We start from the raw sequence: 112,913 nt of genomic DNA, 5'->3' as shown, positions 1-112,913 counted from the left end.
GCGCGTTACGTGATCGTTCACATCCACAACAAACGCATCGCCGTTGCGCTGAACCGACCCTTCCAAAATCTGCTTTTTCGACGGGCCGACGGCAGGCAGCATCGAACACGCCGTCATGGCCGCCAACATCAAGACAGCCGCGACCGCCTTCAATCGCCGCGAATATGTGTTTTCCACGCTCACTGCCTCCAAATTTGCGCCTGAATTGCGCTTGGGCGCATTTTTTTCTGACGCTACATGCGGCATCTCAACAAATCCAGACTTGTTTCAATCGCCCCGAAGCTGAGGGTGCAGGTGTTGCCGGGGCGCAGCGGAAGCCCGCGTCAGCGCGTCATAGGGGTCATCGGGCAACAGCATCATATCAACGACAAGCCGCAGCAATTGGCGGCGGCCGCGCAGGGAATAAAACCCGCCTGCGACCTGGCTGGTTTCCAGCAGGAACTGGCGAAAATCCTGATATGCCGCGCGATCCGGGCGTTGCGGGGTGGCGAAAAACTCATCGACCGGTTGATCCGACACCAATTCGGGCTTGGCATAGATGGCGGCCCCAAATGTTCTAAGCGGTAGCCCCCGGTACAGCACCTGCTGCCCGGCCGTCGAATTCACGGTCACCGCGCTGCGCGCGTGATCCAGCAGCCGCGCCAGTTTGCCACCGCGCAGAAAATGGACGCGATCGGCAATCCCAGCCTCACGCGCGATGTCAAACAGGGCGGTTCGGGGGTCGCCGCGCCCGTCTTCCAGCGGATGCGCCTTGATGACCAGATGGTGGTGGGCGGGCGCGCCTGCCGCAAACCCGGCAACCACGGCCCGCAGGAATTCGGCACTGTCGGCAAAGCCCGAATGCGCAAGAAAGCTGGCGTCATGGTCCAGTTGCAGCAAGACGACGTGATAGGGAAAACCGCCACGCCGCACCCGCGCGGTTGCGATGGCGCGCTGCGCCCAGAGCCATGGCATCAGCAGCAACCGCTTGAGGTACAGCCGGAATTCGGCAGACACGGGGATACTGCGATGGGTTTTCAGCGCGCGATATTGCCCGTTCGCGCATAACACGAACGCATGATACAGCGCGCCATAGAATATATGGTGGCGCATGTCGCCCCAGTGATCCGGAATCTCCATCGGTTCATGGTCGGCGCGATCCATCCGGGCGCGGACCTCGTCCATTGAAAAATCAATCAGCCGCGAATGCCCGTTGGAACCACCGCGTTCATAGGTCACCCAGAAGGGCCGCAGATAGCCTTCTTCGAAAACATGCACGGTCAGGTTCTGCGCCTTCGCGATCTTGACCGCCTGGGCGTGGATCGGTCGGGTATCGCCGTAAAGCACAACGTCGGTGATGGCGTGATCGGCGATCAGCCCGCGCAGCGTCTCGGGCCAATCCTCCAACGTGCCGGTGAACGGCACATAATGCGCCTTGTCGCGCCAGAACGCCTGATCGCCCCGGTTGAACCCGACGCGCAGGGTCTGCGCCCCCGCAGCGCCCAACATTTGGGCGAGTCGGCCAAAAAACGGGCCGTGTGGGCCCTGCAGGAACAGGAAGCGGCGGTTTTCGCCGGTAACTTTTGACACGGGTACCATACTGCCTGACCTTTTGAGCGGCTTGGCCCTGCCTGTCACGAAAAATCTGCCAGCCAACCGGCCAAACCCACGCTTGCCCTTGGCGGCACGAAATGGCTAATTCGCGCCTGTATCGCAAAGGACACCACATGTTCACCGGCATCATCACCGACATCGGCACGGTTCTGGCAAGCGAAAAGCGCGGTGATCTGCGCGCCCGGATCGCCACCAGTTACGACATTGCGGGGATCGACATCGGCGCCTCGATCGCCTGCGACGGCATCTGCCTGACCGTGGTGGCAAAAGGGGCGGACCCGCAGGGCTGGTTCGACGTCGATATCTCGGCCGAAACCATCTCGGCCACCAACATCGGCCACAACGGCTGGCCCGCAGGTACCCGGATCAATCTTGAGCGTGCGCTGAAGGTTGGGGACGAGTTGGGCGGTCACATCGTCTCGGGCCACGTCGATGGCCTGGCCGAGGTTGTCGGCGTGAAGCCCGAAGGCGACAGCACGCGGTACAGTTTCCGCGTCCCCGCGGCGCTGGCGAAGTTCATCGCATCGAAGGGGTCTGTCGCGCTGAACGGCACCTCGCTGACCGTGAACGAGGTTGCCGGTGCGACATTCGGCGTCAACATCATCCCGCACACGCAAGAGGTTACCACCTGGGGCCAGGTTGCCCTTGGCGACCGGGTGAATGTCGAGATTGACACCCTCGCCCGCTATGTCGCCCGACTGGCCGAGGCCACGGGATGAGCATGATCGGCCACAACAACGGCCCCGCAATCGGGCAGGGGCGCGGCTGGCGGACCCATTGCTGGCGCGCGGCACGGCGCGAATTGCTGCCGCATATGCCGTTGAATGTGGTGCGACGGCGGGTAAAGCGAGCTGCCGAACTGGGTCTTGCCTATCCGGCCTATGCCCGTATCCGCGCGACCTCGGGCCAGGATATTCTGGCATTCCTCTATTCAACCAATGCCCTGCGCCTGATCCGGGAAGGCGACAGCTTGCCGGATGATCGCGCCGCGTTTCTTGCCGCTCAGACCGGTTGCACAACGCTTGCCCTGGCCCACATGCCGCTGCACCCGGATGCGGTGGCGCGGCGTCTGGCGTTGGCATCCGGCAGCAGCCCGACCGCGCGCCGCCAGCCGATGCGCGGAAGCTGCCCGCCGATGCGGTTCTGGTCATCGGTGATACGGGGCTGGAACGTGACTGGTGCGCGGCAGCCGCCATGGCCGGTTACCTTTCTGCCGATCAGGCCTTCGCGCAGCCGACCTGACGCGCGCGCCCTCTGGCCATCCTGCGCGGGGCGCGATATGCCGCGATCACGCAACCACCGGACTGCTGCCCCATGACCGACGACCTGACCCCCGACTGGACCGACGCTGTCTCCTCGATCGAAGAGATTATCGAGGATGCGCGCAATGGCCGGATGTTCATTCTGGTCGACCATGAAGATCGCGAGAATGAGGGCGATCTGGTGATCCCCGCACAGATGGCCACGCCCGAGGCGATCAACTTCATGGCGATGCACGGGCGCGGGCTGATCTGCCTGACGCTGCCGGGGGAACGCTGTGATGCGCTTGGGCTGCCGCTGATGGCGTCTTATAATTCGTCGCGCCACGAAACCGCCTTCACAATCTCGATCGAAGCGCGTGAGGGGGTGACCACCGGGATTTCGGCGCACGATCGGGCGCGGACGGTGGCGGTGGCTATCGACAGCAGCGCAACCTCGGCCGATATCGCCACACCGGGCCATGTGTTCCCGCTGCGCGCCCGCGAAGGTGGCGTGCTGGTACGGGCTGGCCATACCGAGGCTGCGGTGGATGTTTCGCGTCTGGCCGGGCTGAACCCGTCGGGTGTGATCTGCGAGATAATGAAGGAAGACGGCACCATGGCGCGGCTGCCGGATCTGGTGGCCTTCGCGCAGCTGCACAACCTGAAAATCGGCACGATCAGCGACCTGATCGCATATCGCCGCCGCAACGACAATCTGGTGCGCGAACGGGACGTGCAGGCGATCCAGTCCGAATTCGGCGGCGACTGGATGCTGCGGATCTATACCGACGAAACCCAGGGCGCGGAACACATCGCGCTGATCAAGGGCGACATTACAACGGACGAACCGGTACTGGTGCGGATGCACGCGCTGGACCCGTTGCTGGACGTGGTCGGCACCGGCGGGCTGGGCCGGTCGGGCGAATTTGGTCACGCGATGCAGCTGATCGCGGAGGAGGGACGCGGCGTTCTGGTTCTTCTCAGGGATTTGCACATGAAACTTGCGCTGAAGGATGAAGTATCGCCCCAGACACTGCGGCAGTATGGGCTGGGCGCGCAAATCCTCAGCTCTCTGGGGTTGTCCCGGCTGATCCTGCTGACGAATTCCCCGTCGCCCAAAATCGTCGGGCTGGACGGATATGGCCTGTCGATTGAAGGCACGCGACGGATAACCGAGGGCTGAGGGATGGCACAGACAGACGACCTGCTGACGCTGCCGACATTCGACAAACCGGTCAAGGTTCTGATCGTCTGCGCACCGTATTATCGCAGCATTGCCAATGACCTGGTGACCGGCGCGCAGGCAACGCTTGAAGACGCGGGCGCAACCCATGAAGTTGTCGAAGTGCCCGGCGCGCTGGAAGTCCCCTCGGCCATCCGCATCGCCTTCCGACAGTCGAATTTCGACGGTTTCGTCGCGCTGGGATGCGTGATCCGGGGTGAGACGACGCATTACGAAACCGTCTGCAACGACAGCAGCCGCGCACTGACCCTGCTGGGGTTAGAGGGGGCGAATATCGGCAACGGAATTCTGACGGTTGAGAACATCGCGCAGGCCGAGGTTCGCGCCGATCCCAAGGCGATGAACAAGGGCGGCGGCGCGGCGGCGGCGGCACTGCATCTGATCGCGCTGGAACGGCGCTGGGGCAGCAGCAAGCGAGGGATCGGTTTTCGCAACATGGACAGCTATCAAGTGGCTGGTGATGATGGGTCATCCACCGCATGAGCAACAAGCGGCAAATGAAGTCGGCAGCGCGGTTTTTTGCCGTGCAGGCGCTGTTCCAGATGGAAGCCTCGGACCAGACCCTGGACGAGGTGCAGCGCCAGTTCGAAGACCTGCGATTTGGCGAACATTTCGACGACTATGACATGGCCGAAGGCGACCCGGATCATTTCCGCGCGCTGACCGAAAAAGCGCTGGAAGATCAGGCGCCTATCGACCAGATGACCGACCGCGCGCTCGTTGCCAAATGGCCGATTGCGCGCATTGATCCAACCCTGCGCGCCCTGTTCCGCGCCGCTGGCGCGGAATTGCGTATCGCCGAAACACCGCCGCGCGTCGTGATCACGGAATTCGTCGATGTCGCCAAGGCGTTCTTCCCCGACGGGCGCGAACCCAAATTCGTGAACGCGGTGCTGGATCACATGGCGCGCGAAGCGCAACCTGCTGCTTTTGAACAGAAAACCTGACGCCGTAGGTCAGCCGCGCCGCGCCCCTTGTCAAAGCGCTCCCCCGGCCATCATTGACCCAAAAATATCCCCGCCGGAGGCATCTTTCTTTTTGCCTCAGTCATCCAAAACGGTGACCAGCTTATAGGTTTCCAACTCCTCAGGAACCAGCAGGTAAATCTCGTCCGGGGGGGTGACCATGGCGTGCTGCATGACCAGAGGATCGATGCCCATCTCATTGAGATAGCTCATGACTTCGGCCTGGCCGCGCTGGACGTCTTCGACCGCCATGAAGGCAGGCAGGATCGTGTTTTCGCCGAAGTAATGCTGATGAACGCCGACCCAGGCGTCTGCGTGGACCGTTCGCTCGATCCCGGCGGCAAGGACATAGGGGCAGGCCGACAGGCAGATGTCGACCGCGCCCATGGCGGTGGAGATCCCCGCCTCGCGGACGGCGCGGCCGATGTCCAGCGCGTCGCTGACCGACCCGCCGGGGCTGCGCAGCCAAAGGCGTTTGGGCGGTATGCGAAGTGTCTGCAAATGGTCGGCAAAACGTATGGCATCGCCAACGGCGATGGTGCCGGTCAGCGACAGCGCGTCATCGCCGACCACAGCAAATTCCAGCCGGTCGGGCAGTTCGCCGGTTTCGGGATAGGGGCGGTCGCCGGGGGTTGTCGTTGGTCGCGCAGGCAAGCTGTTCGGAGAGAACCTGCGCGTCTGATCGCCGGGGCGCACCGGTTCACTGATCCGGGGCGCGCCGGTGCTACCGGGCCAGCCTAGCCCGGCGAATCCCGCGCCAGCCAGATCGCGCCCGACAAGAATGCCTGCCATGATGATCTGGCTGACGAAGATCCAGCGGATGACGTTGCGCGCCAAGGGGCGCGTCTTGCGCCTGCGCGGAACACCCGCCTCGGCGGTATCGCTCACTCGCCTTTACCTTTGCGGATCGGGGTCGTGTTCTCGGTGACCTCCTCGACCGCGACGGGTCTGGGCGGCGGGGTGATGATCGGTGCCTGGTCAACGGGGTGGCGGTCCAGCGAATCCTCCACATCGCGCACGGCGTGCAGCGCGGCGCGCAACTCGGCCAGGGTCAGCGTGTCTTCCATGCCAACCCGCGCGCGGCCCGACCGAATCGCGGCGTGGGTGACCGCCAGCATCAGCACCAGCACGGCGGGCAGCAGGTCGATGGCGATGGCCCCGGCCCAGCTGGGGATGAAGTTCCCGGCATACCGGCATAGCGGATGACCGCGTCGGCGGTGGAAATCGGGGTATAGGTGATCTCGGCCGCTGCGGGCATGGCGATCACCACCTCGGCGGCCTGACGCAGGGTCTCGGCGCGTTGACCCAGCACGGTCAGGACCGAGTCGATGGTGGCGCGTTGACCATCGCGGGTCTCGGCACTGGTCCCATCCAGACGCGGTAGCACGACCGAGGCGGACAGGTCCTGCGCGGCGCGCGTCACCAGCGGCGCGACCGACAGCTGGCGCAGACCGGCGATGATCCCGGCAAGGCGCACGGCCTCTTCCGAAAACTCGACCGAGCGGCCTTCGACCGGGCCTTGTGCGACGGTCAGGGCGCGCATCCGGGACAGGATCGCGTTGCCCTCTTCAAACGCGCCGTCGATCAGGGGGCCCTGACTGGCGATCTGGGCTTCCAGGGTGCTGAGTTCCTGGCTTTTCTGGCGCAGCACGCGGAAGACCGCGCCGCGCCCGGCGATACCGGAAAGGTTGCCGGTGGCCTCCTGCTCGGACAGATCCTCAAAACTTTCGCGCACGCGCGCGACATCGCGTTCCAGCCCCTGGGCGGCGATGGCGGTGGTATGGGCCTGTTCCAGCGAGGCTTGATAGTCCTGCACGGTTTTCGCCAGATGCTGTTCGACCGCCGCCGCCCCGGCCAGCGCGGCGGCGTTCAGCCAGCTGGACATGGCGATGATGGCGAGTGAGCCGAGGCACATGGAGGCGAACAGCCCCATGCGCGCGGACGCGCCGCGCACCGCAGGCAGCAGGCGCATCAGGTAGGACCAGAAGACGAATATCCCGACCGAGACGGCGACGGAATAGGCAAGCGCGGCAAAGATCGTCAGCGTTCCCTTGTCATCCAGCAGCGATGAGACGCCGAGGTAGGTGTAGATGCCGGACGCGGTCGCCAATACGCCAAGCGCCGCACCGCTGAACGTGTCGAGCCAGCCGAGGTGGCCCTCAAGCTCTTTGGCGTAGCGCACGCCTTCGGCTTCGGCCCGTGTCAGGCGGGTGTCTTCATTCATGGCGTATCCTTCGCGTTTCGCCGCACAGGATGGCGCAAAATGGCCGAGAGTCCACGTTTCGGGGTTGGGATCGCGTGCTCGTGAGGGGGCGTGGGCGGTTCTGTGCCGATTGGGTTGGAGCGAGAGTGAAGAGCGGCCAGTTGCCACATGCACAATTCAGCCCGGAATCAAGCCTGAAAGGCGCCGGGCAAGCGCCTGTCTGCCCCCCCGGGCAGGCGCTTTTGCTACGTTGCGGATTTTACGATGGTCGGAGTTAGCGCTGAGAAACAAATGCACCTCACCAGCGTGGCGGCGCCTCCCCGCAGACAGGCTGGTGCCCGGCTTGCGTCGCGCAACATGTAGTCGCAGGCTGATTGGTGTGACGGAACCGCGACAACCGTCGGGGTTTTGAATTCCCGAGGACCTGAAGATACAGGTGGGCACCAGATAACCAGACCAGAGTCAGGACAGAGCCAGCTCCCTCGGATTTGAGTAAGGCCACTGGAATTGAGCCCGGCACGAATTGCGCAGAACCGTCACAGGTTCAGAGATAGGGCAGGGTGGGGGCTGCGGCAAGGGCGGTGACGCCGGGGCTTGTCATTTGTTCACCTAAAGCGTTTCGTCTTGAACCTGAATCGCGAGGGATTCCCTTGAGACCTGATCTGTGATTCATCCTGTTTGGGAGGATGGATCATGTCAGCACCTTTGCCATCTGCGCTTCGGATACGGTTTCAGAGATACATTGAAGAAGGGTTGAGCGGGCGCGCGGCGGCGTTGCGGTTGAAGCTGTCGCCTGCCACAGGCGCGCGGTGGGCGCGTCAGGTGAGGATGAAGGGTCATGCGGAACCTGCCCGGCAGGGACCGCCGCGCGGCAAGGGAAAGCTGGCTCCGCATCGGGAATTCTTTGAGGAGTTGATCGCACAAGACCCTGACATCACGCTCTTTGAGTTGCGTAATGCGCTGGCCGATGCAGAGGGTGTGCGGGTGCATCACTCCTCCATCGCCAACCTTCTGTCCCGGCTCGGCTTCACGTACAAAAAAAGTCGCTGGTCGCAACCGAGCGCCGCCGCGCCAAGGTAAGGCAGCAACGGGCCGACTGGTTCAGATACCGCTCGCCAGCCATTGCGACCTTTCCTGAGCGCGTTGTCTTTATTGACGAAACCGCAGTGAAGACAAACCTCACGCGCCTACGCGGCAGAGCCAAGCGCGGTAAGCGCCTGACGATGGATGCGCCCTTCGGAAGCTGGGGAACCCAAACCTTGATCGCGGGCCTGACCCAAGGCGCGCTGATCGCACCTTGGGTCATCAAGGGAGCGATAGATGGCCCCGCCTTCGCGGCCTACATCCGCGAAGTGCTGGTCCCCGAGATCAACCCCGGCACTGTCGTCATTCTCGACAACCTGGCAACCCACCGGAATAAGGAGGCGACGCAGGCTTTACGCAATCACGGCTGCTGGTTCCTTTACCTGCCACCGTACTCGCCCGACCTGAATCCCATCGAGCAGGCCTTCTCTAAACTGAAAGCCCATTTGCGACGGATCGGGGTCAGGTCCTTTACCCAGGTCTTCGAAGCAATCGGAGCAATCTGCGATCTCTACGACCCAGTAGAATGCTGGAACTACTTTAAGGCCGCCGGATATGTCTCAGGTTAATGTCGAAACGCTTTATTGTTCATGATTTGCCAATGCCGGATGATTTCGACACGCCGCCGATGGGCGGACCGGACCTGATGCCCGGGCAGCTGTTGGCGCGCGGGGTATGCCGCCACCTGCGGCGGGCGCATGATTTTGTCTGTGTCGAGGAGCTGGTGCCGACGCGGGGCCTGCGTGTGGATGTGATGGCGCTGGGCCCGAAGGGTGAGGTTTGGGTGGTGGAGTGCAAGTCCAGCCGCGTCGATTTCACCTCGGATTCGAAATGGCACGGCTATCTGGAATGGTGCGACCGCTTCTTCTGGGCCGTGGACAGTGATTTCCCGACCGATCTGCTGCCCGAGGATACCGGGTTAATCATCGCCGATGCCTGGGACGCCGAGATTTTGCGGATCGGGCCAGAGGCCAGACTGGCAGGGGCGCGCAGGAAGGTGATGGTGCGGAAATTCGCCCGTCACGCGGCGATCCGGTTGCAGGGGTATCGGGATCCGGGGGTGGCGGGGCTGGTGGATTTGTGAGGCGGGTCTAGGCGTGGGTGGACTTTTGCGATGCGAAGAACAAGCCAGGCGAGCGCCTGACCGGGGGTAGGCGATGCAACATGCGTGTGGGGCAATTTATGGTTTAGCCATGACGGTGAGATTCGAAGGATTCACGACCCATCGAAATCGCCTGCCCGCGCGACCGTCAGGCGATCGCCCGGCGCCCTTGCGGGCTTGATTCCGGGCGGAATGGCGCGTCGCGCCTACGTCCGTTCCAGGCCTAAGCCGGCCCTGCTCTCAGCGTTTCTTCCCACCCTTCGCGCCCATCGCCCGGGCCCGCCCGGCGGCGGCGCGGATTTCTTCGGCGATTTCCTCGGCCTCTTCAGGGTCGAAATCCAGCGGCAGTTCGATCCCGTCACCCTCAACATAAATGCGCACCATGCCCAGGGACGTGGGGCCGATTTGCAGGTTGGCGGTGACGTCGCTTTGTTTGTCGATGCTCATAGGGCTGATTTTCGCATTTTGGCTGACTTGGCCTAGCCCGCTGCGGCTTGTCACGCAAGGGGCGCGCGGGCAGGGTGGCTGGATGAGTGATGAGATTATTCTGCGCGATCTGGCCCCCGGCGATGCGGGCTGGCTGATCGAGCGGCATGCGACGCATTACGCAGCCAGCGACGGGTTTGATGCGATGTTCGAGGCGCTGGTGGCCGAGATTCTGGCGGCCTTCATTCGCACTCGGGATCCAGCGCGGGAACGGGCCTGGATTGCGTGGCGGGGCGGCGTGCGTGTCGGGTCGATCTTTTGTGTCGGGGCGGGGCAGCCCGGTATTGCCAAGCTGCGGCTGTTTTATGTTGATCCTGCGGCGCGGGACACCGGGTTGGGGCATCGGCTGCTGGAGGTCTGCGTGAACGGCGCGCGGGACTTTGGCTATGACAAACTGGTGCTGTGGACCCATGAAAGCCACGCTGCGGCCGGGCATCTTTACCGCAGCCATGGCTTCACATTGGACAGCGCGGTTCCGGTAACCTCTTTCGGGGTCGATCTGGTCGAGCAAAGCTGGTCAATCACGCTCTGAGCGGCTTGCAATCGCGGTTTCACGGCGCTAAATAATCCTTCGCGTGCCGCCTTAGCTCAGTTGGTTAGAGTGCTTGATTGTGGATCAAGAGGTCCCTGGTTCGAGACCAGGAGGTGGTACCACCCCCTTGCATTAAGATCATGACCGCCAACCGCAAAACGGCGTGCATTGCGCGATTCATGCAGATTTTGCGTGATGTTGCCCCCGCCAGTGCTAGACTGTCCGGATAAGCAACGCTGGAGATAGCAAAATGACACGCCAAGGACACAACGCGATTGGTTCCCTGGTACGAGTTTCGGCGATTTTCGTCACGTTTTCCGCAAGTATTGCACTGGCCGAGCCATCGTTGGAGCGCGGCACTTACCTTGTGGAAGGCCCGGCAGCCTGTGGAAACTGCCACACTCCGCAAGGCCCCGATGGGCCGATTGCCGACATGTATATGGCCGGGATGCTGGTCGACAAGAATGACGCCTTCACGGCCATAGCGTCCAACATCACGCCGGGCAGCCGGGTGGCGAGTTGGTCGGATGCCGAACTTGCGCGCGCCATTCGCGAAGGCATTCGCCCCGATGGAACAGTGATTGGCCCGCCGATGCCGATCGGATTGTACCGCGGGCTGTCGGACGACGACCTGATGAGCATGGTGATGTATCTGCGCCAGATTCCGGCCGTTGAAAACGATCCCGGTACCAGCGTCTACAACTTCCCGCTGCCACCAGCCTATGGTCCGCCGATTGACACCGTTGCGCCCGTTCCTGAGGGCGTGACCGAGGAATACGGGGCCTATCTTGCCGGGCCCGTGGCGCATTGTATTGAGTGTCACACGACATTTGGGCCGACGGGTCCGATGTTCGACACCCACCTTGGGGCCGGTGGCTTTGAGTTTCACGGTCCCTGGGGCACCTCGGTCGCACCCAACATCACGCCAACCGGATTGGCCGAGTATTCCGACGCTGACCTGGCAGGCATGATACGCGGTATGCGCCCCGATGGCAGCCGCATGCTGCCGCCGATGCCCTATGCGCAGCTTGCCAACACGACGGAGGATGATATCGCGGCGATCATCCTTTACTTGCGTGCCCTGCCTGCGCTGCCTGATGGCGGTTAGACGGTAGCGGATACCTGCGAAATCGTGGCGCCTGACCCAAGATCTTAGGGTTGGGCGCCGCTGATCGTGACTTCCTGCAACAAGCGTTCACCCTGATCGTCGTAGATCAGGATGCGATCGTCACTGGTTACTACGGCCAACCAACTGGGGCCGATGGTCAGGGCGCGCGCCTCGACCCCGTCGGGCAGGGATATCTGATCCGGCAGGCTGACGCTGTCGCGGTTCACGATGATGACAAGCATCGCGACAATCGCTAGAAGCCCGACGATCATTGTTGCGGTCAGACCCGTCACCAGCCAGCGCAAAAGGCGCAGTCCGGGGATGTCCGCCTGTGGAGTACCCTCGTCGTTCATGTCCACCCGCATTGTTGAGATCACCATCGGGCCAAACCCGCCCGCGCGCCTTGATAAGGCGCTGGCGCGCGACGTGCCAGAGGAAGCGCACCTAAGCCGGTCGCGATTGGTCAGGCTGATCGAAGATGGCAGCGTGACATTTGGCGGTGTGCCGGTCGCGCCCAAAGGGCCTGTGGCGGAAGGGGACGTGTTTCAGGTGCGGGTTGCCGCGGCCACCGAAAGCCATATCGGCCCGGAAGACATCCCCCTGAATGTGGTATTCGAAGACGATGATCTGGCAGTGATCGACAAGCCCGCTGGAATGGTGGTGCATCCAGCACCGGGCACCCCGACCGGCACGTTGGTCAACGCATTGCTGCACCATTTCGGCGGCGATCTGTCCGGGGTTGGCGGTGAAAAGCGCCCCGGCATTGTGCATCGGATCGACAAAGACACCTCGGGCCTGCTGGTGGTGGCCAAGACGGACCGGGCGCATCACGGGCTGGCCGCGCAGTTCGAGGCGCATTCCGCCGAACGCAGCTATTGCGCGATTTGCCATGGTGCACCGGACGCGGCGGATCCCCGGCTGCGAGGGTTGGCGGGGATTACGGTTGAAAACCGCGGTGTCATCTGCATCACAACGCAGCTGGCGCGTCATCGCACGGATCGGCAAAAACAGGCGGTTGTGGCGCAGAATGGGCGGCGGGCGGTGACCCGGCTGCGCGTGCAGGAGGGGTTTGGCAAGCCCGCCTCTGCCGCGCTGGTAGAGTGCCGGCTTGAAACCGGGCGCACCCATCAGATCAGGGTTCACATGGCCTATGCCGGGCACGCGCTGATCGGTGATCCGACCTATGGCGGGCGGCGCAAGGTGTCGGCGCGCAGTCTTGGACAGGCGGGTGCCGAAGCGGCGATGGGGTTTCCGCGACAGGCACTGCATGCCGCAACACTGGGATTCGTGCATCCGGGGACGCAACAAACCCTCACGTTCACGTCACCATTGCCGCCCGATATGGCCGGTCTTCTGCGGGCTTTGCGCGGATAAAGTATTGAAAAGCGGTTGGAAACCGTTTAGAAATAGCCTCCCCATCAGTGAAATATTAGCAAAAACCGCCGATTTGCATTTTGACTTGAACTAAACTGATCTGTTCACCATATAATGTTAACCCGCGAAACATCGGAGCCAATGAGGGATCGAAAACCAGATGTCGAACATCAAGAACCTACCAGCACCCAGCCCGGAACAGGGCCTGAACCGGTATATGCAGGAGATACGCAAGTATCCGATGTTGGAGCCGGAAGAAGAATACATGCTGGCCAAGCGCTGGGTCGAAGATCAGGACACCGAAGCCGCGCATAAGATGGTCACCAGCCACCTGCGCCTGGCGGCGAAAATGGCCATGGGCTATCGCGGATATGGGCTGCCGACTGCCGAGGTGATTTCCGAAGCCAACGTCGGCCTGATGCAGGCCGTGAAGCGGTTTGACCCCGAAAAGGGGTTCCGCCTGTCAACCTATGCGATGTGGTGGATCCGTGCCTCGATCCAGGAATACATCCTGCGGTCATGGAGCCTGGTGAAGCTGGGCACGACCAGCGCCCAGAAGAAGCTGTTCTTCAACCTGCGCAAGGCCAAAAGCCGTATTGGTGCGCTGGAAGATGGCGATTTGCGCCCTGAGAACGTCAAGCGGATCGCCAATGATCTGAGCGTGACCGAGGACGAAGTGATCTCGATGAACCGGCGGATGTCGGGGGGGGATGCCTCGCTCAACGCGACGATTTCGGCAGATGGCGAAGGGGCTGCGCAGTGGCAGGATTGGCTGGAAGATGAAGACGCCGATCAGGCAGCGGATTATGCCGAGAAGGACGAGCTGGACACCCGGCGCGAAATGCTGGCCGAGGCGATGGAGGTTCTGAACGAGCGTGAGAAGGACATCCTGACCCAGCGTCGCCTGTCGGAAAGCCCTGTGACGCTGGAGGATCTGTCAGGCGTCTATGACGTCAGCCGAGAGCGTATTCGCCAGATCGAAGTCCGCGCGTTCGAGAAAATTCAGGAACGCATGCGCGAGTTGGCTGGCAAAAAAGGCCTGTTGGAACCGGCATAGACCAAAGCAACAAGACCCCCGGTCGCGCGGTGCGCGGCCGGGGGTTCGGCGCTGTGACCGGGCTGCGGTCCATCCCGCCCGGATCAGGGCGCGCGCAGGACGATCATCAGATAGCGGTTGTTGCGGCAAAACACCTCGGACGAGCGGGCCTGTTCCATAAAGCGCAAATGCATGCTGGCCCGGCGTTTCTTGTTGATCACCAGCCGCGTGGCGCGGTCCAGCAGCCAATGGGTTTTCGGTTTGCGCGCGCTGAAATTTGCCTGCACGGTCGAAAAACTGTGACCCAGCACGTTGTAGAAGGATTGTTCGAGGTCGATTGACGGGGCGACACGCTCGGTAATGTCGGCCTCGTGCAGTTTGGCATAGGGCAGGCTGTCGAGTTCGGCGCGGAACCGTTCGATCAGATGGCCGCCGCCGGTGGCGCGTTTGCCGTCGGATGTGCGTTCGTCCCCGGTGCGAAAGCAATCGGCCAGCAGGACATGGCCGCCGGGCGTCAGCAGGTCGAGGCAGCGTTTCAACCCGTGGTCCAGCGCGATGTACTGGAAGCTTTCCGAGAACAGGCACAGGTCGTAGGGGCCGCTGCCGGTGAAATCCTCATACCGGCATTCGTGGACCGTTGCGCCGGGCGCGTTGACGCGGCAGCGTTCGGCCAGTTGCGCCGACGGAATGACGATCTCGACCGAGTGGCCAAGCGCCAGCAGGCGAGCGGCGGTTTCGCCCGCGCCGCCGCCTATATCGAGGATCCTCAGCGGGCCGTCCGGCAGGTGGCTGAACAGCAGATCGGTATAGGCGGCTTGCGCCCGGCCCAGATTCTCGGCCCGCACGTCCAGCCCGTCCCACAGGCCATAGTGCAGGTTTTCGTGCCCGGTCAGCCAGCGAATGACCTCGAGGCTGATATCCAGTCCGACGGCGCGGCTGTTGGTTTTAGAATTGCTCATGACCGGGTCCATAGCGGATGGGCGCGGGGTGGGGAAGCCTCAGATATAGGGGCCGAGTTCGCCCAGCACCTGCGCATAGACCGCGCGCTTGAAAGGAACGATGCTGGCAAGCATGTCGGCGGGCGTCATCCACTTCCAGCGGGCAAATTCGCGGGGTGGTCCGGCGATGTTGACGGCCTCATCAGGGCCGTCATAGCGCATCAGGTACCAGCGTTGCTTTTGCCCGCGAAACCGGCCTTTCCAAAGCACCGGAACCAGATCGGCCGGTAGATCATAGGTCACCCAGTCGTCCATCCTGCGTTCGACAGTAACCGCATCCCCGGACAGGCCGGTTTCTTCCCAAAGTTCACGCAACGCCGCCTTTTGCGTGCCCTCACCGGGATCGACGCCACCTTGCGGCATTTGCCACGCACCGGGGGTATCGACGCGTTCGCCGCCGAATATCGTGCCATCCGGGCGCGCCAGAACGATGCCGACGCAGGGGCGGTATGGCAGCCTGGCAATCTGTTCGGGGGTCATGTCGTCGCCCTTCTGTGGCAAGGGGCCGAACGTTAAACGCCGGCCCCCGTTTCGTTGTGTCGCGACACCCGCGATGGCCACCGACCACCGCGATGTCAGGTATTACGGCGCCGCGCTGGCAATTGCCGACAGCCCTTTGAGCAGGTCGATGGCGTAAGCCAGCTGAAAATCCTGATCGCGCAGTTTCGCGGCCTCTTCTGCCGTGGCCTGTTCTTCCAGGATGATCTGACGCTCATCTTCACTGATCGAATCGTTGTCGAGGGATCCGCGCAGGTCAGCTTCGCTGCGCTGGCGGCTGTCCTCGGCCTCCTCCTCGGTCGCGGCCGGCTGGCGCGGGGGCTGGGCCACCACGATGTCGGGCGACACGCCCAGCGACTGGATCGACCGGCCCGACGGTGTGTAATAGCGCGCGGTGGTCAGGCGCATGGCGCCGTCTCCGCGCAGCGGCATTACGGTCTGGACAGACCCTTTGCCGAAGGATTTGGTGCCAACAACAATGGCACGGCGGTGATCCTGAAGCGCACCGGCGACAATTTCCGAGGCCGAGGCCGAGCCGCCGTTGATCAGCACCACGATCGGCTTGCCCATCGCCAGATCGCCCGGTGTTGCATTGTTGCGTTCGCCGTCACTTGGGTCACGGCCCCGGGTCGACACAATCTCTCCGGCGTCGAGGAATGCGTCCGAGACCTTGATGGCCTGGGTCAGCAGACCGCCAGGGTTGTTCCTGAGGTCCAGAATGAAGCCGTTCACCTTGTCCATTCCGCCCGCAGCCTCGACCTGTTCGGCCAGCCCGTCTTCCAGATTGGGATAGGTCTGATCGTTGAAGGTGGTCACGCGCAGAACCACGGATTCGCCTTCGGTCCGGGTGCGCACGGCGGTCAGTTTGATAGTGTCGCGGATGATCGAGATATCGAAGGGATCGTCCACACCTTCGCGCACCAGCGTGATGATGATCTCGGACCCGACAGGGCCGCGCATCAGCTCGACCGCTTCATCAAGTGTCAGGCCCAGCACGCTTTCGCCATCCACATGGGTGATAAAATCGCCAGCCTCGACGCCGGCCGCATCCGCTGGCGTGTCATCCATGGGCGAGACGACTTTTACAAAACCCTCTTCCTGCGTCACCTCGATCCCGAGGCCCCCGAAAGAGCCGCGCGTCTGAACCCGCATATCGGCGGCATCATCTGGCGACAGATAGCTGGAGTGCGGGTCGAGAGAGGTCAGCATGCCGTCAATCGCCGCCTCGATCAGCGCACCTTCGTCGACTTCTTCGACATATTGGGCGCGAATGCGTTCGAAAATGTCGCCGAACAGGTCAAGCTGTTCATAAACGTTGGTTTTGCGCGCGGTTTCCTGTGCGATCAGCGGACCGGCGACCTGTGTCGTCAGAACCGCGCCGCCCAGAATGCCGCCGACGATGGCAAATGCGATCTTTTTCATCTTGTTGTCCTACTCCCTGCCGGTGGCGAACCAGGTGGCGGGATCCACCGGGTCGTCCCCCTGTCTGAGTTCCATATAAAGCGTTTCTGTCTGCTGCTGACCACCGCTTTGCGACTGGGTGGCCGTCAAATCCGTGTCTGCCTCTTTCGATCCGCCCATCAAGCCCACCGGGGTACCCTGTGGCATGACATCCCCGACCTGACCATACACTGTATCAAGCCCGGCAAGCACCAACAGAAAACCCCTGGAGGGTTCAAGCACCATCACGTTTTTGTAGTCCAGCAGCGGACCCTGATAGCGGATTGTCGCCTGCCAGGGTGCTGTGACAAGGGCGCTGGGCTCGGTCGCGATCAGCAATCCGGGGCGAGTAATTCCGGCAGCGTCGGCTTCGCCCGAGGCGCGGATGACCGTGCCATCGACTGGCATCGGCAGCGTGCCGCGGGCGGCTGGAAAGGCGCGCGGGGCGGGGCGCGGCCCCTTTTTGGCATCGGCTTCGCGCAGGGCTGTGGCAAAGCCTTCCAAGGTGTCGGCGCTTTCGGCCAGGGCGCTGAGCGCGTCGGGGTCATCGACCAGGCGGCGCGGCAGTGCGCCGCGTTCGTCAACCGCCCGACCCAGCGCGGTTCGCGCCGCGCGCACGCCGTCGAGCCCTTCGGTCAGCTTTTTGGCCGCGCGCTCCTGCAACTCCCGCAGCGCGGCCACTTCGGCCATTTGCAGCTTCAGCTTGTCCAATTCGCGCCGCAGACCGGGTGTCATATCAGACAGCAGCATGCCTGCATGAAGCGTATCGAGCGGCCCCGAGGGGTGCAACAGCAGCGTGGTTTCCGGCGCTGATTGCAAGATCTGCAACACGCCCAGCAACCGCGACAGTTTCTGATTGTCCGCCGCAAGGCTGTCGCGCAGGCCCTGTTCCCTGGCGGCGACATCGCGGATGCCTTCGCGCAGCGCGGCCAAGCCAGCCTCGTAAGCGGCGACTGTGCGGGTCAGGGCGGCGACGCGGTCGGGGGCTTCGCGGGCGGCGTTCAGCGCGGCGGCCGCGCGGTCAAGCTGATCCACGGCGGATCGTGCGGCTGTGGCGGCGTCGCTTTGTGCCCAAACCGGTGACGCCAGCGTCAGCCACAGACCCAGCAGCAGGCCTGCCCGCCTCATCCGATCAGGCTTTCGCCGGTCATCTGGGCGGGCTTCTCCTGGCCCATCAGGTCCAGCAATGTCGGGGCCAGATCCGCCAGCCGCCCGGCGCGCAATGTCGCCCCGGGCGCACCGCCCACCAGCGCCACAGGCACCGGGTTTGTGGTGTGCGAGGTATGCGGCCCGCCGGTTTCGGGGTCGATCATCACTTCGCAATTCCCGTGATCCGCCGTGACGATCATCGCGCCACCGACCGTTTCCAGCGCTGCCACAACGCGCGAAAGCCCCTGATCGACGGCTTCACAGGCCTTGATGGCCGCGCCCAGATCGCCGGTGTGACCGACCATGTCGGGGTTGGCATAGTTCACCACGATAAGGTCGTAACCATCGCCAATCGCCGCGATCAGGTGCTCGGTCACCTCACCCGCCGCCATCTCGGGCTGCAAATCATAGGTGGCCACTTTGGGGGATGGGGCCATGTAGCGGTCTTCGCCCGGTTCGGCCGCTTCCTGACCGCCGTTCAGGAAGAATGTGACGTGGGGGTATTTCTCGGTCTCGGCGATGCGGAACTGGCGCAGGCCATTCTGTGCCACCCAGGACCCGAGTGTGTTTTCGATGCGACCCTTGGGAAACATCGCTGACATGAAGGCGCTGTGCGCGTCCGAGTAATCCACCATCCCCAGCAGGGCGACCCAATGCGGACGCGCAACAGTGTCGAAGGCGTCAAAATTGTCGGCGCCGACTGCGCTTAGAATCTCGCGCGCACGGTCGGCCCGGAAGTTGAGGCAGAACAGACCGTCTTCATCCCTGGCACCGGCATAGGCGCCGATCAGGGTTGGGGCGATGAACTCATCCGTTTCGCCGCGCGCATGGGCGTCTGCGACCGCTTGTTCGGCAGTCGCGGCGGTTTGATCGGCCTGGCCCCGGATTATCGCGTCATAAGCGCGCTGCACCCGGTCCCAGCGGTTGTCGCGGTCCATGGCATAATAACGCCCCGTCACGGTTTCGATCCGCGCGCCTTCGGGCAGTTTGGTGTTGAGTTCGGCGATGAACCCCGCCCCCGAGGTTGGGGCCACATCGCGCCCGTCGGTGATCGCGTGGATCGCGACGGGCACGCCTTCACCGGTCAGCGCGCTGGCTGCCGCGACGATATGGTCGAGGTGCCCATGCACCCCGCCATCGGACACCACGCCCAACAGATGCGCCGTGCCACCTGTGGTTTTCAGTGCTTCGATGAAGTCGATCAACTCGGCATTTTCAAAGAAACTGCCATCTTCAATCGCGAGGCCGATCTGTCCCAGATCCATCGCCACAACCCGGCCCGCGCCGATATTGGTGTGCCCGACCTCGGAATTGCCCATCTGCCCGGTCGGCAGGCCGGCATCCGGCCCATGGGTGATCAGCGTCGCATGCGGGCAGGTCGCCATGATCCCGTCGAACGTGGGCGTGTGCGCCAGAACCGGCGCGTTGGCGGTTGCCTCCGCGCTTAGGCCCCAGCCGTCGAGAATGCACAGAACGACAGGTTTCTGGGTGGGCATGCGCGAAGGCTCCGGGTGGTGTCGGGCGCAATCTAGGGCGAGGCCCGCCCATGGGCAACCGGATCACGGGGTCGCGCGGCAGGGTTTTGTCGTATCCATCGCGAAACCGCTCATTTTTGTGGCGGATTAATGGGGCCTGACCCTAGGCCAATGGTGGCGCAAATGCGTCCATCACCCGGCTGATTTGCATGGTGGGCTGAATATCGGTGTAGTTGGGAATGTCGCCTTGGATCTCGGCCGCGTTTGGTCCGTAGGATGATTTGAAGTCCTCGACCGAGTCAAAATACAGATTGGCAATTGCAACGTAGGTTGGATTTGAGCCGGGTTCGCGACCGCTGAACCCGTGTTCAATCTCATATCCCTTCAGCGCCGCCCCCAACAATTTGCGCGCCCAGGGGCGTGTTTGTTCACGTAATAGTCGATATCGAAGCGCCCGGTTTCGCTGTGGGGGTACTTGAGGCTGATTTTGATCAAGATGTCCGTCTTTGCTTTGGATTGCTTACGTTCAACCTAATGCGTTTCGCGCTTGGCCTGAAACAGAAATCTCTGCCAATCGATCAGTAAATTTCTGATATCGAACGCGATTTCTGGCCCGGGCAAAGGGGCGCAACGTTCCACATGGGTCCGCCGGATAGAGGTTATCGTTACAACCAGGCAGACACAGCCCGATCAAACACGGTGATAGGGCGCCCCGGCCAGGATCGATGCGGCGCGGTATAGCTGTTCGGTCAGCATGACGCGGGCCAGTATATGCGGCCAGACCATGCGGCCCAGCGATAATGTCAGATCGGCACGCGCCACCAGATCTGCGTCCAGCCCGTCGGCGCCGCCGATCAGGCAGGCCAGATCACCGCGTCCGTCGTCGCGCCAGCGTGCAAGCTGGGCCGCGAATGCGGGCGAGGGCATCTGCTTGCCGCGTTCATCCAGCGCACAAATCACGGCGTTGTCGGGAATGGCGCGGGCCAGCAGCGCCGCTTCGGCCGATTTGCCGCCGCCTTTCTTATCCTCAACTTCTGTGATGGTTGCCGGGCCAAGCCCCAGCGCGCGCCCGGTCCTGTCGAACCGGGTCAGATAGTCGTCGATCAAATCACGTTCGGGGCCGGCGCGCAGGCGGCCCACGACGCACAGATGCAGCCGCATCAGCCGCGCTTTGCGGCCTCAGCCGGGTCAAGCCACATCTTTTCCAGCTGATAGAATTCGCGCACTTCCGGGCGGAACAGATGCACGACGATGTCGCCGACATCGACAAGCACCCAATCGCCCGTGTCCTTGCCTTCCAGGCGCGCGGCGCGTCCGTGGTCCTGTTTGAGGTGATCCACCAGATGGTCGGCCATCGCGACAACCTGGCGCGAAGATCGCCCGGAAGCGATCACCATATAGTCGGCCATCTCGGACTTGCCGTGCAGGGCGATCTGCACCACATCCTCGGCTTTGTCATCGTTGAGCGATTTCAGAATCACCGCCAGCAGAGCCTCGCTGGTCAGTGGGATGGTATCCGCAGTCACGCCGGAGTACCGTTCAGCCCGACCGCCATTGGCGCCCTGGGCCGTCGAAGTGGAAATGGACAGATTGTCGTCCTCCTGACTTGCGCGCCGCCAATCCCCGACGCCGGGATACACCAGATGTAGCATCGGGGGGGCGGCATCTCAATAACGTGCGGGAAAAACCCCGGTTGGCTGTTGCTTGCGGGAATCACCGCCCGGTGATGCATCCGGGATGGTGCGACGGCGGGCGGGGCCCTCTGGCGCGATGCCCGGCAGAATTTGAGTGGCCTTCCCCGGGGCAGCGGGTAACATACAGGCTTGAAGAACGAAAAGCAGGGCTGCGACATGACCGACCACATCCGATGGGGCATTCTGGGGGCTGCGAATTTTGCGCTTAACCATATGGGCCCGGCGATTCACGCGGCCCGTGGTGCTGCGCTGAGCGCGCTTGCGACCGGCGATCCGGCCAAGGCGGCCGGGTTCACCGCTTTCGCGCCGGGATTACGGGTTCATGACAGTTACGACGCGCTGCTTGCGGATCCGGATGTGGATGCCGTCTACATCCCGCTGCCCAATCATCTGCATGTCGAATGGTCGCTGAAGGCGCTGGCTGCGGGCAAACATGTGCTGACGGAAAAGCCGATGACGCTGCGGGCGGACGAATTCGACGGGCTGATTGCGGCGCGCGATGCCTCGGGCCTGTTGGCGGCCGAGGCTTACATGATCGTGCATCACCCGCAGTGGCAGCATGCGCGCGATCTGTTCGCAGACGGGGCCATCGGCCGGTTGGTGCGCGTTGACACGACCTTCACGTATGACAACCGCAGCGATGCGGACAACATCCGCAACCGGGCCGATACCGGCGGCGGCAGCCTGCGTGATATCGGGGTGTACACCATCGGTTCGGCCCGCTTCGTGACGGGCTTGGAAATGTCAGACGTGCGTGCCTCGATAGATCGGGAAAACGGGGTCGAGGTGACCTGCGAAATGCAGGCCCGTTTGGGTGCGGCGCGGTTCACCGGATATACCTCGATGCGCGCGCATCCGCGACAGGAGGTGTGCTTTCATGGCGACAAGGGTGTGATCCGCATGGTGACGCCGTTCAACACCAATGTTTTCGGTATGGCGCAGGTGGTATTGGAGCGTGGCGGGCTTGAGGTGTTGACGCGCCGCTATCCGGACGTGAATCACTATGTTCAGCAGGTCGAGAATTTCTGTGCCAGCCTGCGCGACGGGGTCGCCTATCCGTGCCCGCTGGAATTCAGCCGTGGCACGCAGGATGTGATCGACGCCGCGCTGGCCGCGGATTGAGGGAGGGTGAGATGCCGGATCAGGAACAGAAATTCGAAGGCCGGATGCATGGGCCGCAGGACCCGGTCGAAAAGGACGGTCTGTTTATCCGGCTGATTTATATGATCCTGATCGCGCTTATGATCTCGATCGCGCAGACGGTTCTGGGGCTGGCCACGATCATCCAGTTCGTGCTGATGGTGGTCAACAAGGGCACCCCGAACGAGCGGTTGGCGGATTTCGGTGAATCGCTTGGGATCTGGGTTGCCAAGGCCGCGCGCTATCAGACCGCAGCGAGCGAGGTGAAACCCTGGCCCTGGACCGAGCTGGATTGAAACGGCTCGGGCACTGACGGATGCCGCGCCGTACCCTGAAACACCGCGCAATTCGTGCGGCCATTCCACTGCGCCGTCGCAAAAGCGTCATCACGACGGTGTCTGCCAATAAGGTGACATTGCAGATCGGGGATCGCACCTGGTTTGTTGAGGTTGACCGCGATCTTCCGCCCTTTAAAACCTATGATTTTGTGGCCTGGATTGCAGGCGCGCTGTCGCTGCAAAAAGGTCTGCCGCTTCGGCTGGACCTTCCCGTTTCGCAAGGTACTGCGTTATCGCTTGCGCGGACATCGGCCCTTTGGATGGTGCGTATGCCGGGCGATTGCCATCCGATGAACCTGGAACTTTGCAATATCGTTCCCGATCCGCCGCAACCAGAAACGGGCGGCATCCTGTGCCTGAGCGGTGGCGTTGATTCAACGTATGCGGCAATTGAAGCGTCCCGTGAGCGCGCTTATTCCCATGGCGTTTTGTTGCATGGCATGGATATTCACTTCACGGATTCCCAGGCGTTTGCGGGCCGTCGTGAACGGGTCGCTCGGATTGCGCAGTATTTTGGGCTGGACCTGATGACGGTGCGGACCAACATTCCAGCCTCTTTCAGGCCGTCGAAATCCTTTCTTCCGATGCTGCTGAATTGTATTTTGTTCTACGCTGGCAATGGTTTGTCACGCGGCGGCTTTGCGGCAGACAATACGCCCGACTATGGTCTGATGATTGAGCCCGAGGCCAATATTCTGGGTGTCGAGACGTATTTTCAATCGCCCTCCTTCGCGATTGATTATCTGGGCTGGGCGCAGACCCGCGCGGAAAAACTTGCCGCGATCCATGCGTGTTCGCCTGCCTTGCTGGCGGACCTATGCGTCTGCCAACTGCCCCGGCCAGACGGCGGTAATTGTGGTGAATGCGAAAAATGCATGCGCAATCGGTTGGCATTGGAAATCTGCGGGCTGGATCAAAGGCTGACATTTCCGGACCAGCGCGACACGATCGGATTTTACGAGGATTTGACGCGTTCCGACCCGGTTCTGGCCCGTCTAGGGATGTTGCAGACCGAGCAACTGGGTCTCGCGCTGCCCGAGGGGGAAGATCGGCGCAGATTGCTGGCCCGGGCGGAGGATCTGCGCAAACGCCATATTGGCCATCGCGCGCCCTGATGGCCGTCGGTCCTCAGGCAGATCAAGCATAAGGGGCAATCATCACGAAAAAACGGGCGCAAAAACTGCGCCCGCTTTGTTGGTTCGCCGACAAGTTTACCTCAGCGTGGCAAGCGCGCCTGAGATGGCCGAGCGGCTGGCACCCCGTGCCGTCTGCGTCGAGGAGTTGAGCGGCTTGCCCTTGGCATTGCTGCCAACCGGAATTGTCAGCCCGACGCTGACGGAATCGATGTCCGCCGTGTCGATCCCAAGAAGCCCGTCCAGCGCCAGTTCGGTCTTGGTGAACTCGAGGCTGACAACAGCAGGAATGCTGGTCTGCATCGCATAAGTCGCGCCAATCGTTGCCTGGTTGGCGTAAAGATCGCCACCTGCCACCAGCGAGCCACCAGTGTTCAGACGACCCAGCGAGCCGTAGAAGGCAAGCCCGTTCCCGGTGCGGTATTCTGCGCCAAGACCCAGGAGCGTCAGGTCAAGATCATCGCCGCCACCTTCGAGGTGCGTATTGGCGATGTGACCAAACACCTCCATGTCGGGCGAGACATCATAGGAAAACGAGGCGCCGACATCGCGGATATCAACATCGCCAAGGCTTGGGTCTGAATCCGATTTGCCAAAGAATGCTTCTGCCCAGAGAGGCCCGGATTCATAGCCACCAAAAAGGCCGACGCTGTGCGTATCAATGCCGAAATTGATCGGAAGACCCGTAATAGCCACATCCAGATCACCCGAGCGATAGTAGGCACCGATGTAGCCGCCATTGCCGAAATGATACGACGGGTCGATGCCCAGGCTGATCAGTTCTGCCCCAAGCTCGAAGCCGCCGACGTCGATATCGGTCTTGGAGAACCCGAAACTTACGTCAACATTGACGTTCTCTCCGAGAGAGATGTCAGATTCGATATCGAACGTTTTGGTCGTCAGATCAATTGCGCCCTCGATGTCAGCCGTGCTGTAGCCGAACGTGAATGTCGAGGAGATGGGATCGTCCGATGATTCGTCAAAACCAGCGGCGGTCGCGCCGATTGGAATCGCGGCAAAGATGAGATGATGGGTGTAATTAGGTGTTTGATTTGCATGGCTAAAGTTCTGGGTGGCTAGGATTAACCAAATGTTAACGCTTTTGTAGAGTGGATTGAAATGCCGCTGTACCAAATCCGGGCCAGAATGGCTTACGCTATGGTAACTTGGCAACATGTGCGCGGGCCGTTGACCTGCTTTCAGGTGCGGCAGACCCAGGCCCGCAACATCCATCAGCGGGGATGTTTCGGCCAATTTCGGGTGTATTGGCGTTGGTGGTGATCGGTCGGCGTAGGGGTGTTCGTTCGCGCCAGAGGCGTTCACTCCATCCCTTCCAGCTCCTCGATCATCGCCTCGATCATGCCCAGACCTTTGTCCCAGAACGCCGGGTCGCTGGCGTCCAGGCCGAAAGGCGCCAGTAGGTCTTTGTGGTGTTTGGACCCGCCCGCCTTCAGCATGTCGAAATACTTCTGCTGAAAGCCCTCGCCGCCTTCTTCGTAGACCGCATAGAGTGCATTCACCAGGCCGTCGCCGAAGGCATAGGCATAGACGTAAAAGGGCGAGTGGATGAAGTGCGGGATGTAGGACCAGAACGTCTCGTACCCGTCCATGAAGTCAAATGCCGGGCCAAGGCTTTCGCCCTGTACGGACATCCAGATCTCGTTGATCTGGTCGGGGGTCAGTTCCCCTTCTGCGCGGGCGGCGTGGAGCTTGCATTCGAAGTCGTAAAACGCGATCTGGCGGACCACGGTGTTGATCATATCCTCGACCTTGCCAGCCAGCAGGATCTTGCGCTCGCCCGCGTCTTTGGCCCCGTCCAGCATCTTGCGGAAGGTCAGCATTTCGCCGAACACGCTGGCGGTTTCGGCAAGGGTGAGGGGGGTTGAAGACAGCATCTCGCCCTGATCGGCGGCCAGAACCTGATGCACGCCGTGGCCCAGTTCATGGGCCAGCGTCATCACATCGCGCGGTTTGCCCAGATAGTTCAGCATCACATAGGGGTGCACGGTTGTGGCGGTCGGATGGGCGAAGGCGCCGGGTGCTTTGCCGGGTTTCACCGGCGCGTCGATCCAGCCTTTTTCGAAGAACGGCGTGGTCAGATCAGCCAGGTCGGGCGAAAACGCGGCGTAGGCGTCGGTGACGGTCTTTCGCGCCTCATCCCAGCCGACGATCCGGTCGGTTTCCATAGGCAGGGGCGCATTGCGGTCCCATACCTGCATCCGATCCAGACCCAGCCATTTGCGCTTTAGCTCGTAATAGCGGTGGCTGAGGCGCGGGTAGGCGGCGACAACGGCGTTCCTCAGCGCCTCGACCACTTCGGGTTCCACATGGTTGGCCAGATGGCGGTCCGCCTGCGGGCTGGGCATCTTGCGCCAAATGTCCTCGATGGATTTTTCCTTGGCCAGCGTGTTGGTGATCCGGGCGAACAGCTTGATGTTCTGGCCGAAAACATGGGCGAGCGCATGGCTGGCCGCTTCGCGTTTGTCGCGGTCCTGATCGGTCAGGAAGTTGAGGGTGGCTTCCAGGCCCAGCGTTTCGCCGTTCACGTCGAATTCCAGCCCGGCCATGGTTTCGTCGAACAGCTTGTTCCAGGCGGATGCGCCGACCACGGATTGGTCGTGCAGGAATTTTTCCAGCTCATCGCTTAGCTGGTGCGGCTTCATGGCGCGCATCCGGTCAAAGACGGGCTTGAAACGTTTCAGGGCGGCATCGGCGAACAGCGCCTCATATGCGGCATCGTCGATCCGGTTGAATTCAAGGCTGAAGAACACCAGCGGCGTGGTCGCGTTGGTGATCCGGTCCTGGCAGTCGGACATGAACTTGGCGCGCTCGGCGTCGGTGGTGACCTGGTAATAGCGCAGGCCCGCAAATGACATGATGCGCCCGGCGGTGATGTCGATCGCCTCATAGGCGTCGATGCAAGCGCGCATGGCGGCAGCGTCGAGCGTTGCCAGCTTGCCTTCGTAGGAGGCCGCGAAATCGGCGCAGGCGGTATCCAGCCAGTCCAGATCGCGGGCCAGTTCGGGCGCGTCCGGTGCTGGGTAAAGGTCGCTGAGGTCCCATTCGGGCAGATTGCCAAGGGCATCGCCCCCAGTCGCATTGGCATCAAAGACGGGGCGGGTCGAGGGCAGCTGCATCGGGGACTCCTGTGACTGAACGCGTCACAGATAGGGCGGGCCGGGCGCGGGGGCAATGCGCCCGGTGCATTGGTCACCGCTTGTTGTTTCGCCGCGCCCGGCTGACGCGGCGCAGGGCGCCACCAGCGTCGACGTTCAATGGCAGGTTGGCGGCCCATTCAACCTCGGCGCGGACCACGCCGATATCATTCAGCACGTGGTCGTCCAGATCCAGCATGCGGCGGAACTTGCGGCGGCTGTTGAACGCGGATGCACGGGCCAGAAGGCTGCTGTCGAGGTTGGCAATGGGGTGGCCGGTGGTGATGGCTGCATCGGTCATGGCGGGGGCCCTTGGAGTTGATGGCGGGATCATGTGGAGTTCCGGTGAATCAATCAAACGAATAGTATTTAAGCTATTTGTCAGAAATTTTGTGAGAGCGCGTTTTCACTGGCTTTGGTCAGGTCCGGCGATCCGGCCTATATGGCGCGCTAAAGCGCCCGCCTGATTACCTTAGTCGCCACTGGAATGGCCTGCGCCTGGTGCGCGCCCTGCTTTGGACGGACGATCTTCTTCTGGCAATATCGCAGATTAAGTGGGTGATGCGCTGGTTTTTTGCTGCGAAGGCCGCGCAGGAAGGCGCGAAACTCCAACATCCGTATCAGACCAAATGGCGCCGCAGTTAGCCCCGCAGCCCGGCCAGGGCCGCGCCGAGGTCCAGCGCGCCATCATACAGCGCCCGCCCCGAGATTGCGCCAGATATCACGCCGGTCTGTTTCAGGCGCATCAGATCGTCCATCGAGGATACGCCGCCGGACGCGATGACGGGAATGTTGACGGCGCGGGCCAGCGCCTCGGTCGCCTGAACATTGGGGCCTTGCATCGCGCCGTCGCGGTCAATGTCGGTATAGATGATTGCGGCGATCCCGGCGTCCTCGAACTGGCGGGCGAGGTCGGTGACATTCACGTCGGTCTCTTCCGCCCAGCCGCGGGTCGCGACGCGGCCATTGCGGGCGTCCAGGCCCACGGCGATCCGGCCCGGGTGGGCGGCTGCGGCCTGTCGCACAAGATCGGGATCCTCGACCGCGACGGTGCCAAGGATCACGCGGGCGATGCCGGCCTCCAGCCAGCGTTCGATCGTCGCCATGTCGCGAATGCCGCCGCCCAGCTGGGCCGGCACGTCGGTTGCTGCCAGAATGGCGCGCACGACGTCGCCGTTGACCGGCTGCCCCGCGAAGGCGCCGTTCAGATCAACCAGGTGGAGCCATTCGCACCCCGCATCCTGGAACGCACGCGCCTGTGCCGCCGGATCGTCGCCGAACACGGTTGCGGCCGACATTTCGCCGCGTAGCAGGCGAACGCATTGGCCGTCTTTCAGGTCGATGGCGGGGTAAAGGATCATAGCGTGGCATCCCGTTTGAATTGGCGCTCACCTGCCATGACGACGCAGCGCTGCCAAGGGGGCTTTGTGATGGTGTCGCGCCAAAAAATGGACGCTGCGGACCTCTTGCGAAATACAGTTGCTAGCTTGCTGTGCCGGTTTTTGGTTTTTCCGAGATCTGGGTCAGGAATCCGGTTTCCAGCTCTTTGTTCAGCTCTTTGGCGCGTTCGATGTATTCGGTGTTCTGAACCACCGGGATATCTGGGTTCCAAAGGGGTGCGAGTTCGGCCAGTGCGTTGCGGTCGCCGTGATAGAACAGGCGCTGCGCCTCGGACGCCTCGTATTCAGAAAAGCCGAGGTGTTCCAGCGCGTAGCGGCCCGCGCGCAGGGAGCTGTCGAACATCTCGCGCACGATGTCATTCGCGCCCGCCTGGTACAGGCGATAGGTGTGAACCCGGTCATAGGCGCGCGCGATGATGTGCAGATCGGGGCGTTCGGTGCGGGCGTGTTTGACCAGCTTGATGGCGGCTTCCTTGTCATCAACCGCCACCACCAGTACCCGCGCATTGGCCAGCCCGGCCGAGCGCAGAAGCTCGGGCCGGGTGGGGTCTCCGAAGAAGGCATTGAAGCCGAACTGGCGCATCAGCTCGATGGTTTTCAGGTTGTGATCCAGCACCGTTGTCTTGAACCCGGTGGTCTGAAGCATCCGGTTCACGACCTGACCAAAGCGGCCCACACCGGCAATGATGATCGGCTGGCTTTCGTCAATTTCGTCATGGGGTGTTTCGTCGCCGGTGTCGGCCATCCGGCGCGAGATAACCTCGTAGGCGATGAAGAACAGCGGCGTCAGCAGCATCGACAGCGCCACCACCAGCAGCAGGCTTTCGCCCAGCGGTCCGGGCAGCACCGATTGTTGGAGCGAGAATGAGATCAGCACAAAGCCAAATTCACCGGCCTGCGCCAGGCCGAGCGTGAACAGCCATCGGTCGCGCCCGCGCAGTTTGAAGGCCAGGGCGATGCTGAACAGGACCGTGCCCTTGGTCAGCATCAGCAGCAAGGTCAGCCCGATGATGGTAAACGGATCACCCAGCAGCACGCCAAAGTTGATACCGGCGCCGACGGTGATGAAGAACAGCCCCAGCAGAAGGCCCTTGAAGGGTTCAATGTCGCTTTCCAGCTCGTGCCGGAATTCGGAGCTGGCCAGCAGCACCCCGGCCAGGAAGGTGCCGAGTGCGGGTGACAGGCCGACCATGATCATCAGCACCGCGATGCCGACGACGATCAGCAGGGCGGTGGCAGTATACATCTCGCGCAGGTGGGCGGCGTGGATGAAGCGGAACAGCGGGCGGAAGGCGAATATGCCCAGCAGCACGACGATACCGATCGCGCCGAGTGTGACCAGCGTGACACCCCAGCCCAGCAAACCCTCGACCAGCGACAGGGCGGCTTCGCCGTGGCCGTCTGTTTCGCCATGGGCGTCGCCACCGTGTTCGTCGGCGGCGCCGGGTCCGTACAGCCACGGCATCGCCAGCAGGGGGATCGCAACCAGCATCGGGATGACGGCGATGTCCTGGGTCAGCAGCACGGAAAAGCTCGCGCGCCCTCCACCGGTCTGCATCAACGCCTTTTCGTCCAGCGTTTGCAGCACGATGGCGGTGGATGACAGCGCAAAGATCATGCCGATGGCCAGCGAGGTTTGCCAGGGCAGTCCGAAAAACAGCGCGCCTGCAAAGACGGCCGCAATGGTCAGCCCGATCTGCGCGCCGCCGAACCCCAGCAGCTTGTGACGCATATCCCAAAGGGCGCGGGGTTCCAGCTCCAGCCCGATCAGGAACAGCATCATGACGACACCGAATTCGGCGAAATGTTGCAGGCTTGCGGTTTCGCTTCCGACCAGCCCCAGCAGCGGGCCGATGGCGATGCCCGCAAGCAGATAGCCCAGCACCGAGCCAAGGCCCAAACGCGCCGCAATAGGCACCGCGATCACCGAAGCGCCGAGGTAGATCGTGGCTTGGAACAGGAAACTTTCCATGGAACCTCTCAGGTGGGCGGATACGTCTGGTGGCAGAGTCACATGTTCACTGCGCTTTGCGCAAGGTCTGTCAGGTGGGCAGTGGCGCGTCCGATTTCAGCTGGTTCATCACGATCTGGCTGTGGACCCGCGCGACCGAGGGATGCGCCAGCAATATGTCGTGGACCAGCGTGTTCAGCGCGGCCAGATCGGCGCACCAGACACGCAGCAGGTAATCCGCCGCGCCTGTCATCGTCCAGGCGCCAACGATCTGCGGCTGGGCGGCGACGAGGCGCGCGAAGTTCTGGCCGGTATCGCCGCCGTGGCTGACCATTTCGACCTGTATAAAGGCCTGCACGGTCAGCCCCAGGCGCGCCGGGTCCAGCCGCGCGGTATAGCCTTTGATGAGGCCCGATGCCTCGATCCGTTGCCGCCGCCGCCCGGCCTGACTGGGCGAGAGGTTGATCTTCTCGGCCAGTTGATCGGCGGTGGCATGGGCGTCGGCCTGCAGGGCGGCCAGCAGGCGTTTGTCAGTTGAGTCGAGTTTCATGCGAGTTTTCCGCGTAATTGCCAGTGACATTGTCGCAAATATAGCAGCCTGCTCGGAAAAGCGCCATTATTTGCGCACCGACCGCATGGCAAAACGGGTAGGCTTGCCGCAACTCTCACCTGCCAGCAGGAGCATTTGCCATGGGTCCGTTCCCCCACGACGCGCCGAAAGCCGCAATTACCGCCGAAAACCCCGCCGGGACCGATGGGTTTGAATTCGTCGAATTCGCCCACCCGGAGCCTGAAAAGCTGCGCGAGGCGTTTGCTCGGATGGGCTATGTCCACACGGCCAACCACAAGACCAAGGCGATCGAACTGTGGCAGCAGGGCGATATCACCTATGTGCTGAACGATGAACCGGGCAGCCATGCGCGCAGCTTTGTCGAAGAACACGGGCCTTGTGCACCGTCGATGGCGTGGCGGGTTGTGGATGCGGGCAAGGCGTTTGCCCATGCTGTTGGTAAGGGCGCCGAGCCGTTCGACGGCCCCGGCAAGACCATGCAGGTTCCGGCAATCCGCGGCATCGGTGGCAGCCTGATCTATTTCATCGACCAATATTACGAGGCGAACCCCTATAACGAAGAATTCGACTGGATCGACAAGGCCCATCCCGAGGGGGTCGGCTTCTATTACCTCGATCATCTGACGCATAACGTTCACACCGGCAACATGGACGTCTGGTTCAAATTCTACGGCGATCTGTTCAATTTCCGCGAAATCCGGATACTGTTGAAAAAGTCCGTTGATTGGCCGCGCACGCTCTGATTCACTTGTTTTGAGGGTGGAGGGTTCGGCGATGATGGGTCCAAGGCAAGTTGCGCAAGGCGCGCTGTTCTATGAGTTCTCGATCGAGAGTTTTGTGCCGAAGGATCATCCCGTCCGGGGAATTGATCGCTTCCTTGATCTGACAGGTGTGCGCCCCTTGCTCGCTTCATACTACAGTGCCAATGGCCGCCCTTCGATTGATCCTGAACTGATGATCCGCATGCTGTTGTTGGGCTATTGTCAGGGCATCCGTTCCGAGCGACGGCTTTGCGAAGAGGTTCATGTCAATCTGGCGTATCGTTGGTTTTGTAAGCTTGATTTGGCTGATCCAGTGCCCGACCATTCGACATTCTCTAAGAACCGGCATGGCCGTTTCCGCGAGAGCGGTTTGTTCCGACATTTGTTCGAGGTCGTTTTGCAGCGCTGCATGGATGAGGGGCTGGTTGGCGGCCACAGCTTTGGTGTTGATGCCAGTCTGATCCCCGCGAATGCAAACCAGACGCGCGGCGTTGAAAGCAAAGACGGACTGCCAGCAGATCTGACGTCCCGTGCCGTCGACGAATATCTCGAGACGCTGGATGATGTGGCCTTCGGTGCTGCGACCAAGGTCGTCCCCAAATACATCTCACCGGCTGATCCAGCAGCGCGTTGGACTGGGGCTGACGGGGGAGCCGCCTACTTTGCCTATTCCACTAACTATATGGTCGATTTGGATAATGCAGTCATCGTGGACGTCGAGCCGACGGCTCCGATCCGGCCTGCAGAGGCGCGGGCAGCAAGGGAGATGATCGATCGTGTACATGAGCGGTTTGGCATCAAACCTGACAAGCTTGTGGGTGATACGGGTTACGGATCAGCCGAGATGTTGGGCTGGCTTGTGGACGAACGTCAAATCGAACCCCACATTCCGGTCTGGGATAAGTCAAAACGAACTGACGGCACATTCTCACGCGAAGACTTTGTCTACGACCCGGCGACCGACAGCTATACTTGCCCGACCGGCAAAGCCTTGCAAACATATCGGCGGAACTTCTCAAAACCGCGAAAGCCCAATGGCAGCAAAGACGGGTTCATCAGATACCGAGCCTCAAAGCACGATTGCGACGCATGCCCTCTGAAGTCGCAATGCTGTCCGAAGGACGACGGCAGACGCCTTATGCGGTCCGTTCACGAAGCCGCCCGAGACGTCGCTCGCGATATCCGAAAAACAGATGCCTACATGACGTCGTTCATCCAAAGGCGGAAGGTTGAAATGCTCTTTGCCCACCTGAAACGATACATCGGCGTGCAGATGATGCGGCTTCGAGGACCCAAAGGCGCAACCGAACAGTTCCAACTCGCAGCAACAGCTCAAAACCTCCGGAAACTGGCGAAGTTGGTGCCAGCAACAGTGCCAACGTGAAAGAAAACGGCGCGCGGCCGCCTCTCGCTCAACAACGCGCCGACCAAAACATCGACTTCTTCAACAGTATCTCCGCTTCTTTGACATCGAAGGAAAGTACACCGGACTGCGCAGTCGCGCGCTGACCAGTCCCTGCGGGCGCATCCGCATTCCGATCAACGAAGACCGGGGTGAGACGGGGCAGATCGTCGAATACCTCAAGCGTTATAATGGCGAGGGCATTCAGCACATCGCTGTCGGCGCGCGCGATCTTTACGATGCAACGGACGAGATTGCGCGGCGTGGCGTCACATTCATGCCCAAACCGCCCGAAGCGTATTATGATCAAAGCTACACCCGTGTCGTCGGCCATGAAGAGCCGAAGGACCGGATGATGAAACACGGCATCCTGATCGACGGCGAGGGCGTGGATGACGGGGGCGAAACGCGGATTCTGCTGCAGATATTCTCAAAAACCGTGATCGGGCCGATATTCTTTGAGTTCATTCAAAGGAAGGGTGATGACGGCTTCGGAGAGGGTAACTTCAAGGCATTGTTTGAAAGCATCGAGGCTGATCAGGTGGAGCGTGGGGTTCTGAAGGCCGGATAGGGTAAATCCCGGACCGGACCTGTCCGCCTGGCTGACTCGCAAGGGCCGATGCGGCTGGTCCGCAGCGATCTTCTTTGGCCAGTCCGCATTCCGCATGCTATGTCCGCTGCAACAGACACCAGCGGAGACTGCACAATGCTTCCATTCCCATTTCCGGCGACGGACACCTCGTCGCCGTTCAAATCCATGCGATCCAGCCATCCCTGTTTGCGGGTCCCGGACTATGAGGCAGCAATCGAATGGTATGTGCGCAGCTTTGATTTTCGGGTGGTGAAGGAATGGCCCGGCCCGGATGGGCTGCGTCTGGCCTATCTGGCTGCACCTGGGGACAATGGCGTGCCCGTGCCGGATGATTTCTGGGAATCGCTTGCGCCCGCGCGCTATCATCACTTTGCTTTCTCCGTCCCAAGTCACAAGGACGCGCTGGGCGCCCTGGCTGATCGCGGTGTCAACGTGGTGCAAGCGCCGTTTGAGGTGCCAGAGCTTGGGTACAGCGTTGCATTTGTCGCGGACCCTTGGGGCAATCTGATTGAATTGGTCGAGTTGTCGACATAACGGCGCGCTGCGCCGGGCGATCGCTGGACCGTCCTTCGGTTCGACGATTTGTAATTTGGATTAAGGCGCTGAAACTAAAGTAAAACTGGCGAAACGTATTGCGTCACATCAGCGTCGCGCAGCCGCCCACCTATGCCGCCGGCATCTGTTGCGTCGCACAATGGATACCGCCGCCCATCTCGCCCAGGGCGTCGACGTTCAGCGTAATGACCTCGCGCCCGGGGTAATGTCGTCGCAGCGCGTCCACGGCGATGGTATCGGCTTCGGCATCGCCGAACTCTGCCGCGATCACCGCGCCGTTGCAGACATAGTAGTTCGCGTAGGACGCAACGAAATCGATGCTGTTCACACGTCGCTGCACCGGCTCGGGGATGACCTCAACCTCCAGCCCTGCGGCGACGAGGGCATCATGCGTATCCAATGCGGCGTTGTGAAACGGATCGTGTGGGTCAGGGTCATCGGGCAGGTTCATCAGCACGCGCCCCGGCCCGGTGAACCGCGCCAGGCTGTCGATGTGGTAATCGGTGATATCCGCGTCCCGGACACCGGGCGACCAGATCAACCGCTCGGCCCCATAGGCGGCCAGCAGGCGTGCCTCGATTTCTGCGCGTGTCAGGCCCGGATTGCGGTTGTCGTTTACCCAACTGCTTTCATGGGCCATCAGCAACCGGTGGCCGTCCTGTTCCACGCCACCGGCTTCGCCCTTAAGACCCGTTGGCAAAAGCGGCAGGTCCAGGCGCTGCGCAACCGCACCGGCGATCCTTGCGTCGCGCGTGTGCACTTGTTTTTTGCCCCATCCGTTGAACTGGATATGGCTGATGGCAAGCCCGCCGCGCCCGTCCACCACGAAGATCGGTCCGGCATCGCGGCACCACAGATCCTCGGTCGGGATGTCCCACAGGTCCACCGCCTGCGACAGCTGGCGCCGCGCGCCGGGCTGGTCATCCTTCGCTGCCAGCATCGTCACCGGTTCGAATTCAGCGATGGCATTTGCGATATCCGCGATGGTCTGCTGCGCGAGGTCGAGGAAGGCCCGATCCGGGTGAACACGTCGGCTGACGGGCCATTGCATGAAGCTGCGCTGATGCGGCGCTTCTTCGGGCGGTACGTAATATCCATTCGCAGCTGATCCTGATGCCGGACCGATCCCGCTTGCCGACATTGCCAGCCCTCCGCCAATGAACGCCCGCCGCTTCATCGCGCGCCCGCCGTGCGCCGCCGCGATGCGATAGCCCTGGTCTCTGCCTGATATGATGATGCACAGAAAAAGGGCGCCCCGATGGGGGCACCCTTTGAAACAACGCAAGGTGGTGTCATCAGCCGCGCGGCATTGCCAGTGTGACTGTGCGGCCATCCTTGACGTATTGCAGATCACCGGTGCCGATCTGGGCAACGCGGCCCCCGTCGATGCGATCGCCGACCTTGACCTTGACATAGCGCCCGGACGGCAGGCGCAGCAGGGCGCGGCGGTCACTGGGTGAGCCATAGACACCGATCAGGTTCAGACGGCTCAGCGTGATGGCATCTGTTTCGGTCGCGGTGCGTGCGACCGACGCGCGGGTCGGGATCGACGGATTCGCGGTGGCAGGGGCTGCCGCAGGCGTGGCCGAGGTTTGCTGCGTCGGCTGCGCGGGCGCGCTGGGCGCCGAGGCCGCCACGGTGGCCCGTGCCTGTGCCACGCGCTGCACCAATGAGGCAGGGCGCGCCTGCGGGATCAGCGACGTGGACGAGAATTGCGCCTCGGGCGTGGTCGATGTGTCTTCGGCACTGGCCGCGTTATCCGCGTCGGCCACCTGAGCCAGCGTGTCCGAGACTGCCGCCTCAAGATCGGCTGCATCGGCGGCGGCTGTTTGCACGGTGCCATCGGCGGGCTGCGATGCAGCCTCGGCCCCGTCGGTCGGCTGTGCCAGAAGGCTGGCAGGGCGCGCGCGCGGCTGCGGGTCATCCTCAAGCGCGGTCTGGACCGCGATCGCGGTGGCGGCCCCGGCGACGGCGGCAATGATCTGCGGGTTCCTGGCAGGCACTTTGGTCGGCTGGCCCGCGAAGACAATCACGCCATCCGGGGTCACCGCGCCGTCTTTGGTTGCCACGACGAAACCGTCTTCGCCGAATTCATAATCGGTGCCGAAGGGGGCGGGCGTTGCCAGCGGAACCGGCGCCTCGTCTTCGACCAAAAGCCGCGCCAGCGGTGGGGCGATGGCATCTTCGGCCGGGATGCGGTGATCGACCGAGGCTATGACGATGTCGTCGCTTTTCTCGGTCGGTTGGTCGCCTGGACGCGCCGGAGGCGGGTTGTCGCTGGCCATTGCGGCGGCCGTTGCGGCTGCAATCGGATCGACGGCTGGTGTGGTATCACCGGCGCTGTTGGGATCGGCCGAGGCAAGCTCGGTCCCTCCGTTGCCCAGATCAACTGGCGCAAGACCGGCGATCGAGGCGGGGCGCGGCACCGGCGCTTCCGAGCCGCGCGCGGGCAGGCCGGCGGCGGCATCGGCCAGCGCCAGTTCGACGCTTGGCGGCTGGTCGCCGGTGGTCCCGGCGATGTCATCGCCCGATACCAGCATATAATAGGCGCCCCAGACGCCACCGGCGATCAGCAGCAGCGCGCCGATTGCGGCGGCCAGCGGCATGATCGGGACGCGGCGCCCCTCATCAGCTTCACGTGCGCCGAAGACGGTCATCTGTTCGGTTTCGGACAATTGCCGCCGGGCAAGTCTGGTGCCCAGGATGCCCCGGCCTTTTTCGGCACCGGGTGCGTCCGGTGTAAGCGAGGCGGCGGCTGCGGTTGCGACACCCTGGTCGCCCCCGGTCATTGCGCCCTGCGCGGGATGTCCTGCGCCGGGATAGGGGCTGGAGTCGGCGCCATAGGCGGCCGCGTGCGGCTGTGGCTGCCTGCCCTGGGCGCGCGGATCCCGGGGGTCCATCGGTTGTTGTTCGCCACGGCGGCGCGGGTCCGGCTGGGCACGCTGGAATTGCGCGTTGCCTTCGGGCGGCCGTTGCCGGGCGACGAATTCCGCACCCGGCGCGGGCCGGGGCGCGGATTGGCGTGCCTGATGCTGATCCGGGTGTTGGCCCGCATGCTGAGGCCCCGCATTTTGGGGCGCAGCGCGTCGCCGTGGGGGTGGCGCGTCAGCTGTGCGCTGCGGGCCGGGCGCCGGGCGCCGCCCCTGACCAAACCGAGGTGTCGGCCCGGCGTCTGGGGTCCGGTTTGGCGGCTGGTTCGGGGTCTGGCCTGCGGCCTGTTCGGGCGCGCGGGCAACCGGTGTCGCTTTGGCGCGGCGCGGCGCGGCCTGCTGCGTATCGCCGCGCGGTGTTGCGGCGCGCGGGTCGTTGCGGGGCTGGCGCATGTCCGGCGCGTCCGTAGGCACAGACCCGGCTGGCGGGGTTGGCTGCGGACGGGCTTGGCGCGGCGCTTGCGCCGGGCCTGCGTCACCACGTGCGCGGCCCTCCAGATGTGCCATGGGTGGCAGATCGTCGAGGATATGCTCAGCGCGCGGCGCATCTGCTGCGGGCGCGGCCTGTGCGGGCGTCGCGGCAGGTTTGGTGCGCGGTGCCGTTGCAGCACCACTCAACTTGGGTTCCTGCTTGGTCTGCGCCTTGCGCGCGGCAGAGGTAAACGTTGGCAGGACCGCCCCGGGCGCGGACACTGACGGCGCCTCGCGTTTGGTGGCGCGCAGTTCGACGGAGGGGCCGCGCCTGCTGGCGAATGTCAGCGGCGGTGTCGCCAGGGACGACAGCGGATTTGCGGATGGGGCCGGTTGCGGCGCGGTCGGTTGGGCCGCCGGTTTCGGTGTTGCCCGGGGCGCGGATGCCTGAGGCGCGGACATGGCTGCGGCGGGCGCGGATGCGGGTGGCGCATCGGCTGGCGGATTGCCAAGCGGCATTTGCGCCGGCGCTGCCGCCTCGGGCCGTTGCTGGGATGCAGAACGCCGGTTGCCACCTTGTGGGTTCGGCTTCTTGCGCATCGGCGATTTCATCTGCAGTTCCTGCACATGGGCCGCATAATCGGTGGGGCCGAAATCAGGCTCTCCGTTGAAATCGCGTGCCGAGGGGTGGGCGGCGAAACGCACCGGGTTCAGCTTGAAGTGAACGGCAATCGCCTCGGCCAGGGCGGTCTTGGCGACGATGGCGACCCGCGCGCCGCCGTCTTCCGAGACGAAATCAAATTCGATATCTTCAACCGGGAATGGGGTCGCGGTTTTCAGTGCTTCGCGAATTTCGCGCCGCTTGTTGCCACGGCTGTTGGAGGGCAGCGCGACGGTCAGGAACATCACCTGGCTGGAGGCGACGACAACGGCGGTGCGGATCGAGTTCGGCTCCAGCCAATCGGCGGTGCGGCGAAGCTCGTCCATGCGCTGTGGGCAGCGGGGATCATCGCGGCGTACCGTGCCAAGCGAGTGCCAGGCCCCGAACCGTCGATGTGACAGCGTCAGCGTGTCGGGTGCGATTTCCAGCGCGAAGGTCGGGTTCATGGTCTGGGCCAAGGCTCAATCTCTCATGTTAGTGACGGGCAGACCCCCAAGTCTGCTGAGGCGACAGACTAGACGAAGCTGCCAAAAAGGAAAAGTCTGTACCAAGGACCCGGCGGTGGCGCGCGTCGTAGACAATGTAGAGTGATCAACAAAAGGAAATGCATCATGTTCAGAGTGTTATTGTTCGTCGTTTTGGCAGTGGCTTCACCGGCCGTCGCGCAGGAGGTCACAGCGGGCCGGATGACCGTCAGCGGTGAAGGTAGCGTGGCAATCTCGCCCGATATGGCCTTGATTTCCTTGGGTGTGACCAGCGAGGCGAAGACAGCCGCCGAGGCGTTGACGGCCAACAATTCGAACATGACCGCCGTTCTGGATCGGTTGAAGGCGCGCGGGATTGCGCCGCGTGATCTGCAGACCAGCGGGTTATCGCTGCAGCCGCGCTGGGATCATCGCAACACGTTGCCCGATGGTGGTCAGCGGATCGTTGCCTATGTCGTCTCGAATCAGATCACGGTGCGGGTGCGGGATCTTTCGACGCTGGGTTCGATTCTGGATATCGCCGTTTCGGACGGGGCCAACACGTTTCATAACCTGCAGTTCTCAGTCGCCGAGGACGGCGAACTGATGGACGAGGCGCGCCACCGCGCGGTTGCGGATGCCCGGCGCAAGGCCGAGGTCTTTGCACAAGCTGCGGGTGTTTCGATTGGGGCGATCGTGTCGCTGGACGAGGTGCAGCAAGGGTGCGGGCCGGTGATGATGGCGCGGATGGAAAGCATGGCCGCAGATGCCGTTCCGGTGGCCGAGGGCGAGGTTGCGATTGCGGCGCGCGTCAACGTGGTGTTCGAAATTGAACAGTGAGGGCAGCCGCGCGATGTAAAATCGCGCGGTTCCTTGCCGGGGGCGGTGGCTGGGGCATTCTGCCCCAGACCCCTGAGAGTATTTTTGGCGAAAAGACGGGTGGGCAGCGCGTGCCCCGGGCCGTATCACGCAGGACTGCGGACCGGACCCGGGGTTTGGGCGTTAGCTGACCGCCTTGCTGAGGGCCTGATCGAGGTCGGCTTTCAGGTCCGCGATATCCTCGATCCCGATCGACACGCGCACTACGTTGGGGGCGGCGCCTGCGGCTTCCTGCTGATCGGCGGTCAACTGGCGGTGCGTGGTTGAGGCCGAGTGGATGATCAGCGAGCGGGTATCGCCGAGGTTGGCGACGTGGCTGAAGATTTCCACAGAGTCGATCAGCTTGACGCAAGCGTCATAGCCGCCCTTGACCGCAAAGGTGAACAGAGCCCCGGCGCCGCGCGGGCAGACCTTTTCGATCAGCCCGTGGTAGGGGGAGCTTTCCAGCCCCGCATAAGTGACAAATTCGATGCGGTCGTCTTTTTCGAGCCATTCGGCAAGCTCGACCGCGTTCTCGACGTGGCGCTGCATGCGCAGGGACAGGGTTTCGATACCCATCAACGTGTAGTGCGCGCCTTGCGGGTTCATCGTCATGCCCAGGTCGCGCAGGCCAACAGCGATGCTGTGGAAGGTGAAGGCCATCGGGCCAAGCACCTCGTGGAACTTCAGCCCGTGATATGCCGGTTCCGGCGCGCTGAGCGAGGGGAACTTGTCGCTGGCGGACCAGTCAAACTGACCGGAATCCACCACGCAGCCGCCGGTGACGGTTCCATTGCCGGTCAGGTACTTGGTGGTCGAATGGACGACGAGCGTCGCGCCATGTTCGATCGGGCGGCAGAGGTAGGGCGTGGCAGATGTGTTGTCGACGATCAGCGGAACGCCTGCCTTGTCGGCCACTTTGGCCAGCGAGGAGAGGTCGGCGATATGGCCGCCCGGGTTGGCGATGGTTTCGCAGAAGACGGCACGGGTGTTGTCGTCGATTGCGGCGGCGACGGCATCTGCGTCGTCGATGTCGACGAATTTCGCCTCCCATCCGAAACGTTTGATGGTGTTGCTCATCTGGGTGACGGTGCCGCCGTAAAGGCGGGTCGAGACGACGACGTTCTTGCCCGGACCCATCAGCGGGAACAGCGCCATGATCTGGGCGGCGTGGCCCGAGGAACAACAGACCGCCCCGACGCCGCCTTCCAGCGTCGCGATGCGTTCCTGCAGGACGGCAACCGTGGGGTTGGTCAGGCGGGAGTAGATGTAGCCAACCTCTTGCAGGTTAAACAGCGCGGCGGCGTGATCGGCATCGCGGAACACATAGGCCGTGGTTTGATAGATTGGCGTCTGCCGCGCCCCGGTCGCCGGATCGGGAACCGCCCCGGCGTGAATCTGCAGCGTGTCGAATCCGTATGTGTTGTCGGCCATGGTGGTGTCCCTTCCCTGAAACAAGTCTTAACGGAAGGGTCTATCTGCCGCGCGACTGACGGACAATGGCTTTGACTTCCGGGTGGCACGAAACTTCAGGTTGGTGTTGTGGTGTCTGTGCGGCAAGTACAGTCAATTGTATTGCTGGTCGCTGCCCTTAACCCATTATTTACCCGATTCCCGTTCCTGTGAATTACCGCCTGAATCTCGTGTTGTTCGCTAAGGAATTCCACATGTTCAAAGTCACCTGTCTGGTTGCGTTTTCGTTGGCAACAGTGCCCTCGGCATTGCTCGCTGAGGGCATGTTTGGTGGCGCTGAATTCTCGTTTGGTCAGTATTCAGTGGATGATACTGGTGATGACGAAGGTACGGGTGATCTGGCGACGCTTGAAGGCTATGTCGGGACGGCATTTGGAAACGGGGCTTTTGTCGAGGGTGAGGTTCGGGTGAAACGCGCATCATCGCTGACGGACCCGGGAAGCAATAACGGCCTGCGCGAGGGGCAGTTGGCTGCGTTCCGGTTTGGGCGGATTGTGTTGAAAAACTCCGAAATCAGAGCGTCGCGGATTTCTTGCGAAAACCTATGAAGCGAAATAGTCGGAAAGCTTTGACCACGAGACAGCGCATGGCTGCGCGTGAGCGCATGTAGGCGATTTGGGCCGACCCCCGCGCCAAAAATTTAGGATCGGGCTGCATGGAAAGAAAAATCATCGTTCAGGCCCTAAAACGGAGTTTTTCAACACAATCGGCGGAACATGGGCACCTATTCAGTCGAGGGTATTCTTGGAACGGTAAGTGCCGTTTCAGGTGACAACGACGGACCTGGCGATCCGGAGATTGAGCGTCAGTTTCTGGCTGTTGCGGCCAGTTTGAAAGCCAGCGATCAACTGCGCATCGACGGGTTGCTGGGGCGGATCGACGGGGACACAACGACGTCGGGAAGCAATGGCGATGCCTTTCACGAATTCGATCATGCGTCGATTGATCTGACATATGCAGTTTCGGATCGCTGGGCGATCGGCGTTGGTGCCACGGTCGGTTACGGCAACGTTGATGACGTTCCCAATCCCGGCCGGTTGCATGAGTGGCGGCTGAGCGCCACGCACAGCTTCGCCGATCCGAACATGAGCGCGTTTATCGAAGCGCGTCGATCAAGTTATGACGATCCGGCCGAAAGTGATTATGTCATCGAAGAACATGTCGCGCTTGGCTTTACTTGGACGTTTGGTGATCACGGGGCTGCGCGACAGCGCAACGGAGCCGCATTGCCGAATTATTCCGAATGGCTTGCGATCGCGGATGGCGGATTGGAATAGCGACCAAGTGTCGACGGTAGCATTTTTGAAAACTGCATTAACACTCAGCGCATCCAGAAGCCTTCGCGTTTGATCCGGTTGCGGATGGCGCGTTCGCGACGGGGCAGGTTGTTGCGGTCGAACAGGGCGCGGACTTTTTGGCCGCGACCCTGGAAGATCATGCGTTTGAACGGGTCATAGGCCTTCAGGACTTTCTTGATCTTGTTGGGGGCGGTGACGGCCTCCAACACCTCGACCACATGATCGCTTTCGCGCGCATAAAGCAGGGGCAGGGCGCGGTAGTGGCAGGTGATGTCCCCGTCCAATCCATCGAGGTCTTTGCCGGGGCGCCCGCCGCCAAAGCCATGGATCACCAGCGGCAGGGCGATCTGGTCCAGCCAGGGGTCCATGGACTGGCAGACGATCTGCGGTGTTGGCTCGTCGCGGATGGCGCGCATGGTCTCGACCAGCCTGTCACCGAACGTGACCGGGCAGGGGCCGAAGAACCATCCGGCGTTGAAATAAAGGTATCTCTGCCAGTATTCGTCCGGCTGATCGGGGTCGAGGCTGCTGTCGAAATCCAGGCCGAACTTGTCGTAGAGCGACTTCCAGGTCTCGGCGTAGCCGGGGCCATAAAGCTCGATCGTTGGCCAGGTGTTGGTGCGCCGCATGCTGGCAGCGGGCGGCGCGGTTGCGATCGGCAGGGCGCTGATCGGGCCGGTGATCAGCGTATCAGTGTCCAGGAACAGGAACGGCTGCCCTTCTGGCAAGGCGGACAGGGCTTCGGCCTTGTTGCCATAGGGATAGCTGTGCCCGAAAACCTGGTTGTCAAAGCCGATAACGTCGGCCCCCAGATCGTGCAGCGCTTGCAGGACTGCGGGGTCGTCGATGCCGGGGTCATTGGGCCAAAGCGGGCCGGGGTTGGGCTGGGCGATGAACAGGCGGCCGGCGAAATCTGGGTCGGACTGGCGCAGACTGGCGGCCAGCAGCACAGCCTCGTACTGTAACCGCCCGGCTTGTGCGATTGTGACGATGTTAAAGGCGTTGGCCTGTTTCGTCGGTGCGGGCATTGTCAGCGAACCTGTCACATGGAACCGCCCCGGGGTATAGGGGGCGCAGGACAGCTGCGAAAAGCGAAACCTTGGGGAATTGCGATGATCGAGATGATTTTTCTGGCACTGGTGGGTTTTGGCATCGGTTCGACCGAGCCGAATTTCGCAGCCATGGTGCGGGCCCCTGCTGCGGCCGCTGTTGCGCCTTCGGACGTCGGGGCAAATGAAACAGGCGCGGCGCGCGCACCCGAAGATCAGACCCCGACCGGGAAATTCCTGACTGCGGGCGAGGTGCGCCCGATCCTGGATGCGACCCGGGGAAGCTGGATCGCCGTGCGTGATTACAACGGGCAGGATCTGCTGTATTTCACCCATCTTCTGGCCTGGCGCTGCGGGTTGTGGGAAATCCGCTATGGTCTGAACGGGGCCGCGCCCGATCAACTGTTCGAGGCTGAGCCCTGTTATGTCGATACCGCCGCCCCGGCAGCGATCAAGGCGGACACGCATCTGCCCTATGTCACGCTGCCGCCGGGCAGTGTGGAAACTGTTACCGTGCAACTGCTGTATGACGATGGCGGCACCGATGAGGTGACGTTTGAACGCAAGGCCATCTTGTTGCCCTGACCGGGCAGCGGCTTGGGCGCCGTACCCACGCACGGGTATCAGGCGGTGGCCGAATGAAACCTGCGGGCCGCGCATCTGTCAGATGCGCGGGAATTGCCGGAAAGATGCCGGGTGGCGGCGAAACGCCGCCGATGAACATCCCCCCTCCACATTTCATCGCTTTACGCTTATCTACCATGGCCTGAGGCAGTAGTGGTGGCAGTGTTATGAGTGGTTCGCGAAGCAGAAAACCGCCGTTAAGGGCGGACGCAAGGCATCCGCGCAAGACGGTTGGAAAATCGACAAAACGGCGCAGATCGGCGCGAAAACCGGTTCGCAGGGGCGGGTTTATCGGTGCGTTCTTTCGCTGGGTATTCCGCCTGACAATCGGGCTGATCTGGCGCGGCGCGGTGGTGGTCGGGCTGGTTCTTCTGGCTGTAACGGGTTATTATTTCACGACAATGCCGTCTGTTGCGGCGCTTGTGGACGGGCGCGCGCGCGGCTCGGTCGAGTTGCGCGACCGCTATGACCAGGTGTTCGCATGGCGCGGTGAACAGTTCGGCGGGCATGTGTCGGCGGCCAATGTCTCGGCCCATCTGCGCAATGCGGTCGTTGCGACCGAGGACAAGCGGTTCTATCGGCATTTCGGCATATCTCCGCGCGGCATTGCCAGTGCGATCCGGGTGAATATGCGGGAAGGGCGCGGGCCGCTTCAGGGTCATGGCGGGTCGACCATCACCCAGCAGGTTGCCAAGCTGATCTGCCTTGGCAATCCCTTCGATCCCGGCGCCGGGATGAGCGAGGCCGAATATGAGGCGGATTGCCGTCGCACCACGCTGGTGCGGAAGATCAAGGAAATCCCGTTCTCGATGGCGATGGAGGCGCGCTATTCCAAGGAAGATATCCTGACGATCTATCTGAACCGTGCCTATCTGGGCGCGGGTGCGCGCGGCTTCGAAGCGGCCAGTGCGCGTTATTTCGGCAAATCGTCCAAGGATCTGAATGCGGCGAAATCCGCGATGCTGGCCGGGCTGCTGGTTGCGCCGTCCTATTATGCGCCGACGCGAAACCTTGAACGCTCGCAAGAGCGCGCGTCGCTTGTCTTGGGATTGATGGAGGATCAGGGCTATATCAGCACCGGTGAAATGCTAGCCTCGCGCGACAATCCGGCGGTGTTGTCCCCGGCCGCCGAGGCGCGGGCGGGCGGGTATTTTGCAGATTGGGTGATGGACGCCGGGCCGGATTTCCTGACTGACGAAACCACCGAGGATGTGGTGATCCGCACGACGATGGACCCGGCGATCCAACAAGCTGCCGAAGATGCCCTGCAGGCGGTGTTCGACACTCGCGTCAAGGAAGATTCGGTCGCGCAGGCCGCAATCGTGGTGATGAGTGCGGATGGTGCGGTGCGCGCCATGGTCGGCGGGCGGCAATTCCGCAGTGTGACCGGGCAATTCAACCGCGCGGTGATGGCAAAACGCCAGACCGGATCGGCGTTCAAGCCATTCGTCTATGCCGCCGCGCTTGACCTTGGCGCGCGCGAGGATGACGCCGTTGTCGACCGGCCATTGACCATCGACATTCCCGGCTCTGGGAAGTGGAGCCCCGAGAACTATGATCACAAGTTCGTCGGGCGCATCACCTTCACAGAAGCGCTGGCACAATCGCGCAACATTCCGGCGGTCAAGGTCAGCGAGGCGGTCGGGCGCGATAATGTGCGCGAAGTGGCCGAGCGTTTCGGCATTGTCAGCGATCTTGCCAATGGCCCGGCGCTGGCGCTTGGGGCCTCCGAAAGCTCTCTGATCGAGATGACGGGCGCTTATGCGGGGTTCCTGAACGGCGGATCGGCAGTGAACCCCTATGGGCTGATCGAATTGCGCCTGAAGGGCGATAGTGAGCCAATGATCGGTCAAGAGGGCGGCATTCAGGAGCGGGTGATTTCCCCCGAAGCCGCCGGGCAGCTGGTCTATATGATGAGCCGCGTGATCGACGCGGGGACGGGCACGCGGGCGCGTCTGGGTGATCGGCCTGCGGCTGGCAAGACCGGCACCACGCAGGAGGCGCGCGACGCCTGGTTTCTGGGCTTCACGGCGGATTATGTGACCGGCGTGTGGATGGGCAACGATGACAACACGCCGCTGACCGGTGTGACGGGCGGCGGGCTGCCTGCCGAGATCTGGCGCGAGACGATGGAACGGGTGCACGAAGGCCTGCCGATATCGCCCTTGCCAACCCATCGACCGGGTCCGCGCCTGGTGGCGTTCGACCAGCAGCTGACACCGCTCGACCCGCCGCCGGGCGAGGTGCACCGCAATCCCGCCCGCGAATTGCCCCGGGTGGAAGAACGCCCCCGACAGCAGCAGCGCCAGCGCGATAATCCGATCGAACGGGCATTGAATGATGTGCTGGGTGAATTATTCGGCCGCGGCAACTAAGGTCGAGGGCCAGTGTTCCGGCATGTCCCGTGCCCCTCGGATTTGACCGGTCCGGCGTGCGCCTTCCGCGCGCACCGGGCGCAGGCAGATCCGACAGCAATTCCGGTTTTAAGGATGACGTTTTTGCCCCGGCCACACCCGTTGCTGTTTGCCTGCTTTCGTCGCTGAAACCCTCTGACCGATGTGGCGGCGTCACGCGCCCTGTTGCCGTGCGTAAATAGGTGGAATGTTAGGGATCCAGGGTCTGAAGGCTTGGCAAATGACTGCGTGCCGCGCAATGTGGTGGGCAATGACGGATAACTCATTTCGTATCAGGGAGGATAAGACATGAAACTCAGCAAAATGACCGCAGTTGCAGCTGCAATGGTCATGGCAGCGGCGCCCGCAATCGCCGCCGAGCTTAAATTCGCCAATTTCACACCGCCGTTCCACACGGTGAATGCCGCGGTCATCGAAAAGCTGAACGCGGATCTTTCGGCGGCCACGGGCGGCGAATTGACTGTGCGCGGATACCATGGAGGAGAGATGGGCAAGGGACCGGTTGAGCAATACGTTCGTGCCGTGCAGGGCGTGGCCGAGATTACCTGGGGCCTGCCGGGCTATACCTCGTCACAATTCCAGAAGACGATGATCGCAGAATTGCCTGACACGCTGGGGCTGGATGATAGCGGCTCGGCAGCGATCTGGGCCGCCTATGACGATCATCTAGCTGGCGAGTTTCCCGGCACCAAACCGCTGGCGATCTGGACGTCCGAGCCGAACCTGCTGATCATGAAAAACAAGGTCGTGCGCATGCCGTCGGACTTGTCGGGCCTGAAAAACCGGGTCGCAGGCGCGACAGCAGCCAAAGTGGCCGAGGCGCTGGGCGCGACCCCGGTGCAGATGCCGATCAATCAGGTTTACAGCAGCCTGGATACCGGGCTGATTGACGGGGTGATCACCGGTTCGACCGTGTTGAAGGACTTCAAGATCGCTGAGGTTGCCGGCAGCGTTACGACCGGGGCGAACCTGGGCCTTCTGACCTTCTATGTGGTGATGGGGCAGCAGGCTTATGACGCGCTGTCGGACGACGAAAAGGCGGCGGTTGACGCGGCCACGGGCCTCGGCCTGTCGCAGAACGCAGAAGGCGCATGGTTTGCCAAGGCAGCCACAGTTCTGGAGGGCGCGCGCGCCAATGACAATATTGAGGTTGTTGACCTGACCGAGGCCGAAGCAGCCGCCTTTTCCGAGGCGGTATCGGCGGTGCGGGATGACTATGTCGCCTCGGTCGGCGGAGAGGCTGCGTTGGCTGCGATGCAGGGCAACTGACGATTGCTGGAACGACTACGCAACATTGCGGACAGGCTGATTGGCCTGGCCGCGAACATCGGTGCGCTTGGGCTGCTGGTCGAGGTTGGCGTGATCGTCGTCGATGTCACCGGGCGCAGCTTTGGCCGCCCGCTGTTCGGGTCGCAGGATATGATTACCATGTTCATGATCATTCTGGTGTTCGGTGGTATGGCGTTGTGTGATCGCAACGGCGGTCACATCGCGGTGGACCTGCTGCAACCTCGTTTTTCTGCGACGCTGAACCGGGCCATCGATATACTGTCGGCCCTGCTGGGCGCGGTGATATTTGCGATGATTGCCTGGGCGATCATCGACAGTGCCCGGCTGAGTGTGATGCTCAACCTGTCAACCAATCTGCTGGAACTGCCCAAGGCGTGGTTTCAATGGGCGCTGGCGGGCTTTGCGGTTCTGACGGCGGCGGGGATGTTGCTGCGCAGTGCCGAATTGCTGTTGTCCGGGCGCGACACACGATCCGAGGCGGACATCCCGATATGAGCGTCGAAGTCGCCGGGTTGGCCGGTATTGCATCACTGCTGGTCCTTTTGCTTTTGCGGGTGCCGGTGGCGTTTTCGATGTTTCTGGTCGGGTTTCTGGGCATCTGGTGGTTGAACGGCTGGAATGCGGCGATGGGGTTGCTGGGGTCCGAGACGTTCACATTGGCATCCTCGCCCGAGCTGGTGGTGCTGCCGCTGTTTATCCTGATGGGCAACGTCGCCTCGGCCACGGGGATGAGCCGTCAGTTGTACAATGCTGCCTATGCGGCGATCGGCCATGTGCGGGGCGGGCTGGCCTCGGCCACGGTAGTGGGCTGCGGCGGGTTTGCGGCGCTGTCGGGGTCGTCGGTTGCCTCAGCGCTGACCATGGGGCGGGTGTCGCTGTCGGAAATGGAGCGGTTCGAGTATGATCCGCGCCTGTCCACCGGGGTTGTGGCCGCTGGTGGCACGCTGGGAATCCTGATCCCGCCATCAACCGGTTTCGTGATCTTCGCAATCCTGACCGAGCAATCCATCGGGCGGCTGTTCCTTGCAGGCGTGTTTCCGGGATTGCTGCTGCTGGTGGCCTTTGTGGTCACGGTGTCGATCATTTGCTGGTTTCGCCCCGAGGCCGGTCCGCGCACAACCTGGGCCGAAAAGCGGCGCGCCCTGGGCGGGGCGTTGCCAATCGTCGGGGTGATCGCCGTCACCATCGGCGGGATCTATGGCGGCCTGTTCTCTCCGGTAGAGGCGGCAGGCGTCGGTGCGGCGCTGGTGATACTGTTTGGCGCGCTGTCGGGGCAACTGTCGCTGGTCGCGTTCTGGGCGGCGGCGCGCAGTTCGGTGGTGACCACGGCGACGGTTATGCTGATCCTGATCTCGGCGCATATGATCAATCCGTTCCTGGCGCTGAGCCATATTCCCGCGCTTATCGGCGAGATTTTGATTGCGCTGGACATCCCGGTTCTGGGCACCCTGCTTTTGATCATGCTGGTTTATCTGGTTTTGGGGTGTTTTCTGGACGGCTTCGCGATGCTGGTTCTGACGCTGCCGATCTTCTTTCCCGTGGTTCTGGAACTGGGGATCGACCCGATCTGGTTCGGGGTGCTGGTGGTCCTGACGCTGGAAATGGGGCTGATCTCTCCGCCAGTAGGAATCAACGTGTTCATCGTCAAATCGGTCGCGCCCAATGTCTCACTCGCCGATATATTTCGGGGGGTTATGCCGTTTTGGCTGGCGATGCTGCTGACATTGCTGGTGCTGATCGCCTTCCCGCAAATTGCGCTTATCCTGCCCAACACGATGTTCAACTGACGCGTTGCATGTCGTCCAACAGGGGACGTCTGTTCCGCTGCGTGCGAAACCGGTGGCGCCAAGCTTTATCTATTGCCAGCCCCTGCGGCCCAACCTACGCTGCTGTCACAAAACTGTTACAAAAAGACTTGGGAGGGATCACCATGATAAAATTCAAACTGATGCTTGGCGCATCTGCTGTGATGATGACGGCAGCCGGTGCCGCGCAGGCCGACAAGCTGACGCTTTATTGCAGTGCGCAGGAAGACTGGTGCCAGTTGATAGCTAACAGTTTTGAGGACCAAACGGGCATTGATGTGTCAATGACAACCAAATCGTCGGGTGAGACATTTGCGCAGATCAAGGCCGAGAGTAACAATCCCAAGGGCGATGTCTGGTGGGGCGGCACGGGTGACCCACACCTACAGGCAGCTGAAGAAGGGCTGACGGCGGAATACATCTCTCCTATGCGCGATCAATTGCACCCTTGGGCAATCTCACAAGCCGAAAGTTCGGGGAACAAAACGATAGGGGTATATACCGGCGCGTTGGGCTATGGCTACAACAGCGAATTGCTTGCAGCCAACAACTTACCGGCACCAAGTTGCTGGAACGACCTCTTGAAGCCAGTGTTCAAAGGTCATGTGCAAATGGCAAATCCGAATTCTTCGGGCACTGCATACACCACACTGGCCTCGATGGTTCAAATCTTCGGTGAAGAAGATGGTTTCGAATTTATGAAGGGCCTGCACGCCAATATCAATCAGTATACGAAATCAGGTTCGGCCCCGATCAAGGCAGCGGGTCGCGGAGAAACCACTGTTGGCATCGTATTCATGCATGATGCGGTTAAGCAGGCGGTTGCGGGTTTCCCCGTTGAAGTTGTGGCTCCGTGCGAAGGTACGGGCTTTGAGATCGGTTCGATGTCGATCATCGACGGTGCGCGCAACATGGACGAAGCCAAGAAGTTCTATGACTGGGCGCTGAGTGCTGATGCGCAGAACCTGGCGCTTCAGGTGAATGCGTTCCAGGTGCCGTCAAACATGGGTGCTGAAACGTCGCCTGCGGCCCCGGATATGAGTTCGATCAAGCTGATCGACTATGACTTCAAGACCTATGGTTCGTCCGAGACGCGCAAGCGCCTGTTGAAGAAGTGGGACGACGACGTTTCGACGTTGCCGCAGTAAGCAGCGCGCAACGTGCGTCAACTGACTTCTGAAAACACCACCCAACCGGTTCTGATCTTCTGGATCGTCGCCGGGTGGGTGGGATACCTCCTCCTCCCCTGGTACGGGATCGAGGAGTTTTTTGCGTTTGAATGGCTGGTCGATGGCTATCCGTTTGACGAAGATTACGCGCCTGCGGGTTTCCTTATCGCACAGGGTGAAAAGCTGTGGCTGGCGCCGCTGATCATTCCGCTGGTGCTGTCGCTGTTCGCGCTGGGCAAACCGAAAACCCATCCGGCCTTTGGGACCATTCTGATCCTGTCCGGGGTGCTTGGTCTGGGCTGGCTGACCATCCAGGGCTTCGCCATTGGCATTCGCGGCTTTAACGCGGATTGGCTGAAGGCGCTGTTCGGAGAGCTGGACGACCGCCAATTCGGCATGGGCTATGGCGCATTGCTTTGCGCTGCTGCCTTCCTGTTCCTGTTCACCCAAGGCCTCGCCGCGCGGGGTGCGATCAACGGCGATGTGTTTGTCGTCAGCTCCATCGGCGGCGTCATCTTCATCGTCACCGCTTTTGTCTTCTTCCCCATCGCCAAGATGCTGACGGCGGCGTTCATAACCGAGGATGGCGGCTATTCCATCGGCGTATTCGCCTCAAAATTCTTCGATGACCGGCTTTGGGGGCTGGGCTGTCTGAGCGGCGCGCGTTGTGGGGTTGCCTGGAATTCGCTGTTCCTGGCCGTGCTGGTCGGGCTGATTACCACGGTGCTGGGGTTGATCTTTGCGCTTGTGGTCACACGCTCGGGCTTTCGGCACAAACGGGCGCTTCGGGCGCTGACCGTTCTGCCGATCATCACACCGCCATTCGTGATCGGCCTTGCGCTGATCCTGCTGTTCGGCCTTTCTGGGTCGGTCACGGTATTTTTCGCGGAGATACTGTTGAAAAAGTCCGTTGATTGGCCGCGCACGCTCTGATTCACTTGTTTTGAGGGTGGAGGGTTCGGCGATGATGGGTCCAAGGCAAGTTGCGCAAGGCGCGCTGTTCTATGAGTTCTCGATCGAGAGTTTTGTGCCGAAGGATCATCCCGTCCGGGGAATTGATCGCTTCCTTGATCTGACAGGTGTGCGCCCCTTGCTCGCTTCATACTACAGTGCCAATGGCCGCCCTTCGATTGATCCTGAACTGATGATCCGCATGCTGTTGTTGGGCTATTGTCAGGGCATCCGTTCCGAGCGACGGCTTTGCGAAGAGGTTCATGTCAATCTGGCGTATCGTTGGTTTTGTAAGCTTGATTTGGCTGATCCAGTGCCCGACCATTCGACATTCTCTAAGAACCGGCATGGCCGTTTCCGCGAGAGCGGTTTGTTCCGACATTTGTTCGAGGTCGTTTTGCAGCGCTGCATGGATGAGGGGCTGGTTGGCGGCCACAGCTTTGGTGTTGATGCCAGTCTGATCCCCGCGAATGCAAACCAGACGCGCGGCGTTGAAAGCAAAGACGGACTGCCAGCAGATCTGACGTCCCGTGCCGTCGACGAATATCTCGAGACGCTGGATGATGTGGCCTTCGGTGCTGCGACCAAGGTCGTCCCCAAATACATCTCACCGGCTGATCCAGCAGCGCGTTGGACTGGGGCTGACGGGGGAGCCGCCTACTTTGCCTATTCCACTAACTATATGGTCGATTTGGATAATGCAGTCATCGTGGACGTCGAGCCGACGGCTCCGATCCGGCCTGCAGAGGCGCGGGCAGCAAGGGAGATGATCGATCGTGTACATGAGCGGTTTGGCATCAAACCTGACAAGCTTGTGGGTGATACGGGTTACGGATCAGCCGAGATGTTGGGCTGGCTTGTGGACGAACGTCAAATCGAACCCCACATTCCGGTCTGGGATAAGTCAAAACGAACTGACGGCACATTCTCACGCGAAGACTTTGTCTACGACCCGGCGACCGACAGCTATACTTGCCCGACCGGCAAAGCCTTGCAAACATATCGGCGGAACTTCTCAAAACCGCGAAAGCCCAATGGCAGCAAAGACGGGTTCATCAGATACCGAGCCTCAAAGCACGATTGCGACGCATGCCCTCTGAAGTCGCAATGCTGTCCGAAGGACGACGGCAGACGCCTTATGCGGTCCGTTCACGAAGCCGCCCGAGACGTCGCTCGCGATATCCGAAAAACAGATGCCTACATGACGTCGTTCATCCAAAGGCGGAAGGTTGAAATGCTCTTTGCCCACCTGAAACGATACATCGGCGTGCAGATGATGCGGCTTCGAGGACCCAAAGGCGCAACCGAACAGTTCCAACTCGCAGCAACAGCTCAAAACCTCCGGAAACTGGCGAAGTTGGTGCCAGCAACAGTGCCAACGTGAAAGAAAACGGCGCGCGGCCGCCTCTCGCTCAACAACGCGCCGACCAAAACATCGACTTCTTCAACAGTATCCGGACGTCTTCGGCGTTCAGCCGACGCGCTGGCTATATGGGTTGCCCGGCATCCTGATCGCGCAAACGCTGGCCTTCACGCCCATCGCCTTCCTGGTCCTGATTGGCGTGGTCGAAGGTGTCTCGCCCTCAATGGAGGAAGCGGCGCAGACCCTGCGGGCCAGCAAATGGCAGGTATTCAAAACCGTCAGCCTGCCGCTGATGCGCCCGGGCCTGGCCAACGCTTTCCTGCTGGGCTTCATCGAAAGCATGGCCGATTTCGGCAATCCGCTGGTGTTGGGCGGTAATTTCGACGTGCTGAGTACCGAGATTTTCTTTGCCATCGTCGGCGCGCAATATGACCAGGGCAAGGCCGCCGTGCTGGCCATGGTGCTGCTGTGCTTTACGCTGGGCGCGTTTTATGCGCAGCGGTTCTGGCTGGGCAAGAAAAATTACACGACCGTTTCGGGTAAGGGCTATAGCGGCGTGCATCCGCATATGCCGCGCGCCCTGTCGATCCCGGTTCTGGCGCTGGCGATGATCTGGGCGGGCTTCACCGTGCTGGTCTATGCCATGATCTTCTACGGTTCGGTGGTCGAGCTTTGGGGCGTCAACAATACCCTGACGTTCAAGCATTATGTCACGGCGTTTTCCTTCCGGATCGAGGATGCGGGCATCCGCTGGTCAGGCGCGGCCTGGAACAGCTTCTGGACGACGCTGAAGATCGCCGCGATTGCCGCCCCGCTGACCGCGATTGTCGGCCTGATCACCGCCTATCTGCTGACGCGGCAGACATTTGCCGGAAAGAACGCCTTTGAGTTCGGCACCATGCTGTCCTTTGCGATCCCCGGTACTGTCATTGGCGTCAGCTATATCCTGGCCTTCAACGTCCCCCTGATCGAGATTACCGGCACCGGCATCATCCTTGTCGTCAGCTTCATCTTCCGCAACATGCCGGTCGGCGTGCGCGCCGGGATCGCCAGTATGTCCCAGCTTGATAAGTCCCTGGATGAAAGCAGCCTGACGCTGGGCGCGAATTCCTGGCAGACGTTTCGGCGGATCATCCTGCCGCTGCTGCGCCCGGCGATCCTTGCCGCGCTGGTCTACAGTTTCGTGCGCGCGATGACCGCGATTTCGGCGGTGATTTTCCTGGTTTCGGCAGAATACGACATGGCAACCAGTTACATTATCGGGCGGGTTGAAAATAACGACTATGGCCTTGCTATCGCCTATTCCACCACGCTGATCTTCGTGATGCTGGCCGCCGTTGGCGCGATGCAGCTGATCGTGGGCCGGACCGAGATTGGCCGCCGGATGAGCCAGTCACGAACGAATGTCTGAGGGGAAGAACCGATGAAAATCAACTCCAAGGCGGCGCCGGTCAGCTTTCGCAATGTGACCAAGGTCTACGGCAAGGATGTCGTTGCCGTGGACGACATCAATCTAGAGATCGAGGCGGGCAAGCTGGTCACCTTGTTGGGGCCATCGGGCTGCGGCAAGACGACAACGCTGCGGATGATCGCGGGGTTAGAGATGGCGACCAAGGGCGCGATCTTTATCGGCGACCGGGATGTGACGGTTCTGCCTGCGACCGATAGGGACGTGTCGATGGTGTTTCAGTCCTACGCGCTGTTTCCGCATATGAGTGTGATGGAAAACGTCTCCTACGGGCTTGGGTTTTCAGGTTTTGACAAATCCGAAACGCGGGATCGGGCGCGACAGGGCCTCGATCTGGTGGGGCTGAAGGGGTATGGCGACCGCCTGCCATCCGAACTGTCGGGCGGGCAGCAACAGCGGGTCGCCGTGGCTCGCGCGCTGGTGCTGGAACCGCAGGTTCTGCTGTTCGATGAACCGCTTTCAAACCTTGATGCCAAGCTGCGCCGACAAGTGCGCGAAGATATCCGCGATATTCAGCAAAACCTCGGCCTGACGGTGGTTTACGTGACCCATGATCAGGAAGAAGCGCTGGCCGTTTCAGACGAAATCGTGGTGATGCGCAATGCGGCGATCGCGCAGATCGGCAGCCCTCGCGACCTTTATGATGCCCCGGCAGACCGGTTTGTGGCCGATTTCATCGGAGAGGCGAATATCATCCCTTGCGAGATCGTATCGCTGAACGGTGATGTCGCCACGATAGAAATCGCGGGCTTTCGCCACAATCTGCCCGCGCGCGGATTGCCGGTTGGCGCGGCGCAACTGGCGGTGCGGCCGACGCGTCTGGTTCTGGGCGCATCCGAAGGGTTGGCGATGGAGGTTGAAAAAGCGACATATGTCGGCAGCCGCATGGAATACACGCTGACGGCACCGTTTGCGACGTTGTTCGCGGTCAGCGAAGATGTGGACGCGCCGCTGGATGTTGGCAGCAAGGTGACCGTCGGGTTGGCCGGGATCGGGCCGGTGCTGTTGGCCGAAGGTTAGGGCCTGACGCCAAAGACCGATCAATCGCCAATCGGTTTCGGCCCGGCGTCTTTGGACAAGGGCAGCAGAGAAGTTCGGATCCGGCGCAGGTTCTCGCGGACCTCATCGGGCCGTTTGCGTGCGGCGCCCGCCGCCAGGACATCGATCACCGCTGTGTAGACCAGCCGCGATGCCGAGGGTTTGTAGATGTCCTGATCCTCGGGCAGGTCGATCTGGATCGAGGTGTCGCACAGGGATGCCAGATCGGACCCGGTGCGCGTCAGGCTGAGGGTTCCGGCCCCGTATTGTTTCGCGATTGCCACGCTGTCCAGCAGTTCGGCAGGTTGTCCGCTGGAAGAGATCGCGAAGATCAGATCGCCCTTGCTGAGGGTTGAGGCGACCATGCGTTGCAGGTAGCCGTCCGAGCATGCCTCGGACGGGATGCCAAGGCGGAAGAAGCGGTTCGCGCCCTCGCGGGCGACATTGGCCGAGCCGCCGCCGACGCCCAGAAACACGATGCGCCTTGCGGTGGTCAGGCGATCAATTGCCGCCTCGATCGGCTGGCCTTCCAGTTGGGTGCGCGCGATGACCAGCGTTTCCACCAGCGTGCCGAACACCTGCGTGACAAGCTGGCCGGATTGCGAAGTGTCGGCGGCGTTGCTGTCCAGATACTGCAGGCTGACGGCCACACTTTGGGCAAGCCGGATCTTGAAGTCGCGGAACCCTTCGCACCCCAGGCTGACGCAGAAACGGTTGACCGTCGCGACCGAGACATCGGCGGCTTGCGCAATCTCTTGCTGGGACATGAAGGCGGTCTGTTCCAGATTGCCCAGCACCACCGCCGCGACTTGCTGTTCGCGCTTGGGCAATCCGTCCTCAAGCGCCCGCATGGTCGAGATCAGGTCGATGATTTTTTCCATCAGCGCAGTCGCAATCGTTCAGACAGGTTTGTAGGCTATTACATCCATTTCGACCTTGGCGTCGATCATCAGGGCCGATTGCACGGTCGAACGCGCAGGCGGGTGCGCCAGGAAGTGTTTTTCGAAGACCGAGTTGAAACTGGTGAAATCTCGCGGATCATCCAGCCAGACGCTGACTTTGACGACATGTTCAAGTCCGCAATCCGCCATGCGCAACACGTCAATGATATTGGCCATGACCGCTTCGGTCTGGGCGATGATTCCCCCGCTGACAACTTCGCCCGCAACCGTGGGAACCTGGCCCGAAACATAGACAAAGTCGCCTGCGCGCACGGCCTTGGCAAAGGGCCTTGGCGTGCCCCCGGCGGCAAGATCGGCGGTTTCAAATCGAGTGATTCCAGTTGGTTCGGTGATCATGGTGACTCCTGATTGCGTAAGTAAGTTTCATATTCATCGCATATTTGCGGAAGATCGGCAAAATAAAATTGACATATCCGGTCAATTTGTAATTTACTTACATCAATGCGTGCTGCCTGCGCGCGATATGACAGTGGAGGATATCGTCATGAAGCTGAAGAATCTATTGCGGTCGGCTGTGACGGCGGGGGTGTTTGCCGCCCTTGCCGGTGCGGCCTATGCCGAAGGAACGTTGCGCTATGCAACAGTGGGTGAACCGCCCAGCCTTGACCAGCAGGTCATCACCTCGGATCTGGCGACGACCATCGCGCATCATATGTTCGAGGGGCTATATACATTCGATGCCTCGAACGCGCCGGTGCCTTTGCTGGCGTCGGGCGATACGGTTTCCAACGATGGCAAGACCATCGTGATTTCGCTGCGCGAAGGGGTGAAGTTTCACAACGGGCAGGACATGACGTCGGCCGACGTGGTCGCCTCGCTGAACCGCTGGGGCGAATTCGGATCGCGCGGCGGGCTGATCTTTGCCAATGTCGACAGCGTCGAGGCGACCGGCGATTATGAGGTCACGATCAAGCTGACCCAGCCGTTCGGCCCCTGGAAAAACCTGATGGCCTTCATCAACGGTGGCCCGGCGATCTATCCGGCCTCGGTCATGGAGGGCGCCACGAAAGAGCCGATTTCGACAGATAATTACATCGGCACCGGCCCCTACAAATTCGAGAGTTGGGATCCGAACCGCAAGATCACACTGACCCGTTTTGACGACTATGCCTCGCCCGATGGTGCGGCTGACGGGTATGGCGGCGCGCGTGTGGCCGAATTCGACGCATTGGAGTTCTATCCGGTGCCTGACGTTGGCACCCGTGTCGCAGGCATTCGTGCCGGCGATTATGATTACGCCGAAAGCATCCCCGGCGATCTGTTCGCAGATCTGGACGCGGACGCGGGCGTTACCACGATCCTGAACGGTGGCCCGATCTTTGGTCTGGTGTTCATGAACTCCAAGGACGGTCCGTTGCAGGAAAACTTTGCCCTGCGTCGTGCGATTCAGACCGCAATCGACAAGGTTCCGGCCTTGCAGGTGGCGATTGGTCCCGAAGGACTGTGGCGTGCCAATGGCCGATTGTGTTGAAAAACTCCGAAATCAGAGCGTCGCGGATTTCTTGCGAAAACCTATGAAGCGAAATAGTCGGAAAGCTTTGACCACGAGACAGCGCATGGCTGCGCGTGAGCGCATGTAGGCGATTTGGGCCGACCCCCGCGCCAAAAATTTAGGATCGGGCTGCATGGAAAGAAAAATCATCGTTCAGGCCCTAAAACGGAGTTTTTCAACACAATCGGCTCATTCCTGCCCGAAGGCAATACCTGGTACACGGATTCCGGTGCCGACAATTTCTCGATGGGCGCCGCTGAAAAGGCCAAGTCGATGGCGGCTGAGGCCGGGTATGATGGTCAGCCGATCAAGTTCATGGTCTCGACCAACTATCCGTTCCACTATGACAGCGCGATTGTCTATACCAAGCAGTTGGCGCAGGCCGGGTTCAACATCGACCTGCAGGTCTATGACTGGGCGACGCTGATCGAAAAGCGCGCACAGCCCGATCAGTGGGACCTGTTCTTCACCCACCATGGTTTCGTGCCCGATCCGATCCTGATTTCGGTGATGAACGACAGCTATCCCGGCTGGTGGACGACGCCGGAAAAGGCCGCGCTGAAGGATCGTTTCACCGCGTCCTCGGACCCTGAGGAGCGTAAGGCGATCTGGTCCGAGATTCAGGCGCTGATCTATGACCAGGTGCCGACGATGAAGACCGGCGACGTCTATACTTACAACATCGCCTCTCCGGCGTTGAAAGGTCTGGGCGAGGCCACTCTGATCTGGCCGCACTTCTGGAACGTCAGCAAATAAGCGTTCTCTCGGGCCTCGCCGCACCCTGCGGCGGGGCCACCAAATCCACCCCGCGCACATCGGAAATGCCATGCTTGTCTACACGGCAAAACGCCTGCTGACATTGATCCCGACGTTGCTGGCGGCTTCGATCCTGGTGTTTTTGTTCATCCACCTGATCCCCGGCGACCCTGCCGCGATCCTGCTGGGCGACAGTGCAACACCCGAGGAGATCGCCGCCCTATCCGCCGAGATGGGTTTTGATCAGCCGCTGCCGGTTCAATATGCCCTGTGGCTGAGCAATGTGTTGCAGGGCGATTTCGGCAACTCGGTGTTTTTCGGCGAACCTGTGCTGACCGTCATCGGTCGCGGGGCCGAAACCTCGATCCTGCTGGCGACGATGACGATGGTGTGGATTGTTGTGTTCGGCATTCCAATCGGGGTTCTTTCGGCAAGCTATCAGGGGCGTTGGGTCGATCAGGTCACGTCCGGTGGCGCGATGCTGTTTGCTTCGGTTCCGACATTCTGGCTGGGTCTGTATCTGATCCTGATATTCTCGGTCTGGCTGGGCTGGTTCCCAAGCTCGGGCTTTCCGTCGCTGGCGGATGAGGGCGGCGTGACCAACTTGCGATACCTTCTGCTGCCCAGCCTGACGCTGGCTGCCCCGAATGCGGCATTGATCGTGCGGCTGGTGCGTGCCTCGATGCTGGATGTCGCGCGCGAAGATCATGTGCGCACAGCCCGTGCCAAGGGGTTGCACCCGGCCACGGTGGCTGTGCGCCATATCTTCCGCAACGCGCTGATCGCCGTCGCCGCCGCCTTCGGTTTCACTTTTGCGGCGCTGGTGTCCGAGGCTGTGGTGACTGAAACGGTCTTTTCCCTGCCCGGGATCGGGCGGCTCGTCGTCCAGTCGATCCTGCGGCGCGATTATCCCGTCATTCAGGGCGTCATTCTGGTGATTGTCGTGCTTTACACGCTGATCAATCTGGCGGTCGATCTGGCCTATGCACGGCTGGACCCGAGGGTGTCGTTGAAATGAAACTCGCAACGTATATCCGCAGCACTTTCGGAGGCCGCAAGCTGGCCACCATCGGGCTCATCTGGCTGTGCCTTGTCGCGCTGGCTGCGATCTTCGCGCCGCTGCTGGCCCCGTTTGACCCGTATGAGATTGACCCCGTCGCGCGCCTGTCCGAACCCGGTCTGCCGTACCTCTTCGGCACGGACCACTTCGGACGCGATACGTTTTCCCGCGCGATCTATGGCGCGCGGATGACCGTGGTGATCGGCGCTGGCAGCGTGATCGTGGCGCTGCTGACCGGCGGGTTGATTGGCATGCTGTCGGCCTATTTCCCGCGACTGGGGGCAGTCCTGATGCGCGGCATCGACGTGCTGATGGCCTTCCCGGCGCTGTTGCTGGCGCTGGTCCTGATCACCCTGTTGGAGCGTAGCGTCGTCAACACCGTGCTGGTGATCGGCATCGTCTATGCCACCACTACCGCGCGCATCCTGTTCGGTATGACGCTGAAACTGAAGGGAGAGGTTTTCGTTGATGCGGCCATCTGTTCAGGCGCGGGCCACGGCTCGATCCTGTTCCGGCATATCTTGCCGAACCTAATCTCTCCGCTTCTGGTACAGGCGAGCTTCATTTTCGCTTTCGCGCAACTTCAGGCCGCCGCGCTTGATTTCCTGGGGCTGGGCCTGCCGGCTGAGGTTGCCAGTTGGGGCAACATGCTGTCGGAGGAACGCATCTATGTCACCCGCGCGCCCTGGCTGCTGATCTATCCCGGCGTGCTGATCATCCTGTCGGTCTTTTCCATGAACCTTGTTGGGGACGCCATGCGCGATGCCATCGACCCGCGGTTCAAAGACGATATTGCGGGGGTCTGATCATGGCTTTGCTGGATGTTGAAGATCTTCAGATCGCCGTGGCCAAGGGCCGTGTTTTGTTGCCCGTGGTGCAGGGTGTTTCGTTCAGCGTGGACGCGGACGAGACGTTGGGCATTGTCGGCGAAAGCGGGTGCGGCAAAAGCCTGACCTCGCTGGCGATCATGGGGCTGCTGGACGGGACGGCGGTGCGGATCACCGGCGGATCGATCCGGTTCGACGGGATGGATCTTGGCGCATTGTCGCCCAAGGAACGCCGCGCCATCATGGGCAACCGGATGGCGATGATCTTTCAGGAACCGATGACCAGCCTGAACCCCGTCTACCGGGTCGGCGATCAGATCGTCGAGAATCTGCACCAGCATCGTGATCTGTCCAAGCGGGCGGCGCGGGACCGGGCGGTGGAATTGCTCGACCTGGTGCGCATCCCGGACCCGGGCCAGCGGGTGGACAGTTTCCCGCACCAGATGTCGGGTGGCCAGCGGCAGCGGGTGATGATCGCCATGGCGCTGTCCTGTGATCCAAAGCTGCTGATCGCGGATGAACCGACGACCGCGCTGGATGTGACCGTTCAAAAAGAGGTTCTGGACCTGATGGCCGATCTGCAAAAGCGCATGGGTACGGCGATTGTTCTGATCAGCCACGATCTGGGGGTGATCGCGGAAACCTGCGACAAGGTCTCGGTCATGTACCGGGGCCGCGTGGCCGAGGCTGCGCCGACGGCCGAGTTGTTTGCCCGCCTCGCGCATCCTTATACGCGGGGTCTTCTGAACTCGATCCCGGTGGTGGACCACGATGTTGAGTGGCTCGAGGCGATCCCGGGCCGGGTGCCGACGATTGACGAACAGCTGACCGGCTGCGCGTTTCATCCGCGTTGTCCGCTGGCAACCGATCTGTGTTCGCAAACCGCGCCCGAACCGCAGCAGATCGCGCCCGCGCACCGGGTCGAATGCCACTTTGCCGAAAAGGTCGTGACATGAGTGATCCCTTGCTGCAGGTGCGCGATCTGTGCACCCATTTCACCACCCGCCAGCCGGGGCTGCGTGCTGTGAAAAAGGTGATCCGCGCGGTGGACGGCATTTCGTTCGATATCGCACCGGGTGAGGTCCTCAGCCTTGTCGGGGAAAGCGGCTGCGGAAAGTCCACCGTGGGGCGGACGCTGACACGGCTGGAAAAATCCACTTCAGGCTCGGCCTTGTTCGAGGGGCGCGAGATTTTGGACCTCAGCCCCGGCGCGTTCCGCCCGCTGCGCCGGGATATCCAGATGATCTTTCAGGACCCGTTTGCCAGCCTCAACCCGCGATTGACGATTGCCCAGACATTGGGAGAGACTTTGTTCATCCACGGCCTTGCATCGTCCTGGGCGGACGCCAACAGGATGATCGCCGAAACGCTGGAACTGGTGGGCATGGACCCGAAGGTGATGTCGCGCCATCCGCATGAATTCTCGGGCGGGCAACGCCAGCGGATCGGGATCGCCCGCGTGATGATCCTGAAACCCAAACTGGTAATCGCGGATGAGGCTGTTTCGGCGCTCGATGTCTCGATCCAGGCGCAGGTGCTGAACCTGATCAAGCGGCTGCAACGCGACAGCGGGGTGGCGATGCTGTTCATCAGTCACGATCTGGGCGTTGTGCGCCATATCAGCGATAGGGTGGCGGTGATGCTGGCCGGAAAGATTGTCGAGGTCGGAACGAAGATGCAGATATTCGAAGATCCGGCCCACGCCTATACGCGCAAACTTCTGTCGGCGATCCCTCGTGTGGCCCAGCGGGCGGGGGCGGCGTGATGGCGGCGGCCAAGCGCGTTTTCATTGGGTCCATTGCGACGGAAACCAACACGTTTTCGCCGCTGCGAACGGATTTGCAGGATTTCCGCGACAGTTTTTACGCCCCTGCCGGGCATCATCCGGTCACGCCAACCCTGTGCAGTGCGGTGTATCCGGCCGCGCGGGCACGGGCGGCGGAGCTCAACTGGCAAATCATCGAAGGCACGGCCAGTTGGGCGGAACCCGGCGGCATGGTGAACCAGAAAACATGGGAGTTTCTGCGCGACCAGCTTCTGTCTGAACTGCGCGCCGCGATGCCCGTCGATATTGTTCTGCTGGGTCTGCACGGGGCGATGGTGGCGCAGGATTGCCTGGATTGCGAAGGCGAGTTGCTGGCAAAGGTTCGCGCAACCGTCGGCCCCGATGTGGTTGTCGGCGCGAGTTTTGATCCGCACAGCCACCTGACCGAGGCCCGCGTGAACAATGCCGACGTTCTGACCGTGTTCAAGGAATTCCCGCACACCGATTTCGTGACCACAGCCGAGGATCTGGTTGATCTGGTGCATCGCACCTCGATCGGAAAGATCACTCCGAAGATCAGCACATTTGATTGCCGTATGATCGAGATTTTCCCGACCAGCCGCCAGCCGATGCGCGGCTTTGTGGACCGGATCAAGGCGATGGAGGGGGCAGGGGGCGTTCTGTCGATCTCGGTCATTCACGGCTTCATGGCAGGCGACGTGCCGGCAATGGGTTCGCGGCTGATTGTCATAACGGATGACGATCAGGCGGCGGGCGACCGGCTGGCGCGGGCGTTGGGTCTGGACCTGTTCGCCCTGCGCGGCACCACCCGGCCCGAGTTCCAGACTCCGGAGGCCGCATTGAAATACGCGAACGCCGCCGCAAAAGGCCCGGTTGTGATTGCCGATGTCTGGGATAATCCGGGGGGCGGTGTGCCGGGCGATTCCACGACGATCCTGCGCCATATGATGGACATAGGGCTGAGCGATGCCGCGCTCGCCTCGATTTGGGATCCGATTGCGGTGCGCACTTGTTTTTCTGCGGGCGAGGGTGCGCAACTGATGTTGCGTTTCGGGGCCAAGATGTCGCCTGACGGCGGCGCGCCGATTGATGCCGTGGTCGAGGTTGTGCGCGTCATGCGCGGTGCGGTGCAATCCTTTGGCGAAAGCGTCGTTCCGCTGGGCGATGCCGCTTGGATCCGCATCGGTGGCATTGATGTTATCCTGAACTCGGTCCGCAGCCAGGTGTTCAACCCGGATGTGTTTTCCAACTTCGGGATTGATCCGGCGGCAAAGAAAATTCTGGTCGTGAAATCGACCAACCATTTCCATGATGCGTTTTCGCGCGTCGCGCCCGAGATTCTGTATGCGGCCGTCAGCGGCCCTTATCCGAATGACCCCGAGACCAACCCCTATCAGCACCTGGATCGCGATATCTGGCCGCGGATCGATGACCCGCATGGTGCGTAAGTGGCAGGGCTGTGGGTGGTGGCGCAGCCGCCTGAGGACGGCGTCGCGTTTTGCTGCCCAGACTGAGAAACTGTCGCGATTTTCGCCTGTCAAACCGGGTTGAACGCTACGCTGATTTTAAAACGACTCGACATGCAATCATTTCATGGTAACCTTGTCTAGCCCCCAAGTTCTGGGCCATTTCTGATTAGAGTTTCTGGCATTGGTGGTCGCATGTTCAGAGCCTGGTGCGGACGTGTGTGGTTGTACTGCTTAAGCCAATGATTGATGACGATCTGTGCCTGTTTCGTTGTTGTGAACCATTCAGCGTTGAGGATCTCGTGCCGGAGAGTGCCGTTGAACCTCTCGTTGTATCCGTTTTCCCAAGGGGACCCCGGATAGATTCTAATTGGTCGAACACCAACGCGAACCAACCACTCCTGCATCGCCTTGGCTACGAACTCTGGGCCGTTGTCGGAGCGGATATACTCCGGCGTGCCATGGCAGAGGAGCAGCGGATATAGCGCCTCCAGAACATCTTCGGCGCCCATCCTGCTGCGAACTTCCACGGCCAGGGCCTGCCGGGTGTACTCATCCAGAACGGTCAGCATCTTGTAGCTCCGGCCATTGCTGAGCTTGTCGTGAACGAAGTCGATGCTCCAGATGTGGTTCGGATGCGTCGGCCTGAGGCGAATGATCGAGCTGTCCTTGTGATAAAGCCGTCTGCGCTTCCTGTGCCGCTGCGGGAGTTGCAGTCCTTCTTCCTGCCAGAGACGCTCAACCTTCTTATGATTGACCCGCCAGCCCTCGATGCGCAGGAGTTCCGAAACTTTACGATAGCCGTAGCGCCCATATTGCTTGGCCAGGCGGATCAAAGCGAGCCGTAGAGCATCATCGTCTTTTGGCGCGGGTCGATATTGCAGAGAGCTTCGCGCCATACCGACGACCCGGCAGGTCCTCCGCTCCGAGGTCGCGAGCTTTTGGCGCGTATGAATAACGGCCTGACGGAGCTCCCCAGTCGTCAGGCCCTGGGCTTTAAGTAGTTCAGGCTTTCTTTGAGGATCAGCTTGTCCAATTCAAGCTCAGCGACGATCTTCTTGAGACGCCCATTCTCCTTTTCCAGGCTGCGCATCTCCGACAACTGCGACCGTCCCATACCACCAAACCGTTTCCGCCAGTTGTAATATGTCGCATCGCTGATGCCGACGCTACGACACGCCGATGCAACGTCACTTCCTCCCGTCAGCTTCAGCTCAATCTCACGCAGCAGCTTCAATACATCTTCGTCCGAATGCCGTTTCCGTGCCATTACATATTCCCCTCTCAAGACCAATGTAGTGGCCCAGTTTTAGGGGGGAAGGACAGTTTGCGGAATTGGCCGAGGCTTTGAAAGCCTCCAAACGCAGCCTGGCGCGGATGAGCGCGGACAAGTTTCACGTATCGCCGATGCGTCTTTATCTGCGCATCAGGTTGCAGGTGGCGCGCAACTATCTGTTTTACGAAGAACACACGATCAACGACGTCGCCACCACCTGCGGGTTTTCATATCCTGCGGCGTTTTCGCGCACGTTCCGGTCGCAGTTTGATGTGACACCCTCCGAATTCAGGCGAGCTCTGCGCGACCGGCAGCGATTGTCGGTTCATCCTGAAATCCACAGGCTGATCGCCATGCACAGATGAGTGGTCGGCCTTGCCCGGCGATTGTTAGCGTTTTCACAGCGAGGCTGGCGAAGGCGGGGGCAGATCACGTTTCAACGTCCATGGTGTCGTCGGGACCGGTGTGAAAGCGCGCCGCGAATGGCGCAATCAGTACGGCCACACCAATGGCGACAAGGGTGGCCAGTGCCAGCATGCCGATGACGGCAAATCCAAGTCCGACCATGGCGCAGGCGGCGGCAAACAGCACGATGCCGCATATGGCAGAAACGGACATTTCGATCAGCGTGTACATTTTGGGGTCTCCTGTATCATCTGTTGTTTCGATGATCCTGATATGGAGTGCGGGATATACGGTCGCCTGAAGCGAAGTTTACAATTGTGCAAACTCCAGTGCGACACTCAGCCCCTGAGGGTCTTGCCGATCCAGGATCAGGCGCGCGCCGTGCCGGTCGGCCACCGCTTTGACCAGCGCCAGGCCCAGCCCCGACCCCTGCGTCGTGCGCGCCGTATCAAGGCGCACCATCGGTTTGATGATCTCGGCGAACTGCGACGGGTCCACGCCCGCGCCATCGTCCGAAACGCCAATGGTCCGCCCGTGGGCAAACAGTGTGATCCGCTGACCACCGTGCACGATCGCGTTCTGGATGAGGTTTGCCAGCGCCTGAACAAGCATGCCCTGATCGCCCTGAATGGTGGCGCAGGGACCGATGTTCAGGTCCAGCGTCTTGCCGCCATCTTCCACAACAGGGCCGAACGTTTCGCCAAGGTCGCTGGCAAGTGCGTCCAGCGGGACCGCCTTGAACCCGTCGCGGCCATGCTGCGCTTCGATCCGTGCGACCCGCATGATCGTGTCGAAAATGTCGGACAGCCGGGCGGCTTCGTCCAGGGCCGCATCGCGTTCCGCACCCTCCGGCACCCCTTCAAGCTGCGCGCGCAATCGGGCCAGTGGGGTGCGGAGATCATGGGCGATGCTAGCGCTCAGATGGCGGGTCTGGGTCACGAGGCGCTCAAGCTCGGCCGCAGTCAGATCAAGTTGGGCGGCGATGTCATCCAGATCGTCGCGCGTTCGGCTGGTGCTGGTCCGTGCCGTCAGATCGCCCATCGCCAGCCTGCCGAGGGTATCGTTGATCCGCGCCAGCCGGCGTTGCGCCAACAGGCCTGCCCCCAGCCCAATGGCCAGCGTTCCTGCGATCACGATGGCCGCTGTGGTCCAGAGGATTTCTGACAGCAGTTCCTGCGCCCGTTCACTGTCATCCAGGGGAACGGCGACCATCACTGGCGTGCCGCGCGCATCCTGCGCGACGGAAACGCGCCACCTTTCGGAGCGCATCAGATCATCATCAAGGTATATTGTGCCTCCCCCGCGCGCGACCGCGCGCGCAAATGGCGCGGGCAGCCCGGCCAGATCATCCCGTCTGCGCAGGATCATCGCCGCACTGTCTTCACGCCTGTCATCGACGATTGCGGCCTGCGCAAGCGCGCCCAGCGTTGTATCGACCCGCCGTTCAATCGCCCGCTGCCCAAGCGTCAACGCGACATAGATCGCAACGGCAAAGCCCACCGCGAATATCGCCGACAGCAACAGCGAAAGCCGCAACGAGGATGAGCGGCGCAGCCAGCCCAGTCTGGCAGTTATGCTAGGCACCAAAAACATAGCCCTCACCCCGGCGGGTTCGCAGCATCGCCGTTTCAAACGGTTTGTCGATCTTGGCGCGCAGGCGGCTGATGTGGGTCTCGACCACGCTGGTGGTGGGATCAAAGCTCATGTCCCAGACCTGTTCGAGCAGCATCGTGCGCGTCACCAGCCGACCGGGACGGCGCATGAAATACTCAAGTAGTTTGAATTCTTTGGCCATCAGATCAATGGTCTGCCCACCGCGCTGGCAGCGCCGCGCCAGCAGGTCCAGCGACAGGTCGCCATGGCGCAGCGTGGTGTCATTGGCTTGTCGGGTGTCGCCGGCGTCACGCCTGCGCCCCAATGCGCCGACACGGGCCGACAGTTCCGCAAATGCGAAGGGTTTCGTCAGATAATCGTCGCCACCCGCGTCAAACCCTTCAATGCGCGAATCCACTTCGCCCAAAGCGCTGAGGAACAGCGCCGGGGTTGTATCGCGCGAGGCGCGCAGCGACTTCAGAACCGCCAGACCATCCAGATCGGGCACCATCCGGTCGAGTATCAGCAGGTCGAATTCCTGCCCCATGGCCGCCATCAGGGCATCCTTGCCGTTCTCGAAATGATCGACAACATGGCCTTCTTCACGCAGGCCGTTTGCGATCCAGGGCCCAAGCTGGCCATCGTCTTCCAGAAGCAGAATGCGCATCACGGTCCTTGTTTCAGCAGGGGCAACGAAGATAGGCCACCATGTCTGGCAGCCTATCGTGATTTTTCCGTCGACGAAAACCGATTGGATCAGGTGTCGTGGCCGCCGTCTTTTTCGCAGCCCTCGTCATCATCATCGTCATCATCGTCATCATCTTCGCCGTCAGCGCTGACTTCCAGGATCTCGCCGGTGTCTGCCGCGATTTCGACCTCCATCTCGACGCCCTCGGCCGTCAGGATTTCGACTTCGAAGATCTGTTTGCCGTCCTCGTTCTCCTGCTCAACCTCGGTCACTTCGCCGGGGACTTCCAGCAGGGCAATCTCGACGATCTGCGCTTCGCTTAGCCCCGTCGCGCTGGCCGCTGTCTGTGCCGAGACCATTCCGGTGATCCCACCCGTCAGAACCAGACCTGTCAGTGCGGCGCCTGCGATAAGTTTCTTGTTCATGTCGTTTTCCTTTTCTCTGTGTTGATGAAGGCTGTTTTGCCTTGCGATGACACAGAAGTAGGGGGGCGACCTTACCTGCGGTCGTCCGCAAGTTTACAATTTGGTAAGCATGGGAAAATGTGGTGCGATGCAGTCACCGCGAAGCTGTGTTTGCAGGCGGATCCGGCGCGCGATCCCGCGCATCTTTCGGGTGCAACGCCTTGTGGCGTCAGTCGTCAGCCCTTGGCGCTGAACGTGTCAAACGCTCGTAACGCCTTGGCCGAAAACGCAAAAGAGGGGCCGCCGCCCATATAGGTTGCCATCGCCAAAGCCTCGCAAAGTTCGGCCCGGGTGGTGCCCAGGCGGATCAGCGATTTGACGTGAAAGCCGATGCAACTGTCGCAGCGGGTGGCGATTGCGATGCCAAGGGCCATGATTTCCTTGGTCTTTTCGTCAAGCGCGCCGGGTTTCTTGGCCGCTGCCCCCATACGGTTGAACGCGGCGGCGGTATCGGGGATTTCGGACGACAGCGTGGTGATATTGGCCACGGTGTCATCGATGAAGGCTTCCCAGTTCATCAGCGTCCCCTTTCGTCCGAACCCATGCGCCGTTCCAACCAGCGGACGCCCGCACTGATGATCAGCACCAGAACAAGGTATTCAACAATCAGCAGTGAATAGATTTCCAGCGGGCGATATTCGGTGACCACCAACTCGTTCGCGCGGCGCGTCAGTTCCTGCATGCCGATGACCGAGGCGAAGGCGCTCATCTTCACGATATAGATGAACTGGTTGGCCAGTGGCGGCAGGATGCGGCGGATCGCCTGGGGCATGATCACATAGCGCATCGTCTGAATGTAGTTCAGGCCGACGGTCTGCGCGGCCTCGGTCTGGCCGCGTGCGATGGATTGGATTCCGCCGCGAAAAATCTCGGCCGTGAAGGCACTGTCCGAGATGGCCAGCGTGATGATTGCGCCCCAGAATGGCTCGATCGGGATATCAAGGCCGATGGACTTGAAGATGATCGGCAGGCCGTAGAACACCCAGAACAGCATTGGCAGCAGTGGGATCGAGCGGACGAATTCCACGTAGATCCGGTTGATGATCCGCAGCCAGCGACGCTCAGCAAGGGCGGGCAGGGCGACGATCAGGCCCAGGGCGATCGAAATGACAGCGGCAATCAACGAGATCAGGATCGTGTTGCCCATGCCGTTGATCAGGAATTTGACGTTGACCCAGCCCTGCGGGGTCAACGGGTTGATGACGTACCAGCCCCAGGTCGACGAAGACGAACAGCCCGCCAGCAAGAGCAGAGACGACAGCAGTGCCAGGATACGGATCATCACACGCCCCTAATGTTGCAATATCTGGCCAAGGAAGGTGCGGCAGCGCTGTGATTTCGGCGCCTCGAAAAACTGCTGCGGCGGCCCGACCTCGACAATTTCGCCCGCGTCCATGAACACCATTTTGTCGGCAACCCGCCGCGCGAAGCCCATTTCATGGGTGACGACGACCATGGTCATGCCTTCTTCGGCAAGCTCGACCATGACGTCCAGCACTTCCGAGATCATTTCAGGGTCCAGTGCCGAGGTTGGTTCGTCGAACAGCAAGACCTTGGGTTCCATGCACAGGCTGCGTGCGATTGCCACGCGCTGCTGCTGGCCACCGGATAATTGACCGGGGCGTTTATCGGCCTGTTCGGGGATGCGCACACGCGCAAGGTATTTTTGCGCCCGGGCTTCGGCGTCTGCGCGCGACAAGCCGCGCGCTTTCATTGGCCCCAGCGTCAGATTTTGCATCACGCTTAGGTGAGGGAACAGGTTGAATTGTTGGAAGACCATGCCCACTTCGGCCCGGATTGCGGCGGTTGATCCTGCATCACTTCCGACATCGACTCCATTCACCCGGATCGTGCCGGATTGGTGCTGTTCCAACTGGTTAATACAGCGCACAACGGTTGATTTTCCTGACCCGGACGGCCCGCAGACGACCACCCGTTCGCCCGCAGATACGGTCAGGTTGACGCCTTTCAGGGCCTGAAACTCTCCGAACCATTTGTCGACATCGACCATTTCGATCGCATATTGCGACATGTTCGTTCCCTTCGGGGGATGGTCCCCGCAGGGATTTATTTGCTTGAGGTTAGCGGGGGAATGTTCGTTAGTTCAAGACGCATCTGATATGAAAGCGCCGAAATCCAATGGCAACACACAGGAGATCACGAATGAAACACCTTATGACCGCGACTGCAGCCGCGGCTGTGGCGATGACAATGACGGCAACGGCGCAGGCGCAGTCGGCGTTGAACGATATACTTGACGGCGGCGTACTGAAGGTTGGCACAACCGGCGACTGGAACCCGATGTCGGTTCGCGACCCGGCCTCGAACAGTTACAAGGGTTTTGACATCGACGTCATGACGCAGCTTGCCGCCGATCTGGGCGTCGAGGTTGAGTTTGTGCCGACGGATTGGAAAACGCTGGTGAACGGCGTGGTGGCCGGTCAGTACCACATGACCGGGTCGGCCTCGATCTCGCCGCCGCGCATGAAGGTTGCCGGATTCTCGGAAAGCTATATCGCGGTCGAGATTTATCCCTTCACCCATACCGACAAGGCGGGCGATTTCGACGGATATGACTCGATCAACCAGCCGGGTGTGACCGTTGCTACGACGCTTGGCACCACCTTCGAGGGGTTGGCGAAAGAGTGGTTCCCGAATGCCGAGATCAAGGTGGTCGAAGCCCCCGCACGCGGCTTTCAGGAGGTGATCGCCGGGCGCGCCGATGTGTTCATCACGTCGAACATCGAAGGGTCTACGCTGGTGACCAAATTCCCGGTGGTGCGCGTTGCCAACACCGAACCGCGTTCGCCGTCGCCCATTGCGATGTTGTTGCCGCAGGATGATCAGGTCTGGATCAATTATGTGAACAACTGGATCAAGGTGAAGCAGGCGCAGGGCTTCTTTGACGGTGTCCGCGACACCTGGGGTCTTTGAACTGAGTTTGGCGATACGTATGAACAGGGCCGCGCAGAACGTGCGGCCCTTTTTTGTGGCTGTGCCATGAAGCTGGATCACATGACATGGCCCGAGGTCGAGGCCTATCTGACGCGCAGCGCAGGCATCATTCTGCCCGTTGGATCAACCGAGCAACACGGGCCGATGGGGTTGATTGGCACCGACAGCCTCTGCGCCGAAGCGATTGCGGACAGCGCCGCCGAATTGGCCGGTTCGATTGTCGCGCCGGCTTTGCGATACACCCCGGCTGCGTTCAACATGGGGTTCCCGGGCACCATTTCGATCCCCGAAAGCCTGTTCGAAGCGATCTTCACCGAGGTTCTTGGCAGTCTGGCGCATCACGGATTCACGAAGATCTATGTGTTGAACGCACATGGTGCGAATATTGCCCCGATGCGGCGAAGCGCTGACGCCCTTGGTGAAAGCCGGGTCAGGATCCGAAGCTGGTGGGATTTTGATGCCGTCAACCTGCTGCGCCAGGAATTCTATGGCGGGTGGGAAGGGATGCATGCCACACCGTCCGAAATCTCGATAACGCAAGCGCTGTACCGGTCCGTTGCGCCAGGCGTTGCAGCCGCGCCGCCGCGTAGGCTGGAGCCCGATGAAATGAAGGCGCGGGCGGGCGACAATCATGGATCGCCCGATCGCCACAAAGCGGAGTTCCCGGACGGACGCGTGGGGTCACATTCGGCACTGGCAAAGGGGGAACACGGGCATGCGTTGCTCGGGGCTGCGGCGCGCGCCGTCTGCGATGACTATCGGGCATTTCTAGCGGGCTGAAATGGGCGCGCTGATGCAAAGGCCGCCAGCAAATGTCATTCCGGCGTGCGATGAACGCCGGCTATCTGGGCGACATGAAGAATTCCTCGCGCACGATCTTGCCATCTTCGACCGTGTAGACGGCGATTTCGCCCATGGTCATCTGCCGACCCGTGGCCTTTTGCGTCACCTCGACCTGGAAGCGCACAGCGAAGCGGTTGGGCGGGTGCACGAAGGGACCGTCGGCTTCAAGCTTTAGAATGTCATGCGCGGCCACCCAATCCGCCCGCTTCGCCTTGATCGCGCTGCGGCCCTTGGCAATGCGGACATCGCGCCCGGGCGGCACAACGGTTTCGACGGATTCGGCGCTCTCGGCATATATGTCGTCGACATGCACGATGCCGCGCCCATTCCGCATCGCCTGCACGAATTCCTGACCAAGCCTGACTAGATCTTCCATAGGAGCCCTCCGCTGATGCCGACAATATTGGCATGGGGGGCCGCCAGAAGATTTGATCAGGATCAAGGTGACCGCGCGGCTTTGGCGTTGCGGATCGCCGTGCGCCTATCGCAGGCCGTCCTTGCCTTCAGCCTCGGCATGGGTCAGCCCGCCGACGCGGGGCAGGGGGCGGCCGCTGTCGGTCACCGCGACGGCGACAAGTATTTCACCCGCCCGCGGCGCATCGTTCAGCCGAACCTCGACCCCGTCGAAATGCGACCGCACATAGGCCGCATCCTTGTGGCCAAGCGGGACGTCCAGATCCTGGCCCGGCCCGCCGCGTTTCTTGGACGAGGGCACCAGCGCGGCACCCTTTTCCACTGCATTGCGCAAAGGCGCGCCCAGTTTCGGGTGCAGGATCGCGGCGGCGTGTTCTAATTCGCCATTTTCGCCGACCATCGCCGCCTTGCCATAGCTTTCGGCCTGCGCCGGTTCGATGCCAAGTGCGGCCACTGCCCGCGCGCCCAGCAGACCGCCCAGTTCGGCGCCGATGTCCATCAGGTCGCTCAGATCCTCAACATATTGGCCGGCAAAGGGGTTTTCGATCACGGCGGCGGCGACGGCCTTGCGCGTTGGCGGTGCAATCGGGCGGCCCATTTCGGTGTGGGTTTCTTCAACCCAGGTCACGATTTTCCTGATCTTGGCGCTCATCTCAATCCATCCTTTTCCTTGATGTCGCTGGCTTCCAACCCGCCCGAGCGGGAATGGATGCGCGGACCGCTGGTCATGACCAGCGCAAACAGCAATTCATCGGCGCGGGGCGCATCGCTTAGCCCGATTTCCATCGAATCGAAGTGGCTGCGCACATAGGAGGCGTTGATATGGGTGATTGGCACGTCCAGCCGCGCTCCGATCCCGCCGACCTTCTTTGACGACGGGACAATTGCCCTGGCTTCGCCCAGAACCTCGCGCATGGCATAGCCGCCCGGTGCGTGCCACAGGGCGCCGTGCTCAAGCTCTCCGGCGGCGCCAACCAATGAGGCTTTGCCGTAGCCATCGACCTTGTCGGCCCCGCCAAGCGCTGTGGCCAGCTGCTGTGCCATGTCATATCCCATGGGCTTGAGGTCTTCCATGAAGCCTTGGATCTGCGGCTCATAACGCCCGGCGAAGGGGTTGGTCAGCACCGTGAATATCGCTCCGCGCAGGCGCGGCGTGTCGGGGGCCGGGCCGCCCTCGTGGAAAATCTCTTCGATTGTCAGGATCCGTTTGCGGATATCCAGTTCAGGCATGTGCGACCTCCTTTGCGGGGCCAGGCTCGCAGAAGCCGGTCCCGGCAAGCGCAGATTGTCCTTGTAAAAACAGTGCCGCGCCAAGAACCAGGCCCGAGTCTTGCATTTGTGCAGCACAGGCCCGACCCGCAGCAAGTGCGCGGTCGCATTCGGCCGCGTTCAGCGACGGGACGGTGGTCACGACGCGCCGGTCACCCAGATCACTGTCCGGGTCCAGTGCCGAGGCTGCTTGCCGGATCACGCCGGGATGATCCGGCAGATCGACCGCGTTGGCAATCAGCGTTGCCGCCACATCTGCGGTCGCCGCATCGCGGGCCAGCACGGTGACACTGTCGGCGATCCCCAGCGACAGGCTGCGCCCCATTGCCCCGCTGGTGGCAATACCGCCGATGCCGCTTTTGGCATCGAACCGCACGCGGCCCAGATCCGCCCCGTTGGGCGCGGCCATGGCGATGGCAAATTCTGCACCCGTTCCAAGATGCACGGCGATGTCGCCGCCATTGTTTACATAGGCGCGGGTCAGCGGAACCGCCCGCAGCATTGCCGCCAGAACGGCGTCCGCCACGGATCCGGCGACAGCAATCATCGGGGTCAGAAAATGGGTGGTGCAGAAGGGGTGCGCGGCAATGTACATGCGGCGCGCAACCGGATCAGCGGGCAGGGCTGTGTCGGGGGCAAGTGCGCACCGATGCCGGACCAGCCCGGCGACCAGTCCGTCAAGCAGGGTCGCAAAACAGTCCGATGCGGCAGCGAACGCAATGTCCCGCAATTCCGGGCTTTCGGCATCTGCGCTGATGATCAGGTCGATGGGGCCGTGCTGCAAATGCAGCCGCTTCCCGCCATCCAGATATGCCGCGACAGGTCCGTTCATTCCAATCTCAGCCTTCCGGTTTCCAGCGGAAATTGTGCCGGGCCACGGGGTCAGCTTCGGGGTCTATCCGGTCCACGCGGCGAACATCCCGGGTGATGACGTCTTCGATTGGACGGACATTGTCGGAATGGCCGCCAAGGGCCACGTAGTCCGTCATCCGCATGGTGAACTCGATCGGCGCGACTAGCGCCGGGGTCGGAACATAGCCGAAGGAGTTCGACGGCATATCCAGCACATCCGCGATCACCGTGATCCCGCCGCCAGGCCAGACATAGGCGTTGGCCCCACCGCAGGACACATGCGTCAGCGAGTCTTTCACCGAGCGGGTCAGCTTGACCGGGTTCGTGGTCACCCCGGCGCGCAGCGAACCGCCCGCGCCCCCCATGAACAGGACCGAACATAACGAGGGTTCGCAATTCTCGGCGATCAGATCGACCGAGGCCCGCAAATCCGCGGGCAGGGCGGCTGGCTGGGGGTTTAGTTCGGCGTCCAACTCGAAATAGGCGTGCTGTTCTCCGGTCGTGGACACCATCAGCAGCCGCAGCCCCGGCCATGCCACATCTGGGTTGGCGGGTTTCAGAATGCTCAGCGGGTCTTCAACGTCTGTGCCGCCCCAGCCTGTGCCCGGTTCGGCCACCTGGAAATAGCGCCCCGGCGTCGATCTGCGGCCCTTGATCTTGATCCCGGTGGGTGGAACGTCCAGCAGCTTGCCCGCCTGATGTTCGGACAACAGGCCAGTGATGTGATCGTCGACGACGACCACTTCGTCCACATGGGATGCCCAGGCGGATGCGAACATGCCGATGGCGGCAGATCCACAGCCCACACGCATCAAATGTTCTTCAGCCCCGTTGATGATGGGCGCTTTTCCGGCCTGCACCACAATGCTGGCGCCTTCGTCGATGGTCAGGTCCACGGCCTGGCAATTGCAGAGTTTCAATAGCGTGTCGCAGGTGACGCGGCCCTCTTTCTTGGTGCCGCCGGTCAGATGTTCGACCCCGCCCAACGACAGCATTTTCGAGCCATATTCGCTGGTCATGACATGACCAACCGGTTCATCCTGGCAGCGCACGATGGCACGTTCGTGGCCGATGAAACGATCGGTGTCGATCTTCACCTTCACGCCGCAATAACTGAAAATACCCTCGGTCACGACGGTGACCATATCGGCGTCTTCGACCGTCTGGCTGACGATGAAGGGCGCGGGTTTGTAATCGGGATAGGTCGTTCCGGCGCCGACCGCGGTGATGAATGGCCGGTTTGCCTGCACAATATCACCGTCCCAGTCGTTGCCACCGGTTCCCTTCATGAACGGCACCGCGCTGGCGCCATTCCCGATCGCGTTTTCGATAATCGTCAGGGGATCCAGCCGGACAAGGGCGCCGTCATGATTGGCATAGCGGTCACACGCGCCCGAGCGGCCCGGCGCGATGTAGCACAACACAGGGCATGCATCGCAGCGGATCTTCTCAGGTTTTGCGCGGGCCGTTTCGGTCAATGGTCTTACCCTTGATCGCAATGCAGGGTTTCGGTGTGCGCCGGGCGATGGACACCCTGAAGTCCCACCTCGATCCGCGCATATCATTCGTATGCAAACGATAAGGGCCGGTTGTGGCGCGAGTCAATTCATTCTGGGGCGGCCAAATGCGAGCATTCACGAGGCTTGCATTGCGCCGCGTCATTTCCTGCAAGAAGCGATTGTTGTCACCCGGATCCCATCTGTTCGCAGATGGCGAGAACATAAGCGGAAACAATTTCCTGCGCCCGGGGCGCAACATATGCAGGTTTAAATCCGGTCTGATAGAGAGCGGAACCAATGCCGGAGCCTGTTTTTTCGTGGCCAAACAGTATCCTATTTTTCTGTCCGGCCCGCCAACTGCATGGGTTCTGACGTTTGACGTCTGACGGCAAGACAGCAGATGCCCGAAATTGATAAAAGAAAAACCTCAGCCCATCCACGCAGAAGGCCAAAGACGTAGCAGTTTATTGCAGAGACTGACGGCGACATTGAGCCCACTTTGACAAATGCTGCGCGGAACATGAATGTCCAAACACACGAGTTTTGAAGCAAGGAGCGCAACCGAACATGGCGATCAAACGGATTAATGCAGAAGATGGAGCAGGTGTCTTCGGCGCTTATGTTCAGGCACTTGAAGTCAAGGATACGTTGAGGCGGGTCTATGTGAGCGGTCAAGCCCCGGTTCGCGCTGACGGGACGCTTCCTGACACATTTAGAGGACAGGCTGAAGCCGTATGGAAGAACATTCTTGCCCAACTGCGTGCTGCTGATATGGACGCGGAGAACATCGTTAAGGCCACCACTTTCCTTGTGGACCGCAAGTACCGGAATGAGAATCGTGACGTTCGGATGGAGATGCTCGGGGGGCACACCTTTGCGTTGACGGTTGTCTTGGCCGGGATGTTTGAAGATGGTTGGCTTTTGGAAATTGACGCCATTGCAGAGAAGTAAGGAACACAAGCGTCTTCAATAGCAGCCATTGATGCAGCCGCAGCGAATGACCTGTGTGGATGGCTCCTGCATAGCAAGACATTTTTGATCTGATTTGTGCATTTGTCAGAAGCAGTCATGTGTCCGGCCTGTTTGCGCGGCTCCGTGTCTGCTTCGTCCGGATAGTGTTGAAAAAGTCCGTTGCTTGGTTGGTCTGGCGCTGATTCACTCGTTTTAAGAGTGGAGGTGCGGCAATGATGGGACCGAAGCAGGTGGCGCAGGGCGCGCTGTTTTACGAGTTCTCGATTGAAGAGTTTGTGCCTGCGGATCATGCGTTGCGCAGCATTGATTGCTTCCTCGATTTGTCGGATGTCCGTCCGCTTTTGGCACCCACCTACAGCTCTCACGGTCGCCCTTCGATTGACCCTGAGCTGATGATCCGGATGTTGTTGTTGGGCTATTGCCAAGGCATTCGGTCCGAACGGCGACTTTGTGAGGAAGTTCATGTCAATCTGGCGTATCGGTGGTTCTGCCGCCTTGATCTGACCGACCCGGTGCCGGACCATTCAACCTTCTCGAAGAACCGCCACGGGCGTTTCCGGGAGAGCGGTTTGTTCCGGCAGCTCTTCGAGACAGTATTGCAGCGCTGCATTGATGAGGGCTTGGTTGGCGGGGAGAGCTTCGGCGTCGATGCCAGCCTTGCCGATCCGAACTGCTGAGGCTTTTGCCGCGCGGCGTATGATCGACCGGATTACGGATCGCTTTGATATGACACCAGATAAGCTGGTTGGCGATACGGGTTACGGATCAGCGGAGATGCTGGGCTGGTTGGTCGAAGAGCGCGGCATAGCTCCGCACATCCCGGTGTGGGATAAATCCAAGCGGACGGACGGCACATTCTCACGCGAAGACTTTAGGTACGACCCGACAACTGACAGCTACACATGCCCTGGCAACAAAGAACTGCGAACATATCGCCGGAACTTCTCCAAACCGCGAAGGCCCAACGGTGGCAAAGACGGGTTCATCAGATACCGCGCATCAAAACACGATTGCGATGCGTGCCCGATCAAACCGCAATGCTGCCCAGGTGATCCGGGGCGACGCGTGATGCGATCCGTCCACGAAGCGGCCCGAGATGTCGCCCGCGACATCCGCATACATTACCTCGTTCATCCAAAGGCGGAAAGTCGAGATGCTCTTCGCTCATCTGAAACGATACATTGGCGTGCCGACGATGCGGCTGAGAGGACCAAAAGGCGCATACGAACAGTTCCAGCTCGCAGCCACAGCTCAAAACCTCAGAAAGATCGCCAAACTTATCCCAGAACCGCAACCAACAGGCTGAAAGAGATAGCCAAGACTCTTCGGGCTTCGACCACCAGACGCTCAAACACCGACTTTTTCAACACTATCCGGACGGAGCCGACCTTGGAGATTTTTCATCCAATGTCTGCTTTTACAAGGCTGCACTTGCGGCGGAAAATACCTCGGGCGGAAACGGAAGTTCGCTGCAGACGTGTAGCAGGAAGGCTGTGAGGTAATCAGCGGGCAATAAAGAAAATTAGGTCCAGCAATCATTCTGCGCCGCCTCAGGACCGTCGTCAGCACAACGCCGCCTTTGGGGAGTGTCATGAAGTCTGTGTTTCTGGCCCTGACCTTTCGGGTTTCAGATGGATTCACGCACAGAAGCGCTCCTCGAAACCGATAGCAGATTGGTTGCGGGCAGCATGCCACACTCGGACATTCCGTCGATCCTTTAAAAAAGTTGCAGATTGCGAGGCAGATAAGCTTGGTTGCCAGGTCGTCGGTGGTGACGAATTCCGGGTCTTGATCGATTTGCGGATTTCCCATTTTATTTCACGGCGTTGGTCGTACGGACGATCTTTGGGATTGCTGGATCGAAGGCAAAGAAAGGGATAACTTCTTGCCATGCTCGCCGCAATGCCGGCCCAATCGAAACGCGTTTCCCGGCCCATTTTTTCTCAAACGCATCGATCTGGGCAGCGGCCTGATCAGCGGTTGCGGCCGCGCAAAACGCGCGCAGATTGACAGCGACGGCCTTGCAGTCCTTCTAGGCGCAAAAGTTCAAGGAATGAAGCATCAGATGTACGATGCAGGTCTAGACAGCGGCCTGCGGGAATGGACTAGGCCGAACCATGGACCCATGCGCTAACCTAAAGTAGACGTCTTCATCTAGTAGAAGACAACGCGACCATTCGCTTGGCGCGGCACGTGAATCAAACGGCACGTGAGTAAGTCAGGATCGGAGCAGACACATTGACAGAGAATTCACCTCTGCGACGCCGGGATAGGCGGGTTCTGCTATCGGTGATCATGCCTGCATACAATGAAGAAGGCAGTATTGTCGGGGCCGTTGTAGATGTGAAACAGCATATCTTTGCGGCCCAGCCTTCGGTCGAACTGCTGGTCATCGACGATGGGTCGACAGATGCGACCGCAGAACTGCTTGCCGGGATTGCAGCAAAAGATTCGCGCGTGCGCGTTGTCAGCCAGGAAAACAGCGGCCACGGTGCTGCTGTCATGCGCGGGCTTCAGGAGGCCGTGGGCGAGATTTTTCTGCTGCTTGATAGTGATCGGCAGATCCGACTGGACGAATTCGGGAACCATCTGACCAGCTTCCAAAACGACGGGTTGGATGCCCTGCTCGGCATACGGAAGCCGCGACAAGATCCAGCCCACAGGCTAGTCATAACCCGGCTGATGCGGTTGTTAATAGGTCTGATGTTTTCGGCAGCGCCACGCGACGCAGGCGTCCCTTATAAGCTGGTCAGGCGCAGCGCCTGGAACCGTTTCAAGCCGCTGATCAGGCAGAACTGCTGGATTCCGTCGGTTCTAATTGCCCTGATCATGCTGCGGAACTTCCCCCACGTAACCCGTGAGGTGACGGTGACTCACCTAAAGCGCGAATCTGGCACTTCGACCCTCAATGTACCGCGTCTGACTGTTTTTTGTGCTCATGCTGTGACAGACCTGTTCGATCTGCGCCGCAGAATCGGTAAAATCGGCAAATCTCATTGATATGCGCACGGGTTCGAGTAGGGTCGCACGAGATGGGACGCGAGATGCAGACTTATTGGCAATTGCTGCGCAGCAGCTCCGGGTGGTTTTTTTCCGCGCTGATCGCCGCTTTCATTGTTGTTGCATCCCTTCCGGCCGAGGCGCGCAACGTGCCGGGTTCAACAACGTCGGTGACGGATGAACTCTCCGAGGCGTCGACCGATATTCTGGTGCGCGATGTAAAAAGCGCATTGCGCAAGCTTCGCCCGGACGATCGTGAACCAGCGTCAGAATTCTCATTCAGCCCCGGGGTAACCAGAAATGATGGGCAGGGGGATCTGACCGGTCTTTCCGGATCAGCTGTTGGGCCAACCTTCTCGGTATTTGCAGATGCAAGTTTCCGCGCAATCGAGGATACCGACGATCTGGATTACGACATGGCGGCGGGCGCGCTGGTGCTGACCTATCGGACCGCGCCCGGATCGCAGATATTCGGTGGTCTGATCTTCGAGGACGGTGACGGTACAACACCCTTCAACAGCGGCACGCTGGAATCCGAAGGCCGCGGCTTCACGCTGGGCTTTGACCATCAGCTTGCCGATGATGTCTATGTAACGCTGGTTCTTGGACGGTTGGATCTAGATTACGACTTTTCGCGTAGTGCGGGCGCAATAACAGGCTCCTTCGGTGCCGAGCGCATCTTCGCCGACCTTACCGTGGAAGCACTTCTGCATGGCGCATCTACGCAAACAACACTTGGGTTTGGCCTGCGGCATGTTAAGCAAGACAATGACGGCTATGTAGAAAACGGCGGCGGAGCGGTGGCAGCGTCGTCCTTTGAATCCTCATCTTTGGTTCTGGCAAGCCGGACCGATTTCACTGACACCATGAATGGTGGTTCGCCATTTATCGAGGCCGATCTGCGCCATGATTTCAGCGGTGAAAGCCTGTTGCCACCCGGTGTCTTTGATCCCGACCAGGAGGAAACACACCTGCGTCTTGGATTCGGGGTAGCTTTATCGGGGCCCAGTCACGAAATCGAAGCGGGTATTGGCGCGAACTTCAACGAAGACGGGCGCGCGGGATACGATGCACGCGCGCAGGTACACTTCAGGTTCTAGCCGTTGAACCTGGCCCGCACTACAAGCAGATCAATGCTCTGGTCTTTCGTTGTTTTGGCGATTTTGCTCGTATTGGTTTCCAATGGGCCCTCGCAGATCGCTTTCGAAGCACTTGCGTCCGCGTTGGCCTTTTTCGCCGGCCAATTTTTGACGATTGGCGGTCTTGACGTCTTGCGATCCGGCGCCGAACTGCGCGCCATTGATGGCCATTGGCGGTTAAGGTGACCGAGGTCTGCGACGGCCATGGGCTATTGGCGGCGTGGCTCGTACTGGCGATGGTCTGGAAAGGTCCGCGCCCTACCAGGGCAGCAATCCGATGGTTACTTGCAGGGGTGGTTGCGATTCAGGCTTTCAACCTTGCCCGGATTATCATTCTTGCGGCCACCATCGCCACCAGCCCTGGAACATTCGAGTTCATGCATCTGACAGTTTTTCCATTGGCAACAGCGCTGCTGATGGTGACCCTAAAGCGTTTCGACATTAACCTGAGACATATCCGGCGGCCTTAAAGTAGTTCCAGCATTCTACTGGGTCGTAGAGATCGCAGATTGCTCCGATTGCTTCGAAGACCTGGGTAAAGGACCTGGCCCCGATCCGTCGCAAATGGGCTTTCAGTTTAGAGAAGGCCTGCTCGATGGGATTCAGGTCGGGCGAGTACGGTGGCAGGTAAAGGAACCAGCAGCCGTGATTGCGTAAAGCCTGCGTCGCCTCCTTATTCCGGTGGGTTGCCAGGTTGTCGAGAATGACGACAGTGCCGGGGTTGATCTCGGGGACCAGCACTTCGCGGATGTAGGCCGCGAAGGCGGGGCCATCTATCGCTCCCTTGATGACCCAAGGTGCGATCAGCGCGCCTTGGGTCAGGCCCGCGATCAAGGTTTGGGTTCCCCAGCTTCCGAAGGGCGCATCCATCGTCAGGCGCTTACCGCGCTTGGCTCTGCCGCGTAGGCGCGTGAGGTTTGTCTTCACTGCGGTTTCGTCAATAAAGACAACGCGCTCAGGAAAGGTCGCAATGGCTGGCGAGCGGTATCTGAACCAGTCGGCCCGTTGCTGCCTTACCTTGGCGCGGCGGCGCTCGGTTGCGACCAGCGACTTTTTTTGTACGTGAAGCCGAGCCGGGACAGAAGGTTGGCGATGGAGGAGTGATGCACCCGCACACCCTCTGCATCGGCCAGCGCATTACGCAACTCAAAGAGCGTGATGTCAGGGTCTTGTGCGATCAACTCCTCAAAGAATTCCCGATGCGGAGCCAGCTTTCCCTTGCCGCGCGGCGGTCCCTGCCGGGCAGGTTCCGCATGACCCTTCATCCTCACCTGACGCGCCCACCGCGCGCCTGTGGCAGGCGACAGCTTCAACCGCAACGCCGCCGCGCGCCCGCTCAACCCTTCTTCAATGTATCTCTGAAACCGTATCCGAAGCGCAGATGGCAAAGGTGCTGACATGATCCATCCTCCCAAACAGGATGAATCACAGATCAGGTCTCAAGGGAATCCCTCGCGATTCAGGTTCAAGACGAAACGCTTTAGCGGCGCCTATGCCATCGCTCAGAATTCGATAGTATGCGGCTGTCATCGGGTAGGTTTCGGTCATATGAGGGATGACCTCACGTTGGCGCCCGGACGAGACCGCGACATAGTCCGCCCCGGAAAGTGCGCGAGCCAGTCTGGTTGCCTTTTCACGGGCGTCCGGATCGAGAATGTCGAGCTTGATCAGCTCGAAGTGGCCATCGTACGTCGGCCAGCGAGCGAAACTTTCACCGGGCAGACGGATGATGACTGGCAATTCCTCGTCCCAGGCCGTTTCGTTTGCGATGGCCGTGCCGCGCGGAAGTAGCCAAAGCCAGTGGGCAGCTTTGATGCGGGGATGGTTGCCGTCATGCAGGGCAACCGTTCCCGCACCCCACCATACAGCCAGAAGCACTGCACCCAAAACCACGGGGGCTCGCATCCTAGCCAGGGAAACAGTCACCAGGACGGCCATTACCGGAATGGCTGGGGCAGCATAACGCAGCGGGGCCACTTCGGCGGCGATCGTTGTGGTGATGAATGCGATGGCGGCCGTCGCCGGAACAAGAAGCTGGGTGAATGCCGCTTTCCCCAATGTGCCGCGCATCACCTGGCAGGATAACAGGAGTATTGCCATAGCTAGCAGCGGCCCGGAACCGAAGACCGCGAAGTCGCGCAAGAAATCCAGACTGCTGTACAGATGCAGCCAGCTCCAATTCGGGGGATGGTGCGGATCCAGTGTTATGGCCACAAGTTCCAGAAAATTGCCGAGGAACGCCTCGGACATCGCCAGCCCCAGCGGTCCAGGCCCGGCGAAAGCGAAGGGATTGAACACCCTGAATGCCAGGAAGGCGCAGATGGCCAGTATCAGGGCAACGCGGGCAGCGGCACGATAGCCGATCCGGGCTGAAACGAGCGCAATGGTAACCACTGCGGGTGCAAGCATGACTGCTGCGGTTGCCTTCATGGCAACGGCAGCGCCCACAGTCGCACCAGCAAGCGAGGCCTTTCGGATGTCTGCCTGACCGGCAAGCCTGTCCAGGGCAAACAGGGACCATGCGACAGTCGCGGTCAACCACGCATCGACTGTGAAGAAATTCGAAAGCTGCAATGCCGTAGGCGCTGCCGCATAAAGGATCGCCGCGGCAAGTGCGGCTGGAACGGACCTGACCAAGGACCAGCCTAGCATGAAAACAGCAAGCACCGTGGAAGCATCCAGAATTGCCGTCATCGTCCGCGCAAGGATAAGGATCTCCTGCCAATCTGAGGCGCCGACAATGCGCGACACCAACGCGACGAATAGAACCGGCGCTTCGCCATAAACATAGAATCCGTCGCTCTGGCGCGGATTCAACGGCGAGGTTTCAGCCGATTGTGTTGAAAAACTCCGAAATCAGAGCGTCGCGGATTTCTTGCGAAAACCTATGAAGCGAAATAGTCGGAAAGCTTTGACCACGAGACAGCGCATGGCTGCGCGTGAGCGCATGTAGGCGATTTGGGCCGACCCCCGCGCCAAAAATTTAGGATCGGGCTGCATGGAAAGAAAAATCATCGTTCAGGCCCTAAAACGGAGTTTTTCAACACAATCAGCCGAAAACCAAAGCTCAAACAGGCCAAGGCTGCTGACATCCGCGTTGCCCCAACGTTCGAGCATCCCTGTGACGACAAACATCATGTGCCGTTCATCCGGATCCAAGCTGCTGCGCAGACGACGGCCAGTGCAGCGCCAAGGGCCGGAAGGCTTGGATCGAAGCGTTGCGACGTGTTCATGATCTTGCGCAATGGCCAACGACTTTCCGACATGTGTCCCCGCTCGGGCGCGTTCAGACATAGGCCAGACGCCAGGGCGTGTCACTGCGATGCCCGCAAGATCACCCGCGAAGAACATGAAGACGCCCGGGATGTCGCACCTGCCATCGCCAAGACACCCCAGTACAAGGTCTCGGTGAAGCTCAGGAAGAAGGTCGAGATGCTCTTCGCCCACCTCAAACGCATTCTCGGTCTGGGGCGGCTCCGATTACGTGGCCCCTGTGGCGCAAATGACGAATTCATCCTCGCCGCAACTGCCCAGAACCTCCGCAAACTGGCCAAGCTCTTTCCTGCACCGCAGCATCCAAGAAATGCCTGAGCAGAAAGGCACTTACACTGAGTTCTGAGGGCCTCTTTCTGCGACCGAAACACGTTGTTTTTCAACAGAATCAGCCTGAAACGGACCTTTGAACCGTCCAGTTTTTCGCCCGGAGTCAAGCCCGTGAGGGCGCCGGGCGATCGCCTGACCGTCCCGCGGGCAGGCGATTTCGATGTGCAGTGGAACCTTCGTGTATTGGAGTTATCGCTGAACCATAAATTGCCACACACCTCCGTTGCATCGCCTACCCCCGGTCAGGCGATCGCCCGACTTGTTCTGCGCATCGCCAACGTCCGCTTCAGGCCCTCTCCACCCATCAAGTCTTCTAAACCTGTATTGGCGCAAACCGCGCTTTTCTTAATTGCAGCAACAATCTTGCGCCATTCTTTTCTGCGCTTGCAAAGTAATTAAATTTTACATATTATCCACACTACGCACTTAAATTACTGTCCCGACTCAGAGATTCGCATCATGCTCGACAATATGCCCGCTCAGACGATCTGCATCGAAGATATGGAAATCGGCATGAGCCGTTTCCTCGAAAAGGTCGTCACCGACCGCGATATTGAGCTGTTTGCAGAGGTCTCGACCGACCGTAATCCGGTGCATATGGACGATGACTATGCGCAGGACACGATTTTTCAGGGCCGCATCGCGCATGGGATGCTGACGGCGGCGCTGATTTCGGCAGTGATCGGCGAACAACTCCCCGGTCATGGTGCGGTCTATCTGGGCCAATCGCTGAAATTCCTCGCCCCGGTGCGCCCCGGCGACATGGTCCACACGACCGTCACAGTGGCCGACATCAACTATGCACGGCGTCGCGTGACACTGGAATGTGTCTGTCTGGTCGATGGCAAACCGGTCCTGAAGGGCGAAGCGCTGGTGCTGGCCCCCTCGGCCAAGTTCGACTGACCGCTTGCACCCCAACGGGCCTGCGCATATCCGAAGCGAATGCGGATTGTCCGGGCCTTAGATCAAGTTGACCCATCCCACCGGGGGGCGAGCATTGCCATCGGCAATTTCGACGGCGTGCATCTGGGCCACCAGTCGGTGCTGGACCTTGCGCGCAACACCGACGCCCCACTGGGCGTTCTGACGTTCGAGCCGCACCCGCGCGAATTCTTCGCCCCCGACGCCCCGCCATTCCGCCTGATGAATGCCGCCGCACGGGCGCACCGGCTTGAGAAACTTGGCGTCGACGTCCTGTTTGAATTGCCGTTCGATGCAAGCATCACGGAACTGACGCCTGAACGTTTCGTGGCCGAAGTTCTGGCCGACGGCCTTGGCCTGTCGCACGTCGTGGTCGGTGCGGATTTCTGCTTTGGCAAGGGCCGCCTTGGCACCGCTGCCGACCTTAACCGCCTGTGCCACGCGGCAGGCATCGACGTCACCATCGCCCCGCTGCTGTCCACCGAAACAGGCGAAGTCAGCTCGACCCGTATTCGCCGCGCGCTGAGCGATGGTCACCCCGAGGTTGCCACGGAAATGCTGGGCCACATCCACCGCATCGAAGGCCCGGTGCTGCACGGCGAAAAGCGCGGGCGCGAATTGGGATACCCCACCGCCAACATCTCGATCGCCGGGCTGCACCCGCCGAAATTCGGCGTCTACGCCGTTTGGGTCGAGGTTTTCGACGGTCCCCACAGCGGTGAATACGACGGCGTCGCCTCGTTGGGCATCCGCCCGATGTTCGACGGCGATGTGCCGAATTTGGAAACCTTCATCTTCGATTTCTCGGGTGACCTCTATGGCGCCCAGATCTCGGTCGGGCTGGTCAGATACCTCCGCCCCGAAGCCAGGTTCGATGACCTGCCCGCCCTGATCGCGCAGATGGACGCCGACAGCGCAGCGGCACGCGCCGCACTCACCCGATGACCGATCCGATCCACCGCGACGGCCTGCGTGACCGATTTTGGGAGCGTGTTCCCCTGCAAAACCTCTCCCCACGCGAGTGGGAGGCGCTGTGCGATGGCTGTGGCAAATGCTGCCTGAACAAGCTGGAAGACGAAGACACCGCCGAAGTGGCTTTCACCCGCGTCGCCTGCCGCCTGCTGGATGACACCACTTGCCGCTGCGCGCATTATGAACAGCGCAAGGTCTTCGTGTCGGAATGCGTTGTTCTGACGCCCCAGAACATCGGCGAAAGCGCCTATTGGATGCCGCAGGCCTGCGCCTATCGCCTGCTGCACGAAGGTAAGGCACTGCCCGACTGGCACCCGCTGATCTCGGGCGACCCGCAGACCGTCCATGATGCCGGCGTCTCGGTACAGGGCATCACCGTCAGTGAATTCGACGTGCCCGAAGACGATTGGGAAGACTATGTGATTGAGGAGCCCGGAACATGAACTTTGCATCCGACCACACCGGCCCGGCGCATCCGGCAATTATCGACGCGCTGGCAAATGCGAACACGGGATATATGCCCTCCTACGGCAGTGATCCGCTGAGCGGACAGTTGCAGGACCGGATACGCGACATTTTCGAGGCGCCCGAGGCGATCATTTTCCTTGTCCCCACCGGCACCGCAGCAAACGCGCTTATCCTGGCGACGTTGTCCGACCCCTGGCAAGAGATCTACGCCGCCGAGCATTCCCATATCCGCGAAGATGAATGCAACGCGGTCGAGCATTTCACCGGCGGGGCGCGGATTACCAAGGTGAATGCGGGCGATTTTCTGGACCCTGTTGCCCTGCGCAATGTGATGGAGAATGCCGCCCCGCACGGCCATCACAATGCACAGCAAGGCCCGGTCTCGATCACGCAGGTCACCGATCTGGGGCGGGTCTATGCGCTGGACCAGATCGCCGAAATTTCTGCCGTGGCGCGCGATTTCGGCCAGCCACTGCACATGGACGGCGCGCGGTTTGCCAATGCCCTGGTGGCGCTTGGCTGTACGCCCGCACAGATGACCTGGCGGGCTGGCGTTGATGCGCTAAGCCTCGGGGGTACAAAAAACGGTTGTCTGGGCGTCGAAGCCACCGTCTTCTTCGACCCCAAACACGCCTGGGAGTTTGAGTTGCGCCGAAAGCGCGCCGGGATTCTGGCCTCCAAAAGCCGGTTTATGGCCGCGCAGATGCTGACGTATCTGGGTGATGACCTTTGGCTGGACCTGGCGCGCCGGGCCAATGGCGCGGCAGCCCGGCTTGTCGAGGGGTTGTCAGGCGTTCCCGGTGTCACATTCAACCCGGAGCCGCAGGCGAATATGATCTTCGCAACCATGCCAGCGGCCCTGCATCGCCGGGCGCTGGCTGCGGGCGCGATTTACGAGGTTCACGGCGATCCATCGGCGGTGCCCGATGAAACGCCGCTTGGCTGCCGGATCGTCTGTGACTGGTCCAGCGACCCGCAGCAGATTGACCGCTTCGTCGCGGTGATCCGTGGATAGCGGCAGCGTCCTGTTCTGCGACGGGCTGAAACAGGCTGCGGTCTAGCGGGATTTGGTCTGTTGGACGATTGCAGAGGCGTCCCGATACCGCCCGCTCACGCACGCTTCAGCAACCGGGTGAGCGGACCAATCCAAAGCCGAATTTCGCATCGCGCCCGGACGCGCCCAGATCTGTGACGCCCTGACGCAATTGGCCGCGAATTGCGCCTGCGCCCTCGCCGCGTGCCCGAAGCCGCGCGGCGAGGGCGGTCACGATGGGGGCAGCAAAGCTGGTGCCGGTGCGGAACCCGCCAGCGGCGAAGACATCGACGCCCGGTGCCGACAATTCAACATGCCCGCCCGTGCTGGCGCTGCGGTACAGCCTGCTGGCCGCATCCACTGCGGTGACGGCGATCACAGGCCCAGCGGCTGCGGGATAGGCGTTAGTCATCTTGCCGGTGTTTCCAACTGCCGCGATCAGCACCATTCCCTGCCGGGATGAGGCCCCCAGAACGTCGGAAAAGGCCGCGTTGGTGCGACCGGCAAAACTCATGTTCACCACCTCGGCGTTTTGATCTGCCAGCCAGTCCAGCCCGGCGGCGATATTCTCAAGCCGCCCGCCTTCGCCACGCGTCTCGCGCGAGAACGCGTTGACCGCCAGAAGGCGCGCGCCCGGGGCAAAGCCGCCGCTTGGGGCGGCAATCAGGGCCGCAACGGCTGTGCCATGCTCGGATCCGACGCCCTTTTCCCCTGCGATAAGGGTGGTGTGGCTGGTCACCGATGCGCCGCCAAGTGCGCCGGGATTAATCGGGCCATCAATCACGCCGACCCGAACCGCACGGCCAAGATTGCACCGCGCCCCCACCGGATCACCGATCAACTGCGGTGCAAAAGTCCGCGCGCCCTGCGCAAAACCATAGACCATATGAGTGTCGATACGCGCCGCCGGGGCGGCCTGATCCAAAATGCCCTGTGCGCCAGCCTGCCCCATGCCCGGCGGCAACTGCAAGATCAGAAGGCTGCGCCCGAGTGACGGCAAGGCGCGGGTGCGCAGCAATGCGGCACCTGCCTGCTGAAGTGCGTTGGCCGCAGCATTGGCCTGGCCCTGCGGCACCGACACCACATATTCAGGATAGCCATCAGGCGCCGGAACCTCGTCGCGGGCTGCACGCTCACGCGGGCCGTTGGGCGTTGCGGTCTGACCCGAAGCCGGATCGCCACGTTCGGCCCCGGCGCGGCAAATGCTGGCAAGCCCCATGGTGCCCTGCACCTGCTGGTTATTGATCCATTGCACCAGATACTGATCGCCGGGGTTGACGCCCTGCGTCGGAATCCGCGCCCGGACCCGATTTGACCGCCAGCTTAGGATTGTCAGCGCCCGCGGGCGCGGCTGGGTGCCGATCACGATCTGCCCCTGCTGTGACGGGGTGAAATTGCCCGTGAAGGTCACCGTCCCGCCGGGGCGGATGCACCGCGTCGCGCCATAGTTATTCGGATAGGTCGTGGTGTTCTGCGCCTCGGCCAGATGCGGCAGGGCCATCGCGCCCAGGATCACCAGCGACCGCAGCAGCTTGTTCATTGTCCTACACTCACTGTTTCGACCAGGGATTGGCTGGACAACAACACCGCAAGCGCATCATCGACCGCTGCGTCCTCTACGGCGAGTGTATAGAGGCCCAGCGCCGACGGTCCGTCGACAATCACCAGATTCTTATCCAGCAGCAGCGCACGGATCTCGGCTTCCGGGGCGGTTGGCTGGAAGGCAACCCGCAGGCGGCCCTCGCCAACCACGGCTGTTGCATCGCCGCTGGCCAGTTCAACATCCGGGCCTGTGCCGCTTCCGGTCCAGACGAACAGCGATTGCGCCGCGAAAGCGGCTATGGCCACCGCCGCCGCGACCTGCCAGATCCGCAGGCGCGTGTTTGTGTTGGCCGGTGCCGGCGCTGCCCGGGTTTACGTGACCGTCGATGACGTCGGGCCTGATACCGCGTCGTGCAGCGTCAGCCGCGGGGGCCGGGAGTCATCAGACGTCTGGTCCGCTTGCGGCACCGCGTCCGACGCCTGGGCGTCGATCTCTCGCAGAAGTTTCGCCAGACCCATCTCTCCGGGGGACCAGTCGAGTGCCTCGGCCTTTACCTCAGATCTGATCCTGCGCAGGGCGCGCAATTGCACGGCCAGTTCTGCATCGGCGGCCACGGCGGCCTCGACCCGGGCACGCTCTTCTCCGTCAAGCGTGTCATTGGCAAGGAAGGGCAGAAGCGCCTCAACCTCGTCTCGTTCGTTCAATCCTGTCTCAGCCATTATGCAGCCCTTCCGATGCGGCCCTGAAGACAGCTGAGCAACAGTTTCTTGGCGTGAAATACCCGGGTCTTGATGGTGCCTTCCGGCACCTCCTGTACTTCGGCGATCTGACCGTAGGTCATATCGTCATAGAAGGCCATCTGAACCGCCGCGCGATGCGCGGGCTTGAGTTCTTCAAGGCAGTCACGCACATGTGCCGCTTCCTGACTGGCCGCAAGACATGCAGCCGCGTCGGGACCTTCATCCGCCTGTTCGGGCGGCTCGCTCATCAGATCGAGCCGTCCTTTCTTCCTGAATGCATCCATCGTCTTCCTGTAGGCGATTCCAAACAACCAGGTCTTGACGGAACTGCGGCCCTCGAATTTTCCTGCCGAGCGCCAGACTTCCATGAAAACCTCGTGAAGTTTGTCGCTGGCTTCGTGCTGATCGTTCAATTTCGAGCGGATAAATCGAAAAACAGGTTTTTCCAGGTCACGGTAAAACGCGGTATAGGCCGCCTGGTCGCCACCGGCGATCTGTTCAAGCAGAAAGCTGTGATCGACGGCCATTGTGCCCATGCCTAGTTGTTGCTCTGAGATCTGGAGCCGCCACCAAGCTGGCGTGCAGGTGATGCGGACAGGACATTACCGTCGCCGTCAAAGGCCACCACACGCCAGAACACCGGGGTGCGGTCGCGAATGCGCGCCAGCGTGAATGGCTTCAGGCGGGTTTGCGTCGCGCGCAGATCAACGGCCGCGATACGCGCACCATTTCCGACGCCCCCGGCCCCGCCTTCGCGGAATTCCACGCGATACGACGCGGCACCGGCAACCTGGCTCCAGCGGAACGGCGTACCGGCGCTGGCGCTTTCACCTGCCCTTGGGGTGATCAGCGTCAGCGGAACCGCGGCCCCGCCCGGTGTGACGACATAGCGGATCTCATCAATGTCGGCCGTGCCGGAAAAATTCTGCTGCGTGGCAAAACGCACGATGTAGTTGCCCGCCCGGCTGGTCGGCAGGGGCGGGCTTTCAAAGACCGTGCGGCGCGATCCGGCCAGCACCTGACGCACCCGCGCGATCGGGCGGAACTGGCCGCCGTCTGGGCCTGCGACCTCCCAGCTGGCATCAATGCGCCCTTCGCCTGCGGTCGAGGCAACCGCCCGTGCGGTGATCGAGGCGTTTTGCGGGATGCTGCGGAACTGCGTGTCATCATCGAACAGCAACGAGATATCACGCAGCGAGATTGCGCCGCCGCCGCCCCGCGCAACAATGTCCACATCATCGCCGCCAGGATAGGCCGACATATCGACGAATGTGCGGCTGTATTCAGCGGGCGCGCCATCGCCGATCTGTTTGGCATGGGTCCGGCTGATCCGGAACCGGTCACGGAAGGTAATCACCAGCGGACCAGAGCCTGAATAGTTCACCGTGCGAGACAGCACGCCACCGGGTGCCGGGACGGTCATACCATCGACGACAAGTGTCCCGGCTGAGGATGACACCGTCACCGGACCTGCCGGAAGATAGTCAATCTCGACATCCCAGCGCACCGAGACGAGCGCGGTGCCCGACGTGTTGATGCGCACCGTGTCCGGGTTGGCGTTCACCTGGGTGACGTCAGCCTGGGCCAGTGTCGCAAATGACAGCATCGCGACGCAGGCGATAAGGGCGGCCAGCACCCGGTTCACTAGTCCCGATCTATCTGAAAACATCTGTACGCGCCCTCAACATGAACCCAACATACCATTCTTCGTCGTCGGTTGTCTCGGTTGCCAGCGAACCGGTGGAATAACCGACAGAAAACACCATTTCCGCTGACGGACGGAATGCCCATGCCAGATCAGCGCTAAGCAAGGCGCCATCTTCCAGCGACGGGTCGCCGAAATCCTGCCAGGCCGCTTCGCCGGTCAGCGTCCAGTCGCTGTCCCCGATGGGTGCGGTGAAGCCCAGAATCGCCTCGGCATCGACGAATTCACCAAACAGGTCATCTGTCTGGGTGACGATCACAGTCGCATCCGCACTGCCGCCGCCATCCCCCAGAAGTGCGGCGCGGGCTTCCACGGAATGTGTCGTCAGATCATCGTTCAGCACCGACAGATCGTCGATGCCAAGATAGGCATAGGTCAGCCCCCAGCTGAAATGCTCGCCCGGAAGATCGACACCGACATAGGCTTCGACGCTGTCAAAATCTTCTGGCAGCGCTGCAACCAGCGGCGTTGGCACCCGGCGTTTGGTGATTCCAATCACGCCAAAGCTGAAGTCGGCGGCGCCAACCTCGCCCGTGCCGTAAGAGCCCGAGATATCCAGCGTCGTGTATTCTTCAACCTCGACCGTCGGCAGCCCGCCGACGTTCGTTGTCTGTTGTTCAAGCGAGGTGGTCAGCTGCAAAGCCTCGCCCGCATAATCGGTGCTCAGAATGATGTTTTCCTGACCACTGGGCATGCTGGGATTGGTCAGGGTGAAAAAGCCCTGTTCGACCCGGTCATAGTATATCCCGGCTGTCAGCGACGACCCCTCGGTCCCATCCAGAATGTCATAGTCGAGGCTGGCTAGGATCGCCTCTCCGGTGTCTTCGGTGAACAGGCCGCCTTCGGCATCTTCGTCCCAGTTTGCGATGCCGCCACCAAAGGCAAAGCGCCCGCGCCCGTCATTGAACGACCCGTCCGCGGACAGTGAGACCGCATCCCCCGCCCCGACGGTCAGCCCGCCTTCGGCTGTGCCACGCGCCTCGGCACCGGTCACGCTGATCCGGAAATCATTGCTTGAAAACGGCCGGAGCGAGGCGGTCGCCCCGAACATGCGGTCGTCTTCCTCATCAAGTCCCAGAAAATTATCGACGCCCAGGCTTTCGATCGATTGCGTCGCAAAAACACCCAGCGAAAAGCGATCGCCCGGCGTGGCCAGATATACGCCCAACCCCCGGCGCGCGATGTCTGACACCGCGACATCATCGAAATCCAGGCTCTGATGGCCGATGCGCGCGGTCATATCGAACATGTCGCCGGGGCGATGCAGCTCAACATAATATTCGCCGATATCGACGGCATTGTCGGTCAGCTGATCCTCGACCACCGTCGTCGCCAGATAATCCGCACCGACACGCAGACCCCCGTTGACCGTCGAATACTGAAACTCACCCGCGCTTTCGGCGAATTCGGTTGTGTCGTCGTTCAGCGTGCGCACACCGATCTTGTGCTCGGCCGAGACGGCCAATCCGCTGCCGTCCCATTCCGAAACGCCGAAGCTGCGGAATGTGAATGTACCGACAATCAGAAAATCCTGACCGCTGATCGAATAGATCACCAGCTCATGCGTGCCCGGCTCCAACGGCGTGAACAGGCGAAGCGACAGATTGCCGCCATCCACACGCAGCGCGTCCGACACATCGATGCCATCCACCTCTGCCGCCAGCTCTCCGGCAGGGGGATCAAGCGGAATATCCAGAAGATCGCCCGCAGCAACTGCGCCGATATCCTGCTGCGCAGAAGCGGCTGTCGTGGTCATGACGGCGAAAAAAACCACAAGAACAGGCACGACAGATGCCGCGCAAACGCGGGACAACGTCCGAAAAATGCCAGTTCGGCCCAGAATTCTCACCAATGGCCCCCAAGAAAAGCCTGCTGAGACAAGCAATAGCGCAGCAACCGGGGCTGAGAAACACCATGCCCGCCTTGGATAGGTGGTGAATCGCCTGCCGTGGCGCTTGGGCAACGGATTTCCAGAATCGAACCTAAGGCGAAACGGCTCTGCCGCCGCAAATTGTCGCTGTGCAGCGCGGTTCCCTGCGGCACCGAAGCCGGGCTTTGCCCGTCGCTGGATTAGCTGGCCGAATGTTGCGCAGGCCTTGACCGACCGGGAGGGAGGGGGCCCTAACCGCTGTGTAGCGCCTTGAAAGTCATCGTCGTCAGGGACCGCGCAATACCGGGCACGTCCAGCAGCCGCTGGTTGATGAACACGCCGACATCCTCGCCCTCGGGGATGTAGATTTTCGCCAGCAGGTCGAAATCGCCGGATGTTGAATACAGTTCGGACACAATCTCGCGCAGGTATATTTCCTGCGCGACCTCATAGGTCTTGCCGGGATTGCAACGCAGTTGAACAAATACGCAGGTCATGAAGGTGCCTCCTGTTCTGGCCAAGCTGTCACAAGGCGCAACAGATAGGCAAGCCCGGCGCTGCACGAAATCATCGCCCCGGAATGACGCGCCGCGCCGGGTCAATACCGGGTGAAGCGCTGCGGCTAGAGCTTGCCCGACAGATGCGCGTCCAGATCGGCGATACGGTCCTGGCCCCAGAACCGTTGATCCGTGTCGGTGATCCAAAACGGTGCGCCGAATGCACCGGCGCTGACGGCATCTTCCAGGTTTCGGGCGTAGGCCTCGGCCCCGGCCAGAAGCCCGCTGTCTGCCAACGACGGCGCAAAACCCGCGTCAGACAAGGCCGCGCGGATCACCGCATCATCGGCAATGTCCTTGTCTTCGGCCCAGCAAGCCCGGCCCAGCCCATGCACCAACCCGCCCAGATCGCCGCCGCCCGCCGCTTGTGCTGCGATGATCGCATAGGACGCAGGCGCCTGATTGGTAGGAAAATGCGCGGGCATCGGGGTCAATGGCAGGCCGGCAACGATCGCCTGTCGGCGAAGCTCTTGCAGGCGGTATTCCTTGCGGCTTTCATGCCGCTCAGCCGGGGCGGTGCCGCCGGTGCGCGCGAACAGGGCCCCGATGTCGAGCGGTCTGTACGTTACATCTACGCCGTGCCGGTCCACCACCGCCTGAAAGCGCGGTCCCGCAAGATATGTGAACGGCGAAATCGGTGAGAAATAGTAGTCGATATGTGACATCTGAAAACACTCGCCCGTTTTGGTTTGCGTGACCGTATCCACATGATAAGCGGTGTCAACGTCACGGGTGACGTGACGTAGAATCGGACCTATGCCAGGGACCCTGACCTGATGCCCAGCCTGACCGAACCCAAGCTTATTTCCGGAAACGCCAACCGACCGCTTGCCACCGCCGTGGCGCGCCGGATGTCGATGCATCGCGGCATGGCCGTCAACCTGGTCGACGCGCGGGTCGAACGGTTCAACGATGGTGAGATTTTCGTCGAAGTCTACGAGAATGTGCGCGGCGAAGACATGTATGTGATCCAGTCAACGTCGAACCCGGCCAATGACAACCTGATGGAACTGCTGATTATCGCAGACGCGCTGCGCCGATCATCGGCGGCGCGGATCACAGCCGTGATCCCCTATTTCGGTTACGCGCGACAGGATCGCCGTTCCAAGGCGCGCACGCCGATCACCGCCAAGCTGGTCGCAAACATGATGGTCGAAGCGGGGATTGAGCGGATCCTGACCCTCGACCTGCACGCCACGCAGATCCAGGGGTTCTTCGATATCCCGGTTGATAACCTTTATGCCGCGCCGGTGTTTGCGCTGGATGTTCTGCACCACTTCAAAGGGCGTCTGGACGAGGTGATGGTCGTCTCGCCCGATGTTGGCGGCGTGGCCCGCGCGCGCGATCTGGCGCAGCGGATCGGCGCACCGCTGTCCATTGTCGACAAGCGGCGCGGCAAACCCGGCGAGATTGCCGAGATGACGGTGATCGGTGACGTCAAGGACCGCACCTGCATCATCGTGGACGATATCGTCGATACCGCCGGTACGCTTTGCAAAGCTGCCGAGGTTCTGGTCGAAAACGGCGCCTTTGAAGTGCATTCCTATATCACCCACGGCGTGCTGAGCGGCCCTGCGGTTGAGAGGGTATCAAACTCGGTGATGAAGTACCTTGTGATCACCGACACGAATGAGCCGACCGAGCCGGTGCTGAAAGCCCCCAACATCCGCATTGTGCCAACGGCGCCGATGTTCGCACAGGCGATCCTGAACACCTGGAGCGGCACATCGGTCAGCTCCCTGTTCGACCACGCCGCGCTGGGTCCGATTTACGAGGGCCTTTACAACGGGCATTGAAGGTTTTGGCCTGAAGTGGATGTTGGCACCGCCCACTTCTGCGCCCGGAATCAAGCCCGCAAGGGCGCCGGGCGATCGCCTGACCGTCCCGCGGGCAGGCGATTTCGATGGGTCGCGAAACCTTCGTATCTTAAAGTTACCGCTGAACCATAAATTGCCACACAAGCAAGTTGCATCGCCTACCCCCGGTCAGGCGCTCACCCGGCTTGTCGTTTGATCGCCAACGTCCGCTCCGATCCGAAAAAAACCGACTGACCAGCAACCCCTTCCCACTACTCCAAACAAACGAAAACGGCGGGGCATTGCCCCGCCGTTTCGTACTGTTCAAGTGTGGGCTATCAGGCCGAAGCGTTGATCGCCTCCAGGTCCGCGACCAGTTTGTTGGCCGCATCAGCAGCTGCACCTTCAGCGCCGCTCTGACTTGCCCGCGCCTGTTCCAGCGCCGCTTCCAGAAACTCTGCCGTCGCATCCGCCCGTTTCACCGCATTTTCGGCCAGGACCGAGCAGCTTTCGGCGGTGATCTCGGCAAATCCGCCGGTGACCACGAAATCCTCGGTCCCCTCGGCGCTGTCCACCGACAGGATGCCGGGCCGCAAGGTCGTGATGGTCGGTGCGTGCAGGGGCAAGGCGGTAAAGTCACCTTCGGACCCCGGAATACGCACCGCCGTGGCCTGCACCGAGGCCAGAAGACGCTCGGGCGAGACCAGATCGAATTGCATCGTGTCAGCCATTGCGGCCTCTCCTATTCAGTCGATCAAGCCGCGTCGGCGGCCAGTTTCTCGGCCTTGGCTTTCACATCCTCGATACCGCCAACCATATAGAAGGCCGCTTCCGGCAGGTGGTCGTATTCACCCGCCACAACCGCCTTGAACGAGGCGATGGTGTCTTCCAGCGGCACCTGGATGCCGGGCGAACCGGTGAAGACCTGCGCGACGTCGAACGGCTGGCTGAGGAAACGCTCGATCTTGCGGGCGCGCGCCACGGCCAATTTGTCTTCTTCGCTGAGTTCGTCCATGCCGAGGATGGCGATGATGTCCTGCAGTGATTTATAGCGCTGAAGCACCTGCTGCACGTCGGTGGCAACCTTGTAATGCTCTTCCCCGATGACCAGCGGGTCCAGCAGACGCGAGGTTGATCCCAGTGGGTCCACCGCCGGGTAGATGCCTTTTTCCGAGATTGCCCGGTCCAGAACCGTGGTCGCGTCAAGGTGCGCGAAAGACGTTGCAGGTGCGGGGTCGGTCAGGTCATCCGCAGGCACATAGACGGCCTGCACCGAGGTGATGGACCCCGATTTGGTGGACGAGATTCGTTCCTGCATCGCACCCATGTCGGTGGCCAGCGTCGGCTGATAGCCCACGGCCGACGGGATACGGCCCAGAAGTGCCGAAACTTCGGAACCGGCCTGGGTAAAGCGGAAAATGTTGTCGACAAAGAACAGCACGTCCGACCCGGTGTCATCGCGGAACTGCTCGGCCAGGGTCAGGCCCGACAGGGCCACCCGCATCCGTGCACCCGGAGGCTCGTTCATCTGACCGTAAACCAGCGCGATCTTAGATTCTTCGAGGTTGTCGGGAACGATAACGCCGCCCTCGATCATCTCGTGATACAGGTCGTTGCCTTCCCGCGTCCGCTCACCCACGCCGGCGAAAACCGACACGCCCGAGTGCACTTTGGCGATGTTGTTGATCAGTTCCATGATCAGAACCGTTTTGCCCACGCCGGCACCGCCGAACAGGCCGATCTTGCCGCCCTTGGTATAGGGGGCCAGCAGGTCGATAACCTTGATGCCCGTGGTCAGAATCTCGGTTTCGGTCGACTGGTCGGAGAATTCCGGCGCCTTGCCGTGAATGCCGCGCCGTTCGGTCGCTTTCACGTCGCCTTTTTCGTCCACAGGCTCACCCACGACGTTCAGGATACGTCCCAGGGTTGCACTGCCAACGGGCATCGAGATCGGTGCGCCGGTGTCAGAAACCGAACCACCACGCACCAGACCTTCGGTCGCATCCATCGCGATCGAACGCACGGTGTTTTCGCCCAGGTGCTGAGCCACTTCCAGTATCAGGCGCTTGCCCTGATTGTCGGTTTCCAGCGCGTTCAGAATCGCCGGCAGATCGCCGTCGAACTGTACGTCGACGACGGCGCCGATGACCTGGGTGATTTTTCCGGTGTTAGCCATGTCGTTGTTCTCCGGTTCGTCAGAGCGCTTCCGCGCCCGAAATAATCTCGATCAGTTCGTTGGTGATGACAGCCTGACGGGTCCGGTTGTACTGGATCGTCAGCTTGTCGATCATCTCGCCCGCGTTGCGGGTTGCGTTGTCCATCGCGCTCATCCGGGCCCCTTGTTCGGACGCGCCGTTTTCCAGCAGCGCGGTGAACAGCTGCGTGGCAACGCCACGCGGCAGAAGGTCGGACAGAATCTCACCCTCGCCGGGTTCGTAATCATAGACGGTTGTGTCGGCCTCACCCTCGAACACCGCGGGGATGATCTGGGTTTCGGTCGGGATTTGCGTCACGACGTTCTGGAAGGTGTTGAAGAACATCGTGGCGACGTCAAATTCACCAGCCTCAAACCGGCCAAGGATGTCCTGCGCAATCTCGCGCGCGTTGGCGTAACCGACGCGCTTGACCTCGCTCAGGTCAACGTGATGCACGAACATCTCGCCATAATCGCGGCGCAGCTGTTCCCGGCCCTTCTTGCCAACCGTCAGAATTTTAACGGTTTTCCCGGCGGCGAGCAGTTTTTCAATCCGCAGGCGCGCCAGTTTCGCGATCGAGCTGTTGAAGCCACCTGCCAGACCACGCTCGGCCGTCAGAACAACGATCAGATGGGTCTGATCGCTGCCGGTTCCGGCCAACAGCTTGGGGGCCGAATCCGAATCGCCGACCGATTGTGTCAGACCACCCATCACGGCCGACATACGCTCGGCATAGGGGCGTGCCATTTCGGCAGCCTCCTGCGCGCGGCGCAGTTTCGCCGCGGCGACCATTTGCATCGCCTTGGTGATCTTGCGGGTCGACTTGACCGTGTCGATCCGGTTTTTCAGGTCCTTGAGGTTTGGCATCTGCCCGCCCCCTTACGAAAAGTCGCCGGCGAATGCGTCGATGGCGGCTTTCAGTTTGTCTTCGGCATCGCCTTTGATCTTGGGATCATCGTTGGTGATCATGTCCAGCACATCCGAGGCATTGCCACGCAGGTGGTTGAGCAATCCAGCCTCGAAGCGGCCAACATCACCCAGTGGCAGATCATCAAGATACCCGTGTGTACCGGCATAGATGACGGCCACAATCTCGGCATTGGTCAGCGGCGAATACTGCGGCTGTTTCATCAGCTCGGTCAGGCGCGCACCACGGTTCAGCAGGCGCTGGGTGGCGGCGTCCAGGTCGGACCCGAACTGCGCAAAAGCGGCCATTTCGCGGTACTGCGCCAGTTCCAGCTTGACCGGTCCAGCGACGGATTTCATCGCGTTGGTCTGGGCGGATGACCCCACACGCGACACCGACAGACCGGTGTTCACAGCCGGGCGGATACCTTGATAGAACAGCTCGGTCTCCAGGAAGATCTGACCATCGGTGATCGAAATCACGTTGGTGGGAATAAACGCCGACACGTCGCCGCCCTGGGTTTCGATGATCGGCAGTGCCGTCAGGGATCCGCCGCCGTTGTCTTCGTTCAGCTTGGCAGACCGCTCCAACAGGCGCGAGTGCAGATAGAACACGTCACCCGGATAGGCTTCACGCCCCGGCGGACGACGCAGCAACAGCGACATCTGACGGTAAGACACGGCCTGTTTGGACAGGTCATCATAGATGATCAGCGCGTGGCGGCCATTGTCACGGAAATGCTCGGCCATTGCGGTGGCGGAATAAGGCGCCAGGAACTGCAGCGGGGCCGGATCCGAGGCGGTCGCAGCGACAACAATGGTATAGTCAATCGCGCCGGATTCTTCCAGTTTCTTCACCAGCTGCGCCACGGTCGAACGCTTTTGCCCGATGGCGACATAGATGCAGTAAAGCTTCTTGTCTTCGTCGTCGCCAGCCGCCTCGTTATAAGACTTCTGGTTCAGGATCGTGTCGAGCGCCACGGCGGTTTTGCCGGTCTGACGGTCGCCGATGATCAGTTCGCGCTGGCCACGGCCAATCGGGATCATTGCGTCGATGGCCTTCAGGCCGGTCGCCATCGGTTCATGCACCGATTTACGCGGGATGATGCCGGGGGCCTTTTGTTCGGCCAGGCGACGCTCTTTCGTGTTGATCGGGCCTTTGCCGTCAATCGGGTTGCCCAGGCCGTCAACGACGCGACCAAGCAGTTCGTCACCGGCAGGCACGTCCACGATCGAGTTCGTGCGCTTGACGGTGTCGCCTTCCTTGATGTCCTGGTCAGAACCGAAGATCACGATACCGACGTTGTCGCTTTCCAGGTTCAGGGCCATGCCCTGAATGCCACCGGGAAATTCGACCATTTCACCGGCCTGTACGTTATCAAGGCCATAAACCCGGGCGATCCCGTCGCCAACGGACAGCACGCGGCCAACTTCGGCCACCTCGGCTTCTTGTCCGAAATTCTTGATCTGGTCCTTGAGGATCGCCGAAATCTCGGCTGCCTGGATTGCCATTATCCGACCTCTTTCATGGTGTTCTGAAGGGCTGCGAGTTTGGATCGGATCGACGTGTCGATCATTTTCGATCCCACTTTGACGACAAGACCGCCGATGAGGTTTTCATCCACGGTCGTGTTGATCTTAACATCTTTGCCAATGCTGGCTTTCAGCTTGGCGGCCAGCGCGTCACGTTGCGCAGGCTTGAGTTCCTTGGCGCTGCGCACATCGGCTGTGACTTCGCCCTTTTCGTAAGCGATCAACCCGCGCAGGGCGGTAATCAGCTGAGGCAGGACAAACAGGCGGCGCTTGGCCGCCATCAGGCGCAGGGTATTGCCGACCAGATCGCCAAGGCCCATTTTGGTGGCAATCGCGTCAATCGCGCTGCCCTGGGCGTCGCGCGAATACAACGGAGAGCGGATAAGAACACTCAGGTCATCGCTGATGTTCAACGCGCCTTCAAGGGCATCCAGATCGCCCTCGACCGCGTCAATGGACTTTGCATCGCGGGCAAGTTCGAACATCGCGGTCGCATAGCGGGCGGCAATACCGGAAGACATAGAAGCTGAATCTGACACGCACACCCCTTCCGCATGATAAGGCCCCGTGCAGCGTCCTTCGGGACGTTGGGGGCCTCGGTTCTAACTGGCAGGACGGGCCGTTTCACGGGCGCAACATCCAAAATCAGCGTCGATGTAGCAGAGCGTTATACGCCCCGCAACCGTCTTACGCCGCCTTTCTTCAGGCGGTTTCCGTTTGATTTCAGAGGGTTGAGTTTAACTGCGACCGAATGTGCCACATTGGCAACGAATATCGGGGCGAATCCGACCGCTCAGGCGGGTTTGACACTCGGTTTGGCCAGCCCGTCAAGCACCCGCAACGGACGGCGCGCAGGCTCGGGCGTGGCGGGGCCGGTCGGGGCGGCGACACGCTTGGTTACCTCGACCAGAAGCACGCCGCCGGCGATCCGGGTCGAAATCCGGCTGCCCAGCTTTTCCCAGAACGCGCCAGAGCGCAGCCAGAACCGCCGTTGCGTGGGCGGCATGTAAAGGGCCGCGACGTGACGCTCGGGAACGAAACCGTGCTGTCGCAGCAATCCTTCCAGCTGACCAGTGGAATAGGGGCGGCCAAATCCAAACGGCGTCCGGTCACCCCGCGCCCACAGGCCCGCCCGGTTCGGCACAATGAACAACGCCCGCCCGCCGGGGCCAAGAACGCGCCAGCATTCCTCCAGCAAGGCGCCGGGGTGATCGCTGGTTTCCAGCCCGTGCATCACTACCAGCCGGTCCGCGTGCCCGGTTTCCAACGGCCAGAGCGTTTCCTGACACAGGACCGAAACATTCTTGTCCCCGGCCGGCCAATGCATGACGCCCTGTGGTCCCGGCATCAAAGCGATCACGCGCCGGGCCTTGGCCAGATAGGGGCGCAACATCGGAACCGCAAATCCGTAACCAACGACGGTTTGACGATCCGCCTCGGGCCAGAGGGCGGTAACCTGGTCGCGAATGGCGCGCTGCGCCGTGCGCCCCAATCTGGTGCGATAATAGAAATTGCGCAGATCAAGCACATCAAGGTGCATTGCAGCCCCGCCACAGATCGGAAACACTCGCTCAAAGCATACTGCCCACGAAAGGAAACGCCATGCCCGTCGAGATTGTGACCGTCCCCTGCCTGTCGGACAATTATGCGTTCCTGATCCATAATGCCGACAGCGGCGAAACCGCGCTGGTCGATGCGCCTGAAGCCGCCCCGATCAAGGCCGCTTTGACGGCCCGCAGCTGGACCCTCAGCGATGTGCTGATCACCCACCATCATGACGACCACACCCAGGGCCTTGGCCCGCTGCGCGACACCTATGCCCCCCGCGTCATCGGCTGCGGGGCAGATGCGCACCGCTTGCCCGCACTGGACCTGGCCGTCGCGGATGGTGATGAGATTGCCGTCGCAGGTCAGGCGACCAGGGTTCTGGACGTCTCGGGCCATACCATCAACCACATCGCCTTTCACATGCCTGGCTGCGATCACGTCTTCACCGCTGACAGCCTGATGGCGCTGGGCTGCGGACGCGTTTTCGAAGGCACCTTCGATCAAATGTGGGAGAGTCTGTCCAAACTGGCCGCCCTGCCGCCCGAAACGGTGATTTGTTCGGGTCACGAATACACCCGGACAAATGCGCGCTTTGCCTTGACCATTGAACCGGGAAACCGCGACCTTATCTCTAGGGCTGCCGCTGTTGAGGCGGCAACTTCAGCCGGAACCCCCACTGTCCCCTCAACCTTGTCAGAGGAGCTGGCCACCAATCCGTTCCTGCGCGCAGGCATCGCCGCGCTGAAAGCAGCGATTGGGATGGAAAACGCAACAAATGCTCAAGTTTTCGCCGAGATTCGCCGCCGCAAGGACGCTTTTTGAACACCAATCCGTGCAACGCTGCGATGAAATGTGAAGGCCAGATGAAGAAAAACACTTGAAGCGGCGCGATAAAAACCAAACTCTAACACTATGAGGCCACGGTCCGGTCGGTGGCAGCCCGCCCCGGACCACTGTTAAGGAGCACGCAACGTGCCATCATTTTCGACATCGCTCGAACAGTCCATTCACGCAGCGCTGGCGCTGGCGAATGAACGCAAACACGAACTGGCCACGCTGGAGCATCTGCTGCTGGCGTTGATTGACGAACCTGATGCGGCCCGCGTCATGCAGGCCTGCTCGGTCGATATCGCCGCGCTGAAGGAAACGCTGGTTGATTTCATCGACGATGACCTGTCCACGCTGGTCACGGATGTTGATGGGTCCGAGGCTGTTCCGACGGCGGCCTTTCAGCGCGTAATCCAGCGCGCCGCGATCCACGTCCAAAGCTCGGGCCGGACCGAGGTGACGGGCGCGAATGTTCTGGTGGCGATTTTTGCCGAACGGGAAAGCAACGCCGCCTATTTCCTGCAGGAACAGGACATGACCCGTTACGATGCGGTCAACTATATCGCCCATGGTGTCGCCAAGGACCCGTCCTTTGGCGAAGCCCGGACGGTTCAGGGGGCCTCGGAATTCGAAGGCGAAGCTGCTGAGGCTGGCGAGGGTGAGGCCAAGGAAAGCGCGCTGGCGAAATACTGCGTCGATCTGAACGCCAAGGCGCGTGACGGCGACGTCGACCCGCTGATCGGGCGCGAGCACGAGGTTGAGCGCTGCGTGCAGGTCCTGTGCCGCCGCCGCAAGAACAACCCGCTGCTGGTGGGTGACCCCGGTGTGGGGAAAACCGCCATTGCCGAAGGGCTGGCCCGCAAGATCGAGAATGGTGAAACACCCGAAGTCCTGTCGGGGACCACGATCTTCAGCCTCGACATGGGCGCGCTGCTCGCCGGCACCCGCTATCGCGGCGATTTCGAAGAACGCCTGAAGGCCGTGATGACCGAGATGGAAGATCACGACGACGCGGTGCTGTTCATTGACGAGATTCACACCGTGATCGGCGCCGGGGCCACGTCAGGCGGGGCGATGGACGCCTCCAACCTGCTGAAGCCCGCGTTGCAGGGCGGCAAGCTGCGCTGCATGGGATCCACCACCTATAAGGAATTCCGCCAGCATTTCGAAAAGGACCGCGCCCTGTCGCGCCGGTTCCAGAAGATCGACGTGAACGAACCCTCGGTCGATGATGCGGTGAAGATCCTGAAAGGGCTGAAACCCTATTTCGAAGATCACCACGATATCCGCTACACGGCCGATGCGGTGAAAACCGCCGTCGAACTCAGCGCGCGTTATATCAACGACCGCAAATTGCCCGACAGCGCAATTGACGTGATCGACGAAGCGGGCGCGGCCCAGCATCTGGTGATCGAAAGCAAGCGGCGCAAAACCATCGGCGTGAAAGAGATTGAAGCCGTTGTGGCCAAGATCGCCCGCATCCCACCGAAAACCGTCTCTAAGGACGATTCGGAAGTGCTGCGTGATCTTGAAAAATCGCTGAAACGCGTCGTCTTCGGCCAGGATACGGCCATCGAGGCGCTGGCGTCCGCCATCAAACTGGCCCGTGCCGGTCTGCGCGAGCCTGAAAAGCCCATCGGCAACTATCTGTTCGCCGGTCCCACGGGCGTCGGCAAGACCGAGGTTGCCAAACAGCTCGCCGATATTCTTGGCGTGGAAATGCTGCGCTTCGACATGTCCGAATACATGGAAAAACACGCCGTCAGCCGCCTGATCGGCGCGCCTCCGGGCTATGTCGGGTTTGATCAGGGCGGCATGCTGACCGACGGCGTCGATCAGCATCCCCATTGCGTGCTGCTGCTGGACGAGATGGAGAAGGCCCACCCCGACGTCTATAACATCCTGTTGCAGGTGATGGACCACGGCAAACTGACCGACCACAACGGTCGCACTGTGGATTTCCGCAATGTCGTGCTGATCATGACCTCGAACGCCGGGGCCAGTGAAATGGCGAAAGCCGCCATCGGATTTGGCCGCGACCGGCGCGAAGGCGAAGATACCGCCGCCATCGAACGCACCTTCACGCCGGAATTCCGCAACCGTCTGGATGCGGTGATCTCGTTCGGCGCGCTCGACAAAGACACGATCCTGCAAGTGGTCGAGAAGTTCGTGTTGCAGCTGGAGGTTCAGCTGATGGATCGTGGTGTGACCATCGAACTGTCCACACCCGCTGCGCAATGGCTGGCCGACAAAGGCTATGATGACCGGATGGGCGCGCGCCCCCTTGCGCGCACCATTCAGGAACACATCAAGAAACCGCTGGCCGAAGAACTGCTGTTCGGCAAGCTGGCCAAGGGCGGCAACGTCAAGGTCGGCATCAAGGGCGGCACGCTGGATCTGAAGATCGAGCCTCCGCAAGCCCCGCGCCTGTCGACCAAAAAGCCGCCGTTGCTGACGGCAGAATAACGTAAAGTGCCTCCGGCGGGAGTATTTAAGAAAAGAAGATGATCTTGAGTCGTCTTTTCGTCGAAAATATCCCCGCCGGAGGCATTTATCTTTTCTATCGCTCGGTCAGCTTCAGCTCGATTCGCCGGTTTTGCGCCCGTGCGGCGGCGCTGTCGCCTTCTGCCACCGGCTGAAACTCTCCGAAACCTGTGGCGGCCAACCGACGGGTCGGAAATCCCAGATCCCCGATCATGAACAGAACCACAGACAGCGCCCGCGCCTGGCTCAGCTCCCAGTTGTTGGCATAGGTCGAGGCGTTGACGATGGGCCGGTTATCCGTGTGCCCGTCGACCCGCACCACCCAGTCGATATTATCCGGGATGTCGCCCGACACGTCCGACAGGATTTGCGCCACACGCGCGATCTGGGCGCGCCCCTCATCCGACAGGTCTGCCGAGCCGGAATCAAACAGAACCTCGGACGAGAACACGAAGCGGTCCCCAACGATCCGCACCCCTTCGCGGTCGCCCAAAAGGTCACGCAACTGCCCGAAGAACTCTGACTGATAACGCTCCAGACGCTTTCGCTCCGCCTCTTCCAGTTCTGCGCGCTTGGTCTGTTCCGCCGCCACCCGTGCCAGCGCCTGGTTGAGGTCTGCGCCAAGCGTTTCGATCCGCACCTGTGCGGCGGCATCTTCTGCCTTGGCCAAGTCCAGCAACCCTTGCAGGCGGTTTAACTCACCACGCAATTCGCGCACCTGCGCGTTCAGCAACTGCTGCTGGCGTTTGGCCTCGGCGCTGACGGCTTCTTCTTCGCTCAAGCGTTCCTGCGCCAGCGCCAGAAGGCGTTTCTGGCGAACCGTCTCGCGCTGCTGCGCGGTGCGTTCATCCAGCGACTGATCGGCTTCGGCCTCGGCCGCCGCCAGTAGGGTCAGGGTTTCTTCGGCCCGGCGACGTTCTTCTTCCAGGCGCAGGGTCATGGCGGTCAGTTCGGTATCAGCATCTTCCAACCGGGCGCGCAGCGCCTCGGCGGCGGCGGCTTCGCGCAGGCGTGCGGCCTCCTCCTCGGCCAGCGCATTGGTCAGTTCGCGGATTTCGGCGTTCTGGCCACTGTCTTCGTCCTGCGTTTCCGACAATTCTGCCAGTGCCGCTGACAAGGACAGATCGCGGGCTTCAATCCGTTGGCGCAGATCAGCCGTCAGCGCCGCCAGCGCTTCGCGCCGCGCGGCGGCCAGTCGCGCGGCCTCGGCCTCGCGGTCAATCTCGGTCCGGGCCCGGGCCAGCGCGAGTTCCAGCGCATCCCGTTGCTGGGCAATCGACTGGTTTTCCGCGTCCAGCTCGATGATCGCATCCGACAGATTGGCGCTTTCGCTCAGCGCGGCATCGCGTTCGCCCAGCAGGCTGGCAACCTTGCTTTCGAATTCGGTGATCATTGCGGCGCGGGCATCCAGTTCCGCGCCCTGTTCCTGGGTCTGCGTGGTCAGCAGGTCCACCAGCGCGCGCTGCGCCTCAGTCTCGGCCCGCGCATTGGTCAGTGCGCCCGACAGCCCCGCATTCGCCTGCTCCAACGAGGAATTTTCGCGGTTCAGCTGGCTCAGCGCGTCTTCCTGCCCGGTGATCGTCTCGCGCAATATATATTGCACGATCATGAAGATCGTCAGCACGAACATCAGCACCAGCAACAGCGCCGTCATCGCGTCCACAAACCCCGGCCAGATCGAGCCTGACATCCGTTGCGTGGCGCGTCGGTTCAGGGCCATGGCCTAGCTCTGCTTATGCCCGAACAGGGCGGGTTTCAGGACGGTTTGCTCGGTGCCATTCGCTTCACGCACCGCTTTGATCAACTGGCTGAGTTCACTGCGCAAATTCCTGACGACCCGCCGACATCTCTTCCAGCAGGCGCAGCAGATGCAGATCGATGGAGCGTAGGTGCATCCGGCTTTCGGCGTCATGGGCCGGGGCATCAACGGGCGGTTTTTCCTTATGGGCCAGCGCTTCCAGCAGCTTTTCCTGCCCACCGGCGATCCGTTCAAGCGCGACGATCGTGTCATTGGCCGCATCGCTTGCGGTCTGCCCGGAGTCGATCTTGTCGGTCAGCGTCTCCATCGAGGTGACGACCCGCCCCAAGCCTTCGTCAACCTGGGCGCGGCTGGCATCGCTGTCCATGAACAGTGCCTGAAGCGCCTCCATCTGGTGCACCAAATGGGTCAGGATGGTGGTGGGGGTCGCGGCCTCTCCGCTGGCGTCTTCGCTGCCGCCGAACCCAAGCCGGGTGATCGACGACAGCCATTCCTCCAACTCGCGGTAAAACCGGTTCTGGCCGTGGCTTGCGAACAGTTCCAGCAACCCAACCACCAGCGATCCCGCCAACCCCAGCAACGAGGATGAGAACGCAACGCCCATGCCGCCCAACTGCGCCTCCAACCCGTCCATCAGGCGCGAAAATACGTTGATCCCGCCTTCGCCTTCCTGCGGGGCGAGGGAGCGGATCGTTTCGACCACCGCCGGGACGGTGGTGGTTAACCCATAGAATGTGCCCAGAAGGCCGAGGAAAATCAGCAAGTTGACGATATATCGCGTGATATCACGCGCCTCGTCGATCCGGGTTGCAACGGAATCGAGGATCGACCGGGACGAGCTGGAGCCGATGGTCGTCTTTGCCCCCCGCGCGCGCAGCAAGGCCGCCAGCGGGGCCAGCAGGCGCGGGGCGCGCGTGATCTCGTGACCCGGTCGCGATTGGGCGAACCCCTCGACCCAGCTGACCGAATTGAACAGCTGGATCACCTGCCAGAAACAGGCGAGCACCCCGATCACGAAAACCAGCGCGATGAAGCCGTTCAGCCAGGGATTGGCCAGGAACACCGGCGACACGCTGGGCCAGGCCACATAGCTTCCGCCCGCAACAAGGCCCAGCACGACGATCATGGTGATCAGTTGCCGCACCGGGGCGGTGAAATGCGCCTGAACCTCTGCCTGGGTCTGAACCATCTGTGTCAGTTCCTGCCTGTTGGTACGCGCACACGCGTCCCCTCAGCGCCTACCAAAGCAGATATTATCCACTTCGCAAAGCCGCTACCCGCGCGGAAAGTCGCGCAAGGTCGGTATCTTCGATGCCAAGCTCGATCAGATGCGCCACCGTATTGGTCAGATATTCGTGGTTCGGACCGCGCCCGCCGACCGCTGTGGCAATGATCTGCGCCTGATCCTCGAACGGCAGACCGCCGCAATACTGGTCGTGATCCGGGTCGATGACATAGGCGACCGAGCGGACATTGCGCCCATCGCTCAGGTCAAGCGGCAGCACCTGTTCGACGTAGGCGGCGGAAATCAACTCGCGCTCGCGCAGATACTCCAACGTCGCAGCCTCGGTTCCGGGCGCGGCACGCAGGGCCAGCCCGTCACAGGCCGACCCGGCATCGACATCCAGCGCCAGAACCAGCCCGGGATCGGCAATTGTGCCGCGATGATGGATCGAGCGCATGCAGAAGCTGCGGTGATAGCCGGGCAGCCGCGCGATCACCGCCTCGGCAACCTCGAATCCGGGGTTCCACAGAAGCGAGCCATAGCCGAATACCCAAAGCGGGGTCAGATTGTCCGCCGTCATCATGCTGGCCCTTTCGCTGTCCGCCCCCTACATAGCCTGCTGTAGGTCAGACGAAAGGGGACAGATGCGCAAACTGCTGGTTCTGATCCTGGTTCTGGCCGCGCTTTGGTCAGGTTACTGGTTCGTCGGCGCAACAGCGGTCGAACGTGGCGCGCAGGCCGTGCTGGACAATCTGCACGCGCAGGGCTGGCAGGTCGAGGTTGCCGATGTCGGCACACGCGGTTTTCCAAACCGGTTCGACACGACCGCCACCGGGGTGAAACTGGCCGATCCACTGGGCGGGTTTGCCTGGACCGCACCTTTCTTCCAGGTGCTGGCCCTTAGCTACAAGCCGAACCACGTGATCGCGGCGTTGCCTGACAGTCAGTCATTCGACTTTCCCGGTCAGACCCTGCAGGTGGACAGCACGCGCATGCGCGCCTCGCTGGTGGTCGAACCGGGCACCGCCCTGGCGCTGGACCGTGCGACCTTTGTTGCCGAAACCGCAAACGTCACCTCGACCCTTGGCTGGGCGATTGCGCTGAAGGATGCCCGCTTCGCGACCCGGCAAAATGGCGAGGCGCTGGTCCATGACGTCGGCATCGCCGCATCAAAGATCGCGTTGCCCAAGGCGCTGCGCGACACCTACGATCCCGGCGGGGCATTGCCGGAGGTGCTTGAGGTCCTGCGGGTTGATGCAACCCTTGGCTTTGACCGCGCCATTGATCGCCATGCATTCAATGGCGGACCGGCGCCACAGGTCGAGCGGTTCGTCCTCAACGACGCCGCACTTGTCTGGGGCGGCGTGAAGATCGCGGCGACAGGCACCCTCACCATCGGGGCGGATCGCCTGCCCGTCGGGGATATCACGCTTGAATCTGCGCAATGGCGCGACGTGGCGCGGATGATCGCGGATTCCGGGATGATCCAGCCGCAATACGTGCCGACGCTGGACGCGCTGTTCCAATCGATGGCGGCGGCGGACGGAACGCCCGAGGTGCTGACCGCGCCACTGACGTTCAAAAATGGGCTGGTTTCCTTCGGGTTCCTGCCGCTTGGGCCTGCACCGCGATTCTGAGTGGTCGGCGATATCCTGTTTTCGCCGCGCCCTTCGGATCTGGCGCCAGCCACGCTGCCCGATACGCAGGCAAAAGCCCCGATCAATGTGTCGCTGTCAGGTTGCCACCGAGTCCCGGATTGCCCGGATATTGGTGCCGTAGGGGGCCGGGTTACTGACAGACCCGCCCTTGAACACCGCAGACCCCGCCACCAGAACATCCGCCCCGGCAGCTGCAACCAGCGGAGCAGTCGTCGGATCAACGCCGCCGTCAATTTCGATATGAACAGGCCGGTCGCCGATCATGGCGCGGATATCGCGGCTCTTCTCAACGCAGGAGTGTATGAATTTCTGCCCGCCAAAACCGGGGTTCACCGTCATCACGCAAACCAGATCGACCAGATCCAGCAGTGGCGCCACCGCGCTGGCCGGTGTGCCGGGGTTCAGCGCAACGCCGGCCTTTGCACCGGCGCCCCTGATCGCCTGAAGCGTGCGGTGGATATGCGGACCCGCCTCGACATGGGCGGTGATGATATCGGCCCCGGCCTTTGCAAACGCCTCGATATACGGATCCACTGGCGCGATCATCAGATGCACGTCCATGACCGTCTTGATATGCGGGCGAATCGCGGCGCAGGTGGCGGGACCAAAGGTGATGTTCGGCACGAAATGCCCATCCATCACATCAACATGGATCCAATCGGCCCCCTGCCCTTCGACAGCTGCGCATTCTGCCCCGAAGGCGGCAAAATCGGCGGCCAGAATGGACGGAGCAATTTTTAAACTACGATCGAACGGCATTTAGGGGTCCCCCGCATGAGATTTCGGTTTCCTAACGCGGTTGCGGGCAGCACGCCACCTTTGGCGTTGCGAAGAAAATATTTGACCAAATGGTCAATCTTGTGCGATGCGCGCGCTTGTGGCACTGTGACCACGCCCGTTTTCTTGCCGGATCAATGCTGCCCGTGACCAATCAAGTCCTTGCCCCGAACCCGACCAAATCTGCGCAGCTGCCGCAGGTCGCCGAACCGCGCAATCCGGGGATGGCGCTTGACCTTGACTGGGTCGCCTCGGTTCAGGCCAACACCTCGGCCATCGAACGCCGCGCAGCCAGCCTGCCGGGGCGGCGGTCGGTCAAGAAGGACTTTCAGGCCGCCTGGCTGCTGCGCGCGATCACCTGCATCGATCTGACGACGCTGGCTGGCGACGATACCGAGGGGCGCGTGCGCCGCCTGTGTGCCAAGGCCGCCAACCCGGTGCGCCGCGATATCCTTGACGCGCTCGGGATCGACCAGATCACCACCGGCGCGGTCAGCGTCTATCACGACATGATCGAAACCGCCGTGCGCGCGCTGGACGGCACCGGCATCCCGGTTGCGGCCGTCTCGACCGGTTTTCCGGCGGGTCTGTCACCGCTGCATCTGCGGATCGAAGAAATCCGCGAAAGCGTCAAGGCCGGGGCTGAGGAGATCGACATCGTCATCTCGCGCCGCCACGTGCTGACCGGCAACTGGCAGGCGCTCTATGACGAGACCAAAGCCATGCGCGAAGCCTGTGGTGAGGCGCATATGAAAGCGATCCTGGCCACGGGTGAGCTTGGCAGCCTGCGCAACGTCGCCCGCGCCAGTTACGTGGCGATGATGGCCGGGTCGGATTTCCTCAAAACCTCAACCGGGAAAGAAAGCGTCAACGCCACCCTGCCGGTCACCCTGGTGATGATCCGCGCAATCCGCGATTTCCATGCGCGCACCGGGTATCGCATTGGTTATAAGCCCGCCGGAGGTATCTCGAAGTCCAAAGACGCCATCACTTATCTAGCGATGATGAAGGATGAGCTGGGCGACCGCTGGCTGCAACCCGACCTGTTCCGCTTCGGCGCATCCTCGCTGCTGGGTGATTTCGAACGGCAGTTGGAACACCACGTCACGGGCCGCTATTCGGCCATCCACCGTCACGCGATGGGATGACGGTGCAGATTGAATTGTTCCGCCCGGCGGCACGCCGGGCGCCCCCCGACCGCCCCCCCGGGCGGGGGCTTCACCCCCACCCGCGGCCGGGGGCCGCCCTTTCTGCCAAGGGTACGCCATGACGATCAAGGAAATCTTCGAAACCATGGATTATGGACCAGCCCCGGAAGATTCGGGCGAAGCGCTGGCCTGGCTTTCCAGCCACGACCGCAAGTTCGGCCATTTTATTAACGGCGCTTTTACCAAACCCGGCAAGGGGTTCGACAGCCGAAATCCGGCCACGACGGACACGCTGGCACGGGTCACGCAAGGCACGGCGAAAGACGTCGACACAGCCGTCGCAGCGGCCCGCAAGGCGCAACCGAAATGGGCGGCACTGCCGGGGCATGAACGGGCCAAGGTCCTCTATGCGCTCGCCCGCCTGCTGCAAAAACATGCGCGC

107 protein-coding genes, 1 tRNA gene, 1 other RNA gene and 11 pseudogenes (2 of these 120 running past the window's edge) are annotated in these 112,913 nt (G+C 61.3%); 58 read left to right on the top strand and 62 right to left on the bottom strand.

Features of this window, described 5'->3' with window-relative positions; all coding sequences use genetic code 11:
• Both GKR99_14245 and GKR99_14240 read right to left on the bottom strand, forming a co-directional pair.
• Positions 1-126, bottom strand: partial view of a polysaccharide export protein gene (locus GKR99_14245; protein ID NKB28637.1) — the start only. It extends 966 nt beyond the left edge of the window; 126 of the gene's 1,092 nt are visible here — the first part of the coding sequence; it begins with the start codon at positions 124-126; its stop codon lies beyond the left edge, outside the window.
• 141 nt (positions 127-267) lie between these two features.
• Entirely contained in the window at positions 268-1,578 is a 1,311-nt protein-coding gene (locus GKR99_14240; GenBank protein ID NKB28636.1) for a capsule biosynthesis protein CapA, read from the bottom strand.
• 128 nt (positions 1,579-1,706) lie between these two features.
• Between GKR99_14240 and GKR99_14235 the strand changes: the two genes are divergently transcribed.
• From GKR99_14235 to nusB, 5 genes and pseudogenes are all read left to right on the top strand, one after another.
• Positions 1,707-2,312 (top strand): riboflavin synthase, encoded by a 606-nt coding sequence (locus GKR99_14235; protein NKB28635.1) that lies wholly within the window; start codon positions 1,707-1,709, stop codon positions 2,310-2,312.
• A pseudogene (locus tag GKR99_14230) lies at positions 2,309-2,835 on the top strand (hypothetical protein). The gene GKR99_14235 and the pseudogene GKR99_14230 overlap by 4 nt, the downstream one beginning before the upstream one ends.
• 72 nt (positions 2,836-2,907) lie before the next feature.
• Positions 2,908-4,017: a 3,4-dihydroxy-2-butanone-4-phosphate synthase gene (gene ribB / locus GKR99_14225; GenBank protein ID NKB28634.1), complete on the top strand. Its 1,110-nt coding sequence runs from the start codon at positions 2,908-2,910 to the stop codon at positions 4,015-4,017.
• A 3-nt stretch (positions 4,018-4,020) separates the two neighbouring features.
• Complete coding sequence (locus GKR99_14220; protein NKB28633.1) at positions 4,021-4,560, top strand: 6,7-dimethyl-8-ribityllumazine synthase; 540 nt, start codon at positions 4,021-4,023, stop codon at positions 4,558-4,560.
• A complete protein-coding gene (gene nusB, locus GKR99_14215; protein NKB28632.1) occupies positions 4,557-5,024 on the top strand; it encodes a transcription antitermination factor NusB in 468 nt (155 codons plus the stop codon). Before GKR99_14220 ends, nusB begins: the two co-directional genes overlap by 4 nt.
• 96 nt (positions 5,025-5,120) lie before the next feature.
• Here the strand turns inward: nusB and GKR99_14210 are convergent, their stop codons facing one another.
• The 3 genes and pseudogenes from GKR99_14210 to ssrS form a co-directional block, all read right to left on the bottom strand.
• A complete protein-coding gene (locus GKR99_14210; protein NKB28631.1) occupies positions 5,121-5,879 on the bottom strand; it encodes a hypothetical protein in 759 nt (252 codons plus the stop codon).
• Between the two features lie 47 nt (positions 5,880-5,926).
• Positions 5,927-7,266, bottom strand: a pseudogene (locus GKR99_14205) (hypothetical protein).
• A gap of 360 nt (positions 7,267-7,626) precedes the next feature.
• A non-coding RNA gene (gene ssrS / locus GKR99_14200) (6S RNA) lies at positions 7,627-7,782 on the bottom strand.
• A 156-nt stretch (positions 7,783-7,938) separates the two neighbouring features.
• On the opposite strand from ssrS, the pseudogene GKR99_14195 reads away from it, so the two are divergent.
• Both GKR99_14195 and GKR99_14190 read left to right on the top strand, forming a co-directional pair.
• Positions 7,939-8,897 (top strand): annotated as a pseudogene (locus GKR99_14195) (IS630 family transposase).
• Between the two features lie 32 nt (positions 8,898-8,929).
• Positions 8,930-9,412, top strand: a complete 483-nt coding sequence (locus tag GKR99_14190; GenBank protein NKB28630.1) for an MmcB family DNA repair protein — start codon at positions 8,930-8,932, stop codon at positions 9,410-9,412.
• A gap of 258 nt (positions 9,413-9,670) precedes the next feature.
• Here the strand turns inward: GKR99_14190 and GKR99_14185 are convergent, their stop codons facing one another.
• On the bottom strand, positions 9,671-9,877 hold the full coding sequence (locus tag GKR99_14185; protein NKB28629.1) for a hypothetical protein: 207 nt from the start codon (positions 9,875-9,877) through the stop codon (positions 9,671-9,673).
• An 82-nt stretch (positions 9,878-9,959) separates the two neighbouring features.
• On the opposite strand from GKR99_14185, the gene GKR99_14180 reads away from it, so the two are divergent.
• From GKR99_14180 to GKR99_14170, 3 genes are all read left to right on the top strand, one after another.
• On the top strand, positions 9,960-10,448 hold the full coding sequence (locus tag GKR99_14180) for a GNAT family N-acetyltransferase (protein ID NKB28628.1): 489 nt from the start codon (positions 9,960-9,962) through the stop codon (positions 10,446-10,448).
• 45 nt (positions 10,449-10,493) lie between these two features.
• Positions 10,494-10,570, top strand: a tRNA-His gene (locus GKR99_14175).
• A gap of 161 nt (positions 10,571-10,731) precedes the next feature.
• Positions 10,732-11,556: a cytochrome C gene (locus GKR99_14170; protein NKB28627.1), complete on the top strand. Its 825-nt coding sequence runs from the start codon at positions 10,732-10,734 to the stop codon at positions 11,554-11,556.
• A gap of 44 nt (positions 11,557-11,600) precedes the next feature.
• On the opposite strand, the gene GKR99_14165 is transcribed toward GKR99_14170, so the two are convergent.
• Positions 11,601-11,909: a hypothetical protein gene (locus GKR99_14165; protein ID NKB28626.1), complete on the bottom strand. Its 309-nt coding sequence runs from the start codon at positions 11,907-11,909 to the stop codon at positions 11,601-11,603.
• Here GKR99_14165 and GKR99_14160 point away from each other — a divergent pair.
• Positions 11,908-12,930: an RluA family pseudouridine synthase gene (locus GKR99_14160; protein NKB28625.1), complete on the top strand. Its 1,023-nt coding sequence runs from the start codon at positions 11,908-11,910 to the stop codon at positions 12,928-12,930. The genes GKR99_14165 and GKR99_14160 overlap by 2 nt on opposite strands.
• Positions 12,931-13,090: 160 nt before the next feature.
• Positions 13,091-13,987 (top strand): RNA polymerase sigma factor RpoH, encoded by an 897-nt coding sequence (gene rpoH, locus GKR99_14155; protein NKB28624.1) that lies wholly within the window; start codon positions 13,091-13,093, stop codon positions 13,985-13,987.
• Between the two features lie 83 nt (positions 13,988-14,070).
• Here rpoH and GKR99_14150 read toward each other — a convergent pair whose 3' ends face one another.
• From GKR99_14150 to rsfS, 8 genes and pseudogenes are all read right to left on the bottom strand, one after another.
• On the bottom strand, positions 14,071-14,925 hold the full coding sequence (locus GKR99_14150) for a methyltransferase domain-containing protein (GenBank protein NKB28623.1): 855 nt from the start codon (positions 14,923-14,925) through the stop codon (positions 14,071-14,073).
• 39 nt (positions 14,926-14,964) lie between these two features.
• The gene (locus GKR99_14145) at positions 14,965-15,444 is read right to left on the bottom strand and encodes an RNA pyrophosphohydrolase (GenBank protein ID NKB28622.1); all 480 of its coding nucleotides are present in this window, start codon (positions 15,442-15,444) and stop codon (positions 14,965-14,967) included.
• 102 nt (positions 15,445-15,546) lie between these two features.
• On the bottom strand, positions 15,547-16,884 hold the full coding sequence (locus GKR99_14140; protein ID NKB28621.1) for a PDZ domain-containing protein: 1,338 nt from the start codon (positions 16,882-16,884) through the stop codon (positions 15,547-15,549).
• Positions 16,885-16,893: 9 nt separating this feature from the next.
• Positions 16,894-18,030, bottom strand: a complete 1,137-nt coding sequence (locus GKR99_14135) for a peptidoglycan DD-metalloendopeptidase family protein (protein NKB28620.1) — start codon at positions 18,028-18,030, stop codon at positions 16,894-16,896.
• Positions 18,027-19,547, bottom strand: coding sequence for a 2,3-bisphosphoglycerate-independent phosphoglycerate mutase (locus GKR99_14130; protein NKB28619.1), 1,521 nt, complete (start codon positions 19,545-19,547; stop codon positions 18,027-18,029). Before GKR99_14130 ends, GKR99_14135 begins: the two co-directional genes overlap by 4 nt.
• A gap of 142 nt (positions 19,548-19,689) precedes the next feature.
• Positions 19,690-20,021: pseudogene (locus tag GKR99_14125) on the bottom strand (EthD family reductase).
• 195 nt (positions 20,022-20,216) lie between these two features.
• Positions 20,217-20,687 carry a 23S rRNA (pseudouridine(1915)-N(3))-methyltransferase RlmH gene (gene rlmH / locus GKR99_14120; protein NKB28618.1) on the bottom strand — a complete coding sequence of 157 codons (471 nt, stop codon included), beginning with the start codon at positions 20,685-20,687 and terminating at the stop codon, positions 20,217-20,219.
• Entirely contained in the window at positions 20,687-21,178 is a 492-nt protein-coding gene (gene rsfS / locus GKR99_14115; GenBank protein NKB28617.1) for a ribosome silencing factor, read from the bottom strand. Before rsfS ends, rlmH begins: the two co-directional genes overlap by 1 nt.
• A 198-nt stretch (positions 21,179-21,376) precedes the next feature.
• Between rsfS and GKR99_14110 the strand changes: the two genes are divergently transcribed.
• Genes GKR99_14110 through GKR99_14100 form a run of 3 tightly spaced genes read left to right on the top strand, consistent with a single transcriptional unit; the run spans position 21,377 to position 23,813 of the window.
• The gene (locus GKR99_14110) at positions 21,377-22,342 is read left to right on the top strand and encodes a gfo/Idh/MocA family oxidoreductase (protein ID NKB28616.1); all 966 of its coding nucleotides are present in this window, start codon (positions 21,377-21,379) and stop codon (positions 22,340-22,342) included.
• Between the two features lie 11 nt (positions 22,343-22,353).
• Positions 22,354-22,656 (top strand): DUF4389 domain-containing protein, encoded by a 303-nt coding sequence (locus GKR99_14105; protein NKB28615.1) that lies wholly within the window; start codon positions 22,354-22,356, stop codon positions 22,654-22,656.
• 20 nt (positions 22,657-22,676) lie between these two features.
• Positions 22,677-23,813: a hypothetical protein gene (locus tag GKR99_14100; protein NKB28614.1), complete on the top strand. Its 1,137-nt coding sequence runs from the start codon at positions 22,677-22,679 to the stop codon at positions 23,811-23,813.
• A 96-nt stretch (positions 23,814-23,909) separates the two neighbouring features.
• On the opposite strand, the gene GKR99_14095 is transcribed toward GKR99_14100, so the two are convergent.
• From GKR99_14095 to GKR99_14070, 6 genes are all read right to left on the bottom strand, one after another.
• Positions 23,910-25,064, bottom strand: a complete 1,155-nt coding sequence (locus tag GKR99_14095) for a porin (protein ID NKB28613.1) — start codon at positions 25,062-25,064, stop codon at positions 23,910-23,912.
• Positions 25,065-25,150: 86 nt separating this feature from the next.
• Positions 25,151-26,968 carry a M3 family oligoendopeptidase gene (locus tag GKR99_14090; GenBank protein ID NKB28612.1) on the bottom strand — a complete coding sequence of 606 codons (1,818 nt, stop codon included), beginning with the start codon at positions 26,966-26,968 and terminating at the stop codon, positions 25,151-25,153.
• 73 nt (positions 26,969-27,041) lie between these two features.
• Positions 27,042-27,320, bottom strand: a complete 279-nt coding sequence (locus GKR99_14085; protein NKB28611.1) for a DUF1127 domain-containing protein — start codon at positions 27,318-27,320, stop codon at positions 27,042-27,044.
• Positions 27,321-27,627: 307 nt separating this feature from the next.
• On the bottom strand, positions 27,628-28,347 hold the full coding sequence (hisA, locus tag GKR99_14080) for a 1-(5-phosphoribosyl)-5-[(5-phosphoribosylamino)methylideneamino]imidazole-4-carboxamide isomerase (GenBank protein ID NKB28610.1): 720 nt from the start codon (positions 28,345-28,347) through the stop codon (positions 27,628-27,630).
• Between the two features lie 121 nt (positions 28,348-28,468).
• Complete coding sequence (locus tag GKR99_14075; protein ID NKB28609.1) at positions 28,469-30,358, bottom strand: potassium transporter; 1,890 nt, start codon at positions 30,356-30,358, stop codon at positions 28,469-28,471.
• A gap of 70 nt (positions 30,359-30,428) precedes the next feature.
• Positions 30,429-30,887 (bottom strand): AsnC family transcriptional regulator, encoded by a 459-nt coding sequence (locus GKR99_14070; protein NKB28608.1) that lies wholly within the window; start codon positions 30,885-30,887, stop codon positions 30,429-30,431.
• 140 nt (positions 30,888-31,027) lie between these two features.
• On the opposite strand from GKR99_14070, the pseudogene GKR99_14065 reads away from it, so the two are divergent.
• The 4 genes and pseudogenes from GKR99_14065 to GKR99_14050 all read left to right on the top strand — a co-directional run bounded on the left by GKR99_14065 (position 31,028) and on the right by GKR99_14050 (position 34,197).
• A pseudogene (locus tag GKR99_14065) lies at positions 31,028-31,609 on the top strand (4-hydroxyphenylpyruvate dioxygenase).
• A 73-nt stretch (positions 31,610-31,682) separates the two neighbouring features.
• Complete coding sequence (locus tag GKR99_14060) at positions 31,683-33,053, top strand: transposase (GenBank protein ID NKB28607.1); 1,371 nt, start codon at positions 31,683-31,685, stop codon at positions 33,051-33,053.
• A gap of 70 nt (positions 33,054-33,123) precedes the next feature.
• A pseudogene (locus GKR99_14055) lies at positions 33,124-33,642 on the top strand (4-hydroxyphenylpyruvate dioxygenase).
• A 48-nt stretch (positions 33,643-33,690) separates the two neighbouring features.
• Positions 33,691-34,197 carry a VOC family protein gene (locus tag GKR99_14050; GenBank protein NKB28606.1) on the top strand — a complete coding sequence of 169 codons (507 nt, stop codon included), beginning with the start codon at positions 33,691-33,693 and terminating at the stop codon, positions 34,195-34,197.
• A gap of 130 nt (positions 34,198-34,327) precedes the next feature.
• Here GKR99_14050 and GKR99_14045 read toward each other — a convergent pair whose 3' ends face one another.
• Complete coding sequence (locus GKR99_14045) at positions 34,328-35,395, bottom strand: agmatine deiminase family protein (protein NKB28605.1); 1,068 nt, start codon at positions 35,393-35,395, stop codon at positions 34,328-34,330.
• Between the two features lie 118 nt (positions 35,396-35,513).
• On the bottom strand, positions 35,514-38,678 hold the full coding sequence (locus tag GKR99_14040) for a hypothetical protein (protein ID NKB28604.1): 3,165 nt from the start codon (positions 38,676-38,678) through the stop codon (positions 35,514-35,516).
• 153 nt (positions 38,679-38,831) lie between these two features.
• Between GKR99_14040 and GKR99_14035 the strand changes: the two genes are divergently transcribed.
• Positions 38,832-39,524, top strand: a complete 693-nt coding sequence (locus tag GKR99_14035) for a DUF541 domain-containing protein (protein ID NKB28603.1) — start codon at positions 38,832-38,834, stop codon at positions 39,522-39,524.
• Positions 39,525-39,686: 162 nt separating this feature from the next.
• Here GKR99_14035 and GKR99_14030 read toward each other — a convergent pair whose 3' ends face one another.
• Positions 39,687-40,976: an aminotransferase class I/II-fold pyridoxal phosphate-dependent enzyme gene (locus tag GKR99_14030; GenBank protein ID NKB28602.1), complete on the bottom strand. Its 1,290-nt coding sequence runs from the start codon at positions 40,974-40,976 to the stop codon at positions 39,687-39,689.
• 233 nt (positions 40,977-41,209) lie between these two features.
• Here GKR99_14030 and GKR99_14025 point away from each other — a divergent pair, with 233 nt between their 5' ends.
• Both GKR99_14025 and GKR99_14020 read left to right on the top strand, forming a co-directional pair.
• Positions 41,210-41,563, top strand: a complete 354-nt coding sequence (locus GKR99_14025; protein NKB28601.1) for a hypothetical protein — start codon at positions 41,210-41,212, stop codon at positions 41,561-41,563.
• A 168-nt stretch (positions 41,564-41,731) separates the two neighbouring features.
• Positions 41,732-42,292, top strand: a complete 561-nt coding sequence (locus tag GKR99_14020; protein NKB28600.1) for a hypothetical protein — start codon at positions 41,732-41,734, stop codon at positions 42,290-42,292.
• A gap of 44 nt (positions 42,293-42,336) precedes the next feature.
• On the opposite strand, the gene GKR99_14015 is transcribed toward GKR99_14020, so the two are convergent.
• Complete coding sequence (locus tag GKR99_14015; GenBank protein ID NKB28599.1) at positions 42,337-43,341, bottom strand: hypothetical protein; 1,005 nt, start codon at positions 43,339-43,341, stop codon at positions 42,337-42,339.
• An 84-nt stretch (positions 43,342-43,425) separates the two neighbouring features.
• Between GKR99_14015 and GKR99_14010 the strand changes: the two genes are divergently transcribed.
• The 10 genes and pseudogenes from GKR99_14010 (at position 43,426) to GKR99_13965 (ending at position 55,466) form a co-directional block, all read left to right on the top strand.
• Positions 43,426-43,947 carry a hypothetical protein gene (locus GKR99_14010; protein ID NKB28598.1) on the top strand — a complete coding sequence of 174 codons (522 nt, stop codon included), beginning with the start codon at positions 43,426-43,428 and terminating at the stop codon, positions 43,945-43,947.
• A 206-nt stretch (positions 43,948-44,153) separates the two neighbouring features.
• Positions 44,154-46,361, top strand: a complete 2,208-nt coding sequence (locus tag GKR99_14005; protein NKB28597.1) for a PBP1A family penicillin-binding protein — start codon at positions 44,154-44,156, stop codon at positions 46,359-46,361.
• A 327-nt stretch (positions 46,362-46,688) separates the two neighbouring features.
• A complete protein-coding gene (locus tag GKR99_14000; GenBank protein NKB28596.1) occupies positions 46,689-47,669 on the top strand; it encodes a C4-dicarboxylate ABC transporter substrate-binding protein in 981 nt (326 codons plus the stop codon).
• A 3-nt stretch (positions 47,670-47,672) separates the two neighbouring features.
• Positions 47,673-48,185 (top strand): TRAP transporter small permease subunit, encoded by a 513-nt coding sequence (locus GKR99_13995; GenBank protein NKB28595.1) that lies wholly within the window; start codon positions 47,673-47,675, stop codon positions 48,183-48,185.
• The gene (locus GKR99_13990; GenBank protein ID NKB28594.1) at positions 48,182-49,477 is read left to right on the top strand and encodes a TRAP transporter large permease subunit; all 1,296 of its coding nucleotides are present in this window, start codon (positions 48,182-48,184) and stop codon (positions 49,475-49,477) included. The genes GKR99_13995 and GKR99_13990 overlap by 4 nt, the downstream gene beginning before the upstream one ends.
• A gap of 143 nt (positions 49,478-49,620) precedes the next feature.
• Positions 49,621-50,643, top strand: a complete 1,023-nt coding sequence (locus tag GKR99_13985; GenBank protein NKB28593.1) for an extracellular solute-binding protein — start codon at positions 49,621-49,623, stop codon at positions 50,641-50,643.
• Positions 50,644-50,655: 12 nt separating this feature from the next.
• A pseudogene (locus GKR99_13980) lies at positions 50,656-51,558 on the top strand (iron ABC transporter permease).
• A 70-nt stretch (positions 51,559-51,628) separates the two neighbouring features.
• Positions 51,629-52,999 carry a transposase gene (locus GKR99_13975; protein NKB28592.1) on the top strand — a complete coding sequence of 457 codons (1,371 nt, stop codon included), beginning with the start codon at positions 51,629-51,631 and terminating at the stop codon, positions 52,997-52,999.
• A 73-nt stretch (positions 53,000-53,072) separates the two neighbouring features.
• Positions 53,073-54,389 (top strand): annotated as a pseudogene (locus GKR99_13970) (ABC transporter permease subunit).
• Positions 54,390-54,401: 12 nt separating this feature from the next.
• Positions 54,402-55,466: an ATP-binding cassette domain-containing protein gene (locus GKR99_13965; protein ID NKB28591.1), complete on the top strand. Its 1,065-nt coding sequence runs from the start codon at positions 54,402-54,404 to the stop codon at positions 55,464-55,466.
• A gap of 20 nt (positions 55,467-55,486) precedes the next feature.
• On the opposite strand, the gene GKR99_13960 is transcribed toward GKR99_13965, so the two are convergent.
• The gene (locus GKR99_13960) at positions 55,487-56,365 is read right to left on the bottom strand and encodes an SIS domain-containing protein (protein NKB28590.1); all 879 of its coding nucleotides are present in this window, start codon (positions 56,363-56,365) and stop codon (positions 55,487-55,489) included.
• 18 nt (positions 56,366-56,383) lie between these two features.
• Entirely contained in the window at positions 56,384-56,782 is a 399-nt protein-coding gene (locus tag GKR99_13955) for a RidA family protein (GenBank protein NKB28589.1), read from the bottom strand.
• Here GKR99_13955 and GKR99_13950 point away from each other — a divergent pair.
• From GKR99_13950 to GKR99_13920, 7 genes are all read left to right on the top strand, one after another.
• The gene (locus GKR99_13950) at positions 56,781-57,917 is read left to right on the top strand and encodes a hypothetical protein (protein ID NKB28588.1); all 1,137 of its coding nucleotides are present in this window, start codon (positions 56,781-56,783) and stop codon (positions 57,915-57,917) included. The genes GKR99_13955 and GKR99_13950 overlap by 2 nt on opposite strands.
• Positions 57,918-58,031: 114 nt before the next feature.
• Positions 58,032-58,694 (top strand): hypothetical protein, encoded by a 663-nt coding sequence (locus GKR99_13945; GenBank protein ID NKB28587.1) that lies wholly within the window; start codon positions 58,032-58,034, stop codon positions 58,692-58,694.
• A gap of 70 nt (positions 58,695-58,764) precedes the next feature.
• Complete coding sequence (locus GKR99_13940; GenBank protein ID NKB28586.1) at positions 58,765-59,712, top strand: ABC transporter permease subunit; 948 nt, start codon at positions 58,765-58,767, stop codon at positions 59,710-59,712.
• The gene (locus GKR99_13935; protein NKB28585.1) at positions 59,709-60,560 is read left to right on the top strand and encodes an ABC transporter permease subunit; all 852 of its coding nucleotides are present in this window, start codon (positions 59,709-59,711) and stop codon (positions 60,558-60,560) included. The genes GKR99_13940 and GKR99_13935 overlap by 4 nt, the downstream gene beginning before the upstream one ends.
• A gap of 2 nt (positions 60,561-60,562) precedes the next feature.
• Positions 60,563-61,537, top strand: a complete 975-nt coding sequence (locus tag GKR99_13930; protein ID NKB28584.1) for an ATP-binding cassette domain-containing protein — start codon at positions 60,563-60,565, stop codon at positions 61,535-61,537.
• Entirely contained in the window at positions 61,507-62,346 is an 840-nt protein-coding gene (locus GKR99_13925; protein ID NKB28583.1) for an ATP-binding cassette domain-containing protein, read from the top strand. The genes GKR99_13930 and GKR99_13925 overlap by 31 nt, the downstream gene beginning before the upstream one ends.
• Entirely contained in the window at positions 62,346-63,815 is a 1,470-nt protein-coding gene (locus GKR99_13920; GenBank protein NKB28582.1) for a microcystin LR degradation protein MlrC-like protein, read from the top strand. Before GKR99_13925 ends, GKR99_13920 begins: the two co-directional genes overlap by 1 nt.
• A gap of 158 nt (positions 63,816-63,973) precedes the next feature.
• On the opposite strand, the gene GKR99_13915 is transcribed toward GKR99_13920, so the two are convergent.
• Positions 63,974-64,870, bottom strand: coding sequence for an IS3 family transposase (locus GKR99_13915; protein NKB28581.1), 897 nt, complete (start codon positions 64,868-64,870; stop codon positions 63,974-63,976).
• Positions 64,816-65,103: a transposase gene (locus GKR99_13910; GenBank protein NKB28580.1), complete on the bottom strand. Its 288-nt coding sequence runs from the start codon at positions 65,101-65,103 to the stop codon at positions 64,816-64,818. The genes GKR99_13915 and GKR99_13910 overlap by 55 nt, the downstream gene beginning before the upstream one ends.
• A 65-nt stretch (positions 65,104-65,168) precedes the next feature.
• On the opposite strand from GKR99_13910, the gene GKR99_13905 reads away from it, so the two are divergent.
• A complete protein-coding gene (locus GKR99_13905; GenBank protein ID NKB28579.1) occupies positions 65,169-65,474 on the top strand; it encodes a helix-turn-helix domain-containing protein in 306 nt (101 codons plus the stop codon).
• Between the two features lie 64 nt (positions 65,475-65,538).
• Here the strand turns inward: GKR99_13905 and GKR99_13900 are convergent, their stop codons facing one another.
• The 7 genes from GKR99_13900 to GKR99_13870 all read right to left on the bottom strand — a co-directional run bounded on the left by GKR99_13900 (position 65,539) and on the right by GKR99_13870 (position 70,291).
• Positions 65,539-65,745, bottom strand: a complete 207-nt coding sequence (locus GKR99_13900) for a hypothetical protein (GenBank protein ID NKB28578.1) — start codon at positions 65,743-65,745, stop codon at positions 65,539-65,541.
• Positions 65,746-65,823: 78 nt separating this feature from the next.
• The gene (locus GKR99_13895) at positions 65,824-67,107 is read right to left on the bottom strand and encodes a sensor histidine kinase (GenBank protein ID NKB28577.1); all 1,284 of its coding nucleotides are present in this window, start codon (positions 67,105-67,107) and stop codon (positions 65,824-65,826) included.
• On the bottom strand, positions 67,091-67,774 hold the full coding sequence (locus GKR99_13890) for a response regulator (GenBank protein NKB28576.1): 684 nt from the start codon (positions 67,772-67,774) through the stop codon (positions 67,091-67,093). Before GKR99_13890 ends, GKR99_13895 begins: the two co-directional genes overlap by 17 nt.
• Before the next feature lie 89 nt (positions 67,775-67,863).
• On the bottom strand, positions 67,864-68,220 hold the full coding sequence (locus tag GKR99_13885; protein ID NKB28575.1) for a peptidase: 357 nt from the start codon (positions 68,218-68,220) through the stop codon (positions 67,864-67,866).
• 215 nt (positions 68,221-68,435) lie between these two features.
• Positions 68,436-68,777 carry a carboxymuconolactone decarboxylase family protein gene (locus GKR99_13880; protein ID NKB28574.1) on the bottom strand — a complete coding sequence of 114 codons (342 nt, stop codon included), beginning with the start codon at positions 68,775-68,777 and terminating at the stop codon, positions 68,436-68,438.
• A complete protein-coding gene (locus GKR99_13875) occupies positions 68,777-69,541 on the bottom strand; it encodes an ABC transporter permease subunit (GenBank protein ID NKB28573.1) in 765 nt (254 codons plus the stop codon). Before GKR99_13875 ends, GKR99_13880 begins: the two co-directional genes overlap by 1 nt.
• Positions 69,542-69,550: 9 nt before the next feature.
• Complete coding sequence (locus GKR99_13870) at positions 69,551-70,291, bottom strand: ATP-binding cassette domain-containing protein (protein NKB28572.1); 741 nt, start codon at positions 70,289-70,291, stop codon at positions 69,551-69,553.
• Positions 70,292-70,422: 131 nt separating this feature from the next.
• On the opposite strand from GKR99_13870, the gene GKR99_13865 reads away from it, so the two are divergent.
• Positions 70,423-71,193 carry a transporter substrate-binding domain-containing protein gene (locus GKR99_13865; GenBank protein ID NKB28571.1) on the top strand — a complete coding sequence of 257 codons (771 nt, stop codon included), beginning with the start codon at positions 70,423-70,425 and terminating at the stop codon, positions 71,191-71,193.
• Between the two features lie 66 nt (positions 71,194-71,259).
• Positions 71,260-71,994 carry a creatininase family protein gene (locus GKR99_13860; GenBank protein NKB28570.1) on the top strand — a complete coding sequence of 245 codons (735 nt, stop codon included), beginning with the start codon at positions 71,260-71,262 and terminating at the stop codon, positions 71,992-71,994.
• A 61-nt stretch (positions 71,995-72,055) separates the two neighbouring features.
• On the opposite strand, the gene GKR99_13855 is transcribed toward GKR99_13860, so the two are convergent.
• The 5 genes from GKR99_13855 to GKR99_13835 form a co-directional block, all read right to left on the bottom strand.
• Entirely contained in the window at positions 72,056-72,433 is a 378-nt protein-coding gene (locus GKR99_13855; protein ID NKB28569.1) for a nuclear transport factor 2 family protein, read from the bottom strand.
• A gap of 105 nt (positions 72,434-72,538) precedes the next feature.
• On the bottom strand, positions 72,539-73,123 hold the full coding sequence (locus GKR99_13850; GenBank protein NKB28568.1) for an amino acid synthesis family protein: 585 nt from the start codon (positions 73,121-73,123) through the stop codon (positions 72,539-72,541).
• Complete coding sequence (locus GKR99_13845) at positions 73,120-73,701, bottom strand: amino acid synthesis family protein (GenBank protein ID NKB28567.1); 582 nt, start codon at positions 73,699-73,701, stop codon at positions 73,120-73,122. The genes GKR99_13850 and GKR99_13845 overlap by 4 nt, the downstream gene beginning before the upstream one ends.
• Positions 73,694-74,572 (bottom strand): UPF0280 family protein, encoded by an 879-nt coding sequence (locus GKR99_13840; GenBank protein NKB28566.1) that lies wholly within the window; start codon positions 74,570-74,572, stop codon positions 73,694-73,696. Before GKR99_13840 ends, GKR99_13845 begins: the two co-directional genes overlap by 8 nt.
• A 7-nt stretch (positions 74,573-74,579) precedes the next feature.
• The gene (locus GKR99_13835) at positions 74,580-76,070 is read right to left on the bottom strand and encodes a 6-hydroxynicotinate reductase (GenBank protein ID NKB28565.1); all 1,491 of its coding nucleotides are present in this window, start codon (positions 76,068-76,070) and stop codon (positions 74,580-74,582) included.
• Positions 76,071-76,658: 588 nt separating this feature from the next.
• Here GKR99_13835 and GKR99_13830 point away from each other — a divergent pair.
• Together GKR99_13830 and GKR99_13825 are read left to right on the top strand one after the other, a co-directional pair.
• Positions 76,659-77,042 (top strand): RidA family protein, encoded by a 384-nt coding sequence (locus GKR99_13830; GenBank protein NKB28564.1) that lies wholly within the window; start codon positions 76,659-76,661, stop codon positions 77,040-77,042.
• Between the two features lie 233 nt (positions 77,043-77,275).
• Positions 77,276-78,369: pseudogene (locus tag GKR99_13825) on the top strand (IS5/IS1182 family transposase).
• 507 nt (positions 78,370-78,876) lie between these two features.
• On the opposite strand, the gene GKR99_13820 reads toward GKR99_13825, so the two are convergent.
• Positions 78,877-79,068, bottom strand: coding sequence for a hypothetical protein (locus GKR99_13820; GenBank protein NKB28563.1), 192 nt, complete (start codon positions 79,066-79,068; stop codon positions 78,877-78,879).
• A 290-nt stretch (positions 79,069-79,358) separates the two neighbouring features.
• On the opposite strand from GKR99_13820, the gene GKR99_13815 reads away from it, so the two are divergent.
• From GKR99_13815 to GKR99_13805, 3 genes are all read left to right on the top strand, one after another.
• Positions 79,359-80,063, top strand: a complete 705-nt coding sequence (locus GKR99_13815) for a glycosyltransferase (protein NKB28562.1) — start codon at positions 79,359-79,361, stop codon at positions 80,061-80,063.
• A 32-nt stretch (positions 80,064-80,095) separates the two neighbouring features.
• Entirely contained in the window at positions 80,096-81,163 is a 1,068-nt protein-coding gene (locus GKR99_13810; GenBank protein NKB28561.1) for a hypothetical protein, read from the top strand.
• Positions 81,164-81,372: 209 nt separating this feature from the next.
• Positions 81,373-81,672 carry a hypothetical protein gene (locus GKR99_13805; protein ID NKB28560.1) on the top strand — a complete coding sequence of 100 codons (300 nt, stop codon included), beginning with the start codon at positions 81,373-81,375 and terminating at the stop codon, positions 81,670-81,672.
• Here GKR99_13805 and GKR99_13800 read toward each other — a convergent pair.
• Together GKR99_13800 and GKR99_13795 are read right to left on the bottom strand one after the other, a co-directional pair.
• Positions 81,644-82,602, bottom strand: a protein-coding gene (locus GKR99_13800; GenBank protein NKB28559.1) for an IS630 family transposase whose coding sequence is annotated in 2 segments (ribosomal slippage) — positions 81,644-82,258 and positions 82,261-82,602 — 957 coding nt in all. Because the reading frame shifts where the segments join, the coding sequence is not laid out codon by codon here. The genes GKR99_13805 and GKR99_13800 overlap by 29 nt on opposite strands.
• Before the next feature lie 25 nt (positions 82,603-82,627).
• On the bottom strand, positions 82,628-84,019 hold the full coding sequence (locus GKR99_13795; protein NKB28558.1) for a hypothetical protein: 1,392 nt from the start codon (positions 84,017-84,019) through the stop codon (positions 82,628-82,630).
• A 486-nt stretch (positions 84,020-84,505) separates the two neighbouring features.
• Here GKR99_13795 and GKR99_13790 point away from each other — a divergent pair.
• From GKR99_13790 to GKR99_13770, 5 genes and pseudogenes are all read left to right on the top strand, one after another.
• Positions 84,506-84,793: pseudogene (locus GKR99_13790) on the top strand (IS5/IS1182 family transposase).
• A gap of 471 nt (positions 84,794-85,264) precedes the next feature.
• Complete coding sequence (locus GKR99_13785; protein ID NKB28557.1) at positions 85,265-85,708, top strand: (R)-hydratase; 444 nt, start codon at positions 85,265-85,267, stop codon at positions 85,706-85,708.
• Positions 85,709-85,747: 39 nt separating this feature from the next.
• Positions 85,748-86,671, top strand: coding sequence for a bifunctional riboflavin kinase/FAD synthetase (locus GKR99_13780; GenBank protein NKB28556.1), 924 nt, complete (start codon positions 85,748-85,750; stop codon positions 86,669-86,671).
• Complete coding sequence (locus tag GKR99_13775) at positions 86,668-87,141, top strand: YcgN family cysteine cluster protein (GenBank protein NKB28555.1); 474 nt, start codon at positions 86,668-86,670, stop codon at positions 87,139-87,141. Before GKR99_13780 ends, GKR99_13775 begins: the two co-directional genes overlap by 4 nt.
• On the top strand, positions 87,138-88,181 hold the full coding sequence (locus GKR99_13770; protein NKB28554.1) for a low specificity L-threonine aldolase: 1,044 nt from the start codon (positions 87,138-87,140) through the stop codon (positions 88,179-88,181). The genes GKR99_13775 and GKR99_13770 overlap by 4 nt, the downstream gene beginning before the upstream one ends.
• 106 nt (positions 88,182-88,287) lie before the next feature.
• On the opposite strand, the gene GKR99_13765 is transcribed toward GKR99_13770, so the two are convergent.
• The 8 genes from GKR99_13765 to GKR99_13730 form a co-directional block, all read right to left on the bottom strand.
• Positions 88,288-89,739, bottom strand: coding sequence for a S8 family serine peptidase (locus tag GKR99_13765; protein NKB28553.1), 1,452 nt, complete (start codon positions 89,737-89,739; stop codon positions 88,288-88,290).
• Positions 89,736-90,047, bottom strand: a complete 312-nt coding sequence (locus tag GKR99_13760) for a hypothetical protein (protein ID NKB28552.1) — start codon at positions 90,045-90,047, stop codon at positions 89,736-89,738. The genes GKR99_13765 and GKR99_13760 overlap by 4 nt, the downstream gene beginning before the upstream one ends.
• Before the next feature lie 66 nt (positions 90,048-90,113).
• On the bottom strand, positions 90,114-90,461 hold the full coding sequence (locus tag GKR99_13755; protein NKB28551.1) for a hypothetical protein: 348 nt from the start codon (positions 90,459-90,461) through the stop codon (positions 90,114-90,116).
• Positions 90,461-91,018 carry a sigma-70 family RNA polymerase sigma factor gene (locus tag GKR99_13750; protein ID NKB28550.1) on the bottom strand — a complete coding sequence of 186 codons (558 nt, stop codon included), beginning with the start codon at positions 91,016-91,018 and terminating at the stop codon, positions 90,461-90,463. Before GKR99_13750 ends, GKR99_13755 begins: the two co-directional genes overlap by 1 nt.
• Positions 91,019-91,020: 2 nt before the next feature.
• Positions 91,021-92,151, bottom strand: a complete 1,131-nt coding sequence (locus GKR99_13745) for a hypothetical protein (GenBank protein NKB28549.1) — start codon at positions 92,149-92,151, stop codon at positions 91,021-91,023.
• Positions 92,138-93,943, bottom strand: coding sequence for a hypothetical protein (locus tag GKR99_13740; protein NKB28548.1), 1,806 nt, complete (start codon positions 93,941-93,943; stop codon positions 92,138-92,140). The genes GKR99_13745 and GKR99_13740 overlap by 14 nt, the downstream gene beginning before the upstream one ends.
• 365 nt (positions 93,944-94,308) lie before the next feature.
• Positions 94,309-94,554 (bottom strand): Lrp/AsnC family transcriptional regulator, encoded by a 246-nt coding sequence (locus GKR99_13735; protein ID NKB28547.1) that lies wholly within the window; start codon positions 94,552-94,554, stop codon positions 94,309-94,311.
• A 125-nt stretch (positions 94,555-94,679) separates the two neighbouring features.
• Positions 94,680-95,279 (bottom strand): 2-hydroxychromene-2-carboxylate isomerase, encoded by a 600-nt coding sequence (locus GKR99_13730; GenBank protein NKB28546.1) that lies wholly within the window; start codon positions 95,277-95,279, stop codon positions 94,680-94,682.
• Between the two features lie 111 nt (positions 95,280-95,390).
• On the opposite strand from GKR99_13730, the gene prs reads away from it, so the two are divergent.
• Positions 95,391-96,410, top strand: coding sequence for a ribose-phosphate diphosphokinase (gene prs, locus GKR99_13725; protein ID NKB28545.1), 1,020 nt, complete (start codon positions 95,391-95,393; stop codon positions 96,408-96,410).
• 338 nt (positions 96,411-96,748) lie between these two features.
• Here the strand turns inward: prs and GKR99_13720 are convergent, their stop codons facing one another.
• From GKR99_13720 to GKR99_13695, 6 genes are all read right to left on the bottom strand, one after another.
• A complete protein-coding gene (locus tag GKR99_13720) occupies positions 96,749-97,141 on the bottom strand; it encodes a F0F1 ATP synthase subunit epsilon (protein ID NKB28544.1) in 393 nt (130 codons plus the stop codon).
• Between the two features lie 23 nt (positions 97,142-97,164).
• Positions 97,165-98,586 carry a F0F1 ATP synthase subunit beta gene (atpD, locus tag GKR99_13715; GenBank protein NKB28543.1) on the bottom strand — a complete coding sequence of 474 codons (1,422 nt, stop codon included), beginning with the start codon at positions 98,584-98,586 and terminating at the stop codon, positions 97,165-97,167.
• A 19-nt stretch (positions 98,587-98,605) separates the two neighbouring features.
• Positions 98,606-99,472 (bottom strand): F0F1 ATP synthase subunit gamma, encoded by an 867-nt coding sequence (locus tag GKR99_13710; protein NKB28542.1) that lies wholly within the window; start codon positions 99,470-99,472, stop codon positions 98,606-98,608.
• 12 nt (positions 99,473-99,484) lie between these two features.
• Positions 99,485-101,023 (bottom strand): F0F1 ATP synthase subunit alpha, encoded by a 1,539-nt coding sequence (locus GKR99_13705; protein NKB28541.1) that lies wholly within the window; start codon positions 101,021-101,023, stop codon positions 99,485-99,487.
• A complete protein-coding gene (locus GKR99_13700) occupies positions 101,023-101,589 on the bottom strand; it encodes a F0F1 ATP synthase subunit delta (protein ID NKB28540.1) in 567 nt (188 codons plus the stop codon). Before GKR99_13700 ends, GKR99_13705 begins: the two co-directional genes overlap by 1 nt.
• Before the next feature lie 248 nt (positions 101,590-101,837).
• The gene (locus tag GKR99_13695) at positions 101,838-102,584 is read right to left on the bottom strand and encodes a methyltransferase domain-containing protein (protein ID NKB28539.1); all 747 of its coding nucleotides are present in this window, start codon (positions 102,582-102,584) and stop codon (positions 101,838-101,840) included.
• A gap of 62 nt (positions 102,585-102,646) precedes the next feature.
• On the opposite strand from GKR99_13695, the gene gloB reads away from it, so the two are divergent.
• Positions 102,647-103,414, top strand: coding sequence for a hydroxyacylglutathione hydrolase (gloB, locus tag GKR99_13690; protein NKB28538.1), 768 nt, complete (start codon positions 102,647-102,649; stop codon positions 103,412-103,414).
• 150 nt (positions 103,415-103,564) lie between these two features.
• On the top strand, positions 103,565-105,886 hold the full coding sequence (clpA, locus tag GKR99_13685; protein NKB28537.1) for an ATP-dependent Clp protease ATP-binding subunit ClpA: 2,322 nt from the start codon (positions 103,565-103,567) through the stop codon (positions 105,884-105,886).
• A 94-nt stretch (positions 105,887-105,980) separates the two neighbouring features.
• On the opposite strand, the gene GKR99_13680 is transcribed toward clpA, so the two are convergent.
• The 3 genes and pseudogenes from GKR99_13680 to GKR99_13670 form a co-directional block, all read right to left on the bottom strand.
• Positions 105,981-107,624 carry a peptidoglycan -binding protein gene (locus tag GKR99_13680; protein NKB28536.1) on the bottom strand — a complete coding sequence of 548 codons (1,644 nt, stop codon included), beginning with the start codon at positions 107,622-107,624 and terminating at the stop codon, positions 105,981-105,983.
• A 3-nt stretch (positions 107,625-107,627) separates the two neighbouring features.
• A pseudogene (locus GKR99_13675) lies at positions 107,628-108,852 on the bottom strand (biopolymer transporter ExbB).
• Positions 108,853-108,916: 64 nt separating this feature from the next.
• Positions 108,917-109,468 carry a gamma-glutamylcyclotransferase gene (locus GKR99_13670; GenBank protein ID NKB28535.1) on the bottom strand — a complete coding sequence of 184 codons (552 nt, stop codon included), beginning with the start codon at positions 109,466-109,468 and terminating at the stop codon, positions 108,917-108,919.
• Here GKR99_13670 and GKR99_13665 point away from each other — a divergent pair.
• Positions 109,455-110,525, top strand: coding sequence for a DUF2125 domain-containing protein (locus GKR99_13665; protein ID NKB28534.1), 1,071 nt, complete (start codon positions 109,455-109,457; stop codon positions 110,523-110,525). The two genes, GKR99_13670 and GKR99_13665, sit on opposite strands and share 14 nt — an antisense overlap.
• 96 nt (positions 110,526-110,621) lie before the next feature.
• On the opposite strand, the gene GKR99_13660 is transcribed toward GKR99_13665, so the two are convergent.
• The gene (locus GKR99_13660) at positions 110,622-111,305 is read right to left on the bottom strand and encodes a ribulose-phosphate 3-epimerase (protein ID NKB28533.1); all 684 of its coding nucleotides are present in this window, start codon (positions 111,303-111,305) and stop codon (positions 110,622-110,624) included.
• A 155-nt stretch (positions 111,306-111,460) separates the two neighbouring features.
• On the opposite strand from GKR99_13660, the gene deoC reads away from it, so the two are divergent.
• On the top strand, positions 111,461-112,471 hold the full coding sequence (gene deoC, locus GKR99_13655) for a deoxyribose-phosphate aldolase (GenBank protein ID NKB28532.1): 1,011 nt from the start codon (positions 111,461-111,463) through the stop codon (positions 112,469-112,471).
• 118 nt (positions 112,472-112,589) lie between these two features.
• On the top strand, positions 112,590-112,913 hold the 5' end (the start) of the coding sequence (locus GKR99_13650; protein ID NKB28531.1) for an aldehyde dehydrogenase family protein. It continues 2,028 nt past the right edge of the window; only the first 324 of its 2,352 coding nucleotides appear in the window; the start codon lies at positions 112,590-112,592; the stop codon falls past the right edge of the window.

The sequence above is a fragment of the Paracoccaceae bacterium genome, from assembly GCA_012103375.1.
GTDB lineage: Bacteria > Pseudomonadota > Alphaproteobacteria > Rhodobacterales > Rhodobacteraceae > WLWX01.
The sequence above is the reverse complement of the archived record's forward strand: the minus strand, read 5'-3'. Positions and strand labels throughout refer to the sequence as shown.

Bases quoted from the DNA above. Each gene is read 5' to 3' on its own strand.
- GKR99_14240 (NKB28636.1), bottom strand. From the start codon at position 1,578: ATGGTACCCGTGTCAAAAGTTACCGGCGAAAACCGCCGCTTCCTGTTC.
- GKR99_14235 (NKB28635.1), top strand. From the start codon at position 1,707: ATGTTCACCGGCATCATCACCGACATCGGCACGGTTCTGGCAAGCGAA.
- ribB (NKB28634.1), top strand. From the start codon at position 2,908: ATGACCGACGACCTGACCCCCGACTGGACCGACGCTGTCTCCTCGATC.
- GKR99_14220 (NKB28633.1), top strand. From the start codon at position 4,021: ATGGCACAGACAGACGACCTGCTGACGCTGCCGACATTCGACAAACCG.
- nusB (NKB28632.1), top strand. From the start codon at position 4,557: ATGAGCAACAAGCGGCAAATGAAGTCGGCAGCGCGGTTTTTTGCCGTG.
- GKR99_14190 (NKB28630.1), top strand. From the start codon at position 8,930: ATGCCGGATGATTTCGACACGCCGCCGATGGGCGGACCGGACCTGATG.
- GKR99_14185 (NKB28629.1), bottom strand. From the start codon at position 9,877: ATGAGCATCGACAAACAAAGCGACGTCACCGCCAACCTGCAAATCGGC.
- GKR99_14180 (NKB28628.1), top strand. From the start codon at position 9,960: ATGAGTGATGAGATTATTCTGCGCGATCTGGCCCCCGGCGATGCGGGC.
- GKR99_14160 (NKB28625.1), top strand. From the start codon at position 11,908: ATGTCCACCCGCATTGTTGAGATCACCATCGGGCCAAACCCGCCCGCG.
- GKR99_14165 (NKB28626.1), bottom strand. From the start codon at position 11,909: ATGAACGACGAGGGTACTCCACAGGCGGACATCCCCGGACTGCGCCTT.
- rpoH (NKB28624.1), top strand. From the start codon at position 13,091: ATGTCGAACATCAAGAACCTACCAGCACCCAGCCCGGAACAGGGCCTG.
- GKR99_14150 (NKB28623.1), bottom strand. From the start codon at position 14,925: ATGAGCAATTCTAAAACCAACAGCCGCGCCGTCGGACTGGATATCAGC.
- GKR99_14145 (NKB28622.1), bottom strand. From the start codon at position 15,444: ATGACCCCCGAACAGATTGCCAGGCTGCCATACCGCCCCTGCGTCGGC.
- GKR99_14140 (NKB28621.1), bottom strand. From the start codon at position 16,884: ATGAAAAAGATCGCATTTGCCATCGTCGGCGGCATTCTGGGCGGCGCG.
- GKR99_14135 (NKB28620.1), bottom strand. From the start codon at position 18,030: ATGAGGCGGGCAGGCCTGCTGCTGGGTCTGTGGCTGACGCTGGCGTCA.
- GKR99_14130 (NKB28619.1), bottom strand. From the start codon at position 19,547: ATGCCCACCCAGAAACCTGTCGTTCTGTGCATTCTCGACGGCTGGGGC.
- rlmH (NKB28618.1), bottom strand. From the start codon at position 20,687: ATGCGGCTGCATCTGTGCGTCGTGGGCCGCCTGCGCGCCGGCCCCGAA.
- rsfS (NKB28617.1), bottom strand. From the start codon at position 21,178: ATGCTACATCTGGTGTATCCCGGCGTCGGGGATTGGCGGCGCGCAAGT.
- GKR99_14110 (NKB28616.1), top strand. From the start codon at position 21,377: ATGACCGACCACATCCGATGGGGCATTCTGGGGGCTGCGAATTTTGCG.
- GKR99_14105 (NKB28615.1), top strand. From the start codon at position 22,354: ATGCCGGATCAGGAACAGAAATTCGAAGGCCGGATGCATGGGCCGCAG.
- GKR99_14100 (NKB28614.1), top strand. From the start codon at position 22,677: ATGCCGCGCCGTACCCTGAAACACCGCGCAATTCGTGCGGCCATTCCA.
- GKR99_14095 (NKB28613.1), bottom strand. From the start codon at position 25,064: ATGGATGTTGCGGGCCTGGGTCTGCCGCACCTGAAAGCAGGTCAACGG.
- GKR99_14090 (NKB28612.1), bottom strand. From the start codon at position 26,968: ATGCAGCTGCCCTCGACCCGCCCCGTCTTTGATGCCAATGCGACTGGG.
- GKR99_14085 (NKB28611.1), bottom strand. From the start codon at position 27,320: ATGATCCCGCCATCAACTCCAAGGGCCCCCGCCATGACCGATGCAGCC.
- hisA (NKB28610.1), bottom strand. From the start codon at position 28,347: ATGATCCTTTACCCCGCCATCGACCTGAAAGACGGCCAATGCGTTCGC.
- GKR99_14075 (NKB28609.1), bottom strand. From the start codon at position 30,358: ATGGAAAGTTTCCTGTTCCAAGCCACGATCTACCTCGGCGCTTCGGTG.
- GKR99_14070 (NKB28608.1), bottom strand. From the start codon at position 30,887: ATGAAACTCGACTCAACTGACAAACGCCTGCTGGCCGCCCTGCAGGCC.
- GKR99_14060 (NKB28607.1), top strand. From the start codon at position 31,683: ATGATGGGTCCAAGGCAAGTTGCGCAAGGCGCGCTGTTCTATGAGTTC.
- GKR99_14050 (NKB28606.1), top strand. From the start codon at position 33,691: ATGCGGCTGGTCCGCAGCGATCTTCTTTGGCCAGTCCGCATTCCGCAT.
- GKR99_14045 (NKB28605.1), bottom strand. From the start codon at position 35,395: ATGAAGCGGCGGGCGTTCATTGGCGGAGGGCTGGCAATGTCGGCAAGC.
- GKR99_14035 (NKB28603.1), top strand. From the start codon at position 38,832: ATGTTCAGAGTGTTATTGTTCGTCGTTTTGGCAGTGGCTTCACCGGCC.
- GKR99_14030 (NKB28602.1), bottom strand. From the start codon at position 40,976: ATGGCCGACAACACATACGGATTCGACACGCTGCAGATTCACGCCGGG.
- GKR99_14025 (NKB28601.1), top strand. From the start codon at position 41,210: ATGTTCAAAGTCACCTGTCTGGTTGCGTTTTCGTTGGCAACAGTGCCC.
- GKR99_14020 (NKB28600.1), top strand. From the start codon at position 41,732: ATGGGCACCTATTCAGTCGAGGGTATTCTTGGAACGGTAAGTGCCGTT.
- GKR99_14015 (NKB28599.1), bottom strand. From the start codon at position 43,341: ATGCCCGCACCGACGAAACAGGCCAACGCCTTTAACATCGTCACAATC.
- GKR99_14010 (NKB28598.1), top strand. From the start codon at position 43,426: ATGATCGAGATGATTTTTCTGGCACTGGTGGGTTTTGGCATCGGTTCG.
- GKR99_14005 (NKB28597.1), top strand. From the start codon at position 44,154: ATGAGTGGTTCGCGAAGCAGAAAACCGCCGTTAAGGGCGGACGCAAGG.
- GKR99_14000 (NKB28596.1), top strand. From the start codon at position 46,689: ATGAAACTCAGCAAAATGACCGCAGTTGCAGCTGCAATGGTCATGGCA.
- GKR99_13990 (NKB28594.1), top strand. From the start codon at position 48,182: ATGAGCGTCGAAGTCGCCGGGTTGGCCGGTATTGCATCACTGCTGGTC.
- GKR99_13985 (NKB28593.1), top strand. From the start codon at position 49,621: ATGATAAAATTCAAACTGATGCTTGGCGCATCTGCTGTGATGATGACG.
- GKR99_13975 (NKB28592.1), top strand. From the start codon at position 51,629: ATGATGGGTCCAAGGCAAGTTGCGCAAGGCGCGCTGTTCTATGAGTTC.
- GKR99_13965 (NKB28591.1), top strand. From the start codon at position 54,402: ATGAAAATCAACTCCAAGGCGGCGCCGGTCAGCTTTCGCAATGTGACC.
- GKR99_13960 (NKB28590.1), bottom strand. From the start codon at position 56,365: ATGGAAAAAATCATCGACCTGATCTCGACCATGCGGGCGCTTGAGGAC.
- GKR99_13950 (NKB28588.1), top strand. From the start codon at position 56,781: ATGGTGACTCCTGATTGCGTAAGTAAGTTTCATATTCATCGCATATTT.
- GKR99_13955 (NKB28589.1), bottom strand. From the start codon at position 56,782: ATGATCACCGAACCAACTGGAATCACTCGATTTGAAACCGCCGATCTT.
- GKR99_13940 (NKB28586.1), top strand. From the start codon at position 58,765: ATGCTTGTCTACACGGCAAAACGCCTGCTGACATTGATCCCGACGTTG.
- GKR99_13935 (NKB28585.1), top strand. From the start codon at position 59,709: ATGAAACTCGCAACGTATATCCGCAGCACTTTCGGAGGCCGCAAGCTG.
- GKR99_13930 (NKB28584.1), top strand. From the start codon at position 60,563: ATGGCTTTGCTGGATGTTGAAGATCTTCAGATCGCCGTGGCCAAGGGC.
- GKR99_13925 (NKB28583.1), top strand. From the start codon at position 61,507: ATGCCACTTTGCCGAAAAGGTCGTGACATGAGTGATCCCTTGCTGCAG.
- GKR99_13920 (NKB28582.1), top strand. From the start codon at position 62,346: ATGGCGGCGGCCAAGCGCGTTTTCATTGGGTCCATTGCGACGGAAACC.
- GKR99_13910 (NKB28580.1), bottom strand. From the start codon at position 65,103: ATGGCACGGAAACGGCATTCGGACGAAGATGTATTGAAGCTGCTGCGT.
- GKR99_13900 (NKB28578.1), bottom strand. From the start codon at position 65,745: ATGTACACGCTGATCGAAATGTCCGTTTCTGCCATATGCGGCATCGTG.
- GKR99_13895 (NKB28577.1), bottom strand. From the start codon at position 67,107: ATGTTTTTGGTGCCTAGCATAACTGCCAGACTGGGCTGGCTGCGCCGC.
- GKR99_13890 (NKB28576.1), bottom strand. From the start codon at position 67,774: ATGCGCATTCTGCTTCTGGAAGACGATGGCCAGCTTGGGCCCTGGATC.
- GKR99_13885 (NKB28575.1), bottom strand. From the start codon at position 68,220: ATGAACAAGAAACTTATCGCAGGCGCCGCACTGACAGGTCTGGTTCTG.
- GKR99_13880 (NKB28574.1), bottom strand. From the start codon at position 68,777: ATGAACTGGGAAGCCTTCATCGATGACACCGTGGCCAATATCACCACG.
- GKR99_13875 (NKB28573.1), bottom strand. From the start codon at position 69,541: ATGATCCGTATCCTGGCACTGCTGTCGTCTCTGCTCTTGCTGGCGGGC.
- GKR99_13870 (NKB28572.1), bottom strand. From the start codon at position 70,291: ATGTCGCAATATGCGATCGAAATGGTCGATGTCGACAAATGGTTCGGA.
- GKR99_13865 (NKB28571.1), top strand. From the start codon at position 70,423: ATGAAACACCTTATGACCGCGACTGCAGCCGCGGCTGTGGCGATGACA.
- GKR99_13860 (NKB28570.1), top strand. From the start codon at position 71,260: ATGAAGCTGGATCACATGACATGGCCCGAGGTCGAGGCCTATCTGACG.
- GKR99_13855 (NKB28569.1), bottom strand. From the start codon at position 72,433: ATGGAAGATCTAGTCAGGCTTGGTCAGGAATTCGTGCAGGCGATGCGG.
- GKR99_13850 (NKB28568.1), bottom strand. From the start codon at position 73,123: ATGAGCGCCAAGATCAGGAAAATCGTGACCTGGGTTGAAGAAACCCAC.
- GKR99_13845 (NKB28567.1), bottom strand. From the start codon at position 73,701: ATGCCTGAACTGGATATCCGCAAACGGATCCTGACAATCGAAGAGATT.
- GKR99_13840 (NKB28566.1), bottom strand. From the start codon at position 74,572: ATGAACGGACCTGTCGCGGCATATCTGGATGGCGGGAAGCGGCTGCAT.
- GKR99_13830 (NKB28564.1), top strand. From the start codon at position 76,659: ATGGCGATCAAACGGATTAATGCAGAAGATGGAGCAGGTGTCTTCGGC.
- GKR99_13815 (NKB28562.1), top strand. From the start codon at position 79,359: ATGCCTGCATACAATGAAGAAGGCAGTATTGTCGGGGCCGTTGTAGAT.
- GKR99_13810 (NKB28561.1), top strand. From the start codon at position 80,096: ATGGGACGCGAGATGCAGACTTATTGGCAATTGCTGCGCAGCAGCTCC.
- GKR99_13785 (NKB28557.1), top strand. From the start codon at position 85,265: ATGCTCGACAATATGCCCGCTCAGACGATCTGCATCGAAGATATGGAA.
- GKR99_13780 (NKB28556.1), top strand. From the start codon at position 85,748: ATGCGGATTGTCCGGGCCTTAGATCAAGTTGACCCATCCCACCGGGGG.
- GKR99_13775 (NKB28555.1), top strand. From the start codon at position 86,668: ATGACCGATCCGATCCACCGCGACGGCCTGCGTGACCGATTTTGGGAG.
- GKR99_13770 (NKB28554.1), top strand. From the start codon at position 87,138: ATGAACTTTGCATCCGACCACACCGGCCCGGCGCATCCGGCAATTATC.
- GKR99_13765 (NKB28553.1), bottom strand. From the start codon at position 89,739: ATGAACAAGCTGCTGCGGTCGCTGGTGATCCTGGGCGCGATGGCCCTG.
- GKR99_13755 (NKB28551.1), bottom strand. From the start codon at position 90,461: ATGGCTGAGACAGGATTGAACGAACGAGACGAGGTTGAGGCGCTTCTG.
- GKR99_13750 (NKB28550.1), bottom strand. From the start codon at position 91,018: ATGGGCACAATGGCCGTCGATCACAGCTTTCTGCTTGAACAGATCGCC.
- GKR99_13745 (NKB28549.1), bottom strand. From the start codon at position 92,151: ATGTTTTCAGATAGATCGGGACTAGTGAACCGGGTGCTGGCCGCCCTT.
- GKR99_13740 (NKB28548.1), bottom strand. From the start codon at position 93,943: ATGACCACGACAGCCGCTTCTGCGCAGCAGGATATCGGCGCAGTTGCT.
- GKR99_13735 (NKB28547.1), bottom strand. From the start codon at position 94,554: ATGACCTGCGTATTTGTTCAACTGCGTTGCAATCCCGGCAAGACCTAT.
- GKR99_13730 (NKB28546.1), bottom strand. From the start codon at position 95,279: ATGTCACATATCGACTACTATTTCTCACCGATTTCGCCGTTCACATAT.
- prs (NKB28545.1), top strand. From the start codon at position 95,391: ATGCCCAGCCTGACCGAACCCAAGCTTATTTCCGGAAACGCCAACCGA.
- GKR99_13720 (NKB28544.1), bottom strand. From the start codon at position 97,141: ATGGCTGACACGATGCAATTCGATCTGGTCTCGCCCGAGCGTCTTCTG.
- atpD (NKB28543.1), bottom strand. From the start codon at position 98,586: ATGGCTAACACCGGAAAAATCACCCAGGTCATCGGCGCCGTCGTCGAC.
- GKR99_13710 (NKB28542.1), bottom strand. From the start codon at position 99,472: ATGCCAAACCTCAAGGACCTGAAAAACCGGATCGACACGGTCAAGTCG.
- GKR99_13705 (NKB28541.1), bottom strand. From the start codon at position 101,023: ATGGCAATCCAGGCAGCCGAGATTTCGGCGATCCTCAAGGACCAGATC.
- GKR99_13695 (NKB28539.1), bottom strand. From the start codon at position 102,584: ATGCACCTTGATGTGCTTGATCTGCGCAATTTCTATTATCGCACCAGA.
- gloB (NKB28538.1), top strand. From the start codon at position 102,647: ATGCCCGTCGAGATTGTGACCGTCCCCTGCCTGTCGGACAATTATGCG.
- GKR99_13680 (NKB28536.1), bottom strand. From the start codon at position 107,624: ATGGCCCTGAACCGACGCGCCACGCAACGGATGTCAGGCTCGATCTGG.
- GKR99_13670 (NKB28535.1), bottom strand. From the start codon at position 109,468: ATGACGGCGGACAATCTGACCCCGCTTTGGGTATTCGGCTATGGCTCG.
- GKR99_13660 (NKB28533.1), bottom strand. From the start codon at position 111,305: ATGCCGTTCGATCGTAGTTTAAAAATTGCTCCGTCCATTCTGGCCGCC.
- deoC (NKB28532.1), top strand. From the start codon at position 111,461: ATGCTGCCCGTGACCAATCAAGTCCTTGCCCCGAACCCGACCAAATCT.